Source organism: Streptomyces sp. NPDC018947 (assembly GCF_044390505.1).
Taxonomy (GTDB): domain Bacteria; phylum Actinomycetota; class Actinomycetes; order Streptomycetales; family Streptomycetaceae; genus Streptomyces.
The window spans coordinates 55346-168508 of record NZ_JBIRZD010000016.1; the positions used below are offsets into that span (position 1 = coordinate 55346).

The 113163-nt window shown below is 72.4% G+C and carries 107 protein-coding genes, 1 tRNA gene and 2 pseudogenes (2 of these 110 only partly in view); 56 read left to right on the top strand and 54 right to left on the bottom strand.

The genetic code is table 11. The features are described from left to right. The 7 genes from ACH499_RS27320 to ACH499_RS27350 form a co-directional block, all read right to left on the bottom strand. On the bottom strand, nucleotides 1–119 hold the 5' end (the start) of the coding sequence (locus ACH499_RS27320; protein ID WP_399019002.1) for a helix-turn-helix transcriptional regulator. It extends 901 nt beyond the left edge of the window; 119 of the gene's 1020 nt are visible here — the first part of the coding sequence; it begins with the start codon at nucleotides 117–119; the stop codon falls past the left edge of the window. A 1-nt stretch (nucleotide 120) separates the two neighbouring features. After that, nucleotides 121–1065 carry a DUF4097 family beta strand repeat-containing protein gene (locus ACH499_RS27325; protein WP_399019004.1) on the bottom strand — a complete coding sequence of 315 codons (945 nt, stop codon included), beginning with the start codon at nucleotides 1063–1065 and terminating at the stop codon, nucleotides 121–123. Between the two features lie 649 nt (nucleotides 1066–1714). Then, complete coding sequence (locus ACH499_RS27330) at nucleotides 1715–1894, bottom strand: DUF6104 family protein (protein WP_003992906.1); 180 nt, start codon at nucleotides 1892–1894, stop codon at nucleotides 1715–1717. Nucleotides 1895–2172: 278 nt separating this feature from the next. Continuing rightward, a complete protein-coding gene (locus ACH499_RS27335) occupies nucleotides 2173–5973 on the bottom strand; it encodes a multifunctional oxoglutarate decarboxylase/oxoglutarate dehydrogenase thiamine pyrophosphate-binding subunit/dihydrolipoyllysine-residue succinyltransferase subunit (RefSeq protein WP_399019006.1) in 3801 nt (1266 codons plus the stop codon). Between the two features lie 281 nt (nucleotides 5974–6254). Beyond that, nucleotides 6255–7364, bottom strand: coding sequence for an ATP-binding protein (locus tag ACH499_RS27340; protein WP_356201770.1), 1110 nt, complete (start codon nucleotides 7362–7364; stop codon nucleotides 6255–6257). Continuing rightward, nucleotides 7361–8104: a response regulator transcription factor gene (locus ACH499_RS27345; protein WP_399019009.1), complete on the bottom strand. Its 744-nt coding sequence runs from the start codon at nucleotides 8102–8104 to the stop codon at nucleotides 7361–7363. The genes ACH499_RS27340 and ACH499_RS27345 overlap by 4 nt, the downstream gene beginning before the upstream one ends. Nucleotides 8105–8217: 113 nt before the next feature. Continuing rightward, nucleotides 8218–8907, bottom strand: a complete 690-nt coding sequence (locus ACH499_RS27350) for a spermidine synthase (protein WP_399019011.1) — start codon at nucleotides 8905–8907, stop codon at nucleotides 8218–8220. A gap of 185 nt (nucleotides 8908–9092) precedes the next feature. Between ACH499_RS27350 and lon the strand changes: the two genes are divergently transcribed. Continuing rightward, nucleotides 9093–11516, top strand: a complete 2424-nt coding sequence (gene lon / locus ACH499_RS27355) for an endopeptidase La (RefSeq protein WP_399019013.1) — start codon at nucleotides 9093–9095, stop codon at nucleotides 11514–11516. Nucleotides 11517–11582: 66 nt separating this feature from the next. On the opposite strand, the gene ACH499_RS27360 is transcribed toward lon, so the two are convergent. After that, entirely contained in the window at nucleotides 11583–12401 is an 819-nt protein-coding gene (locus ACH499_RS27360) for a lysozyme (protein WP_399019015.1), read from the bottom strand. Between the two features lie 240 nt (nucleotides 12402–12641). On the opposite strand from ACH499_RS27360, the gene ACH499_RS27365 reads away from it, so the two are divergent. Then, complete coding sequence (locus ACH499_RS27365) at nucleotides 12642–13136, top strand: MarR family transcriptional regulator (protein ID WP_356201761.1); 495 nt, start codon at nucleotides 12642–12644, stop codon at nucleotides 13134–13136. An 18-nt stretch (nucleotides 13137–13154) separates the two neighbouring features. Here the strand turns inward: ACH499_RS27365 and ACH499_RS27370 are convergent, their stop codons facing one another. After that, nucleotides 13155–13946: a protein phosphatase 2C domain-containing protein gene (locus ACH499_RS27370; RefSeq protein WP_399019017.1), complete on the bottom strand. Its 792-nt coding sequence runs from the start codon at nucleotides 13944–13946 to the stop codon at nucleotides 13155–13157. Between the two features lie 441 nt (nucleotides 13947–14387). Here ACH499_RS27370 and ACH499_RS27375 point away from each other — a divergent pair, with 441 nt between their 5' ends. The 5 genes from ACH499_RS27375 to ACH499_RS27395 are packed head-to-tail and all read left to right on the top strand — an operon-like array spanning nucleotide 14388 to nucleotide 20333. Further along, nucleotides 14388–17465 (top strand): nitrate- and nitrite sensing domain-containing protein, encoded by a 3078-nt coding sequence (locus ACH499_RS27375; RefSeq protein WP_399019019.1) that lies wholly within the window; start codon nucleotides 14388–14390, stop codon nucleotides 17463–17465. Next, nucleotides 17462–17965 (top strand): roadblock/LC7 domain-containing protein, encoded by a 504-nt coding sequence (locus tag ACH499_RS27380; RefSeq protein WP_399019021.1) that lies wholly within the window; start codon nucleotides 17462–17464, stop codon nucleotides 17963–17965. Before ACH499_RS27375 ends, ACH499_RS27380 begins: the two co-directional genes overlap by 4 nt. Next, nucleotides 17962–18411 (top strand): DUF742 domain-containing protein, encoded by a 450-nt coding sequence (locus ACH499_RS27385; RefSeq protein WP_356201754.1) that lies wholly within the window; start codon nucleotides 17962–17964, stop codon nucleotides 18409–18411. The genes ACH499_RS27380 and ACH499_RS27385 overlap by 4 nt, the downstream gene beginning before the upstream one ends. Further along, complete coding sequence (locus tag ACH499_RS27390) at nucleotides 18392–19033, top strand: ATP/GTP-binding protein (RefSeq protein WP_356201753.1); 642 nt, start codon at nucleotides 18392–18394, stop codon at nucleotides 19031–19033. Before ACH499_RS27385 ends, ACH499_RS27390 begins: the two co-directional genes overlap by 20 nt. A 34-nt stretch (nucleotides 19034–19067) precedes the next feature. Beyond that, nucleotides 19068–20333 (top strand): styrene monooxygenase/indole monooxygenase family protein, encoded by a 1266-nt coding sequence (locus tag ACH499_RS27395; RefSeq protein ID WP_399019024.1) that lies wholly within the window; start codon nucleotides 19068–19070, stop codon nucleotides 20331–20333. Nucleotides 20334–20338: 5 nt separating this feature from the next. Here the strand turns inward: ACH499_RS27395 and ACH499_RS27400 are convergent, their stop codons facing one another. From ACH499_RS27400 to ACH499_RS27445, 10 genes are all read right to left on the bottom strand, one after another. After that, nucleotides 20339–21454 (bottom strand): NlpC/P60 family protein, encoded by a 1116-nt coding sequence (locus ACH499_RS27400; RefSeq protein WP_399019026.1) that lies wholly within the window; start codon nucleotides 21452–21454, stop codon nucleotides 20339–20341. 105 nt (nucleotides 21455–21559) lie between these two features. Next, complete coding sequence (locus ACH499_RS27405; protein ID WP_356201747.1) at nucleotides 21560–21859, bottom strand: hypothetical protein; 300 nt, start codon at nucleotides 21857–21859, stop codon at nucleotides 21560–21562. Nucleotides 21860–21869: 10 nt separating this feature from the next. Then, nucleotides 21870–22523, bottom strand: coding sequence for a helix-turn-helix domain-containing protein (locus ACH499_RS27410; protein ID WP_356201745.1), 654 nt, complete (start codon nucleotides 22521–22523; stop codon nucleotides 21870–21872). Between the two features lie 159 nt (nucleotides 22524–22682). Next, nucleotides 22683–23624: a diiron oxygenase gene (locus ACH499_RS27415; RefSeq protein ID WP_356201743.1), complete on the bottom strand. Its 942-nt coding sequence runs from the start codon at nucleotides 23622–23624 to the stop codon at nucleotides 22683–22685. 128 nt (nucleotides 23625–23752) lie between these two features. Continuing rightward, a complete protein-coding gene (locus tag ACH499_RS27420; RefSeq protein WP_399019028.1) occupies nucleotides 23753–24256 on the bottom strand; it encodes a DUF3291 domain-containing protein in 504 nt (167 codons plus the stop codon). A gap of 45 nt (nucleotides 24257–24301) precedes the next feature. Beyond that, nucleotides 24302–25759, bottom strand: a complete 1458-nt coding sequence (locus tag ACH499_RS27425; RefSeq protein ID WP_399019030.1) for a penicillin-binding transpeptidase domain-containing protein — start codon at nucleotides 25757–25759, stop codon at nucleotides 24302–24304. 16 nt (nucleotides 25760–25775) lie between these two features. After that, nucleotides 25776–27143 (bottom strand): FtsW/RodA/SpoVE family cell cycle protein, encoded by a 1368-nt coding sequence (locus tag ACH499_RS27430; protein ID WP_399019032.1) that lies wholly within the window; start codon nucleotides 27141–27143, stop codon nucleotides 25776–25778. A gap of 353 nt (nucleotides 27144–27496) precedes the next feature. Then, nucleotides 27497–28741, bottom strand: coding sequence for an ATP-binding protein (locus ACH499_RS27435; RefSeq protein WP_399019034.1), 1245 nt, complete (start codon nucleotides 28739–28741; stop codon nucleotides 27497–27499). Continuing rightward, nucleotides 28738–29475 carry a hypothetical protein gene (locus ACH499_RS27440; protein WP_399019037.1) on the bottom strand — a complete coding sequence of 246 codons (738 nt, stop codon included), beginning with the start codon at nucleotides 29473–29475 and terminating at the stop codon, nucleotides 28738–28740. The genes ACH499_RS27435 and ACH499_RS27440 overlap by 4 nt, the downstream gene beginning before the upstream one ends. Nucleotides 29476–29564: 89 nt before the next feature. Continuing rightward, nucleotides 29565–30056, bottom strand: coding sequence for a dual specificity protein phosphatase family protein (locus tag ACH499_RS27445; RefSeq protein WP_399019039.1), 492 nt, complete (start codon nucleotides 30054–30056; stop codon nucleotides 29565–29567). 122 nt (nucleotides 30057–30178) lie between these two features. Here ACH499_RS27445 and ACH499_RS27450 point away from each other — a divergent pair, with 122 nt between their 5' ends. Next, nucleotides 30179–30976: an NERD domain-containing protein gene (locus ACH499_RS27450; protein WP_356201731.1), complete on the top strand. Its 798-nt coding sequence runs from the start codon at nucleotides 30179–30181 to the stop codon at nucleotides 30974–30976. A gap of 43 nt (nucleotides 30977–31019) precedes the next feature. Here the strand turns inward: ACH499_RS27450 and ligD are convergent, their stop codons facing one another. Continuing rightward, complete coding sequence (gene ligD, locus ACH499_RS27455; protein ID WP_356201729.1) at nucleotides 31020–31901, bottom strand: non-homologous end-joining DNA ligase; 882 nt, start codon at nucleotides 31899–31901, stop codon at nucleotides 31020–31022. Between the two features lie 67 nt (nucleotides 31902–31968). Between ligD and ACH499_RS27460 the strand changes: the two genes are divergently transcribed. Next, nucleotides 31969–33015, top strand: coding sequence for a Ku protein (locus ACH499_RS27460; RefSeq protein ID WP_399019042.1), 1047 nt, complete (start codon nucleotides 31969–31971; stop codon nucleotides 33013–33015). Nucleotides 33016–33043: 28 nt separating this feature from the next. Here the strand turns inward: ACH499_RS27460 and ACH499_RS27465 are convergent, their stop codons facing one another. From ACH499_RS27465 to ACH499_RS27500, 8 genes are all read right to left on the bottom strand, one after another. Further along, nucleotides 33044–33673, bottom strand: coding sequence for a hypothetical protein (locus ACH499_RS27465; protein ID WP_356201727.1), 630 nt, complete (start codon nucleotides 33671–33673; stop codon nucleotides 33044–33046). Between the two features lie 545 nt (nucleotides 33674–34218). Next, nucleotides 34219–34554, bottom strand: coding sequence for a TcmI family type II polyketide cyclase (locus ACH499_RS27470; RefSeq protein ID WP_356201725.1), 336 nt, complete (start codon nucleotides 34552–34554; stop codon nucleotides 34219–34221). A gap of 40 nt (nucleotides 34555–34594) precedes the next feature. After that, a complete protein-coding gene (locus ACH499_RS27475) occupies nucleotides 34595–35074 on the bottom strand; it encodes an SRPBCC family protein (RefSeq protein WP_356201723.1) in 480 nt (159 codons plus the stop codon). Nucleotide 35075: 1 nt separating this feature from the next. Continuing rightward, the gene (locus tag ACH499_RS27480; protein WP_356201721.1) at nucleotides 35076–35345 is read right to left on the bottom strand and encodes an acyl carrier protein; all 270 of its coding nucleotides are present in this window, start codon (nucleotides 35343–35345) and stop codon (nucleotides 35076–35078) included. A gap of 84 nt (nucleotides 35346–35429) precedes the next feature. Next, nucleotides 35430–36683 (bottom strand): ketosynthase chain-length factor, encoded by a 1254-nt coding sequence (locus ACH499_RS27485; RefSeq protein WP_356201719.1) that lies wholly within the window; start codon nucleotides 36681–36683, stop codon nucleotides 35430–35432. Then, nucleotides 36680–37963, bottom strand: a complete 1284-nt coding sequence (locus ACH499_RS27490; RefSeq protein ID WP_399019044.1) for a beta-ketoacyl-[acyl-carrier-protein] synthase family protein — start codon at nucleotides 37961–37963, stop codon at nucleotides 36680–36682. Before ACH499_RS27490 ends, ACH499_RS27485 begins: the two co-directional genes overlap by 4 nt. Continuing rightward, the gene (locus tag ACH499_RS27495) at nucleotides 37960–38427 is read right to left on the bottom strand and encodes a cupin domain-containing protein (protein WP_356201716.1); all 468 of its coding nucleotides are present in this window, start codon (nucleotides 38425–38427) and stop codon (nucleotides 37960–37962) included. Before ACH499_RS27495 ends, ACH499_RS27490 begins: the two co-directional genes overlap by 4 nt. 82 nt (nucleotides 38428–38509) lie before the next feature. Further along, nucleotides 38510–39712, bottom strand: coding sequence for a SchA/CurD-like domain-containing protein (locus tag ACH499_RS27500; RefSeq protein WP_356201714.1), 1203 nt, complete (start codon nucleotides 39710–39712; stop codon nucleotides 38510–38512). 264 nt (nucleotides 39713–39976) lie between these two features. Between ACH499_RS27500 and ACH499_RS27505 the strand changes: the two genes are divergently transcribed. Together ACH499_RS27505 and ACH499_RS27510 are read left to right on the top strand one after the other, a co-directional pair. Beyond that, complete coding sequence (locus tag ACH499_RS27505) at nucleotides 39977–41692, top strand: FAD-dependent monooxygenase (protein ID WP_356201713.1); 1716 nt, start codon at nucleotides 39977–39979, stop codon at nucleotides 41690–41692. Nucleotides 41693–41787: 95 nt separating this feature from the next. Beyond that, nucleotides 41788–42201, top strand: coding sequence for a hypothetical protein (locus tag ACH499_RS27510; RefSeq protein WP_399019048.1), 414 nt, complete (start codon nucleotides 41788–41790; stop codon nucleotides 42199–42201). Nucleotides 42202–42219: 18 nt separating this feature from the next. Here the strand turns inward: ACH499_RS27510 and ACH499_RS27515 are convergent, their stop codons facing one another. From ACH499_RS27515 to ACH499_RS27525, 3 genes are read right to left on the bottom strand one after another with little or no spacing between them, the layout of a single operon-like run. After that, nucleotides 42220–42792, bottom strand: a complete 573-nt coding sequence (locus ACH499_RS27515) for a rhodanese-like domain-containing protein (protein WP_399019050.1) — start codon at nucleotides 42790–42792, stop codon at nucleotides 42220–42222. Nucleotides 42793–42839: 47 nt separating this feature from the next. Then, on the bottom strand, nucleotides 42840–43589 hold the full coding sequence (locus ACH499_RS27520; protein ID WP_399019052.1) for a sulfite exporter TauE/SafE family protein: 750 nt from the start codon (nucleotides 43587–43589) through the stop codon (nucleotides 42840–42842). Then, nucleotides 43586–45001: a rhodanese-like domain-containing protein gene (locus ACH499_RS27525; RefSeq protein WP_399019054.1), complete on the bottom strand. Its 1416-nt coding sequence runs from the start codon at nucleotides 44999–45001 to the stop codon at nucleotides 43586–43588. The genes ACH499_RS27520 and ACH499_RS27525 overlap by 4 nt, the downstream gene beginning before the upstream one ends. A gap of 217 nt (nucleotides 45002–45218) precedes the next feature. Here ACH499_RS27525 and ACH499_RS27530 point away from each other — a divergent pair, with 217 nt between their 5' ends. Beyond that, nucleotides 45219–47534, top strand: coding sequence for a DUF4132 domain-containing protein (locus tag ACH499_RS27530; protein ID WP_399019056.1), 2316 nt, complete (start codon nucleotides 45219–45221; stop codon nucleotides 47532–47534). Then, nucleotides 47534–47842 carry a hypothetical protein gene (locus tag ACH499_RS27535; protein ID WP_399019058.1) on the top strand — a complete coding sequence of 103 codons (309 nt, stop codon included), beginning with the start codon at nucleotides 47534–47536 and terminating at the stop codon, nucleotides 47840–47842. The genes ACH499_RS27530 and ACH499_RS27535 overlap by 1 nt, the downstream gene beginning before the upstream one ends. Before the next feature lie 365 nt (nucleotides 47843–48207). On the opposite strand, the gene ACH499_RS27540 is transcribed toward ACH499_RS27535, so the two are convergent. Then, nucleotides 48208–48279: transfer RNA gene (locus ACH499_RS27540), tRNA-Arg, on the bottom strand. Between the two features lie 140 nt (nucleotides 48280–48419). Here ACH499_RS27540 and ACH499_RS27545 point away from each other — a divergent pair. From ACH499_RS27545 to ACH499_RS27665, 25 genes are all read left to right on the top strand, one after another. Beyond that, nucleotides 48420–48917: a response regulator gene (locus ACH499_RS27545; protein ID WP_399019060.1), complete on the top strand. Its 498-nt coding sequence runs from the start codon at nucleotides 48420–48422 to the stop codon at nucleotides 48915–48917. 174 nt (nucleotides 48918–49091) lie between these two features. Continuing rightward, complete coding sequence (gene nrtL, locus ACH499_RS27550; RefSeq protein WP_399019062.1) at nucleotides 49092–50147, top strand: ArgS-related anticodon-binding protein NrtL; 1056 nt, start codon at nucleotides 49092–49094, stop codon at nucleotides 50145–50147. 18 nt (nucleotides 50148–50165) lie between these two features. Then, nucleotides 50166–51557: a diaminopimelate decarboxylase gene (gene lysA / locus ACH499_RS27555; RefSeq protein ID WP_356201698.1), complete on the top strand. Its 1392-nt coding sequence runs from the start codon at nucleotides 50166–50168 to the stop codon at nucleotides 51555–51557. A 151-nt stretch (nucleotides 51558–51708) separates the two neighbouring features. Then, nucleotides 51709–53001, top strand: coding sequence for a homoserine dehydrogenase (locus tag ACH499_RS27560; protein ID WP_356201696.1), 1293 nt, complete (start codon nucleotides 51709–51711; stop codon nucleotides 52999–53001). A gap of 6 nt (nucleotides 53002–53007) precedes the next feature. Beyond that, complete coding sequence (gene thrC / locus ACH499_RS27565; protein WP_356201694.1) at nucleotides 53008–54066, top strand: threonine synthase; 1059 nt, start codon at nucleotides 53008–53010, stop codon at nucleotides 54064–54066. A 373-nt stretch (nucleotides 54067–54439) separates the two neighbouring features. Beyond that, nucleotides 54440–55357: a homoserine kinase gene (thrB, locus tag ACH499_RS27570; protein WP_399019065.1), complete on the top strand. Its 918-nt coding sequence runs from the start codon at nucleotides 54440–54442 to the stop codon at nucleotides 55355–55357. 408 nt (nucleotides 55358–55765) lie between these two features. Then, nucleotides 55766–57790 (top strand): transcription termination factor Rho, encoded by a 2025-nt coding sequence (gene rho, locus ACH499_RS27575; RefSeq protein WP_399019068.1) that lies wholly within the window; start codon nucleotides 55766–55768, stop codon nucleotides 57788–57790. 373 nt (nucleotides 57791–58163) lie between these two features. Next, a complete protein-coding gene (locus ACH499_RS27580) occupies nucleotides 58164–59309 on the top strand; it encodes an LCP family protein (protein WP_399019070.1) in 1146 nt (381 codons plus the stop codon). A gap of 157 nt (nucleotides 59310–59466) precedes the next feature. Then, nucleotides 59467–59691, top strand: a complete 225-nt coding sequence (rpmE, locus tag ACH499_RS27585) for a 50S ribosomal protein L31 (protein ID WP_019326867.1) — start codon at nucleotides 59467–59469, stop codon at nucleotides 59689–59691. A gap of 108 nt (nucleotides 59692–59799) precedes the next feature. Then, on the top strand, nucleotides 59800–60876 hold the full coding sequence (gene prfA / locus ACH499_RS27590; protein ID WP_356201686.1) for a peptide chain release factor 1: 1077 nt from the start codon (nucleotides 59800–59802) through the stop codon (nucleotides 60874–60876). A 51-nt stretch (nucleotides 60877–60927) separates the two neighbouring features. Further along, nucleotides 60928–61773 carry a peptide chain release factor N(5)-glutamine methyltransferase gene (prmC, locus tag ACH499_RS27595; protein WP_356201684.1) on the top strand — a complete coding sequence of 282 codons (846 nt, stop codon included), beginning with the start codon at nucleotides 60928–60930 and terminating at the stop codon, nucleotides 61771–61773. Between the two features lie 50 nt (nucleotides 61774–61823). After that, nucleotides 61824–62471, top strand: a complete 648-nt coding sequence (locus tag ACH499_RS27600) for an L-threonylcarbamoyladenylate synthase (protein WP_356201682.1) — start codon at nucleotides 61824–61826, stop codon at nucleotides 62469–62471. After that, nucleotides 62468–63145 (top strand): protein-tyrosine-phosphatase, encoded by a 678-nt coding sequence (locus ACH499_RS27605; protein ID WP_356201681.1) that lies wholly within the window; start codon nucleotides 62468–62470, stop codon nucleotides 63143–63145. The genes ACH499_RS27600 and ACH499_RS27605 overlap by 4 nt, the downstream gene beginning before the upstream one ends. Before the next feature lie 124 nt (nucleotides 63146–63269). Further along, the gene (glyA, locus tag ACH499_RS27610) at nucleotides 63270–64523 is read left to right on the top strand and encodes a serine hydroxymethyltransferase (protein WP_399019074.1); all 1254 of its coding nucleotides are present in this window, start codon (nucleotides 63270–63272) and stop codon (nucleotides 64521–64523) included. Nucleotides 64524–64653: 130 nt separating this feature from the next. After that, nucleotides 64654–65949: an MraY family glycosyltransferase gene (locus ACH499_RS27615; RefSeq protein ID WP_356201677.1), complete on the top strand. Its 1296-nt coding sequence runs from the start codon at nucleotides 64654–64656 to the stop codon at nucleotides 65947–65949. Between the two features lie 288 nt (nucleotides 65950–66237). After that, a complete protein-coding gene (locus ACH499_RS27620) occupies nucleotides 66238–66672 on the top strand; it encodes a hypothetical protein (RefSeq protein WP_356201675.1) in 435 nt (144 codons plus the stop codon). Nucleotides 66673–66882: 210 nt separating this feature from the next. After that, complete coding sequence (gene atpB, locus ACH499_RS27625) at nucleotides 66883–67722, top strand: F0F1 ATP synthase subunit A (protein WP_356201673.1); 840 nt, start codon at nucleotides 66883–66885, stop codon at nucleotides 67720–67722. A gap of 73 nt (nucleotides 67723–67795) precedes the next feature. Continuing rightward, nucleotides 67796–68020 carry an ATP synthase F0 subunit C gene (gene atpE, locus ACH499_RS27630; RefSeq protein ID WP_030545783.1) on the top strand — a complete coding sequence of 75 codons (225 nt, stop codon included), beginning with the start codon at nucleotides 67796–67798 and terminating at the stop codon, nucleotides 68018–68020. A 41-nt stretch (nucleotides 68021–68061) separates the two neighbouring features. Next, entirely contained in the window at nucleotides 68062–68622 is a 561-nt protein-coding gene (locus tag ACH499_RS27635) for a F0F1 ATP synthase subunit B (RefSeq protein WP_356201671.1), read from the top strand. Next, a complete protein-coding gene (locus ACH499_RS27640; RefSeq protein WP_356201670.1) occupies nucleotides 68619–69434 on the top strand; it encodes a F0F1 ATP synthase subunit delta in 816 nt (271 codons plus the stop codon). The genes ACH499_RS27635 and ACH499_RS27640 overlap by 4 nt, the downstream gene beginning before the upstream one ends. 172 nt (nucleotides 69435–69606) lie before the next feature. Next, entirely contained in the window at nucleotides 69607–71196 is a 1590-nt protein-coding gene (atpA, locus tag ACH499_RS27645; protein WP_356201669.1) for a F0F1 ATP synthase subunit alpha, read from the top strand. A gap of 21 nt (nucleotides 71197–71217) precedes the next feature. Next, entirely contained in the window at nucleotides 71218–72135 is a 918-nt protein-coding gene (locus ACH499_RS27650; RefSeq protein WP_356201668.1) for a F0F1 ATP synthase subunit gamma, read from the top strand. After that, nucleotides 72135–73583, top strand: coding sequence for a F0F1 ATP synthase subunit beta (atpD, locus tag ACH499_RS27655; RefSeq protein ID WP_356201666.1), 1449 nt, complete (start codon nucleotides 72135–72137; stop codon nucleotides 73581–73583). The genes ACH499_RS27650 and atpD overlap by 1 nt, the downstream gene beginning before the upstream one ends. 128 nt (nucleotides 73584–73711) lie before the next feature. After that, nucleotides 73712–74086, top strand: coding sequence for a F0F1 ATP synthase subunit epsilon (locus ACH499_RS27660; RefSeq protein ID WP_019326852.1), 375 nt, complete (start codon nucleotides 73712–73714; stop codon nucleotides 74084–74086). 130 nt (nucleotides 74087–74216) lie between these two features. Then, complete coding sequence (locus ACH499_RS27665; protein ID WP_356201662.1) at nucleotides 74217–74663, top strand: DUF2550 domain-containing protein; 447 nt, start codon at nucleotides 74217–74219, stop codon at nucleotides 74661–74663. Between the two features lie 69 nt (nucleotides 74664–74732). Here the strand turns inward: ACH499_RS27665 and ACH499_RS27670 are convergent, their stop codons facing one another. From ACH499_RS27670 to ACH499_RS27680, 3 genes are all read right to left on the bottom strand, one after another. Continuing rightward, nucleotides 74733–76562, bottom strand: coding sequence for a glycosyl hydrolase family 18 protein (locus ACH499_RS27670; protein ID WP_399019080.1), 1830 nt, complete (start codon nucleotides 76560–76562; stop codon nucleotides 74733–74735). A 124-nt stretch (nucleotides 76563–76686) separates the two neighbouring features. Further along, nucleotides 76687–77328: a response regulator transcription factor gene (locus ACH499_RS27675; RefSeq protein WP_356201658.1), complete on the bottom strand. Its 642-nt coding sequence runs from the start codon at nucleotides 77326–77328 to the stop codon at nucleotides 76687–76689. Next, a complete protein-coding gene (locus tag ACH499_RS27680) occupies nucleotides 77325–78512 on the bottom strand; it encodes a sensor histidine kinase (RefSeq protein WP_399019083.1) in 1188 nt (395 codons plus the stop codon). Before ACH499_RS27680 ends, ACH499_RS27675 begins: the two co-directional genes overlap by 4 nt. Before the next feature lie 152 nt (nucleotides 78513–78664). On the opposite strand from ACH499_RS27680, the gene ACH499_RS27685 reads away from it, so the two are divergent. Beyond that, nucleotides 78665–79249 carry a hypothetical protein gene (locus ACH499_RS27685; RefSeq protein ID WP_399019085.1) on the top strand — a complete coding sequence of 195 codons (585 nt, stop codon included), beginning with the start codon at nucleotides 78665–78667 and terminating at the stop codon, nucleotides 79247–79249. Beyond that, complete coding sequence (locus tag ACH499_RS27690) at nucleotides 79246–79494, top strand: DUF5708 family protein (RefSeq protein WP_399019087.1); 249 nt, start codon at nucleotides 79246–79248, stop codon at nucleotides 79492–79494. The genes ACH499_RS27685 and ACH499_RS27690 overlap by 4 nt, the downstream gene beginning before the upstream one ends. Here the strand turns inward: ACH499_RS27690 and ACH499_RS27695 are convergent. The 4 genes and pseudogenes from ACH499_RS27695 to ACH499_RS27710 all read right to left on the bottom strand — a co-directional run bounded on the left by ACH499_RS27695 (nucleotide 79491) and on the right by ACH499_RS27710 (nucleotide 81203). Then, the gene (locus ACH499_RS27695; RefSeq protein ID WP_356201649.1) at nucleotides 79491–80063 is read right to left on the bottom strand and encodes a cob(I)yrinic acid a,c-diamide adenosyltransferase; all 573 of its coding nucleotides are present in this window, start codon (nucleotides 80061–80063) and stop codon (nucleotides 79491–79493) included. The genes ACH499_RS27690 and ACH499_RS27695 overlap by 4 nt on opposite strands. A gap of 13 nt (nucleotides 80064–80076) precedes the next feature. Then, nucleotides 80077–80300 (bottom strand): annotated as a pseudogene (locus ACH499_RS27700) (ABC transporter permease); the annotation flags it as partial. A gap of 7 nt (nucleotides 80301–80307) precedes the next feature. Further along, a pseudogene (locus tag ACH499_RS27705) lies at nucleotides 80308–80391 on the bottom strand (TetR/AcrR family transcriptional regulator); the annotation flags it as partial. A gap of 77 nt (nucleotides 80392–80468) precedes the next feature. After that, on the bottom strand, nucleotides 80469–81203 hold the full coding sequence (locus ACH499_RS27710) for a D-Ala-D-Ala carboxypeptidase family metallohydrolase (protein ID WP_365594401.1): 735 nt from the start codon (nucleotides 81201–81203) through the stop codon (nucleotides 80469–80471). A 337-nt stretch (nucleotides 81204–81540) separates the two neighbouring features. Between ACH499_RS27710 and ACH499_RS27715 the strand changes: the two genes are divergently transcribed. From ACH499_RS27715 to ACH499_RS27725, 3 genes are all read left to right on the top strand, one after another. Then, a complete protein-coding gene (locus ACH499_RS27715) occupies nucleotides 81541–82389 on the top strand; it encodes a 3-hydroxyacyl-CoA dehydrogenase family protein (RefSeq protein ID WP_399019089.1) in 849 nt (282 codons plus the stop codon). Between the two features lie 186 nt (nucleotides 82390–82575). Continuing rightward, nucleotides 82576–82899: an STAS domain-containing protein gene (locus tag ACH499_RS27720; protein ID WP_003973611.1), complete on the top strand. Its 324-nt coding sequence runs from the start codon at nucleotides 82576–82578 to the stop codon at nucleotides 82897–82899. 274 nt (nucleotides 82900–83173) lie between these two features. Further along, on the top strand, nucleotides 83174–85801 hold the full coding sequence (locus ACH499_RS27725; protein WP_399019091.1) for an ATP-binding protein: 2628 nt from the start codon (nucleotides 83174–83176) through the stop codon (nucleotides 85799–85801). Between the two features lie 69 nt (nucleotides 85802–85870). Here ACH499_RS27725 and nucS read toward each other — a convergent pair whose 3' ends face one another. Continuing rightward, a complete protein-coding gene (nucS, locus tag ACH499_RS27730; protein WP_356201641.1) occupies nucleotides 85871–86542 on the bottom strand; it encodes an endonuclease NucS in 672 nt (223 codons plus the stop codon). 280 nt (nucleotides 86543–86822) lie between these two features. On the opposite strand from nucS, the gene ACH499_RS27735 reads away from it, so the two are divergent. After that, nucleotides 86823–87215, top strand: coding sequence for an SCO5389 family protein (locus ACH499_RS27735; protein ID WP_356201639.1), 393 nt, complete (start codon nucleotides 86823–86825; stop codon nucleotides 87213–87215). Between the two features lie 103 nt (nucleotides 87216–87318). Here the strand turns inward: ACH499_RS27735 and ACH499_RS27740 are convergent, their stop codons facing one another. After that, nucleotides 87319–88347: an LLM class flavin-dependent oxidoreductase gene (locus tag ACH499_RS27740; protein ID WP_356201637.1), complete on the bottom strand. Its 1029-nt coding sequence runs from the start codon at nucleotides 88345–88347 to the stop codon at nucleotides 87319–87321. A 198-nt stretch (nucleotides 88348–88545) separates the two neighbouring features. Here ACH499_RS27740 and ACH499_RS27745 point away from each other — a divergent pair, with 198 nt between their 5' ends. After that, a complete protein-coding gene (locus ACH499_RS27745) occupies nucleotides 88546–88878 on the top strand; it encodes an ATP/GTP-binding protein (RefSeq protein ID WP_356201635.1) in 333 nt (110 codons plus the stop codon). A gap of 7 nt (nucleotides 88879–88885) precedes the next feature. On the opposite strand, the gene ACH499_RS27750 is transcribed toward ACH499_RS27745, so the two are convergent. From ACH499_RS27750 to mce, 7 genes are all read right to left on the bottom strand, one after another. Further along, entirely contained in the window at nucleotides 88886–89755 is an 870-nt protein-coding gene (locus ACH499_RS27750; RefSeq protein WP_356201633.1) for an ABC transporter permease subunit, read from the bottom strand. Next, nucleotides 89752–90984 (bottom strand): ABC transporter ATP-binding protein, encoded by a 1233-nt coding sequence (locus ACH499_RS27755; RefSeq protein WP_399019095.1) that lies wholly within the window; start codon nucleotides 90982–90984, stop codon nucleotides 89752–89754. The genes ACH499_RS27750 and ACH499_RS27755 overlap by 4 nt, the downstream gene beginning before the upstream one ends. Nucleotides 90985–91122: 138 nt before the next feature. Further along, entirely contained in the window at nucleotides 91123–91899 is a 777-nt protein-coding gene (locus ACH499_RS27760) for an ABC transporter permease (protein ID WP_356201629.1), read from the bottom strand. Continuing rightward, a complete protein-coding gene (locus ACH499_RS27765) occupies nucleotides 91896–92891 on the bottom strand; it encodes an ABC transporter ATP-binding protein (protein ID WP_399019097.1) in 996 nt (331 codons plus the stop codon). The genes ACH499_RS27760 and ACH499_RS27765 overlap by 4 nt, the downstream gene beginning before the upstream one ends. Before the next feature lie 97 nt (nucleotides 92892–92988). Beyond that, the gene (locus ACH499_RS27770) at nucleotides 92989–93924 is read right to left on the bottom strand and encodes a cellulose-binding protein (protein ID WP_356201625.1); all 936 of its coding nucleotides are present in this window, start codon (nucleotides 93922–93924) and stop codon (nucleotides 92989–92991) included. Nucleotides 93925–94130: 206 nt separating this feature from the next. Beyond that, entirely contained in the window at nucleotides 94131–98111 is a 3981-nt protein-coding gene (scy, locus tag ACH499_RS27775; protein ID WP_399019100.1) for a polarized growth protein Scy, read from the bottom strand. A 235-nt stretch (nucleotides 98112–98346) separates the two neighbouring features. Further along, a complete protein-coding gene (gene mce / locus ACH499_RS27780) occupies nucleotides 98347–98787 on the bottom strand; it encodes a methylmalonyl-CoA epimerase (RefSeq protein WP_356201621.1) in 441 nt (146 codons plus the stop codon). A gap of 150 nt (nucleotides 98788–98937) precedes the next feature. On the opposite strand from mce, the gene ACH499_RS27785 reads away from it, so the two are divergent. From ACH499_RS27785 to ACH499_RS27795, 3 genes are all read left to right on the top strand, one after another. After that, nucleotides 98938–100143 carry an acetyl-CoA C-acetyltransferase gene (locus ACH499_RS27785; protein WP_356201619.1) on the top strand — a complete coding sequence of 402 codons (1206 nt, stop codon included), beginning with the start codon at nucleotides 98938–98940 and terminating at the stop codon, nucleotides 100141–100143. A gap of 59 nt (nucleotides 100144–100202) precedes the next feature. After that, a complete protein-coding gene (gene meaB, locus ACH499_RS27790; protein ID WP_356201617.1) occupies nucleotides 100203–101159 on the top strand; it encodes a methylmalonyl Co-A mutase-associated GTPase MeaB in 957 nt (318 codons plus the stop codon). A 161-nt stretch (nucleotides 101160–101320) separates the two neighbouring features. Then, nucleotides 101321–102595, top strand: a complete 1275-nt coding sequence (locus ACH499_RS27795; RefSeq protein ID WP_399019103.1) for an MFS transporter — start codon at nucleotides 101321–101323, stop codon at nucleotides 102593–102595. Here ACH499_RS27795 and ACH499_RS27800 read toward each other — a convergent pair. Beyond that, complete coding sequence (locus ACH499_RS27800) at nucleotides 102537–103205, bottom strand: PepSY domain-containing protein (RefSeq protein ID WP_399019105.1); 669 nt, start codon at nucleotides 103203–103205, stop codon at nucleotides 102537–102539. The two genes, ACH499_RS27795 and ACH499_RS27800, sit on opposite strands and share 59 nt — an antisense overlap. Before the next feature lie 127 nt (nucleotides 103206–103332). On the opposite strand from ACH499_RS27800, the gene ACH499_RS27805 reads away from it, so the two are divergent. Then, nucleotides 103333–104001, top strand: coding sequence for a response regulator transcription factor (locus tag ACH499_RS27805; protein WP_356201612.1), 669 nt, complete (start codon nucleotides 103333–103335; stop codon nucleotides 103999–104001). Continuing rightward, a complete protein-coding gene (locus ACH499_RS27810; protein ID WP_399019107.1) occupies nucleotides 103998–105419 on the top strand; it encodes a sensor histidine kinase in 1422 nt (473 codons plus the stop codon). Before ACH499_RS27805 ends, ACH499_RS27810 begins: the two co-directional genes overlap by 4 nt. 30 nt (nucleotides 105420–105449) lie before the next feature. Here the strand turns inward: ACH499_RS27810 and ACH499_RS27815 are convergent, their stop codons facing one another. From ACH499_RS27815 to ACH499_RS27830, 4 genes are all read right to left on the bottom strand, one after another. After that, the gene (locus tag ACH499_RS27815) at nucleotides 105450–105926 is read right to left on the bottom strand and encodes a MarR family transcriptional regulator (protein ID WP_356201609.1); all 477 of its coding nucleotides are present in this window, start codon (nucleotides 105924–105926) and stop codon (nucleotides 105450–105452) included. 106 nt (nucleotides 105927–106032) lie between these two features. Next, on the bottom strand, nucleotides 106033–106809 hold the full coding sequence (locus ACH499_RS27820) for an AIM24 family protein (RefSeq protein ID WP_356201608.1): 777 nt from the start codon (nucleotides 106807–106809) through the stop codon (nucleotides 106033–106035). Continuing rightward, complete coding sequence (locus ACH499_RS27825) at nucleotides 106806–107456, bottom strand: AIM24 family protein (protein ID WP_392829880.1); 651 nt, start codon at nucleotides 107454–107456, stop codon at nucleotides 106806–106808. The genes ACH499_RS27820 and ACH499_RS27825 overlap by 4 nt, the downstream gene beginning before the upstream one ends. A gap of 1 nt (nucleotide 107457) precedes the next feature. Then, nucleotides 107458–108090 (bottom strand): AIM24 family protein, encoded by a 633-nt coding sequence (locus tag ACH499_RS27830; RefSeq protein WP_399019152.1) that lies wholly within the window; start codon nucleotides 108088–108090, stop codon nucleotides 107458–107460. A 167-nt stretch (nucleotides 108091–108257) separates the two neighbouring features. On the opposite strand from ACH499_RS27830, the gene ACH499_RS27835 reads away from it, so the two are divergent. From ACH499_RS27835 to ACH499_RS27855, 5 genes are all read left to right on the top strand, one after another. Further along, nucleotides 108258–108602, top strand: coding sequence for a DUF3817 domain-containing protein (locus tag ACH499_RS27835; RefSeq protein ID WP_356201602.1), 345 nt, complete (start codon nucleotides 108258–108260; stop codon nucleotides 108600–108602). Further along, nucleotides 108599–108892 (top strand): MTH1187 family thiamine-binding protein, encoded by a 294-nt coding sequence (locus ACH499_RS27840; RefSeq protein WP_356201600.1) that lies wholly within the window; start codon nucleotides 108599–108601, stop codon nucleotides 108890–108892. The genes ACH499_RS27835 and ACH499_RS27840 overlap by 4 nt, the downstream gene beginning before the upstream one ends. A gap of 77 nt (nucleotides 108893–108969) precedes the next feature. Continuing rightward, nucleotides 108970–109479, top strand: a complete 510-nt coding sequence (locus tag ACH499_RS27845) for a MarR family winged helix-turn-helix transcriptional regulator (protein ID WP_399019111.1) — start codon at nucleotides 108970–108972, stop codon at nucleotides 109477–109479. A 55-nt stretch (nucleotides 109480–109534) separates the two neighbouring features. Beyond that, nucleotides 109535–109873, top strand: a complete 339-nt coding sequence (locus ACH499_RS27850; protein WP_399019113.1) for a DUF3817 domain-containing protein — start codon at nucleotides 109535–109537, stop codon at nucleotides 109871–109873. A 75-nt stretch (nucleotides 109874–109948) separates the two neighbouring features. Then, nucleotides 109949–111649 (top strand): methylmalonyl-CoA mutase, encoded by a 1701-nt coding sequence (locus ACH499_RS27855; RefSeq protein ID WP_399019115.1) that lies wholly within the window; start codon nucleotides 109949–109951, stop codon nucleotides 111647–111649. A gap of 52 nt (nucleotides 111650–111701) precedes the next feature. Here ACH499_RS27855 and ACH499_RS27860 read toward each other — a convergent pair whose 3' ends face one another. After that, a complete protein-coding gene (locus ACH499_RS27860; RefSeq protein ID WP_356201593.1) occupies nucleotides 111702–112328 on the bottom strand; it encodes a TetR/AcrR family transcriptional regulator in 627 nt (208 codons plus the stop codon). A gap of 250 nt (nucleotides 112329–112578) precedes the next feature. Here ACH499_RS27860 and ACH499_RS27865 point away from each other — a divergent pair, with 250 nt between their 5' ends. Then, nucleotides 112579–113163, top strand: partial view of a tetratricopeptide repeat protein gene (locus ACH499_RS27865; protein WP_399019117.1) — the 5' portion only. 390 nt of this gene lie beyond the right edge of the window; 585 of the gene's 975 nt are visible here — the first part of the coding sequence; it begins with the start codon at nucleotides 112579–112581; its stop codon lies off the right edge, out of view.

A 113163-nucleotide genomic window follows, 5' to 3' on the forward strand; every position in this document is an offset into this window, starting at 1 on the left:
TACAGGCCCTGGAAGCGTTCCTCCAGGAGGCGGATGACCTCGTAGCCGTGGCGCGGGGCCTCGTCCAGCAGCTTCAGCAGATACAGGCGGAGGCGGCCGTGGGCGAAGACGGGGGGCATGTCAGAGCACCTTCTTGTCGGTCGTGCCGTCGGACGGGGCGCCGGTGGTGCCGTCGTCCCGGCCGACGGCGGCATTGTCCCCCGGACCGGCCTGGGCGTCCGTCACGGGCCCGGTGTCTTGAGGCTCCCAGTCACCGTCCGCCGCCGGTGGGCGGCGCAGCAGGGCGATGGAGCCGGACACGGTCGTGGCCTTCAGCCTGCCGTTGCCCGCGCCGAGCCGGCCCGTGATCCGCTTGGCGCCCCACTGGCCGGCCACCCGCAGGTCCTCGAAGGCGTTGGAGACCGTGCCGCTCGCGGTGTTCGCCTCCACCCGGGCGTCGGCCGGCTGCGGCAGCCGGATGGCGATCTCGCCCGAGACGCTGGTCAGGCCGACGTCGGTGGGCCCGACGGCAGGGTCCAGGTCGACGATCATCGAACCGCTCACCGAGTCCGCCTTGACGGAGGAGCCGGCCTCCACCACGGTCAGGTCGCCGGAGACGGAGTTGAAGCGGAGGTCGCCCTTGAGGGCCTGCGCCTCCAGACTGCCGGAGACCGTGTCCGCGCGGACCGGGCCCGTGAGCCCCACCAGGGTGGTGTCCCCGGTGACGCCCTTCACCTCGGTGCGTCCTTCGATCCCGGAGACGACGGCCGCGGCACCGACGACTCCCACCTCGACGCGCGTGCGGGCGGGGACGGCCAGGGAGACCACGGCGCTGCGGCGCCAGCCCTTGCGGTCGAGCCAGGTGAGGAGGTTCTTCCAGGGGAGGTCCTCGTAGGCCACCGTCAGTCTGCCGTCCTCGTGCGTGACGACCAGGGGCGGGCCCTCGATCTCGGAGACTTCGAGGCGGGCGGAACCTTCGTCCGTGCCCACCACGTTCACTGTTCCGCTGACGACGCGCACGTGCAGCTCGCTCACGGGCTCGTCGAAGGTGAGCTTCGTGGGCTCCGCGACGGACCACTCGGACATGGTGCAGACCTCCCGACCGAACGCGGCATATCGCGTCCTCTGGAATCACGATATATCGCGGGTGGTGAAAGTCAAGACACTCGTTCCGGTGATCAACGATCGGCCGCGGCCCGGGAACGGCCCTGGCGTGTTGACCCTGCCGACGGCCGAGACGCCGGTGAAGGACGGGAGCGCGCCGGTGCCGCACGGCGGCCGTGACGGGACGGCGGGGAACGGGCCGACCGGGTGCCGACCGGCTCTGGGTCGCAGCGCTCGCCGTCGGCGCCCCGTGGCCCGCGCTCGCCCTGTCGGGCCGGAGGGTGCTGGATCTCCGGTCACTGGTGCGGCCGGCGGTGCCCGACCCGGAGGCAGTCGCCCGCTACCGGCTGCGCTGTCCGCTCGCGCTGCTCACGTGCGCGGGAGCCACCCTGCCAGGCTGCCTCGCCCCCCGGTGAAAATTGCCGACCGTCTCGCCGAGGCCGCCCGCGCACCCGCCCTGACCCAGACGGCGGCCGGCCTCCCGCTCACGGCCTGAGGCGTACGCCGTCGCGGCGGTGATGGGCCACGGCGGGGGCGCTGCTGCTCGCCCACGGCCCGCCGGGGCCGGCGTACGGCATGGCACGGCGTTCCCACGCTCGCGCCGGACACCGGACGCCGGGACGACCGCGGACTACTCGTCGTCCTCGTCGTCCAGGCGGGCCAGCCAGGTCGCCAGCCGCTCCACCGGAACCTCGAAGTCCGGGTTCAGGTCGACGAAGGTCCGGAGCTGCTCGGCGAGCCACTCGAAGGTGACCTCTTCCTCGCCGCGCCGCTTCTCCAGTTCCTCGATGCCGCGGTCGGTGAAGTACAAGGTGCTCTCCGTCGGACGGGTCGACTGGGTCGAACGGGTGGGATGTCGGATGTCGCTACCAGGATAGGCGCGCCCGGCCACCCGCTCGGCCCGCCCGCCCCTCCTCAGCCCGGAGCGGAACCCCGTACCCAGACCGGAGGCTCCGGCGACCCGCACCCGCACCCGCATCCGGCCCCCGAACCGGCACCCGAAGCCCGGCGCCCGACCCACAGGAAAAGGCCCGGCCCCCGTTCCGAAGAACGGGGGCCGGGCCCCTCGTGTCAGGCCGGTCCGAGGGCTCAGGCCTCGAAGACCTCACGCACGAGCTGCTCCTGCTCGGCCTGGTGCCGCTTCGCGGAACCGACGGCCGGGGACGAGCTGTGCGGGCGCGAGATGCGGCGCAGGCGCTCGCCGTGCGGGACGTCGGCACCGACCGCCAGGTCCAGGTGGTCGATCAGGTTGAGCGCGATGAACGGCCAGGCACCCTGGTTCGCCGGCTCCTCCTGGGCCCACAGGTACTTCTCGGCGTTCGGGTACTTGGCGATCTCCGCCTGGAGCTCGGCACCCGGCAGCGGGTACAGGCGCTCGATGCGGATGATGGCCGTGTCCGTCACGCCGCGCTTCTTCCGCTCGGCGTCGAGGTCGTAGTAGACCTTGCCGGCGGTGAAGACGACCTTCTTGACGGCGGCCGGGTCGACCGAGTCGTCGCCGATGACCGGGCGGAACTGGCCCGTCGTGAACTCCTCCGCCTTCGAGGCCGCGGCCTTCAGGCGCAGCATCGACTTCGGGGTGAAGACGACCAGCGGCTTGTGGTGCGGGTTGTGCACCTGCCACCGCAGGAGGTGGAAGTAGTTCGCCGGCGAGGTCGGCATGGCGACCGTCATGTTGTTCTGCGCGCAGAGCTGGAGGAAGCGCTCCGGGCGGGCGGAGGAGTGGTCCGGACCCTGGCCCTCGTAGCCGTGGGGGAGGAGCAGGACCACACCGGAGGTCTGGTTCCACTTCTGCTCCGCCGACGAGATGAACTCGTCCACGACCGTCTGGGCGCCGTTGACGAAGTCGCCGAACTGCGCCTCCCACAGCACGAGCGCGTCGGGGCGGGCCAGCGAGTAGCCGTACTCGAAGCCCATCGCCGCGTACTCGGACAGCAGGGAGTTGTAGACGTTGTACCGGGCCTGCTCCTCGGACAGGTACAGCAGCGGCGTGAACTCGTCGCCCGTCTCGCGGTCGATGATGACCGCGTGGCGCTGGCCGAAGGTGCCGCGCTGCGAGTCCTGGCCCGCCAGGCGCACCGGCACGCCCTCCAGGAGGAGGGAGCCGACGGCGAGGGTCTCGCCCATGCCCCAGTCGATCGTGCCGTCCTCGACCATCGCCGCACGGCGCTGGAGCTGGGGCAGCAGACGCGGGTGCACGGTGATGTGGTCGGGGATGTTGACCTGCGACTCGGCGATCCGCTTGACGACCTCGGCGGAGACCGCGGTGTTCACGGCGACCGGGAACTCGGCCTGCGGGTCGGAGGGCTCCACGGCCGACGGCTGCGAGGTGGCCTCGCGGACCTCCGTGAAGACCTTCTCGAGCTGGCCCTGGTAGTCCTGGAGCGCCTGCTCGGCCTCTTCCAGGGTGATGTCGCCGCGGCCGATCAGGGACTCGGTGTAGAGCTTGCGCACCGAGCGCTTGCGGTCGATCAGGTCGTACATCAGCGGCTGGGTGAAGGCCGGGTTGTCGGACTCGTTGTGACCGCGGCGGCGGTAGCAGATGAGGTCGATCACCACGTCCTTGTTGAACGCCTGGCGGAATTCGAAGGCCAGGCGTGCGACGCGCACGACGGCCTCGGGGTCGTCGCCGTTCACGTGGAAGATCGGGGCCTCGATCATGCGGGCCACGTCCGTCGCGTACATGGAGGAACGCGAGGACTCGGGGGCCGCGGTGAAGCCGACCTGGTTGTTGATGACGATGTGGACCGTGCCGCCGGTGCGGTAGCCCCGGAGCTGCGACATGTTCAGGGTCTCGGCCACCACGCCCTGGCCCGCGAAGGCCGCGTCGCCGTGGATCGCCACCGGCAGGACGGTGAAGTCCGTGCCGCCCTTGTTGATGATGTCCTGCTTGGCGCGGGCGACGCCCTCCAGGACCGGGTCCACCGCCTCCAGATGCGAGGGGTTGGCCACCAGCGAGACGCGGATCTGGTCGCCGTCCAGGCCGGTGAAGGTGCCCTCGGCGCCCAGGTGGTACTTCACGTCGCCGGAGCCGTGCATCGACTTCGGGTCGAGGTTGCCCTCGAACTCGCGGAAGATCTGCGCGTACGACTTGCCGACCACGTTGGCCAGCACGTTCAGCCGGCCGCGGTGGGCCATGCCGATGACGACCTCGTCCAGGCGGGACTCGGCGGCCGAGTCCAGCACGGCGTCCAGCAGCGGGATGACGGACTCGCCGCCCTCCAGGGAGAACCGCTTCTGGCCGACGTACTTGGTCTGCAGGAAGGTCTCGAAGGCCTCCGCCGCGTTCAGCCGGCGCAGGATGCGAAGCTGCTCCTCGCGCTCCAGCTTGGAGTGGGCGCGCTCCACGCGGTCCTGGATCCACTTGCGCTGCTTCGGGTCCTGGATGTGCATGAACTCGATGCCGGTGGTGCGGCAGTACGAGTCGCGCAGGACGCCGAGGATGTCGCGCAGCTTCATCATCGACTTGCCGGCGAAGCCGCCGACGGCGAACTCGCGCTCCAGGTCCCACAGGGTGAGCCCGTGCTCGGTGATGTCCAGGTCGGGGTGCTTGCGCTGCTGGTACTCCAGCGGGTCGGTGTCGGCCATGACGTGGCCGCGGACCCGGTAGGAGTGGATCAGCTCGAAGACGCGGGCGGCCTTGGTGACGTCGTCGTCGTGCGAGGCGTCGATGTCCTTGAGCCAGCGGACCGGCTCGTAGGGGATGCGCAGGGCCTCGAAGATCTCGTCGTAGAAGCCGTTCTCGCCGAGGAGGAGGTTGGCGACCTGGCGCAGGAACTCGCCGGAGGCGGCGCCCTGGATGACCCGGTGGTCGTAGGTCGACGTGAGCGTCATGACCTTCGAGATGCCGAGCTTGTTCAGGGTGTCCTGGGAGGTGCCCTGGAACTCCGCCGGGTAGTCCATGGAGCCGACGCCCATGATCACCGACTGGCCGGGCATCAGGCGCGGCACCGAGTGGACGGTGCCGAGGCCGCCCGGGTTGGTCAGGGAGACCGTGACGCCGGTGAAGTCGTCCATCGTCAGCTTGCCGTCGCGGGCGCGGCGGACGATGTCCTCGTAGGCCTGCCAGAACTCGAAGAAGTTCATGGTCTCGGCCTTCTTGATCGCCGCGACGACGAGCTGGCGGTCGCCGTTGGGCTTGACCAGGTCGATGGCGAGGCCGAGGTTGACGTGCGCCGGCTTGATCAGCGTCGGCTTGCCGTCCTTCTCGCCGAACGCGTAGTTCATGGCCGGCATGGCCTTGATGGCCTGCACCATCGCGTAGCCGATCAGGTGCGTGAAGGAGATCTTCCCGCCCCGGGCGCGCTTGAGGTGGTTGTTGATGACGATGCGGTTGTCGAACAGCAGCTTTACCGGGACCGCGCGCACGGACGTGGCCGTGGGCAGCTCCAGCGAGGCGTTCATGTTCTTGGCCACCGCGGCGGCCGGGCCGCGCAGCGTCACCAGCTCGGGGCCCTCGGGGGCCTCCTTGGCGGGCTCCGCCTTCGCCTTGGGCTTCGCGGCGGCGGGCTTCGCGGCCGGGGCCGCCGGAGCGGCGGCGGCCGGCTGCGCCGCCGGCTTCGCGGGGGCGGCGGCCGGCTGGGGAGCGGCCGGGGCCGGGGCCTGCGCGGGAGCGGGAGTCTGCGCCCGGGGCGCCGGAGGCGCTTGCGGCGCGGGTGCGGTGCCCGTGGGCGTCGCGGCACCGGACGCGGCCTGGGCGGCGGCCGCCCCCGGCTTGTAGTCGGCGAAGAAGTCCCACCAGGCACGATCCACGGAGTTCGGGTCCTGGAGGTACTGCTGATAGATCTCGTCGACGAGCCACTCGTTGGCACCGAACGCAGCGGCGGGGTTCTTGCCCGCTTGGTCGGTGTCGGTCGAGATGCTCGAGTTACTGGGGGACTGTGGCGACACGGCGAGAACCGCCCTCTTCCGCTTCACAAGGTGGTGGACAGCGGGAATCAAGGCTACGCCTCCCCGGCCCGGAAGGTCAGACCGGGCCCGTTCAACGTCGCGTAAGTCACATCGTGGACAGCGTTTCGGCGCTGGAAATGGCGGGAAACAAGCCAGGTTCCGTTGTGTCCGGGAAGGGGACACCGCGGCACGGCGGGCGATGCGCGCGGGCTCGCGCCTGATCACACGTGTCCGTCAGGGCGAACGTCTGTGGATCTTGGTGCCTGGATTCGAACCCTACGTCAACTCGACGCCGTTGGCAGGCCCGGAAGAGTGATGAGAATCCGGCAGCCCCGCTCGGATTCGGCCACTCCGATCCGGCCGCCGTGCAGATCCACCGCCCACCGCGCGATCGCGAGCCCGAGACCGGTGCCTCCGTCGCTGCCCGGGCCGTGCGGCCGGGACACGGAACCCCGGTTGAACCGCTCGAACACCCGTCGCCATTCCGAACGCGGAATGCCCGGACCCTCGTCCAGAACCTCCAGCTCCAGGGACTCCGGCTGCGTCCCGGGCCGCGCCCTGACCGTCACGCGGCCGTGCGGCGGGCTGTGCTTGACCGCGTTGTCGATGAGGTTGGCGACCACCTGGTGGATGCGCTCGGGGTCGGCGTGGGCGGTCAGGCCGGCCGGGAACACGTCGAGGGCCAGGTGCACGTCGGTGCGCGTGTGGCTTCCGGACCCGGAAGCGATGCCCGCGCGCGCCGAGGCGACCATGTTGGCCTCCTTCAGCACGCCCGCCAGATAGGGCCACACCTCGAAGCGCCGCTTGCGCAGCGGTACGACGCCGTTGTCCAGGCGGGAGAGGTCCAGCAGCGTCTCGACCAGCCGGCCGAGCCGCTCGGTCTGGCGCAGCGCGGTCCGCATGGTCTCCGGGTCGGCCTCGGTGACGCCGTCGACGATGTTCTCCAGCACCGCGCGCAGGCCCGCGATGGGGGTGCGCAGCTCGTGCGAGACGTTCGCCACCAGCTCCTTGCGCTGGAGGTCCTGGGCCTCCAGGTCGTCGGCCATGCGGTTGATCGTGACCGCCAGGTCGCCCAGCTCGTCGCGGCGGTTCTCGCGCACCCGGCGCGTGTAGTCGCCGTGCGAGATGGACCGGGCCACGGCGTTCATCTCGTCCAGCGGCGCGGTCAGCGAGTGGGCCACGAACTGCGTGATCAGCAGCGTGGCGATCATCGAGAAGACCGTGATGAAGCGCAGTTCCGTCTTGGTGTGCACGGCGATCACCGACAGGCCGGTGGTGATCAGCACCGACGTGACGACCAGCGCGCCGAGCTTGGTCTTGATCGAGAACGGGCGTACGCCGCCCCAGGGGTCCCCGGGGCTCCTCCGTGCGGCTTCCCGTCCGTCGCTCATGGCGTCGGCGTCTCCAGGGCGTAGCCCACGCCGTGCACCGTGCGGATGCGCTCGGCGCCGATCTTGCGGCGCAGCGCCTTGATGTGGCTGTCGACGGTCCGGGTGCCGGAGGCGTCCGCCCAGTCCCAGACCTCGGCGAGCAGATGCTCGCGGGAGAGCACCGCGCGGGGCGTGTTCGCCAGGCACACCAGCAGGTCGAACTCGGTGGGGGTGAGGTGGACGTCCTCGCTGCGCACCCGTACCCGGCGCTGCGCGTGGTCGATCTCCAGCTCGCCGAGGCGCAGGATGCCGCTGCGCGGCGTCGAGGCGGCCACGACGGCCCGCTCCACCCGGCGCAGCAGCACGTGCACGCGGGCGGCGAGCTCGCGCATCGAGAACGGCTTGGTCATGTAGTCGTCGGCGCCCACGCCGAGCCCGACCAGCATGTCCGTCTCGTCGTCGCGCGCGGTGAGCATCAGCACCGGCACCGGCCGCTGGGCCTGCACGCGCCGGCACACCTCCAGGCCGTCGAAGCCGGGCAGCATGATGTCGAGGATCAGCAGATCGGGCTGCCAGGCCTCGGCCGTGTCGACCGCCGCCGGGCCGTCACCCGCCGTTTGCACCAGGAAGCCCTCGGCGCGCAGGCGGTTCGCGATGGCGTCCACGATCGTCTGGTCGTCCTCGACCACCAGCACCCGGCGCTGAGCGCCCTGGGTGGCTGCCGCCGCCGTGCCGTTGTGGGAGGTCTGTGTCTGCTCCATCGCCCGCCCCTGAGGTGTGCTTTCCGGAATCCGTGGGGTGATCCCATGACTGCGCTTGACGCTTGAATGATCTGTGTCAGGGCAGCAGCGTACGGGGAGTCACCGCGGCATTGCTATCCAGGCCGGACGGCGAGGTGGACGACGTCCGGAACGCCCCGGGCAACGGGGATCTCTTCGGTACGCACCTGCTGGAACCCGGCATTACGCAAGGTTTCTTCGAATTCCGGAGAGGGCTGGGCCGACCACACCGCGAGCACCCCGCCGGGCCTCAACACCCTTGCGCAGCTTGCCAGTCCGGCCGGTGAGTACAGTCCGTCGTTGCCCTCGGTGACGGTCCAGTCGGGGCCGTTGTCGATGTCGAGGCACAGCGCGTCGTACGTGTCGGAAGTCTCATTGACGTACTCCACCAGATCCGCCTCCACGATCCGTGCGCGCGGGTCGGCCAGCGCGGCGGCGGACACCTCGGCGAGCGGTCCGCGCCGGTGCCAGTCGATGACGGCGGGCTCGCGTTCGACGACCGCGATCCGGCCCCAGCGGGGGTCGCCCGCGGCGTGTGCGAGCGAGAAGCCGACACCCAGTCCGCCGATCAGCACGTGCGGGGCCGCCCGCCCGTCGAGCGCCTCGGCGGCCGCGTCCACGAGCCGCCGCTCCGAGCGGCCGTCGGAGGTGTCCATCAGGAAGCAGCCGTTCGCGATGATCTGGAGCAACGCCCCGTGCCGGCGCAGGACGACCTCGCCGTACGGGCCCTCGCGACGGTCCAGCACTTCCGGGGTGTCGTAGGAGTCGTAAGAGGTGATGGGCATCGCCCCATCCTGGCACTCCCGCGGGCGGGGAATGGCCGAGCGCGGGAACGCGCTCGACCTCGGTGACGGGCTCCTCGCGGCCGGCTCTCCCCTTGATCGCTCACAGCGAACGCGGTTCGGGGAACATTCACCGGTCGCCAAGCATTGAGTCGGCATAACTCAACTTGACTGCCGAAGGGGAGATCATGGCTGCTGAGTCCGACGCCTTCACACCGCTCACCCTGCCCGTGCTGCCGCTCGACGACGAGGTCGTGCTGCCGGGGATGGTCGTCCCCCTGGACCTGAGCGATTCCGAGGTACGGGCCGCGGTGGAGGCCGCCCAGGCCGCCGCCAGGTCCGAACCCGGCAAGCCCCGGGTCCTCCTCGTGCCCCGCGTCGACGGCACGTACGCGAAGACCGGTGTCCTCGGCACGGTTGAGCAGGTCGGCAGGCTGGCCGACGGCGACCCGGGCGCGCTGGTCCGCGGCCGGGGGCGGGTGCGCATCGGCGCCGGCACCACCGGCCCCGGCGCCGCCCTGTGGGTCGAGGGCGCGCGGACGGACGAGAGCGTGCCCGACCCGCTGCCCGGGCAGGTCGCCGAGCTGGTCAAGGAGTACAAGGCCCTGGCCACCGCCTGGCTGCGCAAGCGCGGCGCCTGGCAGGTCGTGGACCGCGTCCAGGCCATCGACGACGTCTCCGCGCTCGCCGACAACTCCGGCTACTCGCCCTTCCTCTCCACCGAGCAGAAGGTCGAGCTGCTGGAGACCGCCGACCCGGTCGCCCGTCTGAGGCTCGCCACGCAGCAGCTCCGCGACCACCTCGCCGAGCAGGAGGTCGCCGAGACCATCGCCAAGGACGTCCAGGAGGGCGTGGACAAGCAGCAGCGCGAGTTCCTGCTGCGCCGCCAGCTCGAAGCCGTCCGCAAGGAGCTGCGCGAGCTCAACGGCGAGCAGGAGGGCGAGGAGTCCGACGACTACCGCGCCCGCGTCGAGGCCGCCGACCTGCCCGAGAAGGTCCGCGAGGCCGCGCTCAAGGAGGTCGACAAGCTGGAGCGCGCCTCCGACCAGTCGCCCGAGGGCTCCTGGATCCGCACCTGGCTGGACACGGTCCTGGAGATGCCCTGGAGCGAGCGGACCGAGGACGCCTACGACATCCAGGGCGCCAAGGCGGTCCTGGACGCCGAGCACGCGGGCCTGGAGGACGTCAAGGAGCGGATCACCGAGTACCTCGCCGTGCGCAAGCGGCGCGGTGACCGCGGCCTGGGCGTGATCGGCGGCCGCCGCGGCGGGGCCGTGCTCGCGCTCGTCGGGCCGCCCGGCGTCGGCAAGACCAGCCTCGGCGAGTCCGTCGCGCACGCGATGGGCCGCAAGTTCGTCCGCGTCGCCCTCGGCGGCGTCCGCGACGAGGCCGAGATCCGCGGCCACCGGCGTACGTACGTCGGCGCGCTGCCCGGCCGGATCGTGCGGGCGGTCAAGGAGGCCGGGTCGATGAACCCGGTGGTCCTGCTGGACGAGATCGACAAGGTCGGCTCGGACTTCCGGGGCGACCCGGCCGCGGCCCTCCTGGAGGTGCTGGACCCGGCGCAGAACCACACCTTCCGGGACCACTACCTGGAGGTGGAACTCGACCTGTCGGACGTCGTCTTCCTCGCCACCGCCAATGTGCTGGAGGCGATCCCGGAGGCGCTGGCCGACCGGATGGAGATCGTGCGCCTGGACGGCTACACCGAGGACGAGAAGGTCGTCATCGCCCGTGACCACCTGCTCCCGCGCCAGTTGGAGCGGGCCGGCCTGGACCGGGAGGAGGTCACGGTCGACGAGGGCGCGCTGCGCAAGCTGGCCGGCGAGTACACGCGCGAGGCCGGTGTGCGCACCCTGGAGCGGTCCATCGCGCGGCTGCTGCGCAAGGTGGCGGCCCAGCACGAACTGGGCGAGCGTCAGCTGCCGTTCACCGTCACCGACGGCGACCTGCGCGACCTCATCGGCCGGCCGCACCACGTGCCCGAGTCCGCCCAGGACCCGGCCGAACGGCGCACCTCGGTGCCCGGCGTGGCCACGGGACTCGCGGTGACCGGCGCGGGCGGCGACGTGCTGTACGTCGAGGCGTCGCTGGCCGACCCGGAGACGGGCGCGGCCGGACTGACCCTGACCGGTCAGCTCGGTGACGTGATGAAGGAGTCGGCGCAGATCGCGCTGAGCTTCCTGCGCAGCCACGGCGCCGAACTGGAGCTGCCGGTGGCGGACCTGAAGGACCGGGGCGTGCACATCCACTTCCCGGCGGGCGCGGTCCCCAAGGACGGCCCGAGCGCCGGCATCACGATGACGACGGCCCTCGCCTCGCTGCTGTCGGGCCGGCTGGTGCGCACGGACGTGGCGATGACCGGCGAGGTCTCGCTGACCGGCCGGGTGCTGCCGATCGGCGGGGTCAAGCAGAAGCTGCTCGCGGCGCACCGGGCGGGCGTCACCACGGTGATCGTCCCCAAGCGCAACGAGCCCGACCTGGACGACGTGCCGGCGGAGGTGCTGGAGAAGCTGGACGTCCACACCGTCACCGACGTCCGCCAGGTTCTGGAGCTGGCCCTGGCACCGGCGGCCACCGGTGCCGAGCCGGAGGTTCCGGTCGCGGCATGACGGACGCACCGGGAGAGGTGAGGGCCCGGGTCCCCATGGGGGACCCGGGCCCCGCCCCGGTGCGGATCAGCCGTTGGCGAGCGCCTGGACGCGGTCCAGGGCGCCGTTGAACTTGTTGTGGTCCCCGACCGTGGGGCCGGTCGAGGTGTACTGCCACATCGTGTAGTAGCCCCAGCCGGCCGGCAGCTCGCCCACGGTGGAGGCGTACCGCGCGATCCACAGCGGGTTGTTCACCGCGAAGCCGCCGTAGTTGCCGGTGCACTGCTTCCACCAGCTCGTGGCCGTGTAGATGACGGCGTGGCGGCCGGTGCGGGCCCTGTAGGTGTTCAGGAAGTCGGCGATCCAGGACACCATCTGGCTCTGGGTCTTGCCGTAGCAGGTGGCCCCGTACGGGTTCCACTCGATGTCCAGCGCGCCCGGCAGCGTCTTGCCGTCGCGGGACCAGCCGCCGCCGTGGTCGACGAAGTAGTTGGCCTGGGTGGCGCCGCTCGTGGTGTCCGGGGTGGCGAAGTGGTACGCGCCGCGGATCATCCCGACGTTGTAGGAGCCGTTGTACTGCTGGGCGAAGTAGGGGTTCGTGTAGTACGTCCCCTCGGTGGCCTTGACGTAGGCCCACTTGACCCCGCTGTTCCACAGGGTCGTCCAGGCGACGTTGCCCTGGTGGCTGGAGACGTCGACGCCCTCCGTCTGGGTGGCGTCACCGGGGACGGGAGTGCCGTCCCGGCCGTCGTGGGCCTCGACGCCCATGCCCATGTGGGCGGAGCCGCGCGGTGGGGTGTCCGCGGCCGTGGAGGGGTGGGCGACGAGGAGGGAGAGGGCGGCGAGCAGGATTCCGGTGGCGGCGAGGCGCCGGCCCCGGGGCGGTCCGGATCTGTGCACGAGCATGAGCGTGCCTCCGCTGGCTCGGTGGTGCTCGGTGGGGGTTGCGGAACACGGCGGGCGGTGCGCATGTCGTGACCATGCCATGCTCACTGCCCGTGCAAGACGCTACGCACGTAGAACGGCGGGCGGAAGAGGGGTCGGGAGCTGCCGATGGTCTACGCCTGCGAAATACTTGCCGAGCTGCGGTGATGGCGGCCTGTGGCGGAAACTTTCAGGACCGGGAAAATCGAGGCAGGGGCTGACGTGCACGAAGACGGAAACGACGGCGGCGGCGGAGCCGGATCCGGGCAGCGGGCGAGTGGTGTGAACCAGCCCGAGTTCCTGGCACTGGAGCGCGAGTTGACCGTCCTGATGCGCCGCGCCCGGGCCAGCCAGGGCGAGATGGCCCGCGAGGTCCACCCGGACCTGGAGCCCTCCGCGTACGGCCTCCTCGTCCGGCTGGGCGCGTGCGGCGGACAGCGCGCCACGGACCTCGCCGCCTACATCGGCGTCGGCAAGGCCACGATGAGCCGCCAGCTCCGCGCGCTGGAGGAACTCGGCCTCGTCGCCCGCGAACCCGACCCCGCCGACGGCCGGGCCTGGCTGGTCACCCTCACCCCGGAGGGCCAGGAGCGGGTCGGCCGGGTGCGGGAGGCCCGCCGGGCCCGCTACGCCCGCCGACTCGGCGACTGGGACCCCCGGGAAGTGGCGGAACTGGCACGGCTGCTGCACGAACTCAACCGCGGCATGGAGAAGTAGCGCGCCCCCTCGCGCCGTTCACAGCTCGGCGTACACCACCGTCGCGTCGTCGTGCGTCTTGCCGCGGCCGAGGAACTCCCGCGCTCCCGCCGCGTCCGCCCGCTCCAGCTCCCGCACCCGGTCCACCAGCGCCTGCGCGCCCTGCTTGCGGACGAGGCTCAGGCAGGCCGCCCAGTCGCCCTCGCCGAACGTCTCGACCCAGCGCGCCGCCCCGTCCGTCAGCGCCGCCAGCGTCCGCACGTCCGAGCGCGGCAGCACCCCCGTCACCGCCCGGGCCGCCACCGCCGGATCGGCCGCGGCCGTGAAGAACCCGCCCTCCCTGTTGCGCAGGTTCGCGTCCACCAGGGCGTCCGTCGCGAGCGCCGAGCGGGGCAGCCGGGCCAGCCGGTCGTCGAGCAGCGCCGTGACCTCGCCGTCGGAGGTCTCCACCAGCAACGCCGAGTCCGACAGCACCAGGTACTCGACCCGGCCGGGGGACCAGCGGGCGAGGACCACGGTCGCCTGGGGGGTTCGCGGGTGAGAAAGGTCACAGGTTTCCGCATGTGCCGCGGAGGTATGCGCGATGGCACGGGACAGGGCTTCGGTGAGAGGAACATCCGGGAGTGAAACGGTCAGTTCGGTCAGCGCCCCGCCGAGCCGTGCGGTGAACCAGGGAACGGAATGCAGACAGCCCGTCCCGCCGCGGGGCGGAGTCACACCGTCCAGCACGACCAGCGAACCGCCCTGCCCCGAGGCGGGCAGCGCGACGCTCGCGAAGTCCTCGTTGGGGTGGTCGGCCAGGCCAGGTTCCGAAACGAGTTCCGTACGCATCCGGCCAGTCTGCACGACCCCTTCACAGTGTCCGCAAAAGGCCGGCGACTCTCCCCGGAAACATCGCGGCCGCGCAGGTCAGCAGCCGGATTTGGGATGGAATACTGCACTCCGGGAACGCGTGGCGGCACATAGTGCCACCGCCCGTCGCAGACGTCCAACCGGCACGCCGCCCCGGACCGACGCACGAGCCGGCGCAACTTGCCCCCCAACTACCCTCCGGGGTTCACTCCTTCGGGTGGCGGGTCAGGTGATGCACGCCCACCGCCCACCGGCACTGGGAGGGTCGGGAACCGGTGGGGGGCCTGCCCGGCTCACACGGTCCCCCCGTCCGACGCTCGGCCGGAGGCGGGGGAGCAGCCCAGAGCTTGGGGAAGGGTGCACGCGCCGGCCGGCCAGTTGACGGAGCGCCACCCGGGCCCACGGGTACACGAGTCAGGAATGCGAGCACCGGTGCAGAAGACGCGGCCTCGTCGCACAGGCAAGCAGTCGGCCCCCGCGGGGAGCGCGGAGCGCGCCCCCGGCACCTCCTCCACCCCGGTGGCCGAGGCGCCGCCCGTCGGCAAGGGCCGTGCCACCCACGTACGCAACCGGCTGATCGTCGCCGTGGCCGTCGTGGCCGCCGCCGTCGCCGGCGCGGGAGCGCCGTCCGTCCTGGCGGCCTCCGGGCAACTGCACGACTCCCAGGACCTGGTGACGCTGGCCGAGCAGACCCAGGACGCGCTCACGCTCGCCCACTCCCTCGCCGACGAGCGGGACGAGGTCACCCCCTACGTCGCCGCGGGACGGCCCAAGTCCAAGGCGCCGTCCGAGCAGCGCAGCGCGCGTGTCGACCGGCAGGTGGAGGAGCTGCTCGCCGACACCGACACCCCCGCCTCCCTGCGCGAGGACCTCGAGGCGATCGCGGCCCTGCGCCGTTCCGCCCTCACCGGCGCTCTCCAGGCGCACGAGGCCTACTCGGACGCCATCGCCGGACTCCACGCCCTCGCCGGGCGGCTGGCCGAGCAGATGCCGCCCCGCGCGGGCGCCGGCGCCCACGCCCTCGCCGAACTGGACACCGCGGTCCAGCAGGCCGCCGCCACCCGGGGGCTGCTGCTCGCGGCCCTCGGCGTGCCGGGCGGCACCGAGACCGGCATCGACCCCGTCACGGGGCTTCCGACCGTGTCCGACTCCTCCTCGGACTCCGAGCAGCGCGACGCCCTCGCCGCCGCCGCCCAGCAGGCCCGGGTGCGCTCCGACGCCGCCCTCGCCGGCTTCCGCGACGGCGCGACCAAGACGGCACGCGACAGTTACGACGCCACGGTCGCCGGACCCGAGGTCAACTCGGCCGAGAAGTACCTGGCCCGCCTCACCGACGAGCCCACCCTCTCCGACGAGGACCTCGACGTCTCCGTCAAGAAGCTGGACGCCGCCCTCTCCGCGCGCGTCGACGCCATGCGCGGGGCCGAGTCCGCCCTGTACGAGAAGCGCACCAAGGCGCTGGAGCAGTTGCGCGACGACGACGTGACGGCGCTGGAGATCCGCGTCGCCGCCCTCGGCGCCCTGCTCCTGCTGACCCTCGGCATCGCCACCGCCATGGCCCGCACCCTCACCCGCCCGCTGTCGGTGCTGCGCCGCGGATCGGCCCGGCTCGCCGCGGCCCCGGACCCGTCGGCCGAGGAGCCAGTGGCCTTCACCGGCCGCAACGACGAGTTCGCCCAGGTCGTGCGCTCCGTCAACGCCCTGCACGCGCACGCCGCGACGCTCGCCGAGCGCGTCAACACGTTGGAGGCCGACCGCAAGCACCTGGTCGGCCAGCGGCAGAAGATGGCCGACGCCCGCGAGGAACTGCGTGCCGAACTCGCCGAGTCGGCCGCCCAGCTCGACGTGGTGCGCAAGAGCATCGGCTCCACCTTCGTCAACCTGGCGCTGCGCACCCTCGGCCTGGTCGAGCGGCAACTCGCCGTCATCGAGAGCCTGGAGGAGCGCGAGCAGGACCCGGAGCGGCTCGCCACCCTGTTCAAGCTCGACCACTTCGCCACGGTCATGCGCCGGCACAGCGAGAACCTCCTCGTGCTGGCCGGCACCGAGCACATCCAGCACAGCGCCGGTCCGGTGCCGCTGGTCGACGTGGTCCGCGCCGCGGTCAGCGAGATCGAGCGGTACGAGCGGGTGCGCATCGCCGCGCTGCCTCCGCACGCGCACGTGGCCGGCTTCGCCGCCGACGACCTCTCCCACCTGCTGGCCGAGCTGATGGAGAACGCCACCTCGTTCTCGCCGCCGGACCTGCCCGTCGAGGTCTCCGGCTGGCTGCTCGAGAACGGCGAGGTGATGCTCTCCGTCCAGGACGAGGGCATCGGCATGGCCACCGAGCGGCTCCAGCGGCTCAACGCCCGCCTGACCGACTTCGACCCGGAGGCGCCCTACGACCAGGAGGGCGAGGACGGTCTCGGCCTCGGCCTCTACGTGGTCGCCCGGCTCGCCCACCGGCACGGGGCGCGGGTGCGGCTGCGGGAGCAGAAGCAGGGCGGTGTGGCGGCCGTCGTGGTCCTCCCGAGCACCCTGCTCGCGGCCGCGCCGTCGGCGGCCGTCGCCCCGGCCGCGCCGGTCACCGACGGCACCGGCTCCTTCAGCCTGCCGGGCGCCGACGCGGAGGCCAACTCCAACGTCCTGCACGGCCGTGCGGAGAAGAGCGGGGAGCCGGGCGTCGACCCGCTGGTGGCCTCCGCGGAACAGGCCGTACGCCGGGCCGAAGCCGAAGCCGAAGCCGAAGCCGAAGCCGAAGCGGAGGCGAAGGCCGCCGCGGAAGCCGACGCCGAGGAAGCCGCGGCCGAGGCGGACGCGTCGGACACGCGGCCGGACGCGGACACCGCGGACGCCGCCGGCGCCGCCCGCGACGACGACGCCGGCACCCCCGCCGAGCCCGCCCCGGCACCGGACGCCCGTCGCCAGGCGGTCGCGGGCGAGGACGCGGGGCCCGACGCCGGCCACGCGCCGCGCGCCCCGGAGAGCGACTCCCCCGAGGAGGCACCCGCGCCGTCCGCCGGCCGGGACCTCCCCGACGACACCACGATGGCCCTCCTGCTCCCGGCCGCGGTCCCCGCCCCCGGGCCCGCCGCGCAGGAGACCCCCGCCCCGGCCCAGGCGTCCGCCCCCGACGCCGCCCGGCGCGAGACCCCGGCCGCCGAGCCCGCGGAGTCCGCCGACCCCTACGCCATCGGCCCGGACACCCACGAACGCACCGCCGACGAGGGTGCCGAGCCCGAACCGGAGGAGGAGCCCGTCACCGCCAAGGGGCTGCCCAAGCGGACCCCGAAGCTCACCGCGCCGGCCGAGGTGCCGCGGCCGCGCTCGGCGGGTTCCGTCGACGCCGAGGCGCTGCGCCGCCGCCTGGGAGGGTTCCGCCGGGGGGCGGAGGCCGGACGGCGCGACGTCGAGGCGGAGATCGCCGAGCGGACGGGCCAGAACCGGGCGCCGTCCGCCGCGGCGGGGACAACCGAAGAAGCCACGGGGGGCACTGTCGAGGAGGCAAGCAGTTGACCGCGCCCAGTACCTTCGGACTGAGCAGTGAAGCCCGCAATCTGCACTGGCTGCTGACCAACCTCGTCGAGGAGGTGCCCGGCATCCAGTCCGTCGCCGTGGTCTCCTCCGACGGCCTGCTCCTGCTCTCCTCCGACCAGGACAGGAACGACGCGGCCCGTGAGGCCCGCGCCGAGCGGAGTACCGGCCCCCGGGGCTCCGCCGCCGACCTCGCCACCGTCGTCTCCGGCGTCGGCAGCCTGACCGTCGGCGCCGCCCGGCTGATGGACTACGGCGCGGTGAAGCACACGATGGTCGCCATGGACGAGGGCAGCCTGTTCGTGATGTCGATCAGCGACGGCTCGCTGCTCGGCGTGCACGGCTCCGCGGACGCCGACATGAGCGTCATCGCGTACCACATGGCGCTGTTCGTCGGCCGCGCAGGCCACGTCCTGACCCCCGAAGTCCGCAGCGAGCTGCGGAAATCACTGGAGTCCGAGTCGACGGGGAGTACCCGATGAGCAGTGGCCCCGGCAGGAACCCGAAGAACCCGAACAGCCTTCCCGTGCGCGGGTCGGACCGCAAACCGGCCCGGGTGCGCCCCTACTCGCTCACCGGCGGGCGCACCCGCTTCGGCCACGTGCTGCTCGTCGAGACGTTCGTCGGCGCCACGGCCGGCACCGCCGCGCTCGAAGCGGCCGAGGAACGCAAGGAACTGACGAACGGTTCGCTCACCTCCCGCGTCATGCCGGAGATGCGGGCCATCGTCGAACTGTGCCGCCGTATGCGTACGGTGGCCGAGATCGCCGCGCTGCTGAAGATGCCGCTCGGCGTGGTCCGCGTCCTGATCAGTGATCTCGCGGACCAGGGAAAGATCCGTGTGTACGGCACGGGAACCGGCCACGGCACGGGCCGCCCGGACCGCGCTCTGCTCGAAAGGGTGCTCAGTGGACTCCGTCGTCTCTGACGCCGCCGCCTACGGCGTCTCCCCCCTCGTCGACCCCGACGAGGCCATGCAGCCCTGGCAGGCGGACCGCACCCGCGCGCCGATCGCCACGAAGATCGTGGTGGCGGGCGGTTTCGGCGTCGGCAAGACCACGCTGGTCACCACCGTCTCGGAGATCACGCCCCTGCAGACCGAGGCGCTGATGACCGAGGCGAGCGAGGAGACCGACGACCTCACCGCCACGCCGGACAAGCTCACCACCACCGTGGCCATGGACTTCGGCCGCATCACGCTCGACGACGACCTGGTGCTCTACCTGTTCGGCACACCGGGCCAGCAGCGGTTCTGGTTCATGTGGGACGACCTGGTGCGCGGCGCGATCGGCGCCGTCGTCATGGCCGACACCCGGCGCCTGAGGGACTGCTTCCCGGCCCTGGACTACTTCGAGAGCTGCGGACTGCCGTACGTCGTGGCGGTGAACCACTTCGACGGCAGCGAGCGCTACGAACCCGAGGACGTGCGGGAGGCGTTGACGATCCCCGCGCACATACCTGTAATGATCATGGATGCGCGCCGTCGGATCTCGGTCATCGAGACCCTCTTGTCCCTCGTGGGCCACGCGCTCGACGAAACCCCCGAGTAGTCCCCGAGCAGTCCCCTTAGGAGCGTTTCCCCGCATGCGGAAGATACTCGTCGTCGGAGCCGGCCAGTCCGGACTCCAGCTCGCCCTCGGACTCCAGTCGCACGGGTACGAGGTCACCCTGATGTCCAACCGGACCGCGGACGAGATCCGCACGGGCCGGGTCATGTCGACGCAGTGCATGTTCCACACGGCACTCCAGCACGAGCGCGATCTCCAGTTGAACTTCTGGGAGTCCCAGGCCCCGAAGATCGAGGGACTCGGCGTCTCGGTGGCGGCCCCCGGCTCCTTCGACCCGGGCCCCTCGCAGCGGGCGATCGACTGGCTGGGCCGGTTCAAGGACGGCTACGCGCAGTCCGTCGACCAGCGGGTGAAGATGGCCGGCTGGATGGAGACCTTCGCGCAGCGCGGCGGCCAGCTCGTCATCCACGGCGTCGCCGTCGGCGACCTGGACTACTTCTCCCGCGCCTACGACCTCGTCCTCGTCTCGGCGGGCAAGGGCGAACTGGTGCGGATGTTCGGCCGGGACGCCTCCCGCTCCCCGTACACCGAGCCGCAGCGCGCGCTCGCGGTCGCCTACGTCCACGGGCTCGGCCCGCGCCCGGAGCACCCGGACACGGAGGCCGTCCGCTGCAACCTGGTGCCCGGCGTCGGCGAGATGTTCATCATGCCGACCGTCACCACCTCCGGCCGCGCCGACATCCTGTTCTGGGAGGGCATACCCGGCGGACCGCTCGACGCCTTCAAGGACGTGAAGGACCCCTCGGAGCACCTCTCCCTGACCCTGGAACTCATGGAGAAGTTCCTCCCCTGGGAGTACGCGCGGGCCACCAAGGTCGAACTGACCGACGCCGGCGGCACCCTCGCCGGCCGCTACGCCCCCACCGTCCGCAACCCCGTCGGCCGCCTCCCCGGCGGCGGCGCGGTCCTCGGTGTCGCCGACGTCGTCGTCGCCAACGACCCGATCACCGGCCAGGGCTCCAACTCCGCCTCCAAGTGCGCCGCCTCGTACCTCGCCTCGATCCTGGAGCACGGCGACAAGGAGTTCGACGAAACCTGGATGCAGCAGACCTTCGAACGCTACTGGGAGACGGCCCGGCACGTCACCAAGTGGACGAACGCCATGCTGGCCCCGCCGCCGGAGCACGTGCTCAACCTGATCGGCGCCGCCGGTCAGCTCCAGCCGGTCGCCGACCGCTTCGCCAACGGCTTCAACGACCCGTCCGACTTCGAGAACTTCTTCTTCGAGCCGGAGAAGACCGAGGCCTACCTCGCCGAGGTCTCCGCCGGGGTCGGCGCGTAGCCCGCTCAGTACCCCTCCTCGGATCCGTCCGTCGCCCCCGCAGGGAGCCTCGGCGGCGTGTACCGCCGCAGCGGCTCCCCGCCGGGGTCGGGCCGTACGGCGCCCAGCACCGGGTCGGCCGCGATGGGCGACACCCGGACGTCGGCGCCGGGCCGCGGCGCCTGGACGACCATGCCGTCACCGACGTACAGCGCCACATGGGTGGCCTCGGGGAAGTAGACGACGAGGTCCCCGGGGCGCAGCTCGTCGAGCGGCACCCGCGCCAGCCGCGCCCACTGCTCCTGGCTGGTCCGCGGGATCGGCGTGCCGGCCCGCGCCCAGGCCACGGAGGTCAGCCCCGAGCAGTCGTACGACGCCGGGCCCTCGGCACCCCACTCGTACGGCTTGCCCAGCTGTTCCACCGCGAAGCGCACCGCCCGGTCGCCCTCGGCGGACGGCTTGGAGTCGTCACCCAGCGCCCCGGACTCCAGGAACCGCTCCTGCGCCTCGGCGGTGCCGCTCCGCTCCAGGGCGGCCAGTTCGGCGAGCTGCCCGGTGCTGAGGGAGGCGAGCAGTTCCTCCACGTCCCCCAGCCGTCGGCGTACCTCGTCGCGGTTCTTCTTCTGCCGCTCGGCCAGGGCGGCTTGGGTGGCCAGGGCCTTGCGCGCCCGGCGGGCCAGGTCCTCGGCCCGGTGCTCCCGGCCGGTCAGCCGGCCCACCGCCTCGGCCCGCTCCCGGGCGAGCTGCCCGATCACATGCCCCTGGTCGAGCGCGTGCTGCGGGTCGCGGGCCAGCAGCAGCCGCAGGTAGGGGGAGAGGTCGCTGCTGCTCCGGTACTGCTGCCGGGCCAGTCTGCCCACCGCGCCGCGTCCGTCGCGCAGGGACAGCCGCGCCCGGGCCAGTTCGGTCTCCAGCCGCTGCGTCTCGGCACGCTGCGCGATCAGCTTCTCCTCGGTGCCGTTGTACGCCTCCGTGGCCTTCTCGGCCTCGCGGTACAGGTCCTGAAGCTCCGTCAGCAGCTCGGCCACGGAGCGGTCGCCGGCGCCGGCGGGACCGGGGCGCGCGGCGGCGGACCCGGGCGCGAGGACGATCCCCGCCGCCACCGCCGCGGTACAGACCAGACGGAGAAGCCCTGCTGACACGTCGTCACCTCCGGTGCGGCGGCACCCTCGTCCGCTCCGCACCGCGAGCATCGGGCGGCCGCGCGGAACGCGCGCGCCGAGTGTGCGCGGTTCGGCGCAACCGGGTCACCCGTCCGCGTCGTCCGGCTTGCCGCCCGGCGTGGCGTCCGGACGGGACCACGGCCAGCGCAGGCGGGACCTGGCGCCGCCCTCGGGGTCGTAGGCGTACTTCCAGCGGGCGAACCCGAGCCTGCTCCCGCCGGGGCGGGGCACGCGCCGGTAGACGAGCACGGTGGGCGGCCCGCCGTCCGGGTCCGGCACGGGGATGCGGTACGTCTTCGGCGGGTGCCCGGTCGGACCGACCAGCACGGGCAGCACCCGCCCGTCCATGGGGCCGCCCTCGAAGGGGGTGTCTTCGCTCTTCACGGCACCAGTGTCAGACATCCCCCGCCAGCGCCTCGACCAGCGCCGAGGTCTGCGGGTCGCGCCGCGCGGTGACCGTCAGCACGGCCAGGAACTGCTCCACGAGCCAGTCCCGCAGCTCCTCCACGGGCGGCTGCTTGCCCTCGTCCAGCCAGATCAGCGAGGCCGCCTCGACCGCCGTGATCCACATGCGCACGGTCATCCGCAGCCGGGGACCGGGGCCGTCGACCTCCAGGTGGTCCATGATGTGGTCGGCGGCGGCCCGGCGCACGCCGTCCACGATGGCCGAGGTCCGGGAGGTCTCGGCCACGCTGCCGCCCCGCAGCAGGGCGCTGAAGCCGGTGTCGTGCTGGTCGACGAAGGCCAGGTAGCGGTCCAGGGCGCGCGACAGCCGGGCCAGCAGCGGGCCCTCGCGGGGTTCGTCGAAGCACAGCCGCAGCTCGTCCGCGGCCGATCCGAGGGCGGCCTCGTAGAGCTGCTGCTTGCCGCCGGGGAAGTACCGGTACACCAGCGGCCGCGAGACCCCGGCCTGCTCCGCGACGTCGTCCAGGGAGACCTCCTCCGGCGGCCGGTGCGCGAAGAGGACGAGCGCCGCGTCGAGCAACTGGCCGCGGCGCTCCTCGACGCTGAGGCGGCGGTAGGCGGGAGTGGGGGCCTGCGGGGTCATGTTCCGCAGCGTAATCGCTCCGCCGGGTCGGGCTGGGGGCGAGGGAACGGGGTGGCGTGCGAACGAGCCGTCGGCGCGGCGCACGGGTGGGTCGGGTGGGCCGGCATTGCGGGTGCCGCTGCGTCCACCCGTGCCGCCCTGCGGCACGACTGCCCGCAGCTACGGCGCCAGCAGGCCCGAGGACTGCCACAGGCGGCGGCCCACTCCGCGCAGGACGCCGATGTCGTCCAGGAAGTCCGTCAGGCGCTTCGCGCCGGTCTGCATCACCTCGCGGCGGTGGCCGCTGGCCTTGACCTGGGCCATGGCCTCCCGCTTGTCCAGGCCGACGTTCGTGTAGACCTCGGGGTTGACGAAGGCGATGGAGAAGACGCGGGCGAACTCGCCGGAGGTGATCCGGGTGAACTCCTGCGACCACTTCGGGGCCGTCACCATCTGGCGGCGCAACTCCTCACGGGCGTAGCGCACGTGCCGGGCCTCCTCCACGACGTGGATGCGCGTGACGCCGCGGATCAGCGGCTGGATCCGCTCGTCCGGGAAGGTCAGCCGCTGCATCCAGTCGAGGACCTCCTCGCCGAGCAGCGTGGCGGTGAAGGAGCCGGGCGTGGTGGAGATCGTCTTGAACAGGCGGCCCAGGTGCTGGTGGACCGGGCTCACCGGGTACCACGGGGTCTCGCCGCGGGTTATCAGCCGGGCGAACATCTTGGAGTGCCGGCACTCGTCCTCGATCTCGGTGAGCGCGTAGCGCACGTGGGCGCTCGTCGCCGCCTTGTCGTAGATGTGCCGCACCAGGAGCTGCATGAGGATCAGCTCGAACCAGATGCCGAGGGAGGCGAGCGCCGCGGCCTCGTGCTGCGAGAGCAGGATGCGCTGCTCCTCGCTCATCCGCTTCCACAGAGGGGTGTCGTACAGCGACACCAGCTCCGGGGGCCAGAACCACTTGCCCTCCTCGAAGGGCGCGTCCCAGTCCAGCTCCTTGTCCGGGTCGAACGAGTGCTTGGCGGACGAGTCGAGGAGCCGTTCGGCCACCTGCTCCCGGTCCTTGAGCAGGCCGAGCGCGTCGCGCAGACCGTCGAGCGCGTCGGCTTCCGTCAGGGTCGTCATGGCTGTCCCACCTCATCGTGTTACCCGCGGTCACTCACTCGTCTTATGAGACTGCCTGTCAGCAAGCTCGTCAATCCCCTGGACGCGACTTGTTGACCGTGAGTAAAGAAGTGGGAGGTGCCCGGTACCTAGACCGAGCAGCCCAGCCCCTCCGGCACCTCGCCCGGCACGGGCACCGACGCCCCGGCCGGGTAGGAGGTGCGCAGGGTGAAGGCGTACGGCGTGGGGCCGTGGGTGCGCAGGTGGAGCAGCCGGGCCTCCGCCTCCGCGACCGTCGGACGGTGGCCCGCCGGCACCCACCACAGGGTGGTGACCGCCTCGGCCAGTCGTGCGAACCACTCCCGGCGACGGGCCAGCATCTCCCGGTGCCGCCCCTGGTACATGAACGCCGTCAGCGCGTTCGCGTCCCGCCACACCGACATGTTGACGATCAGCCAGGAGTCGCCGAAGACGGGGATGTCCGTGGCGTCCCCCGCGTCGCCCTGGAGCCGCCACACGAAGCCGTCCGCCGTGTCCGCGTCGGCGTTCACCGGTTCGAGTGCGTCAACGAAGTCCCGCAACTGCGGGGAATCGAGCGGGGCCTTGAGGCGGGCGATGTTGACCTGGGCGAGTTCGTACGCGGTATCAGTCATGTACCGGACGTTAGGTCGGGCGCCTCGGGCGGGGGCACCCCCGTCTCACCCTGCGAGCACCGCCTCCATCACCGCCCGCGCGATCGGCGCCGCCAGTCCGCCCCCGCTGATGCGCTCCCGGTCGGCCGCCGACCCCTCCACGACCACCGCCACCGCGACCTTGGGCTCCAGGTCCCGCTCGCCCTGCGCCCAGGAGACGAACCAGGCGTACGGCGTCCCCGAGTTGCCGACCCCGTGCTGGGCGGTGCCGGTCTTGCCCCCGACGACCGCGCCCGGGATCGCGGCGTTGGCGCCCGTGCCGTGCTCGACCACCCCGGTCATCAGCTCCTTGAGCAGCCGGGCCGTCGACGGCCGCATCGCCTCCCGCGAGGGCCGTGACCCCGCCGTCGCCACCAGGGCGCCGCCCGCCCGCAGGGTGCGCTCCACCAGGTACGGCGAGCGCACCTGGCCGCCGTTGGCCACGGCCGCCGCCACCATCGCCATCTGGAGCGGCGTGGCCCGCGTGTTGTACTGCCCGATCGACGACAGCCCGAGCTGCGCCCGGTCCACCGAGGCGTCGAAGGTGCTCCGCGCGACGGAGAAGGGGACGCGCAGCTCGTCGTCGTTGAAGCCGAACGCCTCCGCCGTGGCCGCCATGTCCGTCACCCCCACGTCCACGCCGAGCTTGGCGAACACCGTGTTGCAGGACCACTCGAAGGCGTCCCGCAGTGAGGCGTCCCGGCACCCCTCGCCCTCGTTCGTCAGCCGGGTCCGCGTCCCCGGCAGGGTGTACGGGTCGGGGGAGCGGGTCGGCGCGTCGAGGTCCCGCACCACGCCCGCGTCCAGCGCCGCCGCCGTGGTGACCACCTTGAAGGTGGAACCCGGCGGATAGGTCCGGCGCACCGCCCGGTTGAGCATCGGCTTGTCCGGGTCGCCGTTCAGCCGGTTCCAGGACCGGGTCGCCGCCGCGCTGTTGCCGGACAGCGACTGGGGGTCGTACGACGGCGTGGACGCCAGCGCCAGGATCCGCCCGGTCGACGGCTCGACCGCGGCCACCGCGCCCTTGCGCCGGCCGAGCCCCTCGAACGCCGCCCGCTGCGCGGCCCCGTCGATCGTGGTCACCACGTCGCCGCCCGGATTGGGGGCGCCCGTCACGTCGTTCCACAGCGGCAGCGGCGCCAGCACCGGGTCGGCGCCGGACAGCAGGCCGTCCTCGGCGTGCTCCAGCAGGGTCGTCCCGTACGCCTGCGAGGCGAACCCGGTGATCGGCGCGTACATCGGGCCGTTCGCGTACGTCCGTTCGTAGCGCAGGTGCTCGCCGGTGTCGCGGGAGCCGGTGACGGGCTCGCCGCCCACCAGGATGTCGCCCCGCGGCTGCTGGTAACGGGCGATGTCGTGGCGCCGGTTGGCGGGGTTGCCGTCGTACTGGGGGGCCTGCACGATCTGGACGCGGGCCGCGTTCACCAGCAGCGCGACCAGCAGCAGCGCGCAGAACGCGGCGGCGCGCCGGATGTGCCGGGTCACCGCGGCCCCCTTCCGGTCATGGCGCCGCCCGCCCCTCGCCCTGGCTGCGGGCCGCGTGGCTGACCCGGATCAGCAGCGCCACGATCGCCCAGTTGGTGACGACCGAGGAGCCGCCCTGGGCCAGGAACGGCATCGCCATGCCGGTCAGCGGGATCAGCCCCGTCACCCCGCCCGCGATGACGAACACCTGGAGCGCCACCAGCGAGGACAGGCCCACGGCGAGCAGCCGGCCGAAGGGGTCGCGGGCGGCCAGCCCCGCCCTGAAACCGCGCTCCACCAGCAGGCCGTACAGCAGGAAGATCGCGCTCAGCCCGAGGAAGCCCAGCTCCTCCCCGGCCGTGGCGAGGATGAAGTCCGACTTGACGGCGAAGCCGATCAGCACGGAGTGCCCGAGGCCGAGGCCCGTGCCGGTCACCCCGCCCGCCGCGAAGGCGAACAGGGACTGGGCGAGCTGGTTGGGCCCGTGCCCGGCCTCGATGGAGGCGAAGGGGTGCAGCCAGTCCTCCACCCGGCTGTGCACGTGCGGCTCCAGCCAGCCCACGGCGACCGCGCCCAGCGAGGCCAGCAGCAGGCCGACGGCGATCCAGCCGGTGCGGCCGGTGGCGACGTAGAGCAGGACGACGAAGAGGCCGAAGAACAGCAGCGAGGTGCCGAGGTCGCGCTCCAGCACCAGGACGCCGACGCTCACCAGCCACACGGCGACGATCGGGCCGAGCACCCGTCCGGTGGGGAGCTGGAGCCGCCACACGCGGCGGCCCGCGTACGCCAGCGCGCTGCGGTTGGCGGCCAGGTACGCGGCGAAGAACACGGCGAGCAGCACCTTGGCGAACTCGCCGGGCTGGATGGAGAAGCCCCCGATCCGGATCCAGATGCGGGCGCCGTTGACGGCCGGGAACAGGATCGGCACCGTGAGCAGGACGAGCGCGGCGGCCACGCACACGTAGGCGTAGCGCTGGAGGGCGCGGTGGTCGCGCAGGAGCAGCACGACGACGGTGAACAGCGCGACGCCCAGCGTGGACCACACGAGCTGGGCCGGGGCCGCCCGGTCGTCCGGCGTCTCCAGGTCGAGCCGGTAGATCAGCACCAGGCCGAGCCCGTTGAGCAGCACGCCGATGGGCAGCAGCAGCGGGTCGGCGCAGGGGGCGCGCAGCCGTACCGCCAGATGCGCGAGCACCGCGAGCACCCCGAGTCCGGCGCCGTACCCGGCGGCACCGGGCGGGAGCGTGCCCCGCTGGGCGAGGCCGACGTTGCAGTAGCCGAACACCGACAGCAGGACGGCCATGACGATCAGGGCGAGTTCGATGCCGCGGCGCCGGGGGAGCCGGGCGACGGGAGCGGGGGTGTCCGCCTCGGCCACGGTGATTCCGGTTCCCGCGTTGGTCATGTCCGGAACTTACCCACATGGCGGGGTTCGCGGGCCGTCGGCGTCAGCACCAGCGCGGCGCGGGACCGATGGTGCCGGTGTGCCGGGCCGCGCCCCCGGGTTCGGGTGCCGTCCGCGAGCGGGTGCCGGGGCGGGTCGCCCCGCATCCGGTCGCCCGGGCTACGGCGGTGCATACGGCCGTCCTCGCCGCGGTGGGCGTGCGGTTACGCGGGTGCGGCAGCGGCATGGGTACCTCCCGGGAGGCGGAAAGCGCCGAGGTGGTCGAAAGTGACACACCGCCACATTAGGAGCGGCGGGTGGGGGCCGCCCGTCGCACTGAGCCATCGGGGAAGGGGCGGGGAACGGACCGCGGGTCAGGGCCGCTGAGGCAGCGTCAGGGTCGCCAGCGCGCCGCCCCCGGGCGGGTCGGCGAACTCCAGCCGCGCGCCGAGCACCTCCGCCTGCCCCAGCGCGATCGTCAGCCCCAGCCCGTGCCCCTTCGCGCCGCCCTCGGTGCGGAACCGCTGCGGCCCGTGCGCGAGGAGGTACTCCGGATAGCCGTCCCCGTGGTCCCGCACGGTGATCACCGGCCCGTCCACGGTGAGCACCACCGGCGCCCGCCCGTGCCGGTGCGCGTTCGCGACGAGATTGCCGAGCACCCGCTCCAGCCGCCGCCGGTCGGTCTCCACCCGCGCGTCCCGCACGACCTCCACCCGCGTGTCGGTGCCGGAGCCCCGCACCACCCGCCGGGCCAGCGCGCCCAGTTCCTCCGGGTGGGCCTCCAGGCGCTCCCGTCCGGTGTCCAGCCGGGAGATCTCCAGCAGGTCCTCGGTGAGCGTGCGCAGGGCGGCCACCCGGTCGCGCACCAACTCGGTCGGGCGGCCCGGCGGCAGCAGCTCGGCCGCCGCGTGCAGCCCCGTCAGCGGGGTGCGCAGCTCGTGCGCCACGTCCGCCGTGAACCGCTGCTCGGCCAGCAGCTTGCCCTGCAGCGAGGCCGCCATGGAGTCCAGCGCGGCGGCGACCGTGGCCACCTCGTCCTGCGTGCGCGCCGGGTCCTTCGTCCGGGTGTCGCCGACCCGCGCGTCGAGGTCGCCCGCCGTGATCCGCCGGGCCACGCGCGCCGTCGTGTGCAGCCGGCGCGTCACCCGGCTCACCGCGAACGCGCCCACCACCGCCGTCGCCCCGATCGCCAGTGCCGACGACCACACGATCGCCCGGTCGAGACCGTCGATGGTGCGCTCGCCCTGGGAGTGGTCGACCTCCACCGCGAGGACCCGGCCGCCGTCGGCGGGGCCCGCCGCCCACATGGTGGGCCGTCCCCGGTGCTCGGCGACCATCGTGCCCCGCCGGCCCGAGGCCGCCAGCTCCCGCAGCGGCCCGGGCAGGCCCGGCGGATCGACGGCCGCGCCCGGCCGCAGCGGGTCCCCGGCCTCGTACGCGTCCGTCGCGTCCCGCAGCCGGGTCAGGGCCGTCTCCCGGGCCCGTCCCACCGTCTGGTCGGTCACCGAGACGTGCACCAGGACGCCGAGCAGGGCGGCGAGCGCGCAGCACATGACGGTGATGAAGACGGCGGCCTTCACCGCGAGCGGGCCGGCCCACCGGGGCAGGGCGAGCCTCACCGCGCGCTCGCCGAAGGAGAGGGGGAGGGGCGCCCCACGCCCGTTCCACGGCCGGTGCGCAGCATCTCGTCGTGGGTGAGGAGCATCGCGTCCTGGTCGGGGTCCCAGGTCCACTGGAGGCGGTACTCGTACCCCGCCACCTCCGACGGCGACCGCACGATCACCGACCGGCCGGCCAGCTCGACCGCGCTCACGGCGTCCTCGTACGACATCACCCGCACGAGCCGGCCCTTCTCCACGGTGTAGACGCGCACCGCCGTCATCCTCGCCGGCAGCAGGCGGAAGCCGAGCGCCATCTCGGCCCGCCCGTCGCCGGTCAGGTCCCGGTAGTACGGCCGCAGCACGGGGCACCGTGCGCTTCGGCCCGCCGCGCCGCAGTCGGCCATGAGGCGGGCCGTCTCTCGGTACGGAGCCTTGGCGCCGGAGTAGTCCTCCGGCTGCGCGGCGATCTCCGCCCGCACCACGGCCGCCGGGTCCACCCGCCGGACGTCGCCGCCGGGCACGGCCACGCCCTTGACGGCCTCGTGGTCCACCTCGCCGATGTCGTACGCCGGACTCGACGCCGGCGGCAGGTCCGGCCACAGGCGCGCCGGGCTCACCGCGGTCGGTGTGGCGCCCGCCGGGCGCAGCCCGCCCGTGTCACCGCAGCCCGCCACCGAGACCACCGCGGCCGCGCACAGCAGCGCGGAGGCGGCGAGGGTGCGGGCCGGGCGCCCACGGCGGCTGGGGAGCACGGCTCTCCTGGAGTTCGGTGATCGTCACGGAGGCCCCGCACACCTCGTCCGTACGGGAGTCCATCTTGCCTGCCCGCCCGGGCGCCGGGCTACTCGGCCAGTTCCTCGAGCAGCCGGGCGGTGTCCAGCCCGGTCCGCAGGTACTCCGCGAACAGCTCGTTGTGCAGCGCCCACGGCGAGCGGCGGGTTCTGATCAGCCGCATCGCCTCCTCGGCGGAACGGCCCCGGCCCATCAGCACCTGGGCGATCACGAGCCCGGAGCGGTTGTACCCGTGGTAGCAGCGCACGAGGACCCTGCGGCCCTCGTCCAGCGCCTCGCCCGCGGTCCGGGCCAGCCGGATCACCCCCGCGAGCTGGGTGCCGTCCAGCGGCCCGTCGGGGATCGGCCACACCTGGTGCTCGACACCGGGGCCGGGGCCGTGACCGGGCAGCCGCAGCAGGCTCTGCACCAGGTCGAACTCGTCCCCCACGACGGCGAACTCCACCCGTCCGCCCGGCCGCCTGAACTCGTGCCCGCCCATCCACAGTCCGGGCACGATCTCGTCCCACGGCCTGCCCGGGGCCGGTACGTCGGATCCCATGCCACGGGTACGCAACGCGCCTCCCCCTCCGCCCGAGGGCCTGCACCGCTCCGGCTCCCAAGGTAGCCCGCTTCTTGCCCCGCGGCACCCCGCCTGTTCCCATGGTCGTGGGGTGATGCGGCATGAGCGGACTGCGCGTCGTACCGATCCGGCTGAGCGGCCGGGAGCGGCTCCACGTCTGCCGCGCGGACGGTGCCACCGTCGCCCGGTACGACCGTGAGGCCGCCCGGGTCGACCTGCTGAGCCAGGACGGCGAGGCCGAGGTGCTGGAAGCCCTCGGGCCCTTCCTGTCCGGCCCGGTCACCGTCGGACCGCCCCCGGTGCCCACCCCCGCCGAACTGGCCCGGCTCTCCCTCCACCCCGACGACGACCTCGCCCCCAACCGTCCCGGCGAGGCCCTCCTGGTCGACCTGGACCGCCACCCCGCGCACCGGCTGCGCCGCGACCCGCGCCGCCGGGAGCTGGCGGCCCAGCAGGCGACCGGCGAGGCCCTCGACCGGCTGGAGGCGGCGGGATGGCACACGCTGCACTCGGTCCCGCTGCCCGGCGGCGACCTCATCCACCACCTGGTGATCGGCCCCGGCGGCCTCTTCGCCCTCCACGTCCTGGCCGCCCGCGGGCAGCGGGTGCGCGTCGCCTGCCCGACGGTCGCCGTGGGCCGCGGCGCCCCGGATCCCGTACTGCACCGGGTCCGCGCCTGCGCCGACCGCGCCTCCCACGCCCTGACCGCGGAGGTCCGCCCGGTGCTGGTCCCCGTGGACGCGGCCGGCGTGGAGGTCACGGAGCCGCCGCGCGGGGTCCGCGTCGTCACGGCCGGGGAGCTGCCCGCCCTGGCCCGGCTGGGCGGAGTGCTCAAGCCGGCGGACGTCGAGGCCCTGCACGCCACGGCCCGGGACCGCACCACGTGGACGCGGGTGTGAGGGGCGTCGAGGGCCCGCGTCCGACGGGGCGTCACGGGACGTGTCAGGGCAGGCGTGCCGCCGCGCGCCGGTCGAACAGCGGCGCCAGCAGGTCGCCGTGGTCCTGCACCCGGGGCCCGACGTCCTCCGCCAGGAAGACGAGCTGCTCCGCCCGCCGGCACGCGGACACCTCCTCCCACGTCACCGGCGTGGAGACGGCGGGCACGGCGCGGGCCCGCACCGTGTAGGGCGCCGCGGTCGTCTTGCGGGCGGCGTTCTGGCTCCAGTCCACGAACACTTTGCCCGGACGCAGACTGCGCGTCATCCGGTGCACGACCAGCCGCGGCAGGGCCCGCTCCGCCTCCACGGCCAGGCCCTTCGCGTACTCCGACACCCGCTCGGACGGCGACCCGCGCACCCCGGCCAGCAGGTGCAGCCCCTTCGCCCCGGACGTCTTGGCGTACGCCTCGACCCCGTCGGCGGCCAGCCGGTCCCGCAGCCACAGGGCGACCTCGCAGCACTGGACGACGGTGGCGGGCGGCCCGGGGTCCAGGTCGAACACCAGCCGGTCGGCCTCGCCGGGGTCGTCCGCGACCCACTGGTGGGTGTGGAACTCGGTCACCAGATTGGCCGCCCACATCAGGCTCGCCAGATCCTGCACCAGCACCATCCGGGCCGGCCCCTCCGACCGGGGCACCTCGGCGGTCGTGACCCAGTCGGGCGTACCCGGCGGGATGTTCTTGGTGAAGAAGAGCTGGCCGTCCGGCCCGTCGGGATACCGCAGGAACGACACCGCACGGTCCCGCAGATGCGGCAGCAGCACCTCCGCGGTCGTCGCGTAGTAGTGCAGCAGCTCGCCCTTGGTGAGGCCGGTCGCCGGATACAGCACCTTGTCCAGGTTGCTGAGGGCCACCCGCCGCCCCTCCACCTCCGTGATAGGCGCCATACGATGAGAATCGCACGAAACACGGACAAACCGCCCGACGTGGCAGGTGAGCGGAAAGGTGCGGCACGTGAGGTCCATCTGGAACGGCGCCATCTCCTTCGGCCTGGTCAGCATCCCGATCAAGCTGGTGAACGCGACCGAGAGCCACGCGATCTCCTTCCGCCAGATCCACACCGAGGACGGCGGCCGGATCCGCTACCGCAAGGTCTGCGAGCTGGAGGACCGCGAGGTCGGCCAGGACGAGATCGGCAAGGCCTACGAGGACGCGGACGGCTCGATCATCCCCATCACCGACGACGACCTGTCCCATCTGCCGATCCCGACCGCGCGGACCATCGAGATCGTGGCCTTCGTCCCCGAGGAGCGCATCGACCCGCTCCAGATGGGCTCCGCGTACTACCTCGCGGCCGGCGGCGCGCCCGCGGCCAAGCCGTACACGCTGCTGCGCGAGGCGCTCAAGCGCAGCAACCGGGTCGCCATCGCCAAGTACGCCCTGCGGGGCCGTGAGCGTCTGGGCATGCTGCGGGTGGTCGGCGACGCCATCGCGATGCACGGTCTGCTGTGGCCGGACGAGGTGCGCGCCCCCGAAGGCGTCGCGCCGGACGCGAAGGTCACCGTCCGCGACCAGGAGCTGGACCTCGCGGACGCCCTGATGGACACGCTCGGGGAGATCGACCTCGACGACCTGCACGACGAGTACCGCGAGGCGCTGGAGGAGGTCATCGCGGCGAAGGCCGCCGGCGAGGCGCCCCCGGAGAGCCCCGAGCCGGCGCGGGCCGGCAAGGTGCTGGACCTGATGGCCGCACTGGAGAACAGCGTGCGGGCGGCGCGCGAGTCGCGGGGCGAGGAGGAGAAGGCGGCGGCCGGCGAGGCCGACGTCAGGTCCCTGCGGCGCAAGACCCCGTCGTCCCGGACGCCCAAGGAGACCGGCGGCAAGAAGTCCACCTCCACGGCGGCCGGGAAGACGGCGGCGAAGAAGACGGCCGCCGCGAAGAAGACGGCGTCGGAGCGGACCGCCAAGAAGACGGAGGCCGGGACCACCGCGAAGAGCACCGCCAAGAAGACGGCCAAGAGCACCGCGAAGAAGACGGCGTCCCGCCGGCGCAGCGCCTGACCCCGCGCGAGGGGCACGGGGCGGGTGGTCAGCCGATCGCGCCGGGGGAGGCCGCCGTGCGGGGGGCCGCGGACGGTGCGGGCTCGAAGACCGCGGGGCTCGCCGCCCCGGAGGCGCCGGGGGCGAGTGGGGCGGTGGTCGGCAGGGCCGTCTCCTCCAGGCGCCGGCCGATGGTGTCGCCGGGGCCGCCGGGCGGGGTGCCGGGGCCGGTGGACGACTGCGACCACGCCGTCAGGGCGAGCGCCACCGCGGCCGCGGTGCCGGCCACCCGGCCGACCCGCCGCAGCCGGGCCCGCGCGTCCAGCTCCCGCCACACCGGCCCGCCCCACGGCTCCCGCGGGTGCCACAGCTCCCCGACGGCGTCCACGGGCCGCTCCGCCGCACGCGCGAAGCCGCCACCCGCGGGCCCGCCGCCCGCGCCCGGTCCCGCGCCGGGCGCATCAGCCATGTCCGGCCCCGCGCCGGGCGCCGCCTCTCCCTCGGCACCGGACCCCGAGACCGACGACCCCGGACGCGCGCCCCGTGCCCGCTCCCGGGCGGACGGCTCCCGCGGGGCGGTGGCGCGGATGGCCCGTTCGTCGTCCGTGAGGAACCTGCGCCAGATCTCCTCGGGCACCGGCGGCGTGCCGTCCGGCTCCTGTGGTCCCGATGCGCTCATGCTCCCCCTACTTCCGTCCCGTACCCGTACGACCCGTACGAACGGTATGACCCGCCCCGCCGCGAGGGACGACGCCTCGCCGCCCTTCCCCGCCACCCCTATGGACGCGCACGGACGCCGCCGCGTTCCCCCGCAGCCCGTCAGGGGCTCGGCGCCCGGGTGGCCGTGACGACGTCCAGGTCCGGACGCGGTTCGGGCACGAGCACCCGCTCGCCCGGCCGGGGCGGCGGCGGGGCCACCCGCTCCCTCGGCGGCTTCGCCGGACCCGTCTGCCGGAAGGTGACCCGGGTCGTACGCGAACAGCCCCGTGGCCTCCGGGACGGTGCCGTCGGCCGGGCCGGTGAGCCGCCGCACGAGCGTGTTCCCGGTGGCCGCCCGGTTCTCCGCGACGACGGGGAGGACTGGCCGTGCGTCACCCGCACGTGCGGACCGCCGAGGAGTCGAACACGCCGCGGCCGGATCGATCGGCGCCCCGCGTACGCACGCGCCGGGGCCGCCCCCTCACGGCGGGCGGCCCCGGCGCAGCGCGGGCGGCGCACCGGCGTTCAGCCGGCGGTGCTCCGGTCCCAGGTGTAGAAGCAGCGGGCCATCGCGTCCTTGGGGCTGCGCCAGGTCGCCGGGTCGTACGCCGAGACGTACGGCTCGAGCCGCTCGCTGACCTGCCGGAACTCCGGATGCCCGGTCAGAGCGCCGATGGTGGGGGCCGGGTCCTCGTCGCTCTCGATGAGGTGCAGGTACACGCCGTCACCGAACTCGAAGAGCCTGCGCCGGTTGACGCCCACCAGGTGCGGCAGCTCGCCGCGGTCGGACTCGGCGAACACCTTCGCGATGTCCGGTGCCGCGCCCGGAGCCATCCGGGCGACGATCAGGGTGTGGTGCATGGGGGAGACGCCCTTCGTCGGAGCCAGTCGGCTCGGCGGGTCAGTCGGCGAGCGCCGCGGCGGTCCGCCGCTCGCCCGCGGCCTGTTCGATCCGGTCCCGGATCAGCTCCATCTGCGTACGGGAGTTGCGGTTGATGTTGTCCGTCATCCCCGCGTCGTCGACCGGCGCGTCCGGCTTCATCGCGAAGTCCTGGACCCAGCGCATCCGCGTGCCCCGGGCGGTCTCGGTGTACTCCCAGACGATGTTCATGTACTCGAAGGGGCCGGTCTCGACCCGGTGGGCGCGGACGGTGCGGGTCACCGGGTCGGCGACGCGCTCCGACACCCAGCTCCACACCCGGCCCTCCTCGTCCGGGTGCATGGTGAGCCGGAAGGTGACCCGGTCGCCGTCGCGCTCGAGGACGTCCACGGACGCGTACTCGCTGAACAGCCGGGGCCAGTTCTCGATGTCGTTGGTCATGTCCCAGACCAGCGGCATCGGCGCGGCGATGGTGATCTCGTTGTCGGTGTGCCCTGCCATGTCACACTCCCGTCTTCAGTGCGCCGTTGATCAGCGCGAGGAAATCCGCGGGCGTCTTGCAGCGCTCGGCCTGCTCCGGCAGACCCAGCCCGTACCGCTTCTCCAGCTCGGCCACGATGCCCAGCAGGCCGAGGGAGTCCAGGCCGAACGTGTCGAAACCGGCGTCGGCCTGCTGCTGGAGGGTGACCGGGTCGACGTGCACACCGGCGGTCCGCTTCATCAGCGCCGACAGCTCTTCGACGGTCACCTGGTAGTCCACTTGCTCGCTCATGCGAAGGTGCTCCTTCACTCGGATCGGCGGGCGCCGGGGGCCGGCGCCGCTCGGATGGGTGATGGCTCGGACGGAAGAGGGGACTCAGCTCGCGGACGGGCCGGCGCCCTGCCGCAGGACCAGGGCCGAGTTGGAGCCCATCAGTCCCCGGCCGAGGACCAGGGCGGTGCGCGGCTCGGCGGGACGGGCCCGCCCCGCCACCAGGTCCAGGTCGTGGCAGACGTCGAACACGTTCGGCGTGGGCGGGATCAGCCCGTGCTCCATGGCGAGCACCGCCGTGGCCACGTCCAGCACCGGCGCCGCGCAGTACGCCCGCCCGGTCCCGGTCTTGGGCGCGGTCACCGGCACCCGCCGCGCGTGCGGCCCGAGGGCGTCGGCGAGGGCGAGGGCCTCGGCCCGGTCCGCCTCCGGCACCCCGAGGGCGTCCGCGAAGACCACGTCCACCTCCTCGGGCCGGCAGCCGGCCTCCGCCAGCGCGCCCTCGATGGCCCGCGCCAGCCCGGCCCGCGACTCCTCCCAGCGGGAGGCGCCGGTGAAGGTCGCCGCGTGCCCGGCCACCGTCGCCCGTACCTCGGCGCCGCGCTCGCGCGCCGCCTCCTCCGCCTCCACCAGGAGAACGGCCCCGCCCTCGGCCGGCGCGAAACCGCAGGCCGCCTGGGTGAACGGCCGGTAGGCGCGGTCCGGTTCGGCGGACCGGCTCAGCTCCGGGTAACCGAGCTGGCAGACGATCGAGTACGGGGCGAGCGGCGCCTCCGTCGCCCCGCACACCACCGTGTCGGTGCCGCCCCGCACGGCCAGCGCCGCGTGCGCCAGGGCGTCCAGACCGCCCGCCTCGTCGGCGGCCACGACTCCGCAGGGGCCCTTGAAGTCGTTGCTGATGGAGATCTGGCCGGTGCTGGCCGCGTAGAACCAGGCGATCGACTGGTACGGGCCGACGAATCGCGACCCCTGGCCCCACAGGTTCTGCAGCTCCCGCTGCCCGAACTCGCCGCCGCCCGAACCCGCCGCGGTGACCACGCCGACCGAGTACGGGGACTCCATGTCCCCGCGCCCGAACCGCGCGTCGTCGAGGGCGAGTTGCGCGGCGGTCATGGCGAAGTGCGTGAACCGGTCGGTCTGGACGAGGTACCGCGCCTCGATCACCTCCGACGGGTCGAAACCGCGCACCTCGCCCGCCACCTTCAGCGGCAGGTCCCCGCAGCCCTCCCGGGTGACGGGACCGAGGCTGCTGGTGCCGTCCGCGACGGCCTTCCAGTGGGCCTCCGCCCCGACGCCGTGCGGGGAGACCACACCGAGGCCGGTGACGACCGCGCGCCGGGGCCGTTGTTCTCCGCTCATCGCGGCCCTCCTTCCGAACCGGAGCCAGAACCGCTGAGTACGACGGCGGACTGGAAGCCGCCGAAGCCGCTGCCCACCGACAGCACGTGCCGGAGCGAACGCTCCCGGGCCTCGCGCGGGACGTAGTCCAGGTCGCACTCGGGGTCGGGCGTCGTGTAGTTGGCGGTGGGCGGCACCACCTGGTGGTGCATCGCCAGCACGCACGCGGCCAGCTCTATCGAGCCGATCGCGCCCAGCGAGTGGCCCACCATGGACTTGATGGAGCTCATCGGGGTCGCGTAGGCGTGCTCGCCCAGCGACCGCTTGACCGCCGCCGTCTCGTGCCGGTCGTTCTGCTGGGTGCCGGAGCCGTGCGCGTTGACGTAATCGACCTCGGACCCGTCCACCCGGGCCATGTCGAGCGCGGTGTCGATCGCCCGCGCCATCTCCAGGCCCTCCTTGGTGAGCCCGGTCATGTGGTAGGCGTTGCCGAACGTGGCGTAGCCGGAGATCTCGCAGTACACGTCCGCGCCGCGCGCCCGGGCGTGCTCCAGGTCCTCCAGGACGAGCACCGCCGCGCCCTCGCCCATGACGAAACCGTTGCGGTCCGCGTCGAAGGGCCGGGAGGCGTGCGCCGGGTCGTCGTTGTTCGGCGAGGTCGCCTTGATGGCGTCGAAGCACGCCATGGTGATCGGCGATATCGGTGAGTCCGCCGCGCCGGCCAGGCACACGTCGACACGTCCCTCGGCGATGGCGTGGAAGGCGTACCCCACCGCGTCCAGACCGGAGGTGCACCCGGTGGACACGGTCTGCACCGGCCCGTGCACGCCGAACTCCTCGGCCACGGCGGACGAGAGGGTCGCCGGGGTGAAGGCCCGCTCCAGATGCGGCTCGGCCCGCCGCTCGTCCACGTCCCACCGCGAGCCGCGCTCGCTGACCAGGACGTAGTCGTGCTCCAGCCGGGTGGTGCCGCCGACCGCGGTGCCCAGCGTGGCCCCCGCCCGCCACGGGTCGAGCCGGCCCATGTCCAGCTCCGCGTCCCGCACCGCCTCGGCGGCGGCGACGAGCGCGAACTGCACGTAACGGTCGCTGCGTTGCGCGGTGGCCAGGTCCAGCCCGTGCGCGGCGGGATCGAAGTCGCACTCGGCGGCGATCTGCGAGCGCAGACCGGCCGGGTCGAACAGGGAGATGCGCCGCGTCGCCGTACGGCCGTCGGACAACAGGCCCCAGAACTGCGGCACGCCGATCCCGCCGGGGGCGACGACGCCTATGCCCGTGACCGCGACCCGTCGCCGCGTCATGACACCGCCTCGGCCGTCGCGGCGGGGCGCTCGTGCCCGGCGCACCCCGCGTGGCCCTCGTGCGGCAGGGCGTTGCCCGCCGCGTCCTCCGTGTCGACGTGCCCGAGCTCCGGCCGCGGGGCCAGCGGCCCCAGGTGGAAGACGAGGCGCGCCTCGACGGCGCCGGTGTTGCGGAAGCGGTGGCGCATGTTCTGCGGGATCAGCAGCCCCTGCCCCACGGAGAGGGTGTGCGGGGTGCCGTCCAGGTCCACCTCCAGGGTGCCGTCCGTGACGTACACGAACTCCTCGGAGTACGGGTGGTAGTGCTCGGCGATGCGGTCGCCGGGCTGCACGATGGCCACGCCCATGAAGCCGCTGGTCGACCCGGCGGTGGTGGGCGTGAGAAGGGCGCGGAGGTCCCCGCCGCGGCGCGTGTTGGGCGCGATGTCGGTGAGGGAGACGATGCGTACCTGCTGGTCTGTCATGTCGGTCACTCCGGAAGGACGGAAGTTCGGTGGGAAGGGCCGGAACGCGCGGCCCGGTGCCGGGCCGGTGCGCGCCGACGGGTCAGGAGGGGAGCGAACGCCGGTCGGTCAGCGGTGTCATGCGCGCCCGCGCGAGCAGCCGCGACAGGGTGCCGGCATCGGACAGGGGTCCGTCGATGCCGACGGCGGCGGTGTCCAGCAGCCGCTCGGCCACCGCGATCCCGGCCGCGTCGGAGGAACCGGCACGGTCGTGCAGGCCCAGGACGAACGCGGGCTCCTCGTCCGGGTCACCGGCCACGTCGACCAGCCGCACGACCAGGTCGTCGCGGTGGAAGACGGTGGCGGCCAGGACCGGGCCGTCGGGGGTGTAGACGGCGGACGCGTCCTGCCGGGCCAGCAGCCGGGCCAGTTCGGGACCCGCGCCCGCCCGGACCGGGTAGAGCAGCGCGCACCGCTGCGGACGCGCCTCGGCCCCGGTCGCCGAAGCGACGTGGTGGACGGCCGGCATGGCGGCCAGCGTGAAGAACCGGCGGGCGGAATGCGGGTCGTCCAGATCGCGGTCCTGCTCCAGGTACGGGTTGAGGGCCTGTTCGACGGCCCGCACCCCCGGCTGCCGGGCCACGTGCCGCAGCGCGCTCTGCAGATCGCCCCGCACCTCCACCGCCCGCACGATCCGGTTGCCGTGCATGAACAGCGAGGTGCGCAGCAGCCGGGTGGCCTCGTCGACCCGGGCGTCGGGCGACTCGTAGGAGGACAGCAGCTCGGCGACCTTCGCCTCGCTGCCCGGCCGTACGGTGAACGTCAGCGCGTGCCGCACGACGTTGCCCCCGACCCGGGGAGCGCCCCGCAGCGCCTCACCGGACGCGGCGGAGGGGGCGGCACCCTCGGCGAGGGTCTCCCGCAGCACGCTGTAGCGCAGGGAGCGGGTGTCGCGGACGCAGTCCTGCAGCGGCTCGACGGTCGACAGGTGCTCGTCGCTGTTCACCCAGGCCAGGAAGGGCGCCGCGCTCTCCCACTCGCTGGTGAGCAGCCACTGGGTGGGGTTCTCCAGGGACTGGCAGAGCTGGTCGCTCACATGTCCCGGCACCGCGGCGACCCGGTGGCGGATGCGCTCGTAGGCCTGGAGGAACTCCTGCTGCATTCCGTCGTGGATGTCCAGCATCAGCACGACCCTGACGCGGGATCCGTCGAACGCGGATATCGAGACGCCGCCCGCCTCCGTGGCGTCGACGGCTACGGCGTCCGTCGATCCGGAATCCGACGACACGACGGGAGAGACCGTCATCCGGCCCACCTCTTTCCCGGGAACTTCCTCGTGGACTGGGGGAGTACGACCGTCGCGGTGCGCCGTGTGCGGCGGGTTGCGCCGGTCGCGTAAGCACGATCGTGGGCCGTGCCCCCGGGGTGCGCGAACCAGGCGGGACAAGCGGGTGAAGCCCGAGACGCCACGGGCCTCACGGGGCATGGATGAAGGCCCCGGCCCTTACGACACGGGACCTGCCACACGACGACGGCCCCGCCCGGGCCCGACGCAACGGAGGAACGAGCGATGAACGAAAGAGCCGATCGATCGGGAACCGGGGTCCACCGCGTCCCGGTGCTGATCGTCGGAGGGTCCCTGGTCGGCCTGTCGACCTCGGTGTTCCTGGGCCGGCTGGGCGTCAGGCACACCCTGGTCGAGCGGCACGCCGGCACCTCCATCCACCCCCGCGGGCGCGGCAACAACGTCCGCACGATGGAGCTGTTCCGCGTCTCGGGCACCGAGCCGGACATCCGCCGGGCCGCCGCCACGCTGGCCGACAACCACGGCATCCTGCAGACGCCCACGCTGGCCGGCGACGCGGGGGAGTGGCTGTTCAAGCAGATCGACCCGGGCAACGGACTGGCCCGCTTCAGCCCCAGCGGCTGGTGCTTGTGCAGCCAGAACGACCTGGAGCCCGAACTGCTCCAGCACGCCCGCAGGCTCGGCGGCGACCTGCGCTTCGGCACGGAGATGCTGTCCTTCGACGCGGGCGAGGACGGAGTCACCGCGATCGTGAAGAACCGGGAGACCGGCGAGCACACCACCATCCACGCGGACTATCTGGTGGCCGCCGACGGACCCCGCAGTCCCGTCCGCGAACACCTCGGCATCGGACAGAGCGGCCCCGGCGACCTCTTCCACAACATCAGCATCACCTTCCGCTCCCGCCGCCTCGCCGACCTCGTCGGCGACCGCCGCTTCATCGTCTGCTATCTCACGGCCCCCGACGCGGACGGTGCCCTGCTCCCGGTGGACAACACGGAGAACTGGGTCTTCCACGCCCCCTGGCACCCGGAGGACGGCGAAACGCTGGAGGACTTCACCGACGAGCGCTGCGCGGCCCACATCCGCCGCGCCGTCGGCGACGCCGACCTCGACGTCGAGATCACCGGCAAGGCCCCCTGGCACGCCGCCCAGCGCGTCGCCCGCAGCTACCGCGCGGGCCGCGTCCTGCTCGCCGGCGACTCGGCGCACGAGATGTCCCCCACCGGCGCCTTCGGCTCCAACACCGGTATCCAGGACGCCCACAACCTCGCCTGGAAGCTGGCCGCCGTGCTCGGCGGCTGGGCGGGCGACGGCCTGCTGGACAGCTACGACGCCGAACGCCGCCCGGTCGCCGAGGCCACCAGCGCCCGCGCCGCCGCCCGCTCCGCCGAGCACAGCCACCCCGGCTTCGCCCCGCCCCCGGCCGCGGGAGGCGGCGGCCCGCAGCGCGGCATCCTCAACGTCGCCCTCGGCTACCGCTACCCCCAGGGCGCGGTCGTCGGCGCCGACCCGGCGACCCCCGTCGTCCCGGAGGAACTCGCCCTGCGCGGTGAACCCGGCAGCCGGGCACCCCACCTGTGGCTGCGCCGCGGCGACGACCGGGTCTCCACCCTCGACCTCTACGAGCGCGGACTCGTCCTGCTCAGCGACGCCACGGAGCCCAGCGGCTGGCACGAGGCGGCGACACGGCTGGCCGACGAGATGCGGCTGCCGCTGACGGCGTACCGGGTGGGCAAGACCCCCGACGCCGACCTGCTGCCGGAGGACGACGACACCGACTGGGCGAAGGCCCACGGCGTGACGCGCGGCGGGGCGGTCCTGGTGCGCCCCGACGGCTTCGTCGCGTGGCGGGCCCCGGGACCGGCGCCCGACCCCGTGGCGACGCTGCGCCAGGTGCTGTCGTCGGTCCTGTCGCTGCCTGACACCTCCGACAGCGAAGTGCCAGACCCGAGCGCCCTGGTTCACGCCAACGGGTGAATCCTTGAATGGACGTCCGGTCCGCCCCCGCCGGGTGCGCTGTGCTGGGTCAGCTGAGACACAGCGCGCCGTCATCGGGCAGGGGGAACGGAACATTGGACACGGTCGTCCTGGGCGCCTGGCTGCTGACCGCGGCCCTGGGCGCCCACCTCGCCACCGTCTGGATCCGACACGGCGGCCTGCGCCAGCGCGAGCCCGGCGTGACGCGGCTGCCGCTGTGGCTGGTGATCGGCCATGTGTCGCTGGCCGTCGCCGGACTGGCCGCCTGGTCGGTCTATCTGCTGGGCGGCATACGGAGCACGGCCTGGGCGGCCTGCGGCGCCGTCCTGGTCGTCGCCGCGCTCGGCTTCATGATGCTGCTGCGCTGGCTGCCCAGCTCCGGCCGCCACTCCCAGCACACCGGCACGGCGGAGCGTCACTTCCCGCTGGCCGGCGTGGTCGCGCACGGCATGAGCGCGGGCGCGACCGTGCTGCTGGTCGTCCTGGTGGTGGTGTTCCGCCGGGCATGAGACCGGGCCCGGGGCCCGTCAGCCGCGCAGCCGGGCCAGCGTGGCCTCGAGGTCCGCGCCCCGGGGCCGGTTGTGCGGGAGCCGCGCCAGCACGGCGGCCATGCCGCAGGTGTTGGTGAGCGCGGAGAAGACCAGCCCTCCCGCGACGCCCGCCGACAGCACCAGGAAGGCCGGGTGCACGACCAGGCCGAGCACCAGCCCGAGCAGGACGAGCGTCCCGGCGGTGAACCGGACCTGGCGCTCCATGGCCCAGCCGGCCTTGGCACCGCCCGAGGGACGGTCGAGCGGGTGCCCCTGCGCGGACCAGGCGCCGGTGCCTCCGACGAGGGTCGCGGCGCGGATGCCGTGCTCGGCGAGGACACCGCAGGCGTTCGCGGAGCGGTTGCCCGACGCGCAGACGACGAGCACGTCCCCGCGCGCGGCGGCGGCACGCAGCGCGGGCAGGGCACGCCGGAGCTGGTCCAGCGGCACGTTGAGGGCGCCGGGCAGATGACCGCCGGCGTACTCGCCGGGGGTGCGGACGTCGACGACGGTGAATTCGTGCAGGCGCGAGTGGGCCTGACGGGGGTCGACGGTGGTGGGGGTGGTCATGGGTGAGGAGATCCTTTCGGTGGAGGGGGTCGTGCCGTCGTGGCCGCTCAGGGGACGAGCGCGTCGGCGAGCATGAAGAGCGCCACGGCGAGCAGCACGTAGGCGAAGAGGGTCTGCAGCGTCGTGCCCCGGAGCTTCGCCGCCAGGCGTCTGCCGTCCCAGGCGCCGAGCACCGCGGCCGCGGTGAAGGGGCCGACGACGGCCCAGTCCAGGTGCATCCCGGTGCCCGCCCGCGCGCCCAGCGCGGCCAGGGAGTTGACCGTGATGACCAGCAGGCTCGTACCGACGGCCCGGCGCATGGCCAGTCCCAGCACGCCCACCAGCGCCGGTACGGCGAGGAAGCCGCCGCCCACGCCCAGGAACCCGGTGACCGCACCGAGCCCGGCCCCGGCGGCACCGGCCTTCGCGGGCCGGACGGGACCGTCCGGCCCGGTCCGCCGGGGCGTGCGCAGCATCCGCAGCGCCGCCAGCGCGGCGACGACGGAGAAGGCCAGGACCAGTACGGCCGCGGGGACCCGGTCGGCCAGGGTCCCGGCGAGCATCGCGGGCACGACGCCCGCGGCGGCGAACAGCAGCCCGGTGCGCCAGGCGACGTTGCCGTCCCGGGCGTGTGCGCTCAGCGCCGTGACGGAGGTGAGGGTGACGATGACGAGGGCGGCGGTGGTCGCGTCGGCCGGGGCGAAGCCGAGCAGGTAGATCAGTGCCGGCACGGCGAGGACGCTGCCGCCCCCGCCGAGCCCGCCCAGCGCCAGGCCGACGACGGCACCGGCGAGAAGCGCGGCGATCAGTGCGGTCATGCGCGGTGGGACCGTCCGCCCTGCTCGGCCTGCTCGGCCTGCTCGTCCCCGTCGGCACGCCCGGTCACCGTCAGCCCGGCGGCGACGGCGGCGTCGAAACCGTCGTCGACGGCGACGACGTCCCGTCCCGCGGCGTGCAGGAGGGACGCGGCGATCGCGGCCCGCATCCCGCCCGCGCAGTGCACCCACACGGTGCCGTCCGGCACCTCGCCCAGCCGTCCGTGCAGCTCGTGCACGGGGATGTGCACGGAGCCGGCGACGTACCCGGCGGCCCGCTCGGAGCGACGCCGTACGTCGAGGACGACCACGTCGTCCGCCCCGCGCCCGGCCAGCCCGGCGAAGGTCGACCTCGGGAAGGACACCGGCCGCGCGCCCTCGGTCACCCAGTCCTCGGGCGTCCCCGTCGCGGCGCCCGCGGGCCGGTCGACGCCGACCCGGACCAGCTCGCGCTGGGCGTCGGCCAGTTGCTCCGGGGAGTCGGCGAGCAGGGTGACCGGCTTGCCCCACGGGATCATCCAGGCGAGGTACGTGGCGAGCTTGCCGTCCGCCTCGAAGTTGAACGAGCCGGCGACGTGCCCCTCGGCGAACGCGACCCGGTTGCGCAGGTCGACGACCCACTCACCGGCCGCCAGCCGGGCGGCGATCTCCTCGGCACCGGCGACGGCGGGCGGGGTCAGGTCCACGGGGGCGGGGCCGCGGGCGTTGGCCGGGCCCATGTGCGTGTAGTACGCGGGTATGTCGTCCAGCCCGGCCAGCAGCCGGGCCACGAAGGAGTCGACGTCCTCGGTGAGCGCCGCGTTGACGGCCTTCTCCCGGCCTATCGTGCTGGCGTCCCCCTCGGCCTGCGCGGAGGAGCAGAAGCTTCCGAAGCCGTGCGTCGGCAGCACGGAAGTCTCGTCCGGCAGCTCGGCGGCCAGGCGGTGCGCGGAGGTGTGCTGGGCGCGGGCGAGTTCCCCGGTCAGCCGGGGCTCCACCAGGTCGGGACGCCCCACCGTGCCGATCAGCAGCGAACCGCCGGTGAACGCCACCACGGGCACGCCCCCCTCCAGCAGGACGTAGGAGGTGTGGTGCGGGGTGTGCCCGGGGGTGGCCACCGCCCGCAGCTCCACCCCGTCGTCGACCGCGACGGTGTCGCCGTCGGCCACGGGCACCCGGGCGAACGCCACGTCGGCCCCGGCCGGCACCAGGTACACGGCACCCGTCACCCGGGCCAGTTCCAGACCACCGCTGACGTAGTCGTTGTGGACGTGCGTCTCCACCACGTGGGAGATCCGCACCCCGCGCCGCGCGGCCGTCGCGAGGACCCGGTCGATGTCGCGCGGCGGATCCACGACGACCGCGGACCGCGCGCCGCCGGCCAGGTAGGAACGGTTGCCGAGCCCCTCCAGCTCGAGGGTGTCGACGAAGAACATCGGGTAACTCCTTCACGCGGTCGATTACCCCCCTGGGTATTTATCCACCGTAGCACGTGTACCCCCGGGGGTATTTTTGTCGCCGTCCCCGGCCCCTTCGCCGTATCCCCGTTGTCAGACCCGCCTGTCATGATCCGGCCATGCCCGAAACCCCCTCGGCGGCCGGAACCCGTGTGCACGGCACCGGGCTCCGCCACCGGACCAGGAGAGGTACCCGATGACCCTCGCCGCCCGGCTGATGCGTGCACTGACCGACCCGGAGTACGCCGAGGACCACCGGGACGCCGACCTGTCGCAGGTCACCGACGAGGAGCTCGGAAGCCTGCTCGTCGCCTCCCACCGGATCGACGTCTCCGACCCGCTCGCGCGCCGCATGGCCCGCGCCGCGGTCGTGCGCGCCGCCGGGGAACGGCAGCCGCGCTACACCCCCGACGCCTGCCGCCGCATGTTCGAGGCGCTCGTCGAGGAGTGCCGGGAGCACGGCTGGGCGGACCTCGGCGCGGGCCTCGACGTGCTGCGGCACCGCACGGGACCGCTGCCCGACCTGTCGGCGCCGGTGCGCACCCTGGTCGAGCTCTGGCTGGCGAAGGACACCGTGCGCCGGCCGTACGCCCTGCTCGCCGTCGCGGGACACGGCGGGGAGGAGACACTGCGCGCGGCCGTCGCACACCTCTCCCGCGACGTGGGCCCCATCGTCGCCGACGAGATCGCCGTCGCCGCCGCCCTCACCCCGGCCGAGCGGATCCTGCTGTCCGGGACGGACCGCGACAGCAGGTTCCTCCCGATACCCGCCGGCGCGTGGCACCGCTCGGCCGGCATCCCCGCGTACGCCGCATTCGCCCGCCGTGCCCTGGAAGCGGCCGCCGACCGCACCGACGCCATCCGGGCGGGGGAGATCCCCTACCGCCCGGACAAGGCGTTCACCGACCGCGAGGTCACCTCGCTCGGCCAGGCCCTGCGCGTCGCCCTGCTGCGCGACGAGCCCTGGCTGCCCCCGCTGCTCGACCGGCTGCTGCCCGGCATCGCCCTCGCCCCGACGGCTGCCAGGACCCTCCCGTCGCAGGCCCTGCTCTACGAGGTGGCCCGCGCCGCACAGGACTTCCCCACGCCGGAACTCGTCACCGCGCTCCGCGCCGCCCGCGGCTCCGTCCGGCACGCGGGCGTACCCAGGCAACTGGACAAGATGCTCAAGAAGGCCGACGCCGCCCTGGCCGAGCGGACCGACGTGGCACTACGGCTGCCGCGGCTGGACTTCGACGCCGACGGCGTCCTGCGCCGCACGGCCGGCGCCTACGAGGCCGTGGTCACGGTCACCGACACCGCCGTACTGACCTGGGAGAAGGACGGCCGCCCCCTGCGCGCCCTCCCGGCACCGGTCCGCCGCGACCACGCCGCCCTGGTCAAGGACCTGCGCGACCTGGTCAAACGCGTGAACGCCCATCTGGCCACACTCCTGCGCGCCCTGGAGGGCGGCTACACCGTCGACGCCGTCCACCCGTACGCCCGGTGGCGCACCGACCTGGCGGGACACCCCCTCGCCCGGACCCTGGTGCGCCGGCTGATCTGGGAGATCGAGGTCGCCCCCGGTGAGTGGACGGCCGTACTGCCCGAGACGTCCGACCGCCTCCCCGCGGCGCCCGACGACGCCTCCGTACGGCTCTGGCACCCCCTGCGCTCCGACCCCGACTCCGTACGGGCCTGGCGCGACCTGCTCACCGAGCACCGCGTACGGCAGCCCTTCAAGCAGGCGTTCCGCGAGATCTACCGGCTCACCCCGGCCGAGGAGGAGACCCGCGACCACTCCCACCGCTTCGCCGCCCACCTCGTCCACTACGTCAGGATGCGCGCCCTGTTCCGGGCCCGGGGCTGGGAGAGCCGCCGGCTCGGCCCCTGGGGCGGGGCCGACGACGACGCGGCCGACCGCGTCCTCGCGGCGGGGCGGTGGCGGGTCCGCTTCCACCACGTCTGGTCCGACTGGGCGGGCGACGACGAACTGGCCTCGACCGACCGGGTGTGCTTCGACCGCCTGACCGAGGGCGTCTGGCGCGAGGCCCCCCTCGCCGACGTGCCCCCACTGGTCTTCAGCGAGGCCATGCGCGACGTGGACCTCTTCGTCGGCGTCACCTCGATCGCCACCGACCCCGACTGGACCGAGAGCGGCCCCCGGCGCGCCTACTGGGAGCGCACCGCGTTCGGCGGCCTGCCCGAGAGCGCGCTGGCGCGCCGGGAGGCACTGGAACGGCTCCTGCCCCGCCTGAAGATCGCCGACCGCTGCACCCTCGACGGCCGCTTCCTGCGGGTCCGCGGCGATCTGCGCACCTACAAGATCCACCTGTTCTCGGCCAACATCCTGATGGAACCGGACGACACCTACCTCTGCGTCGTCCCCGCCCGCCGCCCGGCGGACCGTACGTTGTTCCTCCCCTTCGACGACGAACGCCTCGCCCTCATCCTCAGCAAGGCCTTCCTGCTGGCCGCGGACACCGAGATCACCGACGAGACCATCCTCCGCCAACTGAAGCGAGCCGCCTGATGCCCACGGTGACCTTCCGCGACGAGACCCCGACCGGCAGGCTGCTCTCCGAACGGACGGCCACGGGCCTGCCCGACCGCATGACGGTGGGGGGACTCATCGCCCTCCGGATCCGCGAGGAGGCGTCCCACGCCGACATGCCGGCCGACATCGCCCACCGAACGGCAGCGGCCGAGCAGGCCTTCACCACCAACGGCTTCTTCATCCTCACCGGCGACCACCAGCTCGACGACCTGGACACCGTCGTGGACCTCACGAAGGACCCGACCCTGGTCTTCATCAAGCTGCTGCCGCTCGCCGGCGGCTGAGACCGACGAGCGCGGCAGGAAAATTCTCCAGAACTTACCCCAAACCTATTGACTCGGGGCATCCGGCGTGGACCCTGGTTAGTAGGCCACAACACCGGAAGAGTCACGAAGTCGACAAGGACGTCTAGTCGGCGTAGTGACTTGGACAGGATGTGGTTGAGGCCCCCGGCAAGCCGGCGCGATACCGAGGCGACAGTGACGACTGGAGCTTCAGGACACGTGCAGTACTACCGGGGACTGTTTTTTGCCCTCAGAGCCCCTGCCCGACCGCCGACGACGGAACCGAGCACACGGCTGCACATACGCGAAGACCCCGACCTCAGCGTTTCCGCTGGTGACGGGGTCTTTGGGCACCTCATACAGGGTGCCCCCGGCAGGATTCGAACCTGCGCACACGGCTCCGGAGGCCGTTGCTCTATCCCCTGAGCTACGGGGGCGTGTCGGCCGGGGAGCTGTTGCTCGCGGCGACGGGTAGAACACTACCAGCTCGCCCGGGGTGGTCAGGAACGGGTTTTCCCGCTCGCGTCCGGGGAGAGGTGTCAGCCTCGCCGGGTCATGTCCCTCGCACGGGGTGGAAGTGGGGAAAACCCGGACGCGGTGGCCGGTGCGGACCTACTCTCGAATGGTGCCTAGGGCGTCTGGCCGTGTCCTTGTCGTCGACGACAACAAGGTCATCCGGCAGTTGATCAGGGTCAACCTCGAGCTGGAGGGCTTCGAGGTGGTGACCGCGGCCGATGGTGTCGAGTGTCTGGAAGTCGTCCATCAGGTGCGGCCCGACGCCATCACGCTGGACGTCGTCATGCCGCGGATGGACGGGCTCCGGACCGCCGCCCGGCTGCGTGCGGATCCCCGCACCCGGGATCTTCCGCTGGCCATCGTCAGCGCCACCACGCGGTTCGAGGTCGACGCCGGACTCGACGTCGGTGTCGACGCCTTCCTGTCCAAGCCCTTCGAACCGGCCACGCTCGTCGCTCTCGTACGGCAGTTGGTCGAGGGGAAGCCCGCGGCCCCAGGGGGAGCGGGCGGGGAGAGCGGCGCCTCTCCCCGTGCCGAGTCCGCCGAGTCGACCGGGTAGCCGACCAGCGCACAGGGGGGCGGCGGACATGCGTCGGGCATCGGCCGGCGACTCCGGCCCGCCCCCGAGGCGAACCCCCGCTCCCGGGCCGGCCCCCACCCCCATCCGTCCACATCCCGGGACTCCGCGAAACCGGTTCGCCTACCCACCCCCCTCCTCCCCTACGCTTGACCCGTGACTCCCGTAGAGCTCTCCCGCACCGTGTTGCACGCGGTGCGTCGCGCCGTCGACGCGGGGGAGCTTCGGGTGGCCGTGCCCGAGCGGGTCGTGGTCGGGCCGCCGGGGCCCGGGGGATGCGGTGACTACGCCACCAACGTCGCCCTCCAGCTCGCCCGGCCGGCCGGACAGCCCCCCCGCCGGGTCGCCGAGGTGCTGCGGCCCTATCTCGCCGACGCCGACGGCATCACGGACGTCGTCCTCACCGGGCCCGGGTTCCTCAACTTCAGCCTCCACGGCACCGCCCCCGCCGCCCTGGTCCAGGAGATCCTGCGCCGCGGCACCCGCTACGGGTACGCCGACGGGCCCGACGGGCGCGTCGTGCAGCTCCACTGCCCGCACGAACTGCGGGCCGTCGTCGTCGCCGAGGCCGCCGCCCGCCTCCTGCGCTCCCAGGGCGCCCTCGTCCGCACGAGCTGCGGCGCCCCCCTCGAACCCGAGTGGACCGCCGTCCTCGGCGTACGCGTCGACGCCGCCGGGCCGGCGCCCGCGGAGCTCGCCGTGAACACCCGGCCCGTGCCCGCCCCCCGCGATCCCGACCCCCTGCGGCTCGGCCGGGACGCCTGCCGCTGGGCCCTGCTCCACCCCGCCGCCCACGACCGGCCCCGCACCGGCGGCGAGCACCTCGTCCAGCGCGAGGGCAACCCGCTCTTCCGTGTGCGCTACGCCCACGCCCGCACCCGCGCCCTCGGCCGCAACGCCGCCGACCTCGCCTTCACCGCCGAGCCCGGCCCCCTGGACGGGGACCCCGGCGCGCAGGCCCTCCTGGCCGCCCTCGGCGACCACCCCCGCGTCCTCTCCGCGGCGGCCGCGCACCACGCGCCCGACCGGCTCGCCCGGCACCTCGTCGCCGTCGCCGATGCCACGCTGCCGTTCCTCGCCGCCGTGCTCCCGCGCGGGGCGGAGAAACCCTCGGCCGCCCACCGTGCCCGGCTCGCCCTCGCCGAAGCCGCCGGGACGGTGCTGGCCGGTGGCCTGTCCCTGCTCGGCATCGACGCACCCGACCATCTCTGAGAGAGCTCCGAAGACGCCATGAGCCGTTCCGCACACCCCGCCGGGCCCCGTCACGCCGACGTCCTTCCCGAGGGGCACTACTCCGCCCCGCCCGCCGACCTCAACGCCCTCGACCCCAAGGTCTGGGCCCGCACCGTCACCCGCGACGCCGACGGCGTCGTGACCGCCGGCGGCATCCCGGTCACGCGGCTAGCCGAGGAGCACGGCACCCCCGCCTACGTGCTCGACGAGGCCGACTTCCGCGCCCGGGCCCGGGCCTGGCGCACCGCCTTCGGCACCGACGCCGACGTCTTCTACGCCGGCAAGGCCTTCCTGTCCCGGGCCGTCGTGCGGTGGCTGAACGAGGAGGGGCTGAACCTCGACGTGTGCTCCGGGGGCGAGCTGACCACCGCCCTCTCCGCCGGGATGCCCGCCGACCGCATCGCCTTCCACGGCAACAACAAGTCCGAGCGGGAGATCCGGCGGGCCGTCGAGACCGGCGTCGGACGGATCGTCCTCGACTCCTTCCAGGAGATCGTCCGCGTCGCCCACGTCGCACAGGAACTCGGCCGGCGCCAGCGCGTACAGATCCGCGTCACCGTCGGCGTCGAGGCGCACACCCACGAGTTCATCGCCACCGCGCACGAGGACCAGAAGTTCGGCATCCCGCTGGCCGGCGGGCAGGCCGCCGAGGCCGTGCGGCGCGCGCTGCGGCTCGACGGGCTGGAGCTCATCGGGATCCACTCCCACATCGGGTCGCAGATCTTCGACATGTCGGGCTTCGAGGTCGCCGCGCACCGCGTCGTCGGGCTGCTCAAGGACATCCGCGACGAGCACGGCGTCGAACTGCCCGAGATCGACCTCGGCGGCGGGCTCGGCATCGCCTACACCAGCGACGACGACCCCCGCGAGCCGCACGAGATCGCCAAGGCGCTGAGCGAGATCGTGACGCGCGAGTGCGAGGCCGCGAAGCTGCGCACCCCGCGCATCTCCGTCGAACCCGGGCGGGCCATCGTGGGCCCCACCGCCTTCACGCTCTACGAGGTCGGCACCGTCAAGCCGCTCGACGGGCTGCGCACCTACGTCTCCGTCGACGGCGGCATGTCGGACAACATCCGTACCGCGCTGTACGACGCCGAGTACAGCGTCGCCCTCGTCTCCCGGACCTCCGACGCCGAGCCCATGCTGGTCCGCGTCGTCGGCAAGCACTGCGAGAGCGGTGACATCGTGGTGAAGGACGCCTTCCTGCCGGGCGACCTGGCACCCGGTGACCTCGTCGCCGTACCCGCCACCGGTGCGTACTGCCGGTCCATGGCCAGCAACTACAACCACGTGCTGCGGCCGCCGGTCGTGGCCGTGCGGGACGGTGAGTCCCGGGTCGTCGTACGGCGTGAGACGGAGGAGGACCTGCTCCGTCTCGACGTCGGATGACGACGCGAGGGCGGGCGGCGGTGGAAGATCTCCCGTCGTCCGGCCCCGCGAAAATGAAATAAATGTCTCAGGATCCGGACGAATCGAAGAAAATCCCGTCCGGTGCGTGAGACTGGTCCCACCGTAGAAGGTATGAACGAAACGAGGTCGGATGATGCGTACGCGTCCGCTGAAGGTGGCGCTGCTGGGCTGTGGAGTGGTCGGCTCAGAGGTGGCGCGCATCATGACGACGCACGCCGACGACCTCGCCGCCCGCATCGGGGCCCCGGTGGAGCTCGCCGGGGTCGCCGTACGGCGGCCCGACAAGGTGCGTGAGGGCATCGACCCGGCCCTGGTCACCACCGACGCCACCGCCCTGGTCAAACGGGGCGACATCGACGTCGTGGTCGAGGTCATCGGCGGCATCGAGCCCGCCCGTACCCTCATCACCACCGCCTTCGAGCACGGCGCCTCCGTCGTCTCCGCGAACAAGGCGCTCCTCGCCCAGGACGGCGCCGCCCTGCACGCGGCGGCGAACGCCAACGGCAAGGACCTGTACTACGAGGCCGCCGTCGCCGGCGCCATCCCGCTGATCCGCCCGCTGCGGGAGTCCCTCGCCGGCGACAAGGTCAACCGCGTCCTCGGCATCGTCAACGGCACGACGAACTTCATCCTCGACGCCATGGACACCACCGGCGCCGGGTACCAGGAGGCGCTCGACGAGGCGACCGCCCTCGGGTACGCCGAGGCCGACCCCACCGCCGACGTCGAGGGCTTCGACGCCGCCGCCAAGGCCGCCATCCTCGCCGGGATCGCCTTCCACACGCGCGTGCGCCTCGACGACGTCTACCGCGAGGGCATGACCGAGGTGACCGCCGCCGACTTCGCCTCCGCCAAGGAGATGGGCTGCACCATCAAGCTCCTCGCCATCTGCGAGCGCGCCGCCGACGGCGGATCGGTCACCGCACGCGTGCACCCCGCGATGATCCCGCTCAGCCACCCGCTGGCGGGCGTACGCGGCGCCTACAACGCGGTCTTCGTGGAGTCCGACGCCGCCGGGCAGCTCATGTTCTACGGCCCCGGCGCCGGCGGTTCGCCCACCGCGTCCGCCGTGCTCGGCGACCTCGTCGCCGTCTGCCGCAACCGGATCGGCGGCGCCACCGGCCCCGGCGAGTCCGCCTACGCCGCACTGCCCGTCTCGCCGATGGGCGACGTCGTCACGCGCTATCACATCAGCCTCGACGTCGCCGACAAACCGGGCGTCCTCGCCCAGGTGGCGACCGTGTTCGCCGAGCACGGTGTCTCCATCGACACCGTGCGGCAGTCGGGGAAGGACGGCGAGGCCTCCCTCGTCGTCGTCACCCACCGAGCGTCCGACGCCGCCCTCGGCGGTACCGTCGAGGCGCTGCGCAAGCTCGACACCGTGCGGGGTGTCGCCAGCATCATGCGGGTTGAAGGAGAGTAACCAGCAATGACCCACCAGTGGCGCGGAATCATCGAGGAGTACCGGGACCGGCTGCCCGTCTCCGACAGCACGCCCGTCGTGACGCTCCGCGAGGGCGGCACGCCGCTCGTGCCCGCGCAGGTGCTCTCCGAGCGCACGGGCTGCGAGGTCCACCTCAAGGTGGAGGGTGCGAACCCGACCGGTTCCTTCAAGGACCGCGGCATGACCATGGCCATCAGCAAGGCCAAGGAGGAGGGCGCGCAGGCCGTCATCTGCGCCTCCACGGGCAACACGTCCGCCTCCGCCGCCGCGTACGGCGTGCGCGCCGGGATGGTCTCCGCCGTCCTCGTGCCCCAGGGCAAGATCGCGCTCGGCAAGATGGGCCAGGCCCTCGTGCACGGCGCGAAGATCCTCCAGGTCGACGGCAACTTCGACGATTGCCTCACGCTCGCCCGCGCGCTCAGCGACAACTACCCCGTGGCGCTGGTCAATTCGGTCAACCCGGTGCGTATCGAGGGGCAGAAGACCGCCGCCTTCGAGATCGTCGACATGCTCGGCGACGCCCCCGACATCCACGTCCTGCCGGTGGGCAACGCGGGCAACATCACCGCGTACTGGAAGGGCTACAAGGAGTACGCCGCCGACGGCGTCTCCACGAGGACGCCGCGCATGTGGGGCTTCCAGGCCTCCGGCAGCGCCCCGATCGTGCGCGGTGAGGTCGTCAAGGACCCGTCGACCATCGCCACCGCCATCCGCATCGGCAACCCCGCCTCGTGGGACTTCGCGCTCGCGGCCCGCGACGAGTCCGGCGGCGCCATCGACGAGGTGACGGACCGTGAGATCCTGCGCGCGTACCGGCTGTTGGCCTCGCAGGAGGGCGTCTTCGTGGAGCCCGCGTCCGCGGCGTCGGTCGCCGGTCTGCTGAAGGCGGCCGAGCAGGGCAAGGTCGACCCGGGCCAGCGCATCGTGTGCACCGTCACCGGCAACGGCCTCAAGGACCCCGACTGGGCCGTCGCCGGCGCCCCGCAGCCGGTCACCGTGCCGGTCGACGCGGCCACGGCCGCCGAGCGCCTCGGCCTCGTCTGAGACACCCGCTTGCGCGGGCGGGACGGCCCGGCCGTCCCGCCCGCGGAAAAAAATGCGCCACTCTCACCGGCGTGAACGGGCGTAAGCGACGCTCTCCCGGGAAAGTCCTGTACAGGGGGGTGCACAGGGGGCTTACGACACGCATCGTGCGCCGCCTGTGCGCCCTATGTCGCCACAGAACCTTCCTTCGATAGGCTGTACCGAACCAGCCCGCTGCATATGCCGCGGTACCGCGCTGTCTCCGCGGTCGGCGAGCGGCAGCGGTGCGGTCGCCCATCAGGCAGAGGTGGCGGCCCCGGGGGTCCTGTTCGTCACCGGATGCCGATCGACGTCATCCGAAACCACCACGCAGCTCAAGGAGAGTCATCGAGCGATGGCCGGTCCAGCGTTCCGCGCCGCCGCCGTGAGGGTGCGCGTCCCCGCCACCAGCGCCAACCTCGGCCCGGGCTTCGACGCCCTCGGCCTCGCGCTGGGTTTGTACGACGACGTCGTCGTCCGGGTGGCCGACTCCGGGCTGCACATCGACATCGCGGGTGAGGGCAGCGAGACGCTGCCGCGCGACGAGAAGCACCTCCTCGTACGCTCCCTGCGCACCGCCTTCGACATCCTCGGCGGCCAGCCGCGCGGCCTGGAGATCGTCTGCGCCAACCGCATCCCGCACGGCCGCGGCCTGGGCTCCTCCTCCGCCGCAATCTGCGCCGGCATCATCGCCGCCCGCGCGGTGACCATAGGCGGCGAGGCCCGCCTCGACGACGCCGCGCTGCTCGCCCTCGCCACCGAGATCGAGGGCCACCCCGACAACGTCGCGGCCTGTCTGCTGGGCGGCTTCACCCTGTCCTGGATGGAGGCCGGCGCCGCCCGCGCGATCAGGATGGACCCCGCCGATTCCATCGTTCCGGTGGTTTTCGTCCCCGCGAAGCCGGTCCTGACGGAGACGGCACGCGGACTGCTCCCGCGCACCGTGCCGCACGTCGACGCCGCCGCCAACGCGGGCCGCGCCGCCCTGCTCGTCGAGGCCCTCACCCGGCGCCCCGAGCTGCTGCTGCCGGCCACCGAGGACCGCCTCCACCAGGAGTACCGGGCACCCGCCATGCCGGAGAGCGCCGCACTGGTCGAACGCCTGCGCGTCGACGGCGTCCCGGCGGTCATCTCCGGTGCCGGACCCACGGTGATGGCGCTGGCCGACGAGGACACGGCCGACAAGGTCGAGGCACTGGCGGGCGCGGACTGGGCCGCCAACCGGCTGAGCCTGGACCTGCAGGGCGCCTGCGTCCTGCCGCTGGCGACCTGACACACGGTTGCCGGATTTCGAGAGGGGGAATGTTTGTTGGATCCGGTAGTGTTAATCTCAAGTCTGCACCCGACCCCACCATGGCGAGGTGCCTCGTGTCCCCGTCCGGGACAGACATTCTTCCGGGAGCCCCCCAAGCCGCCTTGTGTACGGGACGTCGTACGTCATCGATACGGCCGACACGGACACTGAGCGGCCCGCCGGGCACGCTTCGGAACCGGTGCGACCACGCCGCGTGACACAGACACTGGGTGCCGCGGCCAGGGGAAGCACCATCACCAGATATTTCTTCCGCCGAACGGGCGGACCACCGCCCCGGCACGGTTCACACAGCAAGGACCGAAGCCGGACAGCACAACCGGTCGCCGAGCCAGACAGGCCGACGTCCGCTCCAGGGAAGGACCCTTCGTGAGCGACACCACCGATCTGATGGGCGCACGTGTCGAGGAGACCGCTGCCGCGCCCGCCACGGACGCCTCCGCGCCTGCCACCGGTGCCGGCTCCCGGCGGCGCCGCGGTACCGGCCTCGAGGGCATGGTGCTGGCCGAGCTGCAGCAGGTCGCATCCGGCCTGGGTATCAGGGGCACCGCGCGGATGCGCAAGAGCCAGCTGATCGAGGTCATCAAGGAGGCGCAGGCCGCGGGGGGCGCCCCCGCCAAGGCCGCGCCGGCCGCGGACGCGGGCGAGACCAAGCCGAAGCGCCGCGCCACCTCCCGGTCCCGTACGGGTGACGAGGGCACCGCCGAGAAGGTGGACAAGGCCGGCAAGGCCGAGAAGAAGACGGACACGGCCGCCGCCGACAAGGCCGTCGCCCAGCAGCAGATCGAGATCCCCGGCCAGCCCTCCCCGAAGGTCCCGGCCGCCGACCAGTCGGCCGCCGCCGAGGAGGCCCCCGCCGAGCGCCGCCGCCGTCGCGCCACCGCAGACGCCGGCAGCCCGGCCAACGGCACCGAGACGGTCGTCGCCGACGCCAAGAGCGACCAGCGCGGCGACGCCTCCGCGCAGGGCCAGCAGCACCAGGGCGAGGGCCGCGGCGACGGCGACGGCGGCGAGGGCCGCCGCCGCGACCGCCGCGACCGCGGACGCGACCGCGACCGCCGCAACAAGGGCGACGACCAGCAGCAGAACCAGGGCGGCGGTCAGCGCCAGCAGCAGGGCGGCGGCCGTCAGGACCGCCAGCAGCAGGACGACGACGACTTCGAGGGCGGCCGCCGCGGCCGTCGCGGCCGCTACCGGGACCGCCGGGGCCGTCGTGGGCGCGACGAGGTCCAGGAGCCGCAGATCAACGAGGACGACGTCCTGATCCCCGTCGCGGGCATCCTCGACATCCTCGACAACTACGCGTTCATCCGGACCTCCGGCTACCTGCCCGGCCCCAACGACGTGTACGTCTCCCTCGCCCAGGTCCGCAAGAACGGCCTGCGCAAGGGCGACCACATCACCGGTGCCGTGCGCCAGCCCAAGGAGGGCGAGCGCCGCGAGAAGTTCAACGCGCTGGTGCGCCTGGACTCCGTCAACGGCATGGCCCCCGAACACGGCCGCGGGCGGCCGGAGTTCAACAAGCTGACGCCGCTGTACCCGCAGGACCGCCTCCGTCTGGAGACGGACCCGGGCGTCCTGACCACGCGCATCATCGACCTCGTCTCGCCCATCGGCAAGGGCCAGCGCGGTCTGATCGTGGCCCCGCCGAAGACCGGCAAGACCATGATCATGCAGGCGGTCGCCAACGCGATCACCCACAACAACCCCGAGTGCCACCTGATGGTCGTCCTCGTCGACGAGCGTCCGGAGGAGGTCACCGACATGCAGCGGTCGGTGAAGGGCGAGGTCATCTCCTCGACCTTCGACCGCCCGGCCGAGGACCACACCACGGTCGCCGAGCTCGCCATCGAGCGCGCCAAGCGCCTGGTGGAGCTGGGGCACGACGTGGTCGTGCTGCTCGACTCGATCACGCGTCTGGGCCGTGCGTACAACCTCGCCGCCCCGGCCTCCGGCCGCATCCTGTCCGGTGGCGTCGACTCGACCGCGCTGTACCCGCCGAAGCGCTTCTTCGGTGCGGCCCGCAACATCGAGGACGGCGGTTCGCTGACCATCCTCGCCACCGCCCTGGTGGACACCGGGTCCCGCATGGACGAGGTGATCTTCGAGGAGTTCAAGGGCACCGGCAACATGGAGCTCAAGCTCGACCGGAAGCTCGCCGACAAGCGCATCTTCCCCGCGGTGGACGTCGACGCGTCCGGCACCCGCAAGGAGGAGATCCTGCTCAGCGGCGAGGAGCTGGGCATCGTCTGGAAGCTGCGCCGGGTGCTGCACGCCCTCGACCAGCAGCAGGCGATCGAGCTGCTCCTCGACAAGATGAAGCAGACCAAGTCGAACGCCGAGTTCCTCATGCAGATCCAGAAGACGACCCCGGCGCCGGGCAACGGCGACTGAGGCCGTCGGCGACGACGCATCGACGAAAGGGCCGCTCCCCGTCCGGGGGCGGCCCTTTCGCCGTGCCGGGGCCGGTGCCCCGTCCCGCCGGTTCCAAGGCGAGACCTTCACCACACGGAACGTCACCGTCCGGTGAGCCGACAGCGTGCCGTCTCCCCGCGAATCCGCAGGTGAAAGGCTTCGGCACCTCGAAAGGCGCTACTCTCCGTGCTCGTCTCGCGACCCGGGCGGCACAGGTCGCTGTGCAACCCTGTGCCGGGTTTCTCCACCTCGCCGGTGGAGGGACGATGGTGAGGTAACGGCCGATACCCGGCCGGACCGACCCGACCCTGACCGCAGGGGGTACACGTACCGGACGAGAACCGAGGAGCACATGACACCCGAGAGCACGCCGGACCCCTCGATACCCGGCCCCGGCCACAGCGGCACCACCGGACCCCGCCACCGGGGCAAGGGGCGCCGCCGCAAGCCCCGCGACAGACGGCGCAAGGCGCTGCTCGCCATGGCCTGGACCGCCGCGGGCATCGTGGTCCTCGGCGGCACCGGCGCCGGTGTCCTGTACTTCAAGCTCAACGGCAACCTCACGAGTGTCGACATCGACCAGATGCTCGGCACCGACCGCCCGGCCAAGGCCGACAACGGATCCGAGAACATCCTGGTCCTCGGCTCGGACACCCGCTCCGGCGGCAACAAGAAGCTCGGCGGCGGCACCGACGACGGCACCGCCCGCTCCGACACGGCGATGATCGTGCACGTCTACAAGGGCCACAAGAAGGCCAGCGTGGTCTCCATCCCGCGCGACACCCTGATCGACCGGCCCGCGTGCACCGGCAGCGACGGCACGCAGCACCCGGCCGAGTCGGGCGCGATGTTCAACTCCGCCTACTCCACCGGCGGCGCCGCCTGCGCCGTGAAGACCGTGGAGACGCTCAGCGGGCTGCGCATGGACCACTACCTCGAGGTCGACTTCAGCGGCTTCGAGCAGCTCGTCGACGACCTCGGCGGCGTCGAGGTCACCACCACCGCGGACATCAAGGACCCCGACAGCCACCTCGACCTCGAGGCCGGCACGCACCGGCTCGACGGCGAGCAGTCCCTCGGCCTGGTCCGCACCCGGCACGGCGTCGGCGACGGCTCCGACCTCGGCCGCATCCAGCTCCAGCAGGCGTTCGTCAAGGCCCTCGTCCACCAGGTCAAGGACATCGGCCTGCTCGGCAACCCCAAGAAGCTGTACGACATCGCCGACACCGCCACCAAGACCGTCACCACCGACTCCGACCTGGGCTCGGTGAACTCGCTGATGTCCTTCGCGAGCGGCCTCGAGGGCATCGACCCCGCCCACATGCACATGGTCACCATGCCGGTGGTCTACGACCCCGCCGACGGCAACCGGGTCCTCGTCGAGCAGGCCAAGGCCCGCCAGGTCTGGGACGCGCTCAGGAACGACAGGCCCATCCCGGCGAGCGCGACCCAGGACACCGCCACCGGCGAGGCGGGCACCGTCGTATCGGCGTCCTGAGCACCACCCGGGCGCCCGGCGGCGCCCGGGAATAGATCCCCCCGACCCCCGGTTTTGGGAGATGCGGCCGGTCCTGGCAGACTGGTACGTCGGCCCCGGTTCACGCTCCCGCATCCCGCGGCGGCGACCCGGCGCCCTCCCGAACCTAGGAGACACCTTGAAGCGCGACATCCACCCCGAGTACGTCGAGACGCAGGTCAGCTGCACCTGTGGCGCGTCGTTCACCACCCGCAGCACCATCGAGTCCGGCACCATCCGGGCCGAGGTCTGCTCCGAGTGCCACCCGTTCTACACGGGCAAGCAGAAGATCCTCGACACCGGTGGCCGCGTGGCCCGCTTCGAGGCCCGCTTCGGCAAGGCTGCCGCCGGCTCCAAGAAGTAGCGAGCCACCGATCGCCGGTCCACGGCCGCGTCCCCCGCGAGGGGGAGCGCCGGGACCGGCGTTTTTGGTCGCCCGTCTTCCCCTTCACCGCAGTAGCAGGAGCCCAAGATGTTCGAGGCCGTCGAGGAACTCGTCGCCGAGCACGCCGACCTGGAGAAGAAGCTCGCCGACCCGTCGGTCCACTCCGACCAGGCCAACGCGCGCAAGCTGAACAAGCGTTACGCCGAGCTCACCCCGATCGTCGCCACGTTCCGCTCCTGGAAGCAGACCGGCGACGACATGGAGACCGCGCGCGAACTCGCCGCCGACGACCCGGACTTCGCCGCCGAGGTCAAGGAGCTGGACAAGCAGCGCGAGGAGCTCACCGAGAAGCTCCGCCTCCTGCTCGTCCCGCGCGACCCCAGCGACGACAAGGACGTCATCCTCGAGATCAAGGCCGGCGCGGGCGGTGACGAGTCCGCCCTGTTCGCCGGCGACCTGCTGCGCATGTACCTGCGCTACGCCGAGCGGGTCGGCTGGAAGACCGAGATCATCGACTCCACCGAGTCCGAGCTGGGCGGCTACAAGGACGTCCAGGTCGCCGTGAAGACCAAGGGCGGCCAGGGCGCCACCGAACCCGGCCAGGGCGTCTGGGCCCGCCTCAAGTACGAGGGCGGCGTGCACCGCGTGCAGCGCGTGCCCGCGACCGAGTCCCAGGGCCGGATCCACACCTCCGCGGCCGGCGTGCTCGTCACACCCGAGGCCGAGGAGATCGACGTCGAGATCAACCCGAACGACCTGCGCATCGACGTCTACCGGTCCTCCGGCCCCGGCGGCCAGTCCGTGAACACCACCGACTCCGCGGTGCGCATCACGCACATCCCCACCGGCGTCGTCGCCTCCTGCCAGAACGAGAAGAGCCAGCTCCAGAACAAGGAGCAGGCGATGCGTATCCTGCGCTCCAGGCTGCTCGCGGCGGCGCAGGAGGAGGCGGAGAAGGAGGCCGCGGACGCGCGCCGCAGCCAGGTCCGCACCGTTGACCGCTCCGAGAAGATCCGCACGTACAACTTCCCGGAGAACCGCATCTCCGACCACCGCGTCGGCTTCAAGGCGTACAACCTGGACCAGGTCCTGGACGGCGACCTCGACGCGGTCATCCAGGCCTGTGTCGACGCCGACTCGGCGGCCAAGCTGGCCGCCGCGTAAGGACCGCCGCACCACCCGCACCGGACCACAGCTCAGCCCCGGAGGACCAGCGTGAACCTGCTGCTCGCGGAGGTGGCCCAGGCCACCCAGCGGCTGGCCGACGCCGGCGTGCCCTCGCCGCGCACCGACGCGGAGGAGCTCGCCGCGTATCTGCACGGCGTCAAGCGGGGCGAGCTGCACACCGTGCCGGACGCCGACTTCGACGCCCGGTACTGGGAGGTCGTCGCCCGCCGCGAGGCGCGCGAGCCGCTCCAGCACATCACCGGCCGCGCCTACTTCCGCTACCTGGAGCTCCAGGTCGGCCCCGGCGTCTTCGTGCCCCGTCCCGAGACGGAGTCCGTCGTCGGCTGGGCCATAGACGCGGTGCGCGCCATGGACGTCGTCGAGCCGTGCATCGTCGACCTGTGCACCGGCTCCGGTGCCATCGCGCTCGCCCTCGCCCAGGAGGTGCCGCGCTCGCGCGTGCACGCCGTGGAGCTGTCCGAGGACGCCCTGGTGTGGACGCGCAAGAACATGGAGGGGTCCAGGGTCGACCTGCGTCAGGGAGACGCCCTGACCGCCTTCCCGGACCTCGACGGCCAGGTCGACCTGGTCGTCTCCAACCCGCCGTACATCCCGCTCACCGAGTGGGAGTACGTCGCCCCCGAGGCCCGCGACCACGATCCCGAGATGGCCCTGTTCTCCGGCGAGGACGGCCTCGACCTGATCCGCGGCCTGGAACGCACCGCGCACCGGCTGCTGCGCCCCGGCGGGGTCGTCGTCGTCGAGCACGCCGACACCCAGGGCGGCCAGGTGCCGTGGATCTTCACCGAGGAGCGGGGCTGGGCCGACGCGGCCGACCACCCCGACCTCAACAACCGCCCCCGGTTCGCGACCGCCCGCAAGGCGATGCCGTGATCACCGCTACGACTTCAACCCCGCAGTACGTGTACGAGGAGGCCCGCTAAATGGCTCGGCGATACGACACCAACGACGCGACCGACCGTGTGACCGGTCTGCGTGAGGCCGCGTCCGCCGTCCGCCGCGGCGAGCTCGTGGTGCTGCCCACGGACACGGTGTACGGCGTCGGCGCCGACGCGTTCTCGTCCGAGGCCGTCGGGGACCTGCTGGAGGCCAAGGGCCGGGGCCGCAACATGCCCTCGCCCGTGCTCATCGGCTCGCCCAACACCCTGCACGGCCTCGTCACCGACTTCTCGGAGATGGCCTGGGAGCTGGTCGACGCCTTCTGGCCGGGCGCGCTGACGCTGGTCGCCAAGCACCAGCCGTCCCTCCAGTGGGACCTCGGCGAGACCCGCGGCACGGTCGCCGTGCGCATGCCCCTGCACCCCGTCGCCATCGAACTGCTCACCGAGTTCGGCCCGATGGCCGTCTCCTCCGCCAACCTCACGGGCCACCCGGCGCCGGAGACCTGCGACGCCGCGCAGGAGATGCTCGGCGACTCCGTCTCCGTGTACCTCGACGGCGGCCCCACCCCCGGCAACGTCCCGTCGTCCATCGTCGACGTCACCCGCGAGGTGCCGGTGCTGCTGCGCGCGGGCGCGCTGTCGGCGGAGGAGCTGCGCAAGGTGGTACCCGACCTCGAGGTGGCGAATTGACGGCCCCTGAGACGGGGCGTGGCATAGGCATCGGGGAGAGCGCCGCGGAGGTGACGACGACGTTCGGCTTTCCGCGCGACAGCTTCCGCATCCTGCATGTCAGCACCGGCAACGTCTGCCGCTCGCCCATCACCGAGCGGCTCACCCGGCATTTCGTGACGGAGCGGCTGGGCGTCCTGGGCGGCGGCCTGATCGTGGAGAGCGCGGGCACCTGGGGCCACGAGGGCGCGCCCATGGAGGCCAACGCCGAGACGGTCCTCGCGGAGTTCGGCGCGGACGCGGAGGGCTTCACCGGGCGCGAGTTGCTCGACGAGCACGTGATCCGCGCGGATCTCGTGCTGACGGCGACGCGGGACCACCGGGCGCAGGTCATCTCCATGGGGCACTCGGCGGGGCTGCGGACCTTCACCCTCAAGGAGTTCACCCGGCTGGTGAACGCCATCGACCCCGCGACGCTGCCGCCCCTGGACGAGGGGCTGGTCACCCGCGCGCGTGCGCTGGTGAGGGCCGCGGCGGCGCTACGCGGGTGGCTGCTGGCGCCCACGGCGGAGGCGGACGAGGTGTACGACCCGTACGGGGCACCGCTGACGTTCTTCCGGTCGATCGGGGACGAGATACACCAGGCGCTGGATCCGGTGGTGACGGCGCTGACGGGGGTCGCGGCGCGGAGCTAGGCGGGGGCGTCGCCGTCGGGCGGGTGCCCCGGCCCGGTGTCCGACGTGTGGCAGCTCGGGCGGGTTCGCGGTGGTGGGCCTACATTGGTCGTACGTCAACGTCGACGCACGTCCGGAGCGCGCCATGTCGGTCACCCACGCCATCGAGGCCGATGACAGCATGTTCGGGGGGCTGCTGCGGCAGGACCCCGAGCTGGCCGAGATCCTGCTCGCAGAAAGCCGCCGGCAGTCGACGACGCTCCAGCTCATCGCCGCCGAGAACTTCACGTCCCCCGCCGTGCTGGCCGCGCTGGGCTCCCCGCTCGCCAACAAGTACGCCGAGGGCTACCCCGGCGCCCGGCACCACGGCGGCTGCGAGATCGTCGACGTGGCCGAACGGCTCGCCGTGGAGCGGGCCCGGGACCTCTTCGGCGCCGAGCACGCCAACGTGCAGTGCCACTCCGGCTCCTCGGCCGTCCTGGCGGCCTACGCCGCGCTGCTGCGCCCGGGCGACACCGTCCTCGCCCTGGGCCTGTCCCACGGCGGCCACCTCACGCACGGTTCGCCCGCCAACTTCTCCGGCCGCTGGTTCGACTTCGTCGGCTACGGAGTCGACGCGGAGACCGGCCTCGTCGACCACGACCAGGTGCGCACCCTGGCCCGCACGCACCGGCCCAAGGCGATCGTGTGCGGCTCCATCGCCTACCCCCGCCACCTCGACCACGCCTTCTTCCGCGAAGTGGCCGACGAGGTGGGTGCCTATCTCGTCGCGGACGCCGCCCACCCGATCGGACTGGTCGCCGGGGGAGCGGCGCCGAGCCCCGTGCCGTACGCCGACATCGTCTGCGCCACCACGCACAAGGTGCTGCGCGGGCCCCGCGGCGGCATGATCCTGTGCCGGGGCGAACTGGCCGAGCGGGTCGACCGGGCCGTGTTCCCGTTCACGCAGGGCGGCGCGCAGATGCACACCGTCGCCGCCAAGGCCGTCGCGTTCGGCGAGGCGTCGACCCCGGCGTTCGCCGCGTACGCCCGCCAGGTGGTCGCCAACGCCCGCGCGCTCGCCGCCCACCTGGCCGCCGAGGGCCTCGTCGTTACCACCGGGGGCACCGACACCCACCTGATCACCGCGGACCCGGCCCCGCTGGGCGTCGACGGCAGGACCGCGCGGGGACGCCTGGCGGCCGCCGGGATCGTCCTGGACTGCTGCGCGCTCCCGCACGCCGACGTCCGCGGCCTGCGCCTGGGCACGGCGGCGCTGACCACGCAGGGCATGCGGGAGGGAGAGATGCGCACGGTGGCCGCCCTGCTCGCCGGGGTGGTGCGGGGAGCCCTGGACCCCGCCGCGGTGCGGGAGGACGTACGGGAACTGGCCGGGCGGTTCCCGCCGTATCCGGGCTGAGGCCGGGTAGGCGCACACGCGAGCACAGCCACTCGTGCAACCATCGTCGCTACCCGGAAGTCCTCACCCGTATGCGTGCCTCGCTAGGGTGTGAGGCTGGGAATGGCCAGCGAGACCTGTGGGGAAGCCCGTGCGTGAATACCTGCTGACGCTCTGCATCACGGCCGCGGTGACGTATCTGCTGACCGGGCCGGTACGGAAGTTCGCGATCGTGGCGGGGGCGATGCCGGAGATCCGGGCACGTGACGTGCACCGGGAACCCACTCCGCGCCTCGGCGGTATCGCGATGTTCTTCGGACTGTGCGCGGGCCTGCTGGTCGCCGACCACCTCACCAACCTCAACGAGGTCTTCGAGAAGTCCAACGAACCGCGGGCCCTGCTCTCCGGAGCCGCCCTGATCTGGCTGATCGGCGTCCTGGACGACAAGTTCGAGATCGACGCCCTGATCAAGCTGGGCGGTCAGATGATCGCCGCCGGCGTCATGGTGGTGCAGGGTCTGACCATCCTGTGGATCCCGGTGCCGGGCGTCGGCACGGTGGCGCTGACCCAGTGGCAGGGCACCCTGCTCACGGTGGCGCTGGTCGTCATCACCATCAACGCGGTCAACTTCGTGGACGGCCTCGACGGGCTGGCCTCCGGCATGGTCTGCATCGCGGCCGCCGCGTTCTTCATGTACGCCTACCGGATCTGGTACTCGTACGGCATCGAGGCCGCCGCCCCCGCCACGCTGTTCGCCGCCATCCTCATGGGCATGTGCCTGGGCTTCCTGCCGCACAACATGCACCCCGCGCGGATCTTCATGGGCGACTCGGGCTCCATGCTGATCGGGCTCATCCTCGCGGCCGGCGCGATCTCGGTCACCGGGCAGGTCGACCCCGACGTGATGAAGCTGTTCTCCGGGTCCGAGCGCAACGCCGTGCACCAGATGGTGCCCGTCTACATCCCGCTGCTGATGCCGCTCACCATCATCGCCATCCCGGCCGCCGACCTGATCCTCGCCATCGTGCGGCGCACCTGGCGCGGCCAGTCGCCGTTCGCCGCGGACCGGGGGCACCTGCACCACCGGCTGCTGGAGGTCGGGCACTCCCACAGCCGCGCGGTGCTGATCATGTACTTCTGGTCGGCGCTGATCGCCTTCGGCGCGCTCGCCTACTCCGTCAACTCGGCGTCGATGTGGATCGTGCTGGGCGTCGTCTTCCTCAGCGCGGTCGGCCTGGTGCTGCTCCTGCTGCCGCGCTTCACGCCGCGTGCCCCGCGCTGGGCCGAGCGCTTCGTGCCGCCGCGCTACCGGCGCCGCAGGAGGGTCGCGGCCGCCACGGCCCCGGTGGCCGCCGAGGAGGCCGAGGAGCGCGTTCCCGTCGCCGCCGCGGCCGTCCCGGGCGTCAACGGCGCCACCGCCGTCGGACATCGCTCCGGCACAAGGTAAGAATCTGACTAGAGCATTGCCAACTCGTGGGGGAACAAAGCGTTGCAATACCAGACAACTCGGTTCGGTAATTGCACAAACGCGCGCTGTCACTCTCATGTGTGACAGCAAGCACACCCTCAGGTAAAGACCTCATCAAATAGTTTGTGATACGGTTCACGAGTATCCCCGGATAGAGCCGAAAGACCGTAGTGCGACGGTCTCTTGGCGTGAGGTCCTCACTCGGCCCGGGTCTACGCTCGTCCATGACGACACCTACCCCCTGTGTGTGAAAGCGGAGTTGCCGCCATGCCGTCCAATGACGCCCGGATCCTGCTTCAGGCTGCCGTGCCCACGGCTGCCGTCGGCGCTGCAGCCGCCGTCGTCAGCGCCGTGGTCGCCGGCGGCAAGGGAGCGGTCGGCGCTGTCGTCGCGACCGTGGTGGCGATGCTCTTCATGGGCATCGGTCTCTACGTGCTCCAGCGCACCGCCAAATCGCTTCCGCACCTTTTCCAGGCGATGGGCCTGATGCTCTACGCGGCACAGATCCTGCTGCTGTTCGTCTTCCTCGCCGCCTTCAAGAACACGACGCTGTTCAACCCGCGTTCCTTCGCGATCACTCTGGTCGTCGTCACGCTGACGTGGATCGCGGCGCAGACGCGCGCCCACATGAAGTCCAAGATTCTCTACGTCGAGCCCGAACCGTCGGGCGAAAAGCCCGAAAAGACGGGCCACTCGTCGTGAGGGGTAGGGCCGGGATAAAGAGGCATGTGAAGTCCTGCTATCGTCCGGTGCCAACTGCGGCATCGCGGGCGCGGGCATCGCAGCTGACGCCTGTTCGATCGCGAGGCGAGATGCCCCACTGCCGCCCCCACATCCGTAACACCAGTCCCGTGCCGAACAGCGGCCCCGCGCCGCGCCGACACAACGAGGTTGCCGTACCCATGCGCCACGATGAAGGAGCCCGCGGTGAGTGCTGACCCGACGCAGGTGCTCGCCTTCGAGACCGACTGCCACATCTTCGACGGTTGTGGCTTCCCGGCTCCCGGCCTGCACTCGTTCCTCTTCGAGCCGCTCTGGGGCAACGCAGACGGCAACGGCTTCTACTTCAACAAGCCGATGCTGCTCGCGCTTCTGGGCTCGATCATCATCGTGGGCTTCTTCTGGGCCGCGTTCAACAAGCCGAAGGTCGTCCCGGGCAAGCTCCAGATGGTCGCCGAGGCCGGCTACGACTTCATCCGCCGCGGTGTCGTCTACGAGACCATCGGCAAGAAGGAGGGCGAGAAGTACGTCCCGCTGGTCGTCACTCTCTTCTTCTTCGTCTGGATGATGAACCTCTGGTCGATCATCCCGGTCGCCCAGTTCCCGGTCACCTCGATCATCGCCTACCCGATGGTCCTGGCCCTGATCGTCTACGTCCTGTGGGTCTCGCTCACCTTCAAGCGCCACGGCTTCGTCGGCTTCTTCAAGAACGTGACCGGCTACGACAAGTCGCTCGGCGCGGTGCTGCCGCTGTCGATGACCATCGAGTTCTTCTCCAACCTGCTGGTCCGGCCGTTCACGCACGCCGTGCGACTCTTCGCGAACATGTTCGCGGGCCACACGCTGCTCCTGCTCTTCACGATCGCGAGCTGGTACCTGCTCAACGGCATCGGCATCGCCTACGCCGGGGTCTCGTTCGTGATGACCATCATCATGACGGCCTTCGAGCTCTTCATCCAGGCGGTCCAGGCGTACGTCTTCGTCCTGCTGACCTGCACCTACATCCAGGGTGCGCTCGCCGAGCACCACTGAGCGGCCCCGCCCCGAACCCCTAGTCGTCCGGTGGCCAACCCCCACCGGTCCGTACAGAAAAGGAAGAACTGGCATGTCCCAGACCCTTGCTGCCGTCGAAGGTTCCCTCAGCTCCGTCGGTTACGGCCTGGCCGCCATTGGCCCCGGCGTCGGCGTCGGCATCATCTTCGGCAACGGCACCCAGGCCCTCGCCCGCCAGCCCGAGGCCGCCGGCCTGATCCGCGCCAACCAGATCCTGGGCTTCGCCTTCTGTGAGGCGCTCGCCCTGATCGGTCTCGTCATGCCGTTCGTCTACTAAGACGAACCCGACGACCGTCCCTTTCGACGAAAGGCACTGATGTGACATCCGCCCTGGTTTTCCTGGCGGCTGAGGGGGAGAAGGAAAATCCCCTGATTCCGCCGTGGCCGGAAGTTGTCATCGGCCTCATCGCTTTCGTCATCGTCTTCGGCTTCCTTGCCAAGAAGCTCCTCCCGAACATCAACAAGGTTCTGGAAGAGCGTCGCGAGGCCATCGAGGGCGGTATCGAGAAGGCCGAGGCCGCGCAGACCGAGGCCCAGAGCGTCCTTGAGCAGTACAAGGCCCAGCTCGCCGAGGCCCGGCACGAGGCCGCGCGCCTGCGCCAGGAGGCGCAGGAGCAGGGCGCCACGCTCATCGCCGAGATGCGCGCGGAGGGCCAGCGGCAGCGTGAGGAGATCATCGCCGCCGGTCACGCCCAGATCCAGGCCGACCGCAAGGCCGCCGCGTCCGCGCTGCGCCAGGACGTCGGCAAGCTGGCCACCGAGCTGGCCGGCAAGCTCGTCGGTGAGTCCCTCGAGGACCACGCCCGGCAGAGCCGCGTCATCGACCGCTTCCTGGACGAGCTCGAGGACAAGGCGACGAAGGCCGAGGCCACGCGATGAACGGAGCGAGCCGCGAGGCCCTGGCCGCCGCACGTGAGCGTCTCGACGCGCTGACGGACTCCACGTCCGTGGACGCCGGCTCGCTCGCCGACGAGCTGGCCGCCGTCACCGCGCTGCTCCACCGCGAGGTGTCGCTGCGTCGGGTCCTGACCGACCCGGCGCAGTCCGGCGAGGCCAAGGCCGAACTGGCCCAGCGACTCCTGGGCACCCAGATCAGCGGCCCCGCCGCCGACCTGGTGTCCGGCATGGTGCGCTCCCGCTGGTCGCAGTCCCGCGACCTGGTGGACGCGCTGGAGGAGCTGGCGAACACCGCCGACCTCACCGCCGCGCAGAAGCGGGGCCGGCTCGACAACGTCGAGGACGAGCTGTTCCGGTTCGGCCGGATCGTCTCCTCGAACACCGAGCTGCGCGCCGCGCTGACCAACCGGTCGGCCACCACCTCGGCCAAGGGCGAGCTGCTGCGCAGCCTGCTCGGCGGCCGGGCCGAGCGGACCACCGAGCGTCTGGTGACGCGCCTTGTGACCGCGCCGCGGGGACGTAGCCTGGAGTCGGGACTCGAGTCCCTGTCCAAGCTCGCCGCGGACCGGCGGGACCGCATGGTCGCCGTCGTCACCTCGGCGGTGCCGCTGAGCGACTCGCAGAAGCAGCGCCTCGGCGCCGCCCTGGCGAAGGTCTACGGCCGTCCGATGCACCTCAACCTCGACGTGGACCCCGAGGTCCTCGGCGGGATCCGGGTGCAGGTCGGTGACGAGGTCATCAACGGCTCCATCGCGGACCGACTGGAGGACGCCGGCCGCCGCATGGCGAGCTAGCGACCACGGCGGCCCGAGCGGCCGACGGCACACAGCAGAACAAGCAGTACGTACTTACGACGGCCCTGGTTGGGCCGTGCAGAGGATTCACCTCTCATTGGGGGGAGTCCCGACTCGTGGAATACCCCCCCAAGTGAAACTTCGGGCCCAACAAGGAGAGCAGGGAACTCAGATGGCGGAGCTCACGATCCGGCCGGAGGAGATCCGGGACGCACTGGAGAACTTCGTCCAGTCGTACAAGCCGGACGCGGCCTCGCGCGAGGAGGTCGGTACGGTCACCCTTGCCGGCGACGGCATCGCGAAGGTCGAGGGCCTGCCCTCGGCCATGGCCAACGAACTGCTGAAGTTCGAGGACGGCACCCTCGGCCTCGCCCTCAACCTCGAGGAGCGCGAGATCGGTGCCATCGTCCTCGGTGAGTTCAGCGGCATCGAGGAGGGCCAGCCGGTCACCCGCACCGGCGAGGTCCTGTCGGTCGCCGTGGGCGAGGGCTACCTCGGCCGCGTCGTCGACCCCCTCGGCAACCCGATCGACGGTCTCGGCGAGATCGAGACCGAGGGCCGCCGCGCCCTCGAACTGCAGGCCCCCACGGTCATGCAGCGCAAGTCGGTGCACGAGCCGATGGAGACGGGCTACAAGGCCGTCGACGCCATGACGCCGATCGGCCGCGGCCAGCGTCAGCTCATCATCGGCGACCGCCAGACCGGCAAGACCGCCCTGGCCGTCGACACGATCATCAACCAGCGCGACAACTGGCGCACCGGCGACCCGAACAAGCAGGTCCGCTGCATCTACGTCGCCATCGGCCAGAAGGGCTCCACCATCGCGTCGGTCCGCCGCGCGCTGGAGGAGAACGGCGCGCTGGAGTACACGACCATCGTGGCCGCCCCGGCGTCCGACCCGGCCGGCTTCAAGTACCTGGCGCCGTACACCGGCTCGGCCATCGGCCAGCAGTGGATGTACGAGGGCAAGCACGTCCTGATCATCTTCGACGACCTGTCGAAGCAGGCCGACGCCTACCGCGCCGTGTCGCTGCTCCTGCGCCGCCCGCCGGGCCGCGAGGCCTACCCGGGTGACGTCTTCTACCTGCACTCCCGCCTGCTGGAGCGCTGCGCCAAGCTCTCCGACGACATGGGCGCCGGTTCGATGACCGGTCTGCCGATCGTCGAGACCAAGGCCAACGACGTCTCGGCGTTCATCCCGACCAACGTCATCTCCATCACCGACGGCCAGTGCTTCCTGGAGTCCGACCTGTTCAACGCCGGCCAGCGTCCGGCCCTGAACGTCGGTATCTCGGTCTCCCGCGTCGGTGGCTCCGCCCAGCACAAGGCCATGAAGCAGGTCTCCGGCCGTCTGCGCGTCGACCTCGCCCAGTTCCGTGAGCTGGAGGCGTTCGCCGCCTTCGGTTCCGACCTGGACGCCGCGTCGAAGGCGCAGCTCGAGCGCGGTCAGCGCATGGTCGAGCTGCTGAAGCAGGACCAGTACCAGCCGATGGCTACCGAGGACCAGGTCGTCTCCGTCTGGGCCGGCACCACCGGCAAGATGGACGACGTGCCGGTCGCCGACATCCGCCGCTTCGAGAAGGAGCTGCTGGAGTACCTGCACCGCCAGGAGCAGGGCCTCATGACCTCCATCAAGGAGGGCGGCAAGATGTCCGACGACACCCTGCAGGCCGTCGCCGAGGCCATCGCGTCGTTCAAGAAGCAGTTCGAGACCTCGGACGGCAAGCTGCTCGGCGAGGACGCCACGTCCGCCGCCAAGTGACGTAAGGAAGGGACCTGACTCATGGGAGCCCAGCTCCGGGTCTACAAGCGTCGCATCCGATCCGTCACCGCGACCAAGAAGATCACCAAGGCGATGGAGATGATCGCCGCCTCGCGCGTCGTCAAGGCGCAGCGCAAGGTGGCGGCCTCCACGCCGTACGCGCAGGAACTGACCCGCGCGGTCACGGCGGTCGGCACCGGGTCGAACACGAAGCACCCGCTCACCACGGAGGCGGAGAACCCGGCCCGTGCCGCGGTCCTGCTCCTCACGAGCGACCGCGGTCTGGCCGGCGCCTTCAACTCCAACGCCATCAAGGCTGCGGAGCAGCTCACCGAGCGTCTCGAGCGCGAGGGCAAGCAGGTCGACACGTACATCGTCGGCCGGCGCGGTCTGGCCCACTACAACTTCCGTGAGCGCAAGGTCGCGGAGTCGTTCACGGGCTTCACCGACGAGCCGACGTACGCGGACGCCAAGAAGGTCGCGGCTCCGCTGATCGAGGCCATCGAGAAGGAGACGGCCGAGGGCGGCGTGGACGAGCTCCACATCGTCTACACCGAGTTCGTCTCGATGATGACGCAGACGGCGATCGACTCGCGGTTGCTGCCGCTGCGCCTCGAAGAGGTCGCGCAGGAGTCGGCGGCGAAGGACGAGATCCTTCCGCTGTACGACTTCGAGCCGTCGGCGGAGGACGTCCTCGACGCCCTGCTGCCGCGCTACGTCGAGAGCCGCATCTACAACGCGCTGCTGCAGTCGGCCGCTTCCAAGCACGCCGCCACGCGGCGCGCGATGAAGTCGGCCACCGACAACGCGGGCGAGCTGATCAACACGCTCTCCCGTCTTGCCAACGCGGCCCGCCAGGCCGAAATCACCCAGGAAATCAGCGAGATCGTCGGTGGCGCGAGCGCACTGGCCGACGCGACCGCGGGGAGTGACAACTAATGACCACCACTGTTGAGCCGACCGCTGCGTCGGGCGTGGCCACCGGCCGCGTCGCGCGGGTCATCGGCCCGGTCGTCGACGTGGAGTTCCCCGTCGACGCGATGCCGGACATCTACAACGCCCTCCACGTCGAGGTCGCCGACCCGGCGCAGGCGGGCGAGCTGAAGACGCTGACCCTGGAGGTCGCCCAGCACCTGGGTGACGGCCTGGTCCGCACCATCTCCATGCAGCCCACCGACGGTCTGGTCCGCCAGGCTCCGGTGACCGACACCGGCTCGGCCATCTCCGTGCCCGTCGGCGACTTCACCAAGGGCAAGGTGTTCAACACCCTCGGTGAGGTGCTGAACGTCGACGAGACCTACACCGGTGAGCGCTGGCCGATCCACCGCAAGGCGCCCAACTTCGACGAGCTCGAGTCGAAGACCGAGATGTTCGAGACCGGCGTCAAGGTCATCGACCTGCTGACCCCGTACGTCAAGGGCGGCAAGATCGGTCTGTTCGGCGGCGCCGGCGTCGGCAAGACGGTGCTCATCCAGGAGATGATCTACCGCGTCGCCAACAACCACGACGGTGTCTCCGTGTTCGCCGGTGTCGGCGAGCGCACCCGTGAGGGCAACGACCTCATCGACGAGATGAGCGAGTCGGGCGTCATCGACAAGACCGCGCTCGTCTTCGGCCAGATGGACGAGCCCCCGGGCACCCGTCTGCGCGTGGCCCTCGCCGGCCTGACCATGGCGGAGTACTTCCGCGATGTGCAGAAGCAGGACGTGCTGTTCTTCATCGACAACATCTTCCGCTTCACGCAGGCCGGTTCCGAGGTGTCGACCCTGCTCGGCCGCATGCCCTCCGCGGTGGGCTACCAGCCGAACCTGGCCGACGAGATGGGTCTCCTCCAGGAGCGCATCACCTCGACCCGTGGTCACTCGATCACCTCGATGCAGGCGATCTACGTCCCCGCGGACGACCTGACCGACCCGGCCCCGGCCACCACCTTCGCCCACCTCGACGCGACGACGGTTCTCTCCCGTCCGATCTCCGAGAAGGGCATCTACCCGGCCGTGGACCCGCTGGACTCGACGTCCCGCATCCTCGACCCGCGGTACATCGCGGCGGACCACTACCAGGCCGCGATGCGCGTGAAGAACATCCTGCAGAAGTACAAGGACCTGCAGGACATCATCGCGATCCTCGGTATCGACGAGCTCGGCGAGGAGGACAAGCTCGTCGTCCACCGCGCCCGTCGCGTGGAGCGCTTCCTGTCCCAGAACACCCACGTCGCCAAGCAGTTCACCGGCGTGGACGGTTCGGACGTGCCGCTGGACGAGTCGATCGCCGCGTTCAACGCGATCTGCGACGGCGAGTACGACCACTTCCCGGAGCAGGCGTTCTTCATGTGCGGTGGTATCGAGGACCTGAAGAAGAACGCCAAGGAGCTCGGCGTCTCCTGAGCCTCGTGCTCGAGTGAGCCCACGGCTCACACCGGAGGGGGCGGGCACGTCCCGCCCCCTCCGTCACGCCCCTTAGACTTGTAACCAACACCCGGCTCTCCCGCCGGGTGGTGACCCGAGGAGCCACCTTGGCTGCTGAGCTGCACGTCGCGCTGGTCGCGGCCGACCGAGAGGTCTGGTCCGGCGAGGCCACCCTGGTCGTCGCGCGCACCACGTCCGGCGACATCGGCGTCATGCCCGGTCACCAGCCGCTGCTCGGTGTGCTGGAGTCGGGCCCGGTGACCATTCGTACGAGTGACGGTGGGACGGTCGTCGCCGCGGTGCACGGCGGTTTCATCTCGTTCGCCGACAACAAGCTGTCGTTGCTGGCCGAGATCGCCGAGCTGTCGGACGAGATCGACGTCCAGCGCGCGGAGCGGGAGCTCGAGCGCGCGAAGGCGGAGGGCGACGCCCACGCCGAGCGCCGCGCGGACGTCCGACTGCGCGCGGCGGCGGGGCGCTGACACACAGCGCTGTGCTATGAACGTCACTCAGCCGCGGCTGGGACCGGAGCGATCCGGACCCGGCCGCGGCTGAGGCAGATCAGGGTGTTTTTTCCGTTCCGTTACCTAGCAGACGAGGAGGTCGGTGCCGATGGTCCTCGCTCTGACTGTGTGCGGAATCGCCGTCGCCCTGGTGGTGGTGGGGCTGTTCGTCTTCGGTCTGCGCCGCCGGCTGATCCAGCGCTCGGGCGGCACCTTCGACTGCTCGCTGCGCTGGGAGGCCCCCGCGGAGGGGGACGCCGGCGGCAAGGGCTGGGCCTACGGTGTGGCCCGCTACAACGGCGACCGGGTCGAGTGGTACCGCGTCTTCTCGTACTCCCCCCGCCCGCGCCGCGTGCTGGAGCGCTCCGCGATCGAGGTGGCCGGCCGGCGCCTCCCGGACGGGGAGGAGGAGCTGGCGTTGCTCTCCGACGCCGTGGTCCTCGCCTGTCTGCACCGGGGGACCCGGCTCGAGCTGGCGATGAGCGAAGACGCGCTGACCGGATTTCTCGCGTGGCTGGAGGCAGCCCCACCAGGACAGCGGGTGAACGTGGCGTAGCCTCGTTCACCCGCTGGGTGGGGTCCCCCGGACGGAGTCCGGGGGAGCGTCAATGACGCTCGGAGCCGTTCAGCTCCCCTTCAGGCCGCTGTCGATGGCGCTGACCAGCTCGCCGTTGGCGGTGTCTCCGCTGAACTCCCAGAAGAAGGCGCCGCCCAGGCCCTGGGTCTCGGCCCAGTCCATCTTGGACTTCACGGTCGCCGGGGTGTCGTAGGACCACCAGTTGGTGCCGCAGTGGGCGTACGCGGTGCCGGCGACGGTGCCGGTGGCCGGGCAACTGTTCTTGAGGACCTTGTAGTCCTCGATGCCCGCCTCGTAGGTGCCCGCCGCCGGGCCGGTCGCGGTGCCGCCGGGAGCGGCCTGGGTGACGCCGGTCCAGCCGCGTCCGTAGAAGCCGATGCCGAGCAGCAGCTTGGTGGCCGGCACGCCCGCGGCCTTGAACTTGGCGATGGCGTCGGCGGAGTTGAAGCCCTGCTGCGGGATACCGGCGTACGAGGTCAGCGGCGAGTGGGGAGCGGTCGGGCCGTTCTTCTCCCAGGCGCCGAAGAAGTCGTACGTCATCACGTTGTACCAGTCGATGTACTGGGCGGCCGGGCCGTAGTCGGCGGCCTCGATCTTGCCGCCGGCCGAGGCGTCGGCGGTGACGGCCGCGGTGACCAGGTCGTTGCCGAACTCGGCGCGCATCGCCTTCATCATGGAGCTGAAGGCGTTCTTCGCGCTGGTGGTGTCACAGCTCAGACCGCAGGCGTTCGGGTACTCCCAGTCCAGGTCGATGCCGTCGAAGACGTCGGCCCAGCGCGGGTCCTCGACCAGGTCGTGGCAGGACTTGGCGAAGGCGGCCGGGTTCTTCACGGCGTCGGGGAAGCCGCCGGACCAGGTCCAGCCGCCGAAGGACCAGATGACCTTGATGTGCGGGTACTTGGCCTTCAGCTTGCGGAGCTGGTTGAAGTTGCCGCGCAGCGGCTGGTCCCAGGTGTCGGCGACGCCGTCGACGGACTGGTCGGCGGTGTAGGCCTTGTCGTAGTCGGCGTAGGCGTCACCGATGGTGCACTTGCCGCCCTGGACGTTGCCGAACGCGTAGTTGATGTGCGTGATCTTGTCGGCGGAGCCGGAGGTGACCAGGTTCTTCACGTGGTAGTTGCGCCCGTAGACGCCCCAGTTGGTGAAGTAGCCGAGCTTGACCTTGTCGCCGCCGCCCGGGTTGCCGCCGTCGCCGCCGGTGGTGCGGACCTTGACCGCGCCGCTGACCGGGCCGGTCTGGTCGGCGGTGTCCCGGGCCTGGACGGTGTACGAGTAGTCGGTGCCCTTGGTGAGGCCGGTGTCCGTGTACGTGGTGCCGGTGACGGTGGCGACCTTGGCGCCGTCGCGCAGGACGTCGTAGTTCTTGACGCCCTTGTCGTCGGTCGCGGCGGGCCAGGTCAGCTTGACCGAGGTGTCGGTGATGTCCGAGGCGGCCGGGGTGCCGGGCGCGGAGGGGGCCGAGTCGCCGGGGACGGAGGTGCCGTCGCAGCTCCCGCCGTTGAGTTTGCAGCCGGACGGGGAGCCGGAGCCGATGCCGTTGAAGCCGAACGAGACGGACGCCCCGGGGGCGAGGGTGCCGTTCCAGCCGACGTTCTTGGCGGTCCAGTGGTCACCGGAGTTGGTGACGGTGGCGTCCCAGGCCGAGCCGACCTTGGTGCCGGAGGGGAAGTCCCACTCGACCGTCCAGGAGTTGATGGTCGTCGTGCCCGTGTTCTTCACGGTCCAGCTTCCGCCGAAGCCCGTGCCCCAGTCCGAGGTCTTGGTGAAGGTGGCCGTCGCGCTCGTCGCGGCCTGGGCCTCACTGGCGAGGCCGACCATTCCGGCGAGGGGGAGCGCCAGGGTCGCGGCCAGTGCCGCGGCTCTGTGTCCGAAGCGCATGGTGCGCCTCCTTATGTGGGGATGTTGATGTGAGCATGACTGAGCCTCATGCCCGCAGTGCCGCGAGAATAGAAAGGTCTGGACCAGAGGTCAATAGGTCTGGACCAGTGCTGGGCGAAGGTGGCTAGAACCCCAACTCCTGAGCCAGCACGGCCGCTTGCACCCGGCTGCGCAGCTCCAGCTTCCCCAGCAGACGGCTGACGTGCGTCTTCACCGTGGCCTCGGCCATGTCGAGGCGGACGGCGATCGCCGCGTTCGACAGGCCCTCGCCCAGACAGGACAGCACCTCGCGCTCGCGCCGGGTGAGACCGTCGAGGACCGCGGGGTCGGCGGTGGACTCCCGGGCGGACCGCGCCGCGAACTCGGCGATCAGGCGCCGGGTCACGGCCGGGGCGACGACGCCCTCGCCGCCCGCCACCGTGCGCACGGCCGTGATCAGGTCGTTCGCCTCCGTGTTCTTCAGCAGGAACCCGGCGGCTCCCGCCCTGAGCGCCCCGAACACGTACTCGTCCAGGTCGAAGGTGGTCAGTACCAGGACGTCGGCCAGCCCCTCGGCGACCACCCGCCGGGTCGCCGACACCCCGTCCAGCCGCGGCATCTGCACGTCCATCAGCACCACGTCCGGCCGCAGCTCCCGCGCCAGCTCCACCGCCCGCTCGCCGTCCGCCGCCTCGCCGGCCACCTCGATGTCCGGTGCGCTGCCCAGGATGAGGACCAGCCCGGCGCGCACGGCGGCCTGGTCCTCGGCGACGAGGACGCGGATCATGCGAAGTCTCCTTCGGTCAGGGGCAGAGTGGCGTGGACGGCCCAGATCCGGCCGTCCGCCGTCGGTTCGGGGCCGGCCGCGAAGGTGCCGCGCAGCAGGGCGGCCCGCTCGCGCATACCGACCAGACCGGCGCCCGAGCCGGGGGCGCGCGGTGCGTCGTGGTCACCGTACGCGCTGGTCACCCGGACGCACAGAACGTCCTCGCGGCGGCTGAGCCGCACCCGGACCGGGCCCCGCGAGGCGTGTTTCAGGGCGTTGGTCAGCGACTCCTGCACGATGCGGTACGCGGCCATCCCGACCGGCGCGGGAACCGGCCCGCCGGGCGCCGCCTCCAGCGAGACGTCCAGTCCGTTGGCGCGGGCGCCGTCGACCAGCGCGCCGAGGCCCTCGAGGGTGGGCGCGGCGGCCGGTTCGGTGTCCCCGCCGCTGTCGCGCAGGAGGCCGATGAGCCGGCGCATCTCGGCCAGTCCCTCGACGCTGTTCTCCCGGATCACGCCCAGCGCCCGGCGGGTGGTCGCCGCGTCGTCCAGGGAGAGGGCGGCCGTGGAGTGGATGGCGATGGCGGAGAGGTGGCCCGCGACCACGTCGTGCAACTCGCGGGCCATCCGGGACCGTTCCGCGGTCACCGCCTGGACGCGGTCCGTCTCGGCCAGCAGCGCGGTCTGTTCGGCGCGCAGCCGGGCGGCGTCGGCGGCCTCGCGGTGGTTGCGCACGATCAGCCCGGTGGAGGCGGGCCCGAACGACACGATGCCCACGGCGACGCCGATCAGCAGGGCCTCGGGCACCCGCCACAGCGCGTACGGCACGATCGTTCCGGCCACCGTGAGCAGCCCGGTGATCCACGGGATGCGGCGGGCCGACGAGGGCGGGCCGTAGAGCACGGCGGCGTACATCAGGTCGGTGTACATGATCACCGTGACCAGGCTGCCCTGCGTGAGGGTGTCCGCGGCCAGCGCGGCCGTGCCGGTCAGCAGGCCGGCGCGCGGCGCGGAGCGGCGCAGCAGTTCGCAGCCCGCCGTCACGGCGAGGGGGACCAGCAGCGGCCAGCGGCCGGGGAACAGCACGCCCGGCCCGTCGGGCGGCCGTACCGCCAGGCCGATGGCCCACAGCAGCAGCCCGCCGAGCAGACCGGCCGTCGCGGCGTACACGTCGAAGCGGCGCGGGCGGGGGAGTCGTACGGCCATGACCCCATCCAACACGGCCCGGACAGTGCCCGTCTGATCCCCGGGAAGGGTCCGGCACTGCATCTTTCGATGTACCGGAGCATCGTCACCGGCGACGACGACCGAGGCGGATTCCCACGGGAGCCTGGAGGGGTGAACCGAGGGAGTACGCCGTGGTAGTCGCGTTGATCATCGCCTGCGAGGTCGGCTTCTGGGTGCTGCTGGCGCTCGGGCTGGCCGCCCGCTACCTGCTGAAGTGGCGCCGTACCGGCGTGGTCCTGCTGCTGTGCGAGCCGCTGCTGGAACTGGTGCTGTTCGCCGCGACGGCGATCGACCTGAGGAACGGCGCGGAGCCGAGCTGGCAGCACGGCCTGGCGGCGGTCTACATCGGCTGGACCGTCGGGTACGGCCCCTACACGGTCCGGTGGCTCGACGGCCACGCCGCGCACCGCCTGGCCGGCGGCCCGCCACCGCTCGGGCCCCCGCGCCACGGCATGGCCCGCGCCCGGCACGAGGGCGGGCTGTGGCTGCGCACGGTGCTGGGTGCCGCGGTGGCGTGCGCGCTGCTGGAGGGAGCCGTCCGGTACGTCGGCGACGCGGGCGACGTCTCGTCCCTGCGCGCCTTCCAGGGGGTGGCCCTGAGGGCCGTGGTCGTCCACGGCCTGATCGCGCTGACGTACGTGATCTGGCCGAGGAGGCGTCCCGCGGGAGCCGACCCGGCCGCGGACGAACGGGAGAGGACGGAGGCCCGCCGGTGAGGTTCCTGGCCGAGCGGCACCTGTGGGAGGGCGCCGCCGCCTTCCTGGCCGGCCTCGCCCTGTGGCTGTACACCGGGGGAGTGGAGGTCCCCGCCGTCGAGCTGCCGAAGGTCGGCGCCGTGCTGATGTGCACCGGCGGCGCGCAGACCGGGTGGGGTGTGTACCGGTCCGCGCGCCGCCGGGCCGAGAGACGCCGGGCGCTCCCCGGGGGGCCTGCGGGCCCGGGGGTGTCCGACCGCCCCTAGCGCTCCCCGCCCGGCACCCACAGCACGTCCCCGACCTCCTTGTTGGCGGTGCGGGCGAGGATGAACAGCAGGTCCGACAGGCGGTTCAGATAGGTCGCGGTCAGCGGGTTCATCGTCTCGCCGTGGACCTCCAGCGCCGCCCACGTGGAGCGCTCGGCCCGCCGCACCACGGTGCACGCCTGGTGCAGCAGGGCCGCGCCGGGCGTGCCGCCGGGCAGGATGAACGACCTCAGCTTCTCCAGGCCGGCCAGGAAGCGGTCGCAGTCCTCCTCCAGCCGGTCGACGTAGAACTGTTCCACCCGCAGCGGCGGGTACGGGGGGTTCTCCGCCACCGGCGTCGACAGGTCGGCGCCCACGTCGAACAGGTCGTTCTGGACGCGGACGAGGACCTTGACGACCTCCTCGTGCAGGCCGCCGAGGGCGATCGCCGTGCCGATCACCGCGTTCGCCTCGTTGGCGTCGGCGTACGCGGAGATCCTGAGGTCGGTCTTGGGGACCCGGCTCATGTCGCCGAGGGCGGTGGTGCCCTGGTCGCCGGTCCGGGTGTAGATGCGCGTCAGGTTGACCATGGGGCCAGCGTAGTTACGCCCCGGCCGTCCGGAAGACGCGTGTGCCCACCGTCACGGCGAGTGCCGCGAGGCGGAAGGCCACCAGGCCGCCGTACAGCATGTGCGCGGTCGCGTACCGGCCGGTGTAGGCGTCGCGCACGGCGTCCACCATGTAGCGGAACGGCACGAAGTGCGACAGGACGTCCAGCCAGCGGGGTGCCAGGGAATCGGCAGCATCAGCCCGGACAGCAGCATCGACTCTTTCGCCCCCCCGTACGGCGTACCCGAGGACCTTCTCGCCGAGCAGGTCCTCCATCTCGTCCAGCAGCACGAGCACCTCGCGGCTCACCCCCGGTGTGACGCGGCGGACTGCGGCCGGGCGCCCTCGGGGCTGCCCGGCCGCCGTCCGGTCGTGCCGGACGCCGGTCAGATGCCGCAGGTGGGCGCGGACCAGTACGGCGACGGGTCGAAGGCGACGTGGGTGTGGTCGTTGTGGCCGGGGTAGCCCGGGCCGAGGATCTCGGAGAAGCCGTGGGTGCGGGCCTGCCGGGCGAGGGTGCACAGGCTCGGCGAGCCGACGAGGTCGGCGGCGTCGCCGTAGAGATGGCGGCTGGTGGCCGAGCCCCCGACGGCGTTGTTGCAGGCGTAGGAGCGGAAGCCGCTGGAGATCGTGATCGGCACGTCGCCGAGCGCGTGCCGCATCGCCTCCAGCTTCCACATGGTCTTGAGCGCGTTCGCCTTGGCGGTGGCGGCGGAGACCGCGCCGCCCGACCAGTCGGAGTTGCACTTGTTGAGTTCGGCGTAGGTGAAGTGGGCGGGCGTGCAGTCGCTGTCCTGGAGGGCGTAGATCTTGCTGAAGGTCGCCGGTCCGGCGACGCCGTCGGCGGCGAGCCCGTACGCCGACTGGAACTTCTTGACGGCGGCGGCGGTACGGGCGCCGTACTGGCCGTCGTAGGAGAGCCGTTCGCCCGAGGTCACCCAGCCGGCGACGCGGATCTGCAACTGCGTCACGTCGCTGCCGGAGGAGCCCTCGGACAGGGTGCGGCTCCAGGTGTAACACTCGTCGGCGTGGGCCGTGCCCGCGGTGGCGGTCACGCCGAGCACCGTGCCTGTCAGGATCATGACAAATGAGAGAAGAGTGCGCGTCAGACGTCTGAGCATTCCGGCCTCCTGGCAGATCGTCGCGGATGGGAGGGGTGGCGTCACCCGGGAGGTACCCGTCGACCAGCGTGCGGCAACGACGCTACGCGCGTCAACAACATGGTGTTGAATGAAGGGAGTTGGCGGCGCGAACGTTGCACGGGCCCTCCCGGCCCCGCCCGCCCGCATCGGGCCGCGGTCACCGCCAAGACGGCCCCTCGGGAAGGGACGTGACCGGCGTCTCACTGCGTGAGACGTGACACGCATTACTAACCCCTCCCGCGCTCGCCCGCGGGCGCTAGTGTCCGCGAGTGACAGTCAAGAACAGTGCGTGAGTGTCTCGAAGGGGAGTCGCACAGTGGCACGGAAGCTCGCCGTCATCGGAGCCGGTCTCATGGGGTCCGGCATCGCCCAGGTCTCCGCGCAGGCGGGCTGGGACGTCGTCCTGCGCGATGTGACCGACGAGGCGCTCCGGCGGGGCACCGACGGAATCAAGGCCTCCTACGACAAGTTCGTCGCCAAGGGCAGGCTGGCGGCGGACGACGCCGACGCCGCCCTCGCCCGCATCACCGCGACCACCGACCTGGACGCCGCCGCCGACGCGGACGTCGTCGTCGAGGCCGTCTTCGAGAAGCTGGAGGTCAAGCACGAGATCTTCCGCACGCTCGACAAGCTCGTGAAGGACGAGGCGATCCTCGCCTCCAACACCTCCGCCATCCCGATCACCAAGATCGCGGCCGTGACGGAGCGCCCCGAACGCGTCGTCGGCACCCACTTCTTCTCGCCGGTCCCGATGATGCAGCTCTGCGAGCTGGTGCGCGGCTACAAGACCAGCGACGAAACCCTCGCCACCGCCCGCGAGTTCGCCGAGTCCACCGGCAAGACCTGCATCGTCGTCAACCGCGACGTGGCCGGCTTCGTGACCACCCGCCTCATCTCCGCCCTCGTCGTCGAGGCCGCCAAGCTCTACGAGTCGGGCGTCGCCACCGCCGAGGACATCGACCTCGCCTGCAAGCTCGGCTTCGGCCACGCCATGGGCCCCCTGGCCACCGCCGACCTGACGGGCGTCGACATCCTGCTGCACGCCACGAGCAACATCTACACCGAGTCCCAGGACGAGAAGTTCGCGCCGCCGGAGCTGATGCGCCGGATGGTGGACGCCGGTGACATCGGGCGCAAGAGCGGGCAGGGCTTCTACAAGCACTGAGTCCGCGCCGAGTCCACCCCCGGCCCGGGAAACATCACACGGCGGGGTGAATTCGGTATCGGTTCGCTTACAGGCGGCAACCTCAGGTCGTTTCGGCCAGTCAGAGGTTGCATGACCTGATATCGCCGAGAGATCACCTCGCGAGAGACACAACGACGAGCACGAGACGCACGCCGGGGAGCGCATATGCACATCAGGGGCGACCACGTCGAGCTGGTCGTCGGGGGCCGCCTCGACGTCCGCAGCGCGGCGGACGCCCGTACGGTCCTGCACTCGGCCGTCGACGACGGAGTCGGCGACCTGGTGCTGGACCTGTCAGAGCTGGACTCCTGGGACGCCACCGGACTCGGGGTGATCATGGGGGCCCACCGGCGGGCCGGACGCTGCGGCCGCCGGCTGGTGCTGCGCGGCGTCCCGCCGCAGATGCAGCGCCTGCTGGTGGCCACCCGGCTGCACCGCATCCTCGCCATCGAGGGCGGCATCGGCGTGGAGACCCTGCCCCGCGTCTGACGCCCCGACCCCGTCCGCCGCGCCCCGCACGGAGCCGGACACCCCCGGCGAAACGCCCGTCGCGCCCAACCCTCATGAGACCGTGATGTCCCGGGCGGCCCGGCACCCCGGACTGTCCGACATACTGAGCGAAGGTTTAGGGTCTGGCTGCCCGCCGACTCGCAACCCACTGGCGGGCCCGGACCAGAAGCGACAGCGCGGTGTGCGGCAAGGCCGGGAGGGGTGGCCCCGACCCGGGGGCCCGGCACACGACGCTTTTGGGGGGCTTGAACCCATGGACCCGAACAACCGGGGGCCCGAGGACCACGGCCACGACGACGGCCACTCGCCGCGCCCACGCCCGCCCAGGGACCCCCTGACACCCGGCTTCGGACAGAGCGCACCGGCACTCGCCCGCACGGTGCAGCTCGTCTCGGGCGACTTCCTGCTCACCGTCAACCCCGTCGACGGCAGCGAGATCGAGGTCTGCCCGCCCGCCGAGCGGCCCGCCCGGCCCGCGAGGCTCACCGCGGCCGAACGCGCCGAACAGGAGCGCGCCGCGCGCCCGCCCGTCCCGCCCGGACCGTCCCGGCCCGAACTCGGCCTCCTGGCCCGCCAGGACGAACGCGAACGCCTCGTCAGACTGCTCGCCCGCGGCCGTTCGGTGCGCCTGACCGGCCCCGCGGGGTCCGGCCGCACCAGCCTCCTCGACATCGTCGCCGAGGACTGCGCCGACCTCGCCCCCGACGGCGTCGTCCGTCTGAGCGGCTTCCGGCGCACGGCCGACGACCTGCTGTACGACCTCTTCCGCGCCGTCCACCGCGCCCCCCTGCACCGTCCCGGCCGCGACGAACTGCTCGACCTCGTCCGCGAGGTCGGCGCGGTCGTCGTCCTGGACGACGTGGAGTTCGGCGGCGCCGCCCTCGACGAGCTGCTGGACGCCACCCCCGAGTGCGCCTTCCTCGTCGCCGCCGCACCGGACGTGCCCGCACCGTCCGCCGGCTCCGCCGTCGAGGAGGTCTTCCTCACCGGCCTCGACCGCGCGGACGGCGTGGAACTCCTCGAACGCGCCGCCGGACGCCCCCTCACCGAGGAGGAGTCCAACTGGGCCGGCGACCTCTGGTTCGAGTCCGAGGGCCTGCCCCTGCGCTTCGTGCAGGCCGGCGCGCTGCTGCGGCAACGCGACCGGCTGCGGGCCGGCGCCGACGCCGTCGACGAGTTCGGTGTCCTCGCCGACGCCCGCCCCGCCGACGAGGCGCCCCACGGCGCCGCCGAGAGCGACGAGGCGCCCCTGCCGTCCGTCGGCGAGGCCGCCGCGCCCGCACCGCTGCTCGCCGCCCGGCTGAGCGCCTTCGCCCGCGCCACCCTGGAGTTCGCCGTCGCCCTCGGCGGCGAGGTGCCGCACCAGGCGCACCTGCCCGCGCTGGTCGGCGACACCCACGCGGACGCCGCCCTCGGAGAGCTGGCCGACTGCGGACTCATCTCGCCGGTCGGCTCCCGCTACCGGCTGGCCGCCGGAGTGCTCGCCCAACTGGAGAGCGCCGGATACGCCGACGAGCCGGCCGGGCGGGCCGAGACCGCCGCGCGGCACTACGCCTGGTGGACCGGGCACCCCTCGGTCACCCCCGAGCGGGTCTGCGCCGAGGCCGACGCCGTGCTGGCCGCCCTCACCGCGCTGGTGCCGGGGACGACCCCGCCCGCCGACGGCGAGGAGAGCCCCGCCGTCGAGCTGGCCCGCGCCGCGGCCCCCGCCTTCGCCGCCGGGCTGCACTGGAGCGCCTGGCAGCGTGCGCTGCGCTCCGGCAGCGAGGCCTCCCGGCTCGCCGGTGACGTCGCCGAGCAGGCCTACTTCCACCACGAGCTGGGCGTCCTCGCGCTGTGCGAGGGACAGCTCGACCGGGCCCGCGCCGAGCTGGAGGCGTCCATCGGGCTGCGCGGCGCGCTCTCCGACAAGCGGGGCGCCGTCGCCGGCCGCCGTGCCCTCGCCCTGGTCGCCGACCGCTCCGGGGACACTCCCGGCCTCGGCGCCGTCCCGGGCACGCCCGCATGGCCCGGACCCGCCGTCGCCGCCGCCGGGACCGGCCTCCTCGGCATCGGCACGGGGCTGGACGCGGGCGACGAGGTGCCGGACGCCCGGCACGAGGAGTCGCCGCCGGCCGGGGTGCCCGCGCCCTTCCCGCCGCTGAGGCCGGCCCCGCAGTCCCCGACCCTGATCACCACCCGCCAGAACCCGTCCCCCGGCGCCTCCCGCAAGGCGGGGGGCGGCGTCAAGGGGCTCGCGCGGCGCAACCTCGTGGCCGCCGGCGCGGGCGCGCTGCTCGTCGCCGTGCTCGGCACGGTGGTGACCCTGGGCGCCACCTCCGAGAACGACGCGGGCGACCCGTCCGACCGGGTCGGCGTCAACCCCTCGGCAAGCCAGGGCATCGACGACGGCGGCGTCGGCGCCGACCGGCCCGAGGACGACGGCAACGGCTCCGCCGACACCGGCGGGGCGACCGCCCGGCCGAGCGACCCCGGCCCGGACGGCACCCCCGGCACCTCCGACGACCCGGCCCCCACCGAGACGGCCGGGCCCTCGGACGGCCCCAGCGGCACCCCCGGGCCGGGGGACACCGACGGCACCGGCCCGACGGGCGGACCCACGAAGACCCAGCCGCCCACGTCCTTGGAACCGCCCTCCTCGTCGGAGCCTCCTGGGTCGTCCGAGCCGCCGACGCAACCGCCGACCGAGACCCCCACCCAGACGCCCACGCAGTCGCCGACGTCGGAGCCGACCCTGCCGACGAGCCCGGAGACCTCCAACAGCGCGACCGGGCCCGGCAGCACCGCGCCGACCTCCGCCGGCGCCACGACGACGGCGACGCAGAGCGGCACCGCGACGGGCGGCACCGGATCCGGCCAGGAGGCCGAGCAGATCATCTGAACCGGCAGCAGAAGGAAGGGCCGGGTCCGCATCGGCGGACCCGGCCCTTCCACGTCGTGCGCGTGCGGCTCAGAACAGCCGCAGCTTGTCGTCCTCGATGCCGCGCAGCGCGTCGTAGTCCAGCACCTGGCAGCCGATGCCGCGGTCGGTGGCCAGCACACGCGCCTGCGGCTTGATCTCCTGGGCGGCAAAGACACCGCGCACGGGGGCCAGATGGGGGTCGCGGTTCAGCAGCTCCAGGTACCGCGTGAGCTGCTCCACGCCGTCGATCTCGCCGCGCCGCTTGATCTCGACGGCGACCGTCCTCCCCTCCGCGTCCCGGCACAGGATGTCGACGGGCCCGATGGCCGTCGGGTACTCGCGGCGGATCAGGGTGTAGCCCTCGCCGAGGGTCTCGATGCGGTCGGCGAGCAGCTCCTGGAGGTGGGCCTCCACACCGTCCTTGATCAGGCCGGGATCCACGCCCAGTTCGTGCGAGGAGTCGTGGAGGATCTCCTCCATCGTGATGATGAGCTTCTCGCCCGCCTTGTTGACGACGGTCCACACGCCCGCCTCGTCACCGCTGCCCTCCTTGAGGGTGCAGGGCGGCGACATCCAGTTGAGGGGCTTGTAGGCCCGGTCGTCGGCGTGGATCGAGACGCTGCCGTCCGCCTTGACCAGGATCAGCCGGGGGGCCGAGGGGAGGTGGGCGGTGAGCCGTCCGGCGTAGTCGACGGAGCAGCGGGCAATGACGAGACGCATGGTCGGCAACGCTACTCGACGTGCCCGTCCCGGCGCGATTCGCCTCCGCCCGGAGCGGCCCCGGGAGCGTCCCACTTCTCCCATTGGCCCCGTGTTGCGCACTGGCCGATTGTGTGCGTACCGGATGTTGCGCATCTCGGCATTCTCCTGGTGCGGTCACGATCGGTTGCTTACGGTATTGAACGGGAGGTCGCGAGGCGTTTACGCAGCGTGTTCGGCATCGCGCGCTCCCTTCACTGTCCGGCAACCCCTGCTGTTCGGGGGTGCGAGAGGAGAACCCATGTCGCTCGACGTCTCACCGGCCCTACTCGAGAAGGCCGAGCGAGGCGAGGTCGACGAAGCAGAATTCGTCGACTGCGTCCGGACCTCCCTGCCCTACGCATGGGAGATGATCAGCTCCCTGGTGGCACAGCTGAAGGTCGACGGCGGAGCGTTCGCCGACAACCAGACGCCCCCGCCGGACGAGCAGGCACGCGGTCAGCTACTGCGTGCGCTCGCGAGTGACGCGATACGCGGTGCGCTGCAGCGGCACTTCGGTGTGCGGCTGGCCTTCCAGAACTGCCACCGGGTGGCGGTGTTCCCGTTGGACTCCTCCGTCGACGAGACGCTGACCCGTTTCACCTCGGTGCGCAGCCAGTTGCTGAACCAGTCGCCGGAATTCCGCGACTGCTGACGCGATGTTCGTCCGCTTGCCGCTCCGTACGCGGGAGGTGCAGTTCTTGTACCGGAGCGGCAAGTCTCCCGGCATGTCCCGCGTAGAAGGCGGGGGTTCGTCCTCAGCGGAGCTGGGGGAGTACCTCGGCCCCGAGCCGCCGTACGTTCTCCTCGGTCGCCGCGAGATCGCCGGAGCCCTCCATGAGCAGGGCGAACCGCGAGATGCCGGTCCGCTCGCTGGTCGCCGCGAGCCGGTCCGCGCACAGCCGTGGCGTGCCCACCGGGTGCAGCCCGCAGAGCAGTTCGGTGTACGCCAGCGGGTCGCGCATCCGCCGCGCGCGGCCGTCCACCGTGACGTGGGCGTCCAGCCCCTGCCGCAGCCAGCCCGGCATCGCCTTGAGCAGGGTCTCCGCCGCGTCCGTTCGCCGGTCCGCGATCTGGCAGACGCCGGCCGAGACATGGGCGGCGCCGCGGATCTCCTCCTCCGGCCGTCCGGCGTCGCGGGCGCACCGCTTCCACAGCGCGACCATCTCGGCCTTCTCCTCGTCCCCGACGTGCATCCCGAGCAGCATCGGCAGCCCGCGCCCGGCGGCCGTGCGCACGCTCGACGGGGAGGTGCAGGCGACCACCACCTCCGGGCCCGGGGCCTCCGACAGCGCCTCGGAGGGACGCGGGACGACGGGCACCTCGCGGAACCGGAAGCGCTCGCCCGAGGCGGCGACGGCCGGTTCGCGCAGCCAGCGCACCAGCAGATCGAGTGACTCCGGGAACCCCTTTTCGTACGCGTCGAGGCCCGCTCCGAACACCTCCAGGTCGACCCACGGGCCGCCGCGGCCCACGCCCAGCGAGAACCGGCCGCCGCTCGTGACGTGCAGCAGCGCGGCCTGCTCGCCGAGGGCGACGGGGTGGACGGTGGGCAGCACGCTGACCGCCGTGCCGACCCGGACCCGGCGGGTGCGGCCCAGCAGCAGCGCGGCCAGCGTCACGGCCGACGGACACGTGCCGTACGGCACGAAGTGGTGCTCGGCCAGCCAGACCGTGTCGAGACCCGCCTCCTCGGCGACCTCGGCGGAGCGCACGGCGCGGTGCAGCGCCTCTCCCTGGCCCTGGCCCGGGAACTGGGCGCCCAGCACGAAACTTCCTACGCGCATTGCTTTTCCTGCTTCCTCGGCCCCGACACGGAGCTCCCCCACAGGGCATAACCTCCTGACACGTGCCGAGGACACGGGCGGGGAAGGGATTTGCGGATTGTCTGCAGAATCGGCCGTCGCGGCAGGTCCGGGGCGGTGCGCGGGTGCCGCGTACGCTGGATGGGCCCGTACTTCCTGTATAGCTCCGTGAGGTGTCCCGTGTCGCCGCGTCGCAACCGACCCAAGGGAGCCGGCCTGCCCGGCCGGAGCGCCGAGGACGACGGTTCCGGCCGCTACGGCGGCTGGCAGTCGTCGGAGAACTGGCAGGGCGAGCAGTGGAGCGTACGGCACGTGGCCGGCGCCAGCGCGCAGGGCAAGTCGTACCGCTGCCCGGGCTGCGACCAGTTGATCCCCGACGGCGTACCGCACGTGGTGGCCTGGCCGGAGCACGCGGGGGTCGACGACCGCCGGCACTGGCACAAGTCCTGCTGGAACGCGAAGGACCGCCGCACCACGCGGGTGCAGCGGTCCCGTAACGCGCCGAAGTTCTGAGTGCCGTCTAGACGTCCCGGCTCCGGAGCAGGGCGTAGGCGCCGGCGAGCGCCGCGGCCGTCACCCCGAGCATGATCCACAGCGGGTCCCAGCCGGACGGGCCGGACTCCGTGAGGGAGCTGGTGTAGAAGACGCTCATCTGGTTCGGGATCGAGTACTCGAACAGGGCGTCGCGCACGTCCTGGAGGGACTCGGCGAACATGAACAGCGCGATCACCAGGGGCGCCAGCACGGCCCCGATCATGAGCGTGATGGCTCCCGCCGAGTGCCGGATGACCGAGCCGACGGCGAGCGAGAGCAGCCCGAGCAGCGCGACGTAGAGCGAGATGCCCACGGTGCCCTTCAGCCACTCCTCGCCGGAGGGATCCACCGCGCCGTTGCCCTCCAGCAGTGCCACGTGCGCCAGGGCGACGACCGTCGAGGACACCAGCGTCACGACGAACGCCACGAGGAAGAAGACGATCGCCTTCGCGGCGAGCACCCGGCCGCGGCTCGGGCACGCGGTCATCGTCGTGCGGACCATGCCGGTGCCGTACTCCGAGGCGGTGGTCAGCACGCCGAGCGTGATGAGGCACATGCCGCCGAGCAGCAGGCCGAAGAAGCCGAGGCTGAGCGCGCTCTCGCCCGACACGTCCGCGGACGAGCCGGACACCACCAGGCCGGTCAGCAGGCCGATCCCGACGACCAGCAGGACGAAGACGCCCAGCGTCCACATCGTCGAGCGCACCGACCTCATCTTGGTCCACTCGGAGGCGACCGCGTGCCCGAGGTGCGTGCGCACCACGGGGATCGGCGAGGTGTAGCCCGCGTACGACGGGGCGGGGGCCGCCTGCCACTCGGGTGCGGCCTTCGGCATCGGGGGCTGGGGCGTGCTCATCGGGCGTCCTCGGACTCGGTCGGTTCGGTGACGGGCGCGGGGGCGGCGGGCGCCGGCTGCGGGGCGGACCCGGCCGGCTGGGCGGCCGGGGCGGGCGGCTGCGCGTACGGGTTCTGCGGTGCGGCACCCGCCGGCGCCGCGCCGGGCGCGGCCGGGGCGCCGTACGGGCCCACGGGGGCCTGTCCCGGCGCGCCCTGCGGACCGCCCTGGGGCGGCGGCGGGGCGTACCAGCCCGGCTGGCCCTGCCCCGGCACCGGCATCGGGGGCTGCGCGCCGGGCGGCAGCGGCTGCTGGAGCCCGGCCTTCTGGTCGATGGTCGACCGGTAGTCGACGGCGCCCTGTGTCATCCGCATGTAGGCCTCCTCCAGCGAGGCCTGGTGCGGCGACAGCTCCCACAGCCGTACGCCGGCCTCGTGGGCGAGGTCGCTGATCCGGGGCAGCGGCAGGCCCGTCACGCGCAGCGCGCCGTCCTGCTCGGGCAGCACGTGCCCGCCCGCCTCGGTCAGCGAGGTGGTCAGCTTCTCGCGGAGCTGCGGCTCGCTGTCGGGAGTGCGGACGCGTGCGAAGTCGGCCGAGTTGGCCGAGATGAAGTCCTTCACGCTCATGTCGGCCATGAGCTGGCCGCGCCCGATGACGATCAGGTGGTCGGCGGTCAGCGCCATCTCGCTCATCAGGTGCGAGGAGACGAAGACCGTACGGCCCTCCGCCGCGAGCGCCCGCATCAGGTTGCGCACCCAGAGGATGCCCTCGGGGTCCAGGCCGTTGACCGGCTCGTCGAAGAGCAGCACCTGCGGGTCGCCGAGCAGCGCGGCGGCGATGCCGAGCCGCTGGCCCATGCCCAGGGAGAAGCCCTTGGAGCGGCGCTTGGCCACGTCCTGGAGCCCGACCACGCCGAGCACCTCGTCCACGCGCCGGGCCGGGATGCCGGACAGCTGGGCCAGGCTCAGCAGGTGGTTGCGGGCCGAACGGCCGCCGTGCACCGCCTTGGCGTCCAGCAGCGCGCCGACCTGGCGGGGCGCGTTGGGCAGCCGGCGGTACGGATGACCGCCGATCGTCACGTGCCCGGACGTGGGGTTGTCCAGGCCGAGGATCATCCGCATCGTGGTCGACTTGCCGGAGCCGTTGGGACCGAGGAAGCCGGTGACGGCGCCGGGACGCACCCGGAAGGACAGATTGTGCACAGCGGTCTTGTCGCCGTAACGCTTGGTCAGGCCGACTGCCTCGATCATGCTCCGCACCCATCGGAAGGTTCATTGCAGCGGGGCATACGCCCCCGTAAGGGTTAGGAGGATATCGAGGCGCTGACGGTTCCCTTCAAGGCCGGGTAAAAACCCCGGGCCGAGAACCGGCCGTTCCGGATCTCCTCCCTACGCGTCCCGCCGCTTCAGCACGAGGTAGCCGCCGACGAGCGCCGCGGCCACCCACAGTGCCATGATCCCGAGCCCGCCCCAAGGGCCGTACGGGGCGTCGTCGTCGATCGGCGTCACCACCTGCATGATCTTGCTGCCGGCCTGGTCGGGCAGGAACTGGCCGACCTTCTTGGTCACGTCGACGTTGCCCAGGATGTTGGAGATCAGGAAGAAGAACGGCATCAGAATGCCGAGCGACAGCATCGGGGAGCGCAGCATCGCGGCGACACCCATCGAGAACACCGCGATCAGCGTCATGTAGAGGCCGCCGCCGATCACGGCCCGCAGCACGCCCGGATCGCCGATCGACGCCTTGAGGTCGCCGAGCATCGCCTGCCCGAGGAAGAAGGTGACGAAGCTGGTGACCATGGAGACCGCCAGCGCCAGCGCGGTCGCCACGACGATCTTGCTGAACAGGAAGGTGCCGCGCTGCGGCACGGCCGCCAGCGAGGTGCGGATCATGCCGGAGCTGTACTCGTTCGCCACCACCAGCACCCCGAACACGATCATGGCGAGCTGACCGAGGCTCATCCCGGCGAAGCTGATGAAGGTCGGGTCGAAGGAGAGCCGGTCGCGCGCGCTCATGTCACCGAACTCGTTCTTCGACAGGGCCGAGATCAGCATGCCGAGGGCGACGGTGACGACCACGGCGAGGGACAGCGTCCACACCGTCGACGCCACCGAACGGATCTTGGTCCACTCGGACCGGACCACCTGTGTCGCGGCGGTGCTCATCGCTGCCTCCAGTCGCTGCCCCACTGCTGTGCCCGCTGCTGAACGCCCCGCGCGTCGTCCTGCGGCGGCGCGGCCGCGGGAGGCTGCCCGTCGTGCGCGTGGTACTCCACCGACTCCGCCGTGAGCTGCATGAACGCCTCCTCCAGCGAGGCCCGCTGCGGGCTCAGCTCGTGCAGCACGATGTGGTTGCGCGCCGCCAGCTCGCCGATCGCCTCCGACTTGTCGCCGTCCACCTCCAGGGCCTCGGCGCCGGACTCGACGACCGTGATCCCCGCCTCGTGCAGGACGTCGAGCAGCGCCTCGCGCTGCGGGGTGCGGATACGGACGTAGCTGCGCGAGTTCTCGGCGATGAACTCGGCCATCGAGGTGTCGGCCAGCAGCCTGCCCTGGCCGATGACCACCAGATGGTCGGCCGTCAGCGCCATCTCGCTCATCAGATGGGAGGAGACGAAGACCGTACGGCCCTGCGCCGCCAGCGTCTTCATCAGATTGCGGATCCAGTGGATGCCCTCGGGGTCCAGGCCGTTGACGGGTTCGTCGAACATCAGGATCCGCGGGTCGCCGAGCAGCGCGCCGGCGATGCCGAGCCGCTGGCCCATGCCGAGGGAGAACCCCTTCGCCTTCTTCCGGGCGACCGCCGTCAGGCCCACGGTGTCCAGCACCTCGTCCACCCGCCGGGACGGGATCCCGTTGGCCTGCGCCAGACAGAGCAGGTGGTTGTAGGCGCTGCGCCCGCCGTGCACGGCCTTGGCGTCCAGCAGGGCGCCGACGTACGTGAGCGGGTCCTTCAACTGGTCGTAGCGGCGGCCGTCGATGCGGACGCCCCCGGCGGTGGGCCGGTCCAGGCCCAGCACCATGCGCATCGTGGTCGACTTGCCCGCGCCGTTCGGCCCGAGGAAACCGGTGATGATGCCGGGTCTGACGGTGAACGTGAGGTTGTTGACCGCCACCTTCTCGCCGTACCGCTTGGTCAGCCCCTCGAGCTCGATCATGCGGCCCACGCTAGAACGGGACGAAGCCCTCTGCCACCTCAGTGGCAGAGGGCTTCACCCGTGTACTTCCCTTGTCCGGTCGCCTCGCGCCCCGGCGTCAGCGGGTCTGCTGGGCCGGCACCCCGCGGGAGACCGACTCGTCCTCGGCCGGCGAGCCGGCGGCGGCCACCGCGGCGCCCGTGAGGGTCGCCAGCATCTCGCGCACGTTGGTGAGCTGCGCGTTGATGGAGTCGCGGCGGTTGGTGAGGGCGGCCAGCTCGCGCTCGGATTCCGAACGGATGCGGTCGGCCTTGGCGTTGGCGTCGGCCACGATGTCCTCGGCCTGGCGCTGCGCCGTCTCGACGGTCTGACGGGCCCGGCGCTCGGCGTCCGTGCGCAGCTTCTCCGCCTCCAGACGGAGCTGCTCCGCGCGGTGCTCGATCTCCGCGAGCCGCTTCTCCGCCTTGGCCTGACGGGACGCCAGGTCGCGCTCGGACTGCTCGCGGCGCTTGGCGAGGTTCGTCTCGAAGTCGGCGGCGGCCTGCGCGGCCTTGGCGCGGGTCTCCTCGAAGAGCGCGTCCGCTTCCTCACGCTTGGACTGCGCGTCCTTCTGCGCCTCGGCACGGAGCTGCGACGCGTCGCTCTTGGCCTTCTCGACGATCCGGACGCCCTCGTCCTCGGCCTTGGCCTTGCGCTCGGCGGCGTACGACTCGGCGTCGTTGCGCACCTGCTGGGCCGCCGACTCGGCGAGCTCGCGGTGCTGCTCGGCGGCGCGCCGGGCCTCCTCCCGCAGGTCCTTCGCCTCCTCCTCGGCGAGGCGCAGGATCTTCTCGACCCGGGCACCGAGACCGGCGTACGACGGCTCGGCGTCGTTGACCTGGGCCTGGGCGTTCTGGGTCTCGAGGTGGAGCTCCTCGATGCGCTTTTCCAGTGCGGTGATGCGGGACAGAGCGCTGTCACGGTCGGAGACGAGCTTGGAGATACGTTCGTCCACCTGAGCGCGGTCGTACCCACGCCGCACAAGCTCGAAGCCGTAGGGGGAAGTGTCGCTCATGGGGTTCCTGTCGAAAGAGACCGGGTGAGGTGATAGAGGGAATCCTAGGCGCCAATGCGGTGTGTCATCGAGCGGATGCGTGTTTGATCTGAAGAATGACACCTCTTTTGAGTGGCTGACCTACGGATGGCTTGCCAAAGTTCACGTCAAAGGTCAAGTCGGAGGCGGACACAGCCTTCCAGGACACACCGAAACCTCCCCGCAGGCTAGCCGTCTGACGACTTGCCACCCGAACGCGGGGCACCGACCGTCGCTCCGGCCTTCACCCCGCCGTCCTTGCCGCCGGCCGGGGCCTCGAAGGACTCCAGCGCCTCCAGCACGTCCTGGACCCGCGAGATCTCGGCGTTGATGTCCTCGCGGCGCCGCACCAGGATCTCCAGCTCGCGCTTGCCCTCCTCGACCGTGCGCCGGGCCTCGCGGATCGCCTCGGCCTTCAGCTCCTCGGCCTCCTTGACCAGCTTGGCCTTCTTCTGCTCGGCCTCCTTCAGCAGCCCCTCCGCCTTCTTGACGGCGGCGATGCGCACCTTGCCGGCCTCGGAGTTGGCCTCCGACACCAGCTCCTTGGCCTTCGCCTCCGCCTTGGCGAGCTGCTCCTCGGAGGCCTTGATGAGCGCGTCGCAGCGGTCGCCGGCCGACCTCATCGTCTCGGCGGCCTCGCGGCGGGCCCGCTCGTGCAGTTCCTCGATCTCGGAGGTGAGGCGCACGCGCAGCTCCTCCGCGCGCTCCCTTATGGCGGTCGCGTCCCGGCGGGCGCCGACCAGCAGCTCGTCCGCGTCCGTACGGGCCTTCTCCACCCGGGTGTTGCCCTCGACGGTCGCCTCGGCGACGATCCGGTCGGCCTCCGCGCGGGCCGCGCCGACCATCGTGTCGGCCTGCGACTCGGCGTCCGCGGTGGCCTTCTGGGCCTGCTGGCGCGCCTCGGCGAGCAGCTTGTCGGCCTCCGCCGTGGTCTCCGAGATGAGCGTGTCGACCTGCTCGGCCGCCTCCGAACGCCGCTTGTTGGCGTCCTTGCGGGCCTCGTCCAGGGTGCGTTCGGCCTCCTCGCGGGCGGCCGCGGTGACCTGCTCGGCCCGCGCCGCCGCCTCCGCCTCGACCCGCTCGGCCTCGGCCCGGATCCGCTCCGCGTGCTGCTGGGCGGAACCGACCGCCTCGGCGGCCTCGGCACGCAGCCGCTCCGCCTCTCCGGTGGCCTCCGACAGCAGCCGCTCCGCCTGGGCACCCGCCTCGGCACGGACCCGCTCGGCCTCCGCGACCGACTCCGCGCGCAGCCGCTCCGCCTCGTTCGCCGCGTCCGTGGTGAGCCGCTCGGCCTCGGCCGCCGCCTCGGTGCGGACACGCTCCGCCTCCGCGACCGTCTCCGTCCGGATCCGGTCCGTCTCGGCGGCCGTCGTCGTGGTGAGCCGCTCCGCCTCGGCGCGCGCCTCGGTGATCAGGGTGTCCGCCTGCGTCGCCGCGTCGGACCGGATGCGGTTGGCGTCCTCGCGGGCGTCGGCCCGGGTCCGCGCCGCGCTCTGCTCCGCCTCGGCGATCGTGTCCGACGCCTCGGTACGCACCCGCTGGGCGTGCTCCGCCACGTCCGCGCGGATCCGGTCGGCCTCCGCGATCGCCTCGGACACCGTCCGCTCGGCCAGCGCCTGGGCGGCCTCCGCCTCCCCCTGCGCCTCGCGGCGCAGCCGGCCGGCGTCCTCGCTCGCCCGCTCCCGCTCCGCGTAGGCGTCGGCGCGGACCCGGTCCGCCTCCTCCTCGGCCTCGCGCCGGGCCCGCTCCGCCGCGTGCTCGGCGGCGCTGCGCAGCCCGGAGATCTCCTCCTGGGCCTGCTCGTGCAGCCCGGCGACCGACTCCCGTACCTGCTGCGCGTGCTGCTCGGCGGCCGACACCATCTCGGTCGCGCGCCGGTCGGCCTCCTCGACCAGACGGGTCGCCTCGGCCTGCGCCTCCTCCACGCGGGTGCGCGCGGAGGCCAGCAGCTCCTCGCTCTGCTCGCGGGCCCGCTCGCGCTCCTGGTCGGCCTCCTGACGGGCCGCGCCCAGCAGCTCCTCGGCCTCGCGCCGGCGCCGGGCGGCCTCCTCCTGCGCCGCCGCGAGCGCCTCGGACGCCTCGGCGGCGATGCGCTCGGCGGCGGCCTGGGCCTCCGCCCGCACCCGGTCCGCGCTGTCCTGCGCCTCCGACTTCAGCCGCTCCGCCTCGCTCGCGGCCTCCGACCGCAGGCGTACGGCGACGGCCTCGCCCTCCGCGCGGGAGGCGGAGGCGTCCGCGGCGGCCTCGGTGCGCAGCCGCTCGGCCTCGGTCTCGGCCTGCTCCCGCAGCGCCCGGATCCGCTCCGCGGCGTCGGTGCGCAGCCGCTCGCTCTCCTCGGCGGCCTCGCGGCGGATCCGCGCGCCCTCCTCACGGGCCTCCGTCAGCACCTGCTCGGCGGCGCCCCGGCGCTCCTCGGCCTCGGCGTGCAGCCGGGCGAGCTCCTCGGCGGCCTGGGCCTGCCGGGCCTCGACGGCGCGCTCGGTCTCCTCGCGCAGCTCGCGGGCGGCGCGCTCGGCCTCCGCACCCAGCTCCTCGGCGCGTTCGGCGGCCTCCGCGCGGTGCCGCTCGGCCTCGGCGCGGGTGCGCTCCAGCGTCTCCTCGGCCTGCCGGCGCAGCGTCGTCGCCCGCTCGATCGCCTCGGTGCGGACCTTCTCGCTGTCCGCGGTGGCCGTCCGCCGCAGCTCGTCGGCGTCCGCCTTGGCCTTGGAGAGCAGCTCCTCCGCGGTCTTCGCCGCCTCCTCGATCTGCGCCACGGCCTCCTTGCGGGCCTCGGCGCGGATCTTCTCGCCCTCCGCGACCGCGTCGGCGCGCAGCTGCTCGGCCTCGCCGCGCAGCCGGCGGGCCTCCTCCTGCAGCTCGACCGTCTTGGCGCGGTACTCCTTGGTGTCGTCCTTCGCCGCGCCCTTGAGCTCCTCGGCGATGTCGTGGGCCTCGGCCCGCAGCCGGTCCGCCTCGGCCTCGGCCTCCCGGCGGATCCGCTCGGCCTCCTCGACGGCGGCCTTCGTGGTCCGCTTGGCCTCCTCCGACGCCTTGTTCAGCACGTCCTCGGCGGTCTTCGCGGCCTTGGAGAGCTGGGTCGCCGACTCCTCGGCGGTGACGGTGCGGGCCTTCTCCGCGGCCTCGGCGACGATCTTCTCGGCCTCGGCGCGGGCGTCGGCGACGAGCTGCTCGGCCTCGGCCCTGGTGGTCTCGGCGTCCTTCGTGGCCTCGCTGACCAGCCGGGCGACCTGCTCCTTGGCGGTGCGGGTGCGCTGCTCGTTGGCCGCCTCGGCGCTGGAGAGGGCCTTGGCCGCGGCGTCCTTGGCCTCGGTGACCAGCTTCTCGGCCTCGGACTGCGCCTTGCGCAGCGCCTCCTCGGCCTCGGCCATCCGCTGCTCGGCGGTCCGGCTCAGCTCCTGCGCCTGCCGGCGCGCCGACTCCGTCTCGCTCGCCGTGGTGCTGCGGAGCTGTTCGGCGTGGTCGGTGGCCTCCTGCGCCTGGGTGGAGGCGGCGTTCAGCAGCCGTTCGGCGTCCGTGCGGGCGCGGCGCAGGATCTGCTCCGCCTCGGCACGCGCCGTCTCGGCGTCGTCGCGCAGCCGCTGCCGGGCCTCGGAGGTCAGCCGTTCGGCCTCCGCGCGGGCCGCGGCCAGGGCCTGTTCGGCCTCGGCGCGGGACTCGTCGAGCAGCCGGCGGGCCTGCTGCTCGGTGCGGGCGCGGAGCTGCTCGGCCCACGCCACGTTCTCGTTGACGTGCGACTCGACGGTCTGCCGGCGCTCGGCCAGCTCCTGGTCGAGCTGCTGGCGCCGGGTCACCGCCTCCTGGTGCAGCTCGGCCTGGAGCCGGGCGGCCTGCTCGGCGTGCTCCTGGAGGATGCGCTGGGTCTGGGCGCGGGCCTGGCTCAGCTCCCGCTCGGCGTCCGCGCGCAACTGGTCGGCCTGCATCTGCGCGTTGCGCAGCAACTGCTCGGCCTGGTACCCGAGGTCGCCGCCGTCGAAGGCGGGCCGGGACATGATGGTGCGCCGCGCCTCGTGCAGCTTGGCGCGCAGCACCTCGACCTGGTAGCCGAGGTCCTCGGCGTGCTGGATCGCCTTTTCCCGCTCGGTCTTCAGCCGCTTCATCTCGGCCTCGAACCGAGAGAGGTGGTCGACGTCAGCCGCCGGCTCTCGCTCCTGGCTCTCGTAGCCCCGCACTGCGCGGTCCCATCCGTCCCCTGGTCGCAAATCCCTTAGAACGGGCTCCGTCCGTCCGCCGAACGGGGCCCCCGGGGGAATGGTGTCAGATCAACGGCGGAGCATGGGCTGCTGCCCCGTCGCTCGCCCCCCGAAACACGGACCCCGGCGGTCCCGGCGCCGACGACGACAGGACCGGGTCACCCTGGACTGAGCGGCGACCGCACCCAACCCTACCGGCCCTTATGTACGGCAGTCAGTGCTCAGGTGACTCAACGGCCGCCGAAGTGACCAGTTCTGTCAGTACGCCATGGCAGTCCTTGGGGTGCAGGAAGGTGATCCTCGACCCCATGGAACCGCGCCGCGGCTCGTCGTACAGGACGCGTACGCCCTTGCCCCGGATGTCCGCGGCGTCCGCGTCGACGTCCGCCGTACCGAACGCGATGTGGTGGACGCCCTCCCCGTTCTTCGCCAGCCACTTGCCGACCGCGGAGTCCTCCCGCGTCGGCTCCAGCAACTGGAGGTACGAGGCGCCGCCGTCCGACGTATCGTTGATCTTGAGCATGGCCTCGCGCACGCCCTGCTCCTCGTTGACCTCGGTGTGGGACACCTCGAAGCCGTAGGTGGCACGGTAGAACTCGACGGTCGCGTCGAGGTCGCGGCAGGCGATTCCGATGTGGTCGATTCGCGTCAGCATGGAATCAGTGCAGCGCTCCGGAGGTGGTTGCGCAACGTGCGGGCGATCACACCGACAGCACAGTGACGGGCGGGATACCCGCTCAGTACATTCGAGTAAACCCTCGTTCACTCCTCGGCCTGCGCGGGCCGGAAAAGGGGATCGCAGCTCATGTCTTCTGCAACGAACGGCACGACCTCCGTCATCGTCGCGGGTGCGCGCACCCCGATGGGGCGGCTGCTCGGCTCGCTGAAGTCCTTCTCCGGAGCCGACCTCGGCGGCTTCGCGATCAAGGCGGCCCTCGACCGCGCGGGCATCGGCGGCGACCAGGTCCAGTACGTGATCATGGGGCAGGTGCTCCAGGCGGGCGCCGGCCAGATCCCCGCCCGCCAGGCCGCCGTCAAGGCCGGCATCCCCATGAACGTCCCGGCGCTCACGATCAACAAGGTGTGCCTCTCCGGCCTGGACGCCATCGCCCTCGCCGACCAGCTCATTCGCGCCGGTGAATTCGACATCGTCGTGGCCGGCGGCCAGGAGTCGATGACCAACGCCCCGCACCTGCTGCCGAAGTCCCGCGAGGGCTACAAGTACGGCGCGGTGCAGATGCTCGACGCCATGGCGTACGACGGTCTGACCGACTCCTTCGAGAACATCGCCATGGGCGAGTCGACGGAGAAGCACAACACCCGCCTCGGAATCACCCGTCCGGAGCAGGACGAGATCGCCGCCCTGTCCCACCAGCGCGCCGCCGCCGCCCAGAAGAACGGCGTCTTCGAGGCCGAGATCACCCCGGTCGAGATCCCGCAGCGCAAGGGCGACGCGGTGGTGTTCAGCAAGGACGAGGGCATCCGCGGCGACACCACCGCCGAGTCCCTCGGCAAGCTGCGCCCGGCGTTCGCCAAGGACGGCACGATCACCGCCGGCTCCTCCTCGCAGATCTCCGACGGCGCGGCGGCCGTGGTCGTCATGAGCCGGGCCAAGGCCGAGGAGCTGGGCCTGGAGTGGCTGGCGGAGATCGGCGCCCACGGCAATGTGGCCGGCCCCGACAACTCTTTGCAGTCGCAGCCGTCCAACGCCATCCGGCACGCCCTGAAGAAGGAGGGCCTGGAGGTCGGCGACCTCGACCTGATCGAGATCAACGAGGCGTTCGCGGCCGTCGCCGTGCAGTCCATGAAGGACCTCGGCGTGTCCACCGAAAAGGTGAACGTCAACGGCGGCGCCATCGCCCTCGGCCACCCGATCGGCATGTCCGGCGCCCGGCTCGTCCTCCACCTGGCGCTGGAGCTGAAGCGGCGCGGCGGCGGCGTCGGCGCGGCGGCCCTGTGCGGCGGCGGCGGCCAGGGCGACGCGCTGATCGTGCGGGTGCCCGGGGCCTGAGACCCCCCTCTCCGCGTTACTCGGACCCCTCTCTACGCGCTACTCGGAACGGAGCTGTGATGCAGGACGTCTCCTCGCTGGTCGCCCAGGCCCAAGAGGGCCGGCCGCGGGCCGTGGCCCGGCTGATCTCCCTGGTGGAGGGGGCGTCCCCACAGCTCAGGGAGGTCATGGCGGCGCTCGCGCCGCTCACCGGGGGCGCGTACGTGGTCGGCCTGACCGGCTCGCCGGGCGTCGGCAAGTCGACGTCCACCTCGGCGCTGGTCACGGCCTATCGCAAGCAGGGCAAGCGGGTCGGCGTGCTGGCCGTCGACCCGTCCTCCCCGTTCTCCGGCGGCGCCCTGCTCGGCGACCGGGTCCGCATGTCGGAGCACGCCTCCGACCCGGGCGTCTACATCCGCTCCATGGCCACCCGCGGCCACCTCGGCGGCCTCGCCTGGGCCGCCCCGCAGGCCATCCGGGTGCTGGACGCGGCCGGCTGCGACGTGGTCCTGGTCGAGACCGTCGGCGTCGGCCAGTCCGAGGTGGAGATCGCCTCGCAGGCCGACACCTCCGTCGTCCTCCTCGCCCCCGGCATGGGCGACGGCATCCAGGCCGCCAAGGCCGGAATCCTCGAGATCGGCGACGTGTACGTCGTCAACAAGGCGGACCGGGACGGGGCGGACGCGACCGCCCGCGAGCTGAACCACATGCTGGGCCTCGGCGAGGCCCGCGGCCCCGGCGACTGGCGCCCGCCCATCGTCAAGACCGTCGCCGCGCGCGGCGAGGGCGTCGACGAGGTCGTCGAGGCGCTGGAGAAGCACCGCGCCTGGATGGAGGAGCGGGGGGTGCTGGCCGAACGCCGCAGGGCCCGCGCCGCCCGCGAGGTCGAGACGATCGCCGTCACCACCCTGCGCGAACGCATCGGCGACCTCCACGGCGACCGCCGCCTCGGCGCCCTGGCCGAACGGATCGTGGCGGGCGAACTGGACCCGTACCGCGCCGCGGACGAACTGGTGGCCGGGCTGACCCGGGGCTGACACGGACCGGGAAAAGGGATGGCAGACCCGCTGACCGCGCTGCTAGCTTGACGCGCGTGTTCCTCCTCTTGGCATAGGGCCCGCCCCGCGCGCGACCGCCGCATCCGGCCGTCGCGCGCTTCGGCGTCCCCTTCTCGCCTCCCTCCTGAGGAACCCTTCGCGTGTCCACGCCCTCCGCGCGGCCCTCGTACGCCGCCGTCCTCCGCGTCCCCCATGCCCGCCGCACGTTCGCGGCCGCCCTCGTCGGGCGGCTGTCGTACGGCACGGTCAACCTGGCCCTGATGCTGTCCGTGACCCGGGCCACCGGGTCCTACGCCGTCGCCGGCACCGTCATGGCGCTGTTCGGCGCGACGAGCGTCTTCCTGTCCCCCTACCGCGCGGGCCTGGTCGACCGGCACGGCCCGCGCCGTGCCCTGCTCCCCATGGCCCTGCTGTACGCCGTCCTGCTGTGCGCGCTCGCGGCGGCCTGCGGACGTCCCGGTACGCCCGCGGCCGTGCTCGCGGGCGCCGCGGCCCTCACGGGGGCCTGCACGCCCCCGCTCGGCTCCACCATGCGCGCGGTGTGGGCCGGACTGCTGCCCGACCGGCGGATGCTCCAGCGCGCCTACAGCCTGGACGGTGTCGCCGAGGAACTGCTCTTCGTCTCGGGCCCGCTCCTGGTCGGCGTGGTGGTCGGCTTCGCCCCGCCGGTCGCCGGTGTGGTGCTCAGCGCGCTGCTGGTGGCGGCGGGCACCCTCGCCTTCGCCACCTCGCCCGCGGCGGGCGTGCTGCGGACGGCGGGCGGTGCGAAGGAGGACTCCGGCCGGGCGGGAGCGGGGCAGGGCCGCGCCCTGCTGCAACCCGTCGTCGTCTGCGCGGGCGTCGGGATCGCGGTGAGCGCCGTCGACCTCCTGGTCGTCGCCTTCGCCGGGGAACGCGGCCTCGGGGGCGGCACCGTGGCCTGGGTGCTCGCGGCGCTGTCGGTGGGCAGCGCGGCCGGCGGTCTGCTCAACGGCGCCGTCACCTGGAGCTCGCCGACCCGGGCCCGGCTCCCGTTCCTCGCGGCGGGCCTCGGCCTCTGCCTGGCCGCCGCCGGCCTCGCCCCCGGCGTCGGCACCCTGGTGGCGGCGGTCGCCTGCGCGGGGGTGTTCGTGGCGCCGGCGCTGACGACGGCGTACCTGATCGCCGACGAGAGCGTGGCGCCGGAGTTCCGCAACCGGGCGGGCGCCTGGGTCAACACCGCGGTGAACGCCGGGAGTTCGGCCGGTGCCGCGGCGGTGGGGCTGCTGGTGGAACGGCTGCCGCTGCCGGTGTGCTTCGCGGTGTCCGGCGCCGTCGCCGCGGCGACCGCACTGGTGCCGGGGGCCGGCGGCCGGTCCGGCGAGCGGGCGTGGTCGCTCAGTCGTCGTCCGAGCCGGAGTCGTCCGAGTCCGGGCCGTGCGGGTGACCGGCCGTGACCTCGCCGGTCCTCGGATCGACGCGCCAGTCCCGCTCGGCCTTGCCCGGGGAGCGGGTCTCGACCTCCCAGGCGGGCCGGCCGTCGGCGAAGTAGCCGTCCTCGTCGAGTTCCACTGAGGTCACGGTGCCGTGCCCGGCCGCGGCCCTCGCGGCCTCGGCGGCGCCGACCGACGTGCCCTTCAGCGCCGCCCGGACCTCGGCGGTGTCGTCCTCGTCCTCCGTCCGGGAGCCGAGGACCCCGCCGGTGGCCGGGTCGACGCGGACGGTGTGCCAGGTGCCGTCGCCGGCGAGGACGTCGACCTCCCAGACCGCGCGCTCCCGGTCGCCGTCGTCGTCGCCGTCCAGTTCGGCGGAGACGGCGGTGCCCGGGCGCTCGCGCAGGGCGGAGGCGACGGCGTCGGCGGCCGTCACCTTCGCCACGGCCACGCGCACGTCGTCGTCCCGGCCGTCGGCGTCGTCGTCCCGGTCGTCCGCCGCACGGGCGTCGTCCACGTGCCGTGCCGTGCCCGTGTCCGGGCGGTCGTCGCCCGTGGCCGTCAGGGCCGTCGCGGTGCCTCCCGCGACCAGTGCGGCGGCGGTGACGGCGGCGATCACGATGTTGCGCTTCATGCGGGTCCCTCCCGAGACATCGGCGGTCGCGGCGTCCTGCGCGACGTCCGCACTGTCCCGCGCCGACGCTGAGCGCAGCCTGAAGCCGCCTGAAGTGATCTTCAGGTCGCTCTGCGAGGCTTGCCGGATGCGCCTGTTGATCGTGGAGGACGAGAAGCGGCTCGCCGTGTCGCTCGCCAGGGGACTGACCGCCGAGGGCTATGCCGTGGACGTCGTCCACGACGGACTGGAGGGACTGCACCGGGCCTGCGAGGGCACGTACGACCTCGTCGTCCTCGACATCATGCTGCCCGGCCTCAACGGCTACCGCGTCTGCGCCGCCCTGCGCGCCGCCGGGCACGACGTGCCGATCCTCATGCTCACCGCCAAGGACGGCGAGTACGACGAGGCGGAGGGCCTGGACACGGGCGCCGACGACTACCTCACCAAACCCTTCTCGTACGTCGTCCTCGTCGCCCGTGTGAAGGCCCTGCTGCGCAGGCGGGCACGGGGCGCCGGGGCCTCGCCCGTGCACGTCCACGGGGACCTCGAGGTGGACACCGCGGCCCGCCGGGTGTTCCTCGGCGAACGGGAAGTCACCCTCACCGCCAAGGAGTTCGCCGTTCTGGAGCACCTCGTGGTGCGGGCCGGTCAGGTGGTGTCCAAGGCGGAGATCCTGGAGCACGTCTGGGACTTCGCCTACGACGGTGACCCCAACATCGTCGAGGTCTACGTCAGTGCGCTCAGGCGCAAACTGCGCGCCGGCCTCATCCGCACGGTGCGCGGCGCCGGTTACCGGCTGGAGGGCGGACGGTGAGCCGGCCCTTCGCGTCGGTCCGGGCCCGCGCGACCCTCGCCGCCACCCTCGTCGTGGCCGTCGCGCTCGTCGCCGCAGGGACCGCCGTCCTGCTGTCCCTGCGCTCCAACCTGCTCGGCGAGGCCGGAACCCAGGCGGAACGCTCCGCCCGCGAGGTCGCCGCCGAACTGGCCGTGGGGACGCCGTACGACCAGTTGTCGCTGGACGTGGACGACCGGCCGGTGCAGGTCGTCGACGAGGACGGCAGGCTGGTCGCCGCCAGCGAGGACCTGGAGCGGATCACCGGCACCGGCGTCGACGCGGTGAAACCGGATCCGGCCGCGTCCCGCGACGCGGACGACGACGATGACGACGACTCCGGCGAGTCGCTGGAGCCCGGGGAGATCGGCGACCGGACCACCGTCAGCGACGGGTCGGCGACCATCGACGGCGACACGGAGGACTACCGGTTCGCCGCCGTGCCCGTCGAGCCGCGGGACGGTGACCGGCTCGTCGTGTACGCGGGTGCGCCGCTGTCCGCCGAGCACGGGGCCGTGAACACCGCGCTGACCGTCATGCTCATCGGCTTCCCGCTGCTGATCGCCGTCGTCGCGGGCGTGACCTGGCTGGTCACCCGGCGTGCGCTGCGCCCGGTGGAGGGCATCCGGCGAGAGATGGCCGCGATCACCGCCAGCGAGGACCTCGCCCGCCGCGTCCCGGTGCCCGCCACCCACGACGAGGTGGCCCGGCTCGCCTCCACGACCAACGAGACGCTGGCCGCCCTGGAGGCCTCCGTGGAGCGGCAGCGGCGCTTCGTCGCCGACGCCTCGCACGAGCTGCGCAGCCCCATCGCCTCGCTGCGCACCCAGTTGGAGGTCGCCGCGGCCCACCCCGAGCTGCTCGACCTGGACGGCGCCGTCGAGGACACGGTGCGCCTGCAGCGCCTCGCCGCCGACCTGCTGCTGCTGGCCAGGCTGGACGCGGGGGAGCGGCCCGCCGACGCGCGGGTCGACCTCGCGACGCTCGTGCGGGAGGTGGCCGGCGGCCGGCCCGGGGTGAGCGTGCGGACGGCGGGGGAGGTGACCGTGGCCGGCTCGCGGGGTCAGTTGGAGAGGGTGCTGGCCAACCTGCTCGACAACGCCCGGCGGCACGCCCGTTCGGCGGTCGAGGTGTCCGTGCGCCGGGAAGGCGCTCTGGTCGTGGTCGGCGTGGCCGACGACGGGGAGGGTGTCCCGGCGGCCGACCGGGAGCGGATCTTCGAGCGGTTCGTGAGGCTCGACGCCGCCCGCAGCCGCGACGACGGCGGGGCCGGGCTCGGGCTCGCCATCGCCCGCGACGTCGCCCTCCGGCACGGGGGCACGCTCACGGTCCGCGACGCGCCGGCGGGCGGGGCCCTGTTCGAGCTCCGCCTGCCGGGCGTCCGGGACGCGTCGGACTGACCTCGGGGTCCCGTGCGGGGGACTGCGGGGTCAGGGGCGTCCGCGCTGGCCGCGCAGGTGCTCCGCGATGGGCCTCAGGGACTTCTCCAGCTCCGTCAGCGCCTCGGGCGACAGCAGGTCGATGAAGTGCCGGCGCACGGACGCCACGTGGTGCGGCGCCACCTTCCGCATCGTCTCCAGGCCGTGCTCGGTGAGGACGGCGAAGAGCCCGCGGCGGTCGGACTCGCAGTGCTCGCGCCGGACCAGGTCCGCGTTCTCCATGCGGGTGATCTGGTGGGAGAGGCGGCTCTTGGACTGCATGGTGGCCGCGGCCAGATCGCTCATCCGCATCCGGTCGTCCTCGGACTCGGAGAGGTTCACCAGGATCTCGTAGTCGTTCATTGTCAGGCCGAACGGCTGCAGGTCCTTCTCGAGCTGGTGCGTCAACAGCCTGTTGACCTCCAGGTGGGTGCGCCAGGCGCCCTGCTCCGCATCGGTCAGCCAGCGGGTGGCCGTCTCGGTCTCCATGAATGAAGTCTACCTAAAAAGTTGAAAGGCGAACTAGTATGAGGGGTTCTGTGTGACGGAGGTGACGGTGCGCACGCGTTCGAGGTCACCCTCCGCAGGTTACCGTTCACAGCCCGAAGCGGCGCTGGAGGTCCCCGAGCTGTCCGGGAAGCCCCGGTACCCCCGAACGGCCTCCCGATGCCCCGGGACCGCCCGCGCCGGGCACCCCCGCCTGTTCCGGCGGGGCCCCCGCCGGCTGCTCCGCCATCAGCGTCTCGCTCGACTGGAGAAGTACCGTCCCCGCCCCCGTGAACTCGAACTGGTGCTCCTCCCCGGAGGCCCCGCCGAGGCCCGTCATCGCACGTAGACCGCCCAGCAGGCCGGTCAGGTACCCGTGGTCGTAGTGGTGGCACGGTGACGGGCAGTCGGCCCAGCCGACCAGGGCCTGCGGGTCCACCCGGATCGGAGGTTCCATGAACACCACCGGACCGTTCGACGCCGCCACGAACTTTCCGGTTCCGATCAGGGTCAGAAAACCCGGCACGATCGACTGCTTGAGGGCGAGACTTGGCTGAAAAGCGAGCAAGTTGCCCGAGCGAATGGTCAGATTGCCGTCCTGGAGGTCGTACGAGTTCACGTCGAAGGCCCGGTCGGCGAGCAGCATCTTGCCCGAGCCCTCGGCCACGACCCAGTCGCCGGCGTGCAGAGGCGAATGGAAGGACGTGCGCACCAGCCGGTCCAGCCGGCCGTGGCCGATCCCGTTGAACTCGATCGTCCCGTAGTAGGCGATCATCTTCCCCTTCTGGAGGAACCACTGGCTCCCCTTCAGTTCCACGCAGAAGGTGTACGCGTTGACGTTGTCGTCGGCCGGCAGCGTCGCCGGGTCGTGGTGGACGGTGCTCACAGCTTCTCCTCCGACGCCTGGACGTACACCGTGCCGTCGCCGCTCAGTTCGAGCTGGAACGCCTCGCCGGAGCCGCGGCCCACCATGTCCCGCCAGCCCAGCGCCGTGGACAGCCGGTTGCGGATGTCGCCGTGGTGGGCGACGTAGGCCTGCGGGTCCACGTGCACCGGACGCCCGGGGGCGACCGGGATGCCGAACACGCCGCCGTGGGCCATCACCGCCACCGCGCCGTGCCCGCTCAGCGTCGTGGTGAACAGCCCCTGCCCGCCGACCTGTCCGCGGACCACGCCCATGACGCCGCCCTGCGCGCCCAGGAACACCGTGCCCTGCTCCAGGGTGCCCTCGAAGGCGAGGAGGCGGTCCGCCTCGACGTACAGGGTGTCGCCGGAGAGGTGGATGACCTGGACATGGTGGCCGCCGTGCCCGAAGAACACCGTGCCGCTGCCCTCGACGGTCATCAGCGGGGTGTCCTCGCCCGCCACCCGGCGGCCGATCATCGACATCACGCCGCCCCGGCCGCCCCGCAGATTCGGGGTGAACGACACGTCTCCCCGGTGGGCGAGCATCGCGCCCCGCTGGCTGAACAGCCGCTGCCCGGGCACGACGTCCGCCCGCACCATCTTGGAGTTGATCTCCTGGAAGGTCATCTCACACGTCCCCCGCGATCGTGTTGCGCTCGCTCGGCTGCACGTACACCAGCCCGTCGCCCTCGAAGCGGATCTGGAAGGCCTCCCCGCCGCCCTCGCCGAACAGGGTGCGGAAGGTCACACCCGACTGGAAGGACTGCCGCAGGTTCCCCTGGTGCGCGACGTACGCCCCCGGGTCGACGGTCAGCGGGAACCCCGCGCCGACCCGCAGCGCCACCGCCGGGCCGTGCGACATGATCGCCGCCTGCCCGTGACCCTCGACGGTGGTGGTGAACAGCCCGTTGCCCCGGGAGGCGCCGCGCGCCCCCGTGAAGGAGGTGCCGGTGCGCAGCCCGGCGTCGGCCGCCAGGAGGTTGCTCGACTCGACGTACAGCGTGTCGCCCCGCAGGCCGACCAGGGTGATCTCCGAGGCCCGGTCCGCGAACCAGCAGGTCCCGTGGCCCTTCACCTCCATCACCGTCATCTGCTCGCCGGTGAGCCGCCGGGTCACCATGCCCCGGACGCCCTCCCCGCCGCCGCTGAGCTTCTTGAAGGCCATCCGGCCGTCGTACGCGACCATCGAGCCGTTCTTCGCCTTCACGGCGTCCCCGGTCATGTCGACGGCGAGCACCCTGCTGCCTTGCAGTCGGAACATCGCCACAAATGCGACGGTAGCCGCCGGACGGGCCCGCCGACAGGTGGCCCGACCCCGTGACCCGGGCGTGCCGCGGGTTTGCCACAATGGACCCGCGCTTGTGAGTGTGTTCACAAACGCGGCTCCGACCGATCCCTCAACCGTCCCTCTCCCACCGAAGGTGACCCGTGGACCTCAAGACCGCCACCGCCCTCCGCCGCCTCCGCCTGGTCTCGGGCCCCGAGGCGATCTCGTTCCTGCTGCTCCTCGTCTGTTCCGTCCTGAAGCGGACGACGGACTTCAACGCGGTGCCGGCGATGGGCATGATCCACGGCGTGCTGTTCGTGCTGTACGTGATCTTCTGGGCGGACGCCTGGAACCGCGCCAAGTGGCCGTTCGGCACCGCCGCCCTCTACTTCGTGCTCTCGGTCCTGCCGACCGGCGGGTTCTTCGCCGAGCGCAAGCTCAAGCGCGAGGCCGAGAACGCGGTCATCGCCTCCCGCGCCCGCCAGGAAGGGGTCGTGAACGCATGATCGTCGCCTTTTCCGTGTCGCCGCTCGGTGTCGGCGAGGACGTCGGGGAGTACGTGGCCGACGCGGTCCGCGTGGTGCGCGAGTCCGGGCTGCCGAACCGCACCGACGCCATGTTCACGTCCGTCGAGGGCGAGTGGGACGAGGTCATGGACGTCGTCCGGCGGGCCGTCGCCGCCGTCGAGGCGCGGGCACCGCGGGTGTCCCTGGTCCTCAAGGCGGACATCCGTCCCGGGGTGACGGACGGACTCACCTCCAAGGTCGAGACGGTCGAACGCCACCTCGCGCGATGACGGTTCGGCGGGGTGACGGGTATCGAAGGTCGAGACGGGGCTGACCGTCATGTGACCGGCCGGTATGGTCTGATGCCGTGCCGAAGCCCCTCAGCCTCTCCTTCGATCCCATCGCCCGCGCCGACGAACTCTGGAAGCAGCGCTGGGGCAGCGTGCCCTCCATGGCCGCGATCACCTCGATCATGCGCGCCCAGCAGATCCTGCTGGGTGAGGTCGACGCGGTGGTCAAGCCGTACGGGCTGACGTTCGCGCGCTACGAGGCGCTGGTGCTGCTCACCTTCTCCAAGGCGGGGGAGCTGCCCATGTCCAAGATCGGCGAGCGGCTCATGGTGCACCCCACGTCGGTGACGAACACCGTGGACCGCCTGGTCCGCTCCGGTCTGGTCGCCAAGCGCCCCAACCCCAAGGACGGCCGCGGCACGCTCGCCACCATCACCGACAAGGGCCGCGAGGTCGTCGAGTCGGCCACCCGCGACCTCATGGCCATGGACTTCGGCCTCGGTGCGTACGACGCGGAGGAATGCTCCGAGATCTTCGCCATGCTCAGGCCCCTGCGGGTGGCGGCGGGGGACTTCGAGCCCGAGTGAGCCCGGCGGCGGGCCCGCCGGAAGATCGCCCGAAACGTGTGGTTACGCTCGAGCCATGAAAAAAAGCGTGCTGACCCGCTACCGCGTCATGGCGTACGTCACCGGTGTGCTGCTGATCGCGTTGTGCCTGGGCATGATCGGCAAGTACGCCCTGGACCTGGGCGGCGCCGACGGCTTCACCCGTGCCGTCAGCATCGCCCACGGCTGGCTGTACGTCGTCTACCTCGTCTTCGCCTTCGACCTGGGCGCCAAGGCGAAGTGGCCGGTCAAGAAGCAGCTCTGGGTGCTGCTCGCCGGGACCGTCCCCACGGCCGCGTTCTTCGTGGAGCGGAAGATCAGCCGGGATCTGGACGCCAAGGCCGCCGAGGCCGCTCCGGCGGTCGCCGGGGCCTGATCCCACCGCCGTGCGGACACCCGTACGGCGGTTCCCCATCGACATTTACTTGGACGTCCTAGTAAATTCGAGGGTATGGACGCTCACGCCATAGAGGAAGGCCGCCGTCGGTGGCAGGCTCGCTACGACGCCGCGCGCAAGCGCGACGCCGACTTCACCACCCTCTCCGGGGATGCGGTGGAGCCGGTGTACGGGCCCCGGGACGGGGACAGGTACGAGGGGTTCGAGCGGATCGGGTGGCCGGGGGAGTTCCCCTTCACCCGCGGACTCCATCCGACGGGCTACCGGGGGCGTACGTGGACCATCCGGCAGTTCGCCGGGTTCGGCAACGCCGAGCAGACCAACGAGCGGTACAAGATGATCCTCCGCAACGGCGGAGGGGGGCTCTCCGTCGCCTTCGACATGCCGACGCTGATGGGCCGCGACTCCGACGACCCGCGCTCGCTGGGTGAGGTCGGGCACTGCGGGGTGGCCATCGACTCGGCCGCCGACATGGAGGTCCTGTTCAAGGACATCCCCCTCGGGGACGTGACCACGTCCATGACGATCAGCGGGCCCGCCGTGCCCGTGTTCTGCATGTACCTGGTCGCCGCCGAGCGGCAGGGCGTCGACGCCTCCGTGCTCAACGGCACGCTGCAGACGGACATCTTCAAGGAGTACATCGCCCAGAAGGAGTGGCTCTTCCAGCCCGAGCCGCACCTGCGCCTCATCGGCGACCTCATGGAGTACTGCGCGGCCGGCATCCCCGCCTACAAGCCGCTCTCCGTCTCCGGCTACCACATCCGCGAGGCCGGGGCGACGGCCGCGCAGGAGCTGGCGTACACGCTCGCCGACGGCTTCGGCTACGTCGAACTGGGGCTCAGCCGCGGTCTGGACGTCGACGTCTTCGCGCCCGGTCTCTCCTTCTTCTTCGACGCTCACGTCGATTTCTTCGAGGAGATCGCCAAGTTCCGCGCCGCCCGCCGCATCTGGGCGCGCTGGATGCGGGACGTGTACGGCGCGAAGACCGACAAGGCCCAGTGGCTGCGGTTCCACACGCAGACCGCCGGCGTCTCGCTGACCGCCCAGCAGCCGTACAACAACGTCGTCCGCACCGCCGTGGAGGCGCTGGCCGCCGTGCTCGGGGGGACCAACTCCCTGCACACCAACGCCCTGGACGAGACCCTCGCCCTGCCCAGCGAGCAGGCCGCCGAGATCGCCCTGCGCACCCAGCAGGTGCTGATGGAGGAGACCGGCGTCGCCAACGTCGCCGACCCGCTGGGCGGTTCCTGGTTCGTCGAGCAGCTCACGGACCGGATCGAGGCCGACGCCGAGAAGATCTTCGAGCAGATCAAGGAGCGCGGACTGCGGGCCCACCCCGACGGTCAGCACCCCATCGGCCCGATCACCTCCGGCATCCTGCGCGGCATCGAGGACGGCTGGTTCACCGGCGAGATCGCCGAGTCCGCCTTCCGCTACCAGCAGGCGCTGGAGAAGAACGACAAGCGCGTCGTCGGCGTCAACGTCCACACCGGCTCCGTCACCGGCGACCTGGAGATCCTGCGGGTCAGCCACGAGGTGGAGCGCGAGCAGGTGCGGGTGCTGGGCGAGCGCAGGGCCGCCCGGGACGACGCGGCCGTGCGCGCCGCCCTGGACGCCATGCTCGACGCGGCCCGCTCCGGCGCCAACATGATCGAGCCGATGCTCGACGCCGTGCGTGCCGAAGCCACGCTCGGGGAGATCTGCGGTGTACTGCGGGACGAGTGGGGCGTCTACACGGAGCCGGCGGGCTTCTAGGCGCGGGCTGCCGCGGGAGTCCGGGGGGCGCCGCTCGCCGGACTCCCGCGGCCTACGGCTCGGCCGGCCGGGAGGCCAGACCCCGCAGCAGCACCTGCGTGAAGCCCCGCGCCCACCGCCCGTCGGCCGGTTCGGCGCTGACCAGGGTGCGGTGCACCACCGCGCCCGCCACCACGTCGAAGATGAGGTCCGCCGTGCGGGCCGCGTCGGCCGGGTCGTTCTCGGGCGGCAGTTCGCCGCGCGCCTGGGCCCGGGCCCGGCCCTCGACCACCAGGCGCTTCTGCCGGTCGACGATGGAGGCCCGGATGCGCTCGCGCAGGGCGTCGTCGCGGGTGGACTCGGCGACCACGGCCATCAGTCCGCTCCTGGCCTCCGGCCGGGCCAGGATCGCCGCGAACTGGAGCACCACGCCCTCGATGTCGGCGGCCAGCGAGCCGCGGTCGGGCAGTTCGAGCTCGTCGAACAGCTCCGCCACCGCGTCCACGACCAGTTCGTTCTTGCCCGACCAGCGTCGGTAGAGGGTCGTCTTCGCAACCCCGGCCCGCGTCGCCACGTCTCCCAGGGTGAGCTTCGACCAGCCGAGGTCCACCAGGGCGGCCCGCGTCGCGGCCAGGATCGCGGTGTCCGCCGCGGCGTTGCGCGGGCGCCCGGCGCGGCCGGCGGGGATGCTGCTCTGCATGTCCCGACCATAACGGGCACCCGGCGGGGCCCCGGCCGTGAGGGAGATCACCGGGGCGGGGTGTTCCGGCGGCCCGTCCTGCCATTACGCTACGACTCGTAGCGAAAGCATGGGTGCGCCCGTGCCCGAGCGACGACCACGGGCGTGGGGTGGGGACCCGGCGCCGGACAACCGTGCCGACGGCACACATCAGGGCGGCCTTTTCACACCGCTTTTCACACGCGCGCGCAGGACAGGGGAGGATAGACCCATGCAGCCACGGAACATGTCCATGAGCGGGGTCGTCGACCTCGCCGCGGTGAAGGCGGCCCAGGAGGCCAAGGCGAAGGCGGAGCAGGCGCGCGCCGAGGCGGCCCGCAACGGCGGAGCGGGAGCCGTCTCCCCGGCCGATCTCGTCATCGACGTCGACGAGGCCCGCTTCGAGAGCGACATCCTGCAGCGGTCCACCGAGGTCCCGGTCGTCATCGACTTCTGGGCCGAGTGGTGCGAGCCCTGCAAGCAGCTCGGTCCCGTCCTGGAGCGGCTCGCCGTCGAGTACAACGGGCGCTTCCTCCTCGCCAAGATCGACGTCGACGCCAACCAGATGCTGATGCAGCAGTTCGGCATCCAGGGCATCCCGGCCGTGTTCGCGGTCGTCGCGGGGCAGCCGATCCCGCTCTTCCAGGGTGCCGCCGGCGAGGCGCAGATCCGCGAAACGCTGGACCAGTTGGTGCAGGTCGCCGAGCAGCGGTTCGGTCTGACCGGCCTCGTCGTCGACCCCGAGGCCGAGCCGGGCGCGCCCAAGGCCGCCCCCGCCGCTCCGGCCGGTCCGCACGACGCGGCGCTGGAGGCCGCC

Coding starts and splice junctions, on each gene's coding strand:
- ACH499_RS27680 (WP_399019083.1), bottom strand. CDS start 78,512: ATGGCCGTACGACTCCCCCGCCCGCGCCGCTTCGACGTGTACGCCGCG.
- ACH499_RS27735 (WP_356201639.1), top strand. CDS start 86,823: ATGTCGCTCGACGTCTCACCGGCCCTACTCGAGAAGGCCGAGCGAGGC.
- ACH499_RS27665 (WP_356201662.1), top strand. CDS start 74,217: ATGGTCCTCGCTCTGACTGTGTGCGGAATCGCCGTCGCCCTGGTGGTG.
- thrC (WP_356201694.1), top strand. CDS start 53,008: ATGACCCACCAGTGGCGCGGAATCATCGAGGAGTACCGGGACCGGCTG.
- ACH499_RS27825 (WP_392829880.1), bottom strand. CDS start 107,456: ATGACCTTCCAGGAGATCAACTCCAAGATGGTGCGGGCGGACGTCGTG.
- ACH499_RS27385 (WP_356201754.1), top strand. CDS start 17,962: ATGAGCAGTGGCCCCGGCAGGAACCCGAAGAACCCGAACAGCCTTCCC.
- ACH499_RS27475 (WP_356201723.1), bottom strand. CDS start 35,074: ATGGCAGGGCACACCGACAACGAGATCACCATCGCCGCGCCGATGCCG.
- lysA (WP_356201698.1), top strand. CDS start 50,166: ATGAGCCGTTCCGCACACCCCGCCGGGCCCCGTCACGCCGACGTCCTT.
- ACH499_RS27650 (WP_356201668.1), top strand. CDS start 71,218: ATGGGAGCCCAGCTCCGGGTCTACAAGCGTCGCATCCGATCCGTCACC.
- ACH499_RS27840 (WP_356201600.1), top strand. CDS start 108,599: ATGATCGTCGCCTTTTCCGTGTCGCCGCTCGGTGTCGGCGAGGACGTC.
- lon (WP_399019013.1), top strand. CDS start 9,093: ATGGCTGCTGAGTCCGACGCCTTCACACCGCTCACCCTGCCCGTGCTG.
- ACH499_RS27815 (WP_356201609.1), bottom strand. CDS start 105,926: ATGGAGACCGAGACGGCCACCCGCTGGCTGACCGATGCGGAGCAGGGC.
- ACH499_RS27855 (WP_399019115.1), top strand. CDS start 109,949: ATGGACGCTCACGCCATAGAGGAAGGCCGCCGTCGGTGGCAGGCTCGC.
- ACH499_RS27600 (WP_356201682.1), top strand. CDS start 61,824: ATGGCTCGGCGATACGACACCAACGACGCGACCGACCGTGTGACCGGT.
- ACH499_RS27525 (WP_399019054.1), bottom strand. CDS start 45,001: ATGTTCTTCGTCGACACCCTCGAGCTGGAGGGGCTCGGCAACCGTTCC.
- ACH499_RS27520 (WP_399019052.1), bottom strand. CDS start 43,589: ATGACCGCACTGATCGCCGCGCTTCTCGCCGGTGCCGTCGTCGGCCTG.
- ligD (WP_356201729.1), bottom strand. CDS start 31,901: ATGGCGCCTATCACGGAGGTGGAGGGGCGGCGGGTGGCCCTCAGCAAC.
- ACH499_RS27860 (WP_356201593.1), bottom strand. CDS start 112,328: ATGCAGAGCAGCATCCCCGCCGGCCGCGCCGGGCGCCCGCGCAACGCC.
- ACH499_RS27500 (WP_356201714.1), bottom strand. CDS start 39,712: ATGACGGTCTCTCCCGTCGTGTCGTCGGATTCCGGATCGACGGACGCC.
- ACH499_RS27640 (WP_356201670.1), top strand. CDS start 68,619: ATGAACGGAGCGAGCCGCGAGGCCCTGGCCGCCGCACGTGAGCGTCTC.
- ACH499_RS27450 (WP_356201731.1), top strand. CDS start 30,179: ATGAGCGGACTGCGCGTCGTACCGATCCGGCTGAGCGGCCGGGAGCGG.
- ACH499_RS27515 (WP_399019050.1), bottom strand. CDS start 42,792: ATGACCACCCCCACCACCGTCGACCCCCGTCAGGCCCACTCGCGCCTG.
- ACH499_RS27410 (WP_356201745.1), bottom strand. CDS start 22,523: ATGACCCCGCAGGCCCCCACTCCCGCCTACCGCCGCCTCAGCGTCGAG.
- atpD (WP_356201666.1), top strand. CDS start 72,135: ATGACCACCACTGTTGAGCCGACCGCTGCGTCGGGCGTGGCCACCGGC.
- ACH499_RS27340 (WP_356201770.1), bottom strand. CDS start 7,364: ATGAGCGACGGACGGGAAGCCGCACGGAGGAGCCCCGGGGACCCCTGG.
- ACH499_RS27765 (WP_399019097.1), bottom strand. CDS start 92,891: ATGATCGAGCTCGAGGGGCTGACCAAGCGGTACGGCGAGAAGGTGGCG.
- nucS (WP_356201641.1), bottom strand. CDS start 86,542: ATGCGTCTCGTCATTGCCCGCTGCTCCGTCGACTACGCCGGACGGCTC.
- ACH499_RS27420 (WP_399019028.1), bottom strand. CDS start 24,256: ATGACTGATACCGCGTACGAACTCGCCCAGGTCAACATCGCCCGCCTC.
- ACH499_RS27760 (WP_356201629.1), bottom strand. CDS start 91,899: ATGAGCACCGCCGCGACACAGGTGGTCCGGTCCGAGTGGACCAAGATC.
- meaB (WP_356201617.1), top strand. CDS start 100,203: ATGCAGGACGTCTCCTCGCTGGTCGCCCAGGCCCAAGAGGGCCGGCCG.
- prfA (WP_356201686.1), top strand. CDS start 59,800: ATGTTCGAGGCCGTCGAGGAACTCGTCGCCGAGCACGCCGACCTGGAG.
- ACH499_RS27470 (WP_356201725.1), bottom strand. CDS start 34,554: ATGCACCACACCCTGATCGTCGCCCGGATGGCTCCGGGCGCGGCACCG.
- ACH499_RS27350 (WP_399019011.1), bottom strand. CDS start 8,907: ATGCCCATCACCTCTTACGACTCCTACGACACCCCGGAAGTGCTGGAC.
- ACH499_RS27415 (WP_356201743.1), bottom strand. CDS start 23,624: ATGACGACCCTGACGGAAGCCGACGCGCTCGACGGTCTGCGCGACGCG.
- mce (WP_356201621.1), bottom strand. CDS start 98,787: ATGCTGACGCGAATCGACCACATCGGAATCGCCTGCCGCGACCTCGAC.
- ACH499_RS27800 (WP_399019105.1), bottom strand. CDS start 103,205: ATGAAGCGCAACATCGTGATCGCCGCCGTCACCGCCGCCGCACTGGTC.
- ACH499_RS27740 (WP_356201637.1), bottom strand. CDS start 88,347: ATGCGCGTAGGAAGTTTCGTGCTGGGCGCCCAGTTCCCGGGCCAGGGC.
- ACH499_RS27485 (WP_356201719.1), bottom strand. CDS start 36,683: ATGAGCGGAGAACAACGGCCCCGGCGCGCGGTCGTCACCGGCCTCGGT.
- ACH499_RS27560 (WP_356201696.1), top strand. CDS start 51,709: ATGATGCGTACGCGTCCGCTGAAGGTGGCGCTGCTGGGCTGTGGAGTG.
- ACH499_RS27670 (WP_399019080.1), bottom strand. CDS start 76,562: ATGCGCTTCGGACACAGAGCCGCGGCACTGGCCGCGACCCTGGCGCTC.
- ACH499_RS27725 (WP_399019091.1), top strand. CDS start 83,174: ATGGACCCGAACAACCGGGGGCCCGAGGACCACGGCCACGACGACGGC.
- ACH499_RS27750 (WP_356201633.1), bottom strand. CDS start 89,755: ATGAGCACGCCCCAGCCCCCGATGCCGAAGGCCGCACCCGAGTGGCAG.
- glyA (WP_399019074.1), top strand. CDS start 63,270: ATGTCGGTCACCCACGCCATCGAGGCCGATGACAGCATGTTCGGGGGG.
- ACH499_RS27710 (WP_365594401.1), bottom strand. CDS start 81,203: ATGCTCAGACGTCTGACGCGCACTCTTCTCTCATTTGTCATGATCCTG.
- ACH499_RS27580 (WP_399019070.1), top strand. CDS start 58,164: ATGACACCCGAGAGCACGCCGGACCCCTCGATACCCGGCCCCGGCCAC.
- ACH499_RS27360 (WP_399019015.1), bottom strand. CDS start 12,401: ATGCTCGTGCACAGATCCGGACCGCCCCGGGGCCGGCGCCTCGCCGCC.
- ACH499_RS27345 (WP_399019009.1), bottom strand. CDS start 8,104: ATGGAGCAGACACAGACCTCCCACAACGGCACGGCGGCGGCAGCCACC.
- ACH499_RS27375 (WP_399019019.1), top strand. CDS start 14,388: ATGCGAGCACCGGTGCAGAAGACGCGGCCTCGTCGCACAGGCAAGCAG.
- ACH499_RS27535 (WP_399019058.1), top strand. CDS start 47,534: ATGCCCACGGTGACCTTCCGCGACGAGACCCCGACCGGCAGGCTGCTC.
- ACH499_RS27465 (WP_356201727.1), bottom strand. CDS start 33,673: ATGAGCGCATCGGGACCACAGGAGCCGGACGGCACGCCGCCGGTGCCC.
- atpA (WP_356201669.1), top strand. CDS start 69,607: ATGGCGGAGCTCACGATCCGGCCGGAGGAGATCCGGGACGCACTGGAG.
- ACH499_RS27785 (WP_356201619.1), top strand. CDS start 98,938: ATGTCTTCTGCAACGAACGGCACGACCTCCGTCATCGTCGCGGGTGCG.
- atpE (WP_030545783.1), top strand. CDS start 67,796: ATGTCCCAGACCCTTGCTGCCGTCGAAGGTTCCCTCAGCTCCGTCGGT.
- thrB (WP_399019065.1), top strand. CDS start 54,440: ATGGCCGGTCCAGCGTTCCGCGCCGCCGCCGTGAGGGTGCGCGTCCCC.
- ACH499_RS27505 (WP_356201713.1), top strand. CDS start 39,977: ATGAACGAAAGAGCCGATCGATCGGGAACCGGGGTCCACCGCGTCCCG.
- ACH499_RS27325 (WP_399019004.1), bottom strand. CDS start 1,065: ATGTCCGAGTGGTCCGTCGCGGAGCCCACGAAGCTCACCTTCGACGAG.
- ACH499_RS27850 (WP_399019113.1), top strand. CDS start 109,535: ATGAAAAAAAGCGTGCTGACCCGCTACCGCGTCATGGCGTACGTCACC.
- ACH499_RS27395 (WP_399019024.1), top strand. CDS start 19,068: ATGCGGAAGATACTCGTCGTCGGAGCCGGCCAGTCCGGACTCCAGCTC.
- ACH499_RS27695 (WP_356201649.1), bottom strand. CDS start 80,063: ATGGTCAACCTGACGCGCATCTACACCCGGACCGGCGACCAGGGCACC.
- ACH499_RS27675 (WP_356201658.1), bottom strand. CDS start 77,328: ATGATCCGCGTCCTCGTCGCCGAGGACCAGGCCGCCGTGCGCGCCGGG.
- ACH499_RS27430 (WP_399019032.1), bottom strand. CDS start 27,143: ATGACCAACGCGGGAACCGGAATCACCGTGGCCGAGGCGGACACCCCC.
- ACH499_RS27770 (WP_356201625.1), bottom strand. CDS start 93,924: ATGAGCGACACTTCCCCCTACGGCTTCGAGCTTGTGCGGCGTGGGTAC.
- ACH499_RS27805 (WP_356201612.1), top strand. CDS start 103,333: ATGCGCCTGTTGATCGTGGAGGACGAGAAGCGGCTCGCCGTGTCGCTC.
- ACH499_RS27830 (WP_399019152.1), bottom strand. CDS start 108,090: ATGTTCCGACTGCAAGGCAGCAGGGTGCTCGCCGTCGACATGACCGGG.
- ACH499_RS27620 (WP_356201675.1), top strand. CDS start 66,238: ATGCCGTCCAATGACGCCCGGATCCTGCTTCAGGCTGCCGTGCCCACG.
- ACH499_RS27755 (WP_399019095.1), bottom strand. CDS start 90,984: ATGATCGAGGCAGTCGGCCTGACCAAGCGTTACGGCGACAAGACCGCT.
- ACH499_RS27480 (WP_356201721.1), bottom strand. CDS start 35,345: ATGAGCGAGCAAGTGGACTACCAGGTGACCGTCGAAGAGCTGTCGGCG.
- ACH499_RS27720 (WP_003973611.1), top strand. CDS start 82,576: ATGCACATCAGGGGCGACCACGTCGAGCTGGTCGTCGGGGGCCGCCTC.
- ACH499_RS27530 (WP_399019056.1), top strand. CDS start 45,219: ATGACCCTCGCCGCCCGGCTGATGCGTGCACTGACCGACCCGGAGTAC.
- ACH499_RS27445 (WP_399019039.1), bottom strand. CDS start 30,056: ATGGGATCCGACGTACCGGCCCCGGGCAGGCCGTGGGACGAGATCGTG.
- ACH499_RS27370 (WP_399019017.1), bottom strand. CDS start 13,946: ATGCGTACGGAACTCGTTTCGGAACCTGGCCTGGCCGACCACCCCAAC.
- ACH499_RS27490 (WP_399019044.1), bottom strand. CDS start 37,963: ATGACGCGGCGACGGGTCGCGGTCACGGGCATAGGCGTCGTCGCCCCC.
- atpB (WP_356201673.1), top strand. CDS start 66,883: ATGAAGGAGCCCGCGGTGAGTGCTGACCCGACGCAGGTGCTCGCCTTC.
- ACH499_RS27495 (WP_356201716.1), bottom strand. CDS start 38,427: ATGACAGACCAGCAGGTACGCATCGTCTCCCTCACCGACATCGCGCCC.